This window comes from Streptomyces smyrnaeus, assembly GCF_017676345.1.
Lineage (GTDB): Bacteria > Actinomycetota > Actinomycetes > Streptomycetales > Streptomycetaceae > Streptomyces > Streptomyces smyrnaeus.
In genome coordinates this window covers 1-115,343 of the sequence record NZ_JAFFZM010000015.1, presented here as the reverse complement: position 1 = coordinate 115,343, position 115,343 = coordinate 1, and the positions used below count along the sequence as shown (strand labels likewise).

Below are 115,343 nucleotides of genomic sequence, written 5' to 3'. Positions count from 1 at the left end.
CGACGAGACGGCGTCCGCGGTCCGTTCGTACGGCGGCACGGTCGCGGTGGGTCCGCTGGACGCGGAGTCGGCGGGGCGGATGGCCATCGTCGCCGACCCGCACGGTGCCCCTTTCGGGCTGTGGCAGGACGTGCACCCGTCGGGCCTGGGCACGGCGCCGCGGGGGACGTTGGGGGCGCCGGTCTGGTTCGAGCTGGTCACCCGGGAGACGGGGCCGGTAGTCAAGTTCTATCAGGCCGTGTTCGGTTACGACATCGAGAGCATCGAGGCGCCCGGGTTCGACTATCTGACGCTGTGCACGGACGGTGCGCCGGTGGCCGGTATCCACGGGGTCGGGGACACCCTGCCGCGCGACAGGGGACCGCACTGGCGTACGTACTTCGCGGTGGAGGACCCGGACGGGATGGCACGCCGCGCCGTGGAGCTGGGCGGCCATGTGGTGCGCGGCCCCGACGACTCCCCGTACGGACGTCTGGCGACGATCGCGGACCTCGAGGGCGCGCACTTCAGTGTGATCCGGCCCGTCGCAGCGGATCGCTGAGTCCGCGTCCCGGCGGCACCTTCGGCGCCGCGGTGGGCTCGTCCACCGGGAGCACGTCGGGTGAGAGCGCTCCCGCGCCCGCCGAGGCCGCCGTGAGCCGGCGGCGATGGTGGCGCCTGCACAGCACTTCGTAGCCGATCTCTCCGCTGGGTTCGCCCACGTCTCCCACCACCACCTGCGCACCTTCGACCACCATCCGGCCGCCGACGGTCCGCGCGTTGTGGGTGGCGCGCGCCCCGCACCAGCACAGCGCCTCCACCTGAAGGGTCTCCAGCCGGTCGGCGAGCTCCATCAACCGCTGGGAGCCGGGGAAGAGCCGGGTGCGGAAGTCGGTGGCGATGCCGAACGCGTAGACGTCGATACCCAGGTCGTCGACGACACGGGCGAGCTGCTCCACCTGCTCGGGGGCCAGGAACTGCGCCTCGTCCACGATCACGTAGTCGGTGCGACCGCCCGCGGTCAGATGGCGGACCAGGTGCTGCTGGAAGTTGAGGTCCTCGGCCACCTCGACGGCCTCGGCGACCAGGCCGAGCCGGGAGGAGAGCTTGCCGGTGCCCGCGCGGTCGTCCCGGGTGAAGATCATGCCCTGGAGGCCGCGCGCCGAGCGGTTGTGCTCGATCTGGAGCGCCAGCGTGCTCTTTCCGCAGTCCATCGTTCCGGAGAAGAACACCAGCTCTGGCATGGGTGGTTCGGCCTTTCTCGGTGCGGTTCCTCGGGCGGGGGCAGGCGTACGGGCGCGGGAGGGGGCGCACGGGCGCCGGGCGGACCGGTGCGTCAGGTCCGCACCTCCAGCAGCGGGACGAGCTGTTCGGCCGCGGTCGCCGAGCCGTGCATCCCGATCAGCTCGGACTCCTTGGGCTCGCGCCGGGTCGCCACCACGGCGATGTCGTCGCGCATCGCGGCGATCACATCGCCGAGCCTGCCGCGCACCCGCGGCTCGACGCCCGGTCCGAACCAGCCCAGGCCGATGGCCTCTTCGCGGGTGGCCACCCACGCCTGCTCGGCCAGCACCTCGCGCCAGACGGCATGCACATCGCCCGCCGCGCCGGGGACGGCGTAGACATGCCGCATCCGGCCCTCTCCGCCGAGCTGGGCGACGCCCGCGCTCAGCTCCCAGTCCTCGTCGAAGTCGATCCGGGCCTCGGGGGCTTCGGGGATGTCGACCATGCCGTGGTCGGCGGTGATGTAGAGCGCGGAGCGCGGCGGCAGCTGCTCGGCCAGCCGCTGGGCGAGCCGGTCGACATACATCAGCTGACCGCGCCAGGCGTCGGAGTCCATGCCGTAGCGGTGGCCGTTGCCGTCCAGTTCCGCGTAGTACGTGTAGACGAGGGCGCGGTCCGAGGCGGCGAGGCGTTCGGCCGCCAGATCCATCCGGTCCTCGGCCGAGAGCCGGCCGAGGAAGGTGCCGCCGGACAGTGCGATCTTGGTGAGCGGGGTGTGCTCGAAGTGCGGCGCCGTCACCTGGCAGGCGGCCACCCCGGCGGCCTCGGCCTGCTGGAAGACGGTGGGGTAGGGCTGCCACACGTGCGGCTCGGTCCACGGCTGCCAGCGGAGCTGGTTCATCAGCCGTCCGGTGGCCGGGTCCAGCGCGGTGTACCCGGGCAGTCCGTGCTCGCCGGGGACGCGGCCGGTGCCGACGGAGGCCAGCGAGGTGGCCGTGGTGGAGGGGAAGCCGGAGGTGATCGGTTCGCCCGTGCCCGCGACGGAGCTGGGCAGCAGCGAGGTGAGGAACGGCGCCTCGGCGGGGTGCGCCTTGAGCGCTTCCCAGCCCATGCCGTCCACCAGGAAGACGCAGACCCGGTCGGCGGGGGGGAGCCGAAGCCCGGCCGTCATACCGGGGACGCCGAGCCCGGCGGCGACGGAGGGCAGCAGATCGGCCAGCGATCCGGAGCCGTAGCGCGGAACGGGTGCGGTGCCAGGGTCGAGCGGGGCGTCCGGCGGGACGCCGCCGTGCGGTGCCGGACGGGCCGTCGCCGCCGCCATGGGGGCGGTCGACGCGGTCCTGAGCGGTTGCTGGGTGTTCTCAGAGGTCACTGCGGGGGTCCGACCCGGGTGGCGCCGGCGGTGGCCTCGGACAGGGCCTGGGCGAAAGCGAGGGTCTGACGGACGGTGTCCGGGCCGTCGCCCGCCTCGCTGACCCGCAGCGAGAGGTCGTCGGCGGTGGCCGAGCCGGTGTAGCCGTGGTCGGCCTCGCAGTTGGGGTCGCCGCAGGTGGCGGGCTCCATGTCGAGACGGGAGACGGCGCCCCAGCCGATGGTGAGGACGACCTCGCGGGGCAGGGTGCCCGGGGTGTAGGACTCGGGGTTGGCCACCACCCGGGAGAGCACGACGGAGGAGATCCGCTCCAGCTTCACGGACTCGGTGGAGGTGGTGGCGTAAGGGGAGGGCGAGGTGCCGTCCGCCGCTTGCTCATCGGTGTGGCTGACGAGGAAGCGGGTGCGGGTGAGTACAAGGACCGTGACGTGGCGACGGACCTCGTTGGAGTCGAATGTCGTCTCCTGATGCACGAGGTACGAGGCCACTGGCTCCCCACCCACCGCTGCCTCGACAGCCTCGGCTACGAGGGCCGGGTAGTAGCCGCTGCGCTCGATCGCCTCACGCAGCCCCTGCGTCGTCGTACCGGTCTTCGCCATAACTGCCATCCTAAGGGCCTCAGGGCGACGCAGCCCCGGCCCGCTCCCCCCTGTACGTCCACTGTCGCACCCTCAGTAGGCCGGGAGCCTGCGGGCTCCCAGGTCGGGGCGGTTCCCGGGGTCGGCGACGCGGACGGCGGCGCCCAACACGGTCACGCCGCGAGGGGCCACCACGACCGGGTCGAGCTCCACGGCGACCACCTGCGGATGATCGTCCATCAGCAGCGACACCCGCAGCAGCACCTCCTCCAGCGCAGCGGTGTCCGAGGGCTCGGCCCCCCGCCAGCCGAACAGCAGCGGTGCCGAGCGGATGGCGCGGACCAGCCCGGCGGCCTCCTTGTCGGTGACGGGCACCAGCCGGTGCGCCGAATCCCCCAGCAGCTCCGAGGGCGGGCCCGCCAGGCCGAAGGAGAGGACGGCGCCGATGGCCGGATCGAGCGTGCCCCGGATGACGGTGCCCACACCGCGCGGCGCCATCGCCTGCACGACCGGGCGCAGCTCCTCGGGCGCGCCGAGCGCTGCGGTCAGCTCCCCGTAGGCACGCCGCAGCCCCGCCTCGCCCGCGATGTCCAGCCGCACCCCGCCCAGGTCCGCGCGGTGCCGCAGGTGGGGGGCCGTGGTCTTGAGCGCGACGGGGAAGCCCAGGGTGCGGGCCGCCGCGACGGCCGCGTCGGCGTCCGGCGCGGGGAGTGCGGGCTGGACGGCGATGCCGTAGCTGTGCAGCAGCCCGGCGGCCTCCCCGTCGCTGAGGGCACGGCCGCCCCCGGGCGCGGCCGGGGTCGCGTCGGCCAGCAGTCGGGCGGCGGCGGACTCGTCGACGTCGAGGTCGGGCACCTTGCCCGGCTCGCCGGCCTCCGCCCGCCACCGGGAGTAGCGCACGGCCTCGGCGAGGGCGCGGGAAGCGCGCTCGGGCGTCGGGTAGGCGGGCAGGCCCCGCCTGGCCAGCGCCTTTTGCAGCCCCTCCATGGCCAGGTGGACGACCGCCACCGGTTTGCGCCGGGCGCCCTCGGTGGCGGCGACGTCCTCGACGGCTTCCCGCAGGGCGTCGGCGAGCGCTTCGATGTGGTGGTCGGGCGGACTGTCCGGTCCGGCCGCACCGGCGCTGCCCGCGAGTCCGGTGGGGACGGTGCCGCCCGAGGGCTCGGTGGGCACGGTGGGGATGACCGTGACCAGCACGGCGTCGGTGGCCGCGTCATCGAGCGCCGCACGCAGTGCCCGGCCGAAGTCGCCGGGCTGCGCCGCGCTGGGCAGCGCCACGACGGGGCGGGGGCGCAGCCCGTCGGTGAGGCAGGCGTCGTAGGTCAGCAGGCTCATCGCGTCGGTGTTGCCGAGGATGCCGACATGCGGACCTGCCGGTGGCGGTTGCTCGGCGAGGAGCACCCCGGTGTCCAGCAGTTCGGTGAAGGTGTCGACCATCAGGACGCCCGCCTGGCGCAACAGCGCGTAGACGGTGGCGTCCGGGGTGCGGGCTGCCGGGGCGGCGTGACCCGGTGGGGGTGCGCTGCCGCGCTGCCTGGCCCCCTTGACGACGACGACCGGCTTGCGGGCCGCGGTACGCCGGGCGAGCCGGGTGAACTTGCGCGGGTTGCCGATGGACTCCAGGTACATCAGTACGACATCGGTGGCCGTGTCCTCGTCCCAGTGCTGGAGGAGGTCGTTGCCGGAGACATCGGCGCGGTTGCCCGCCGAGACGAAGGAGGAGGGGCCGACGCCGCGCCGGTCGAGCCCGTCGAGCAGCGCGATGCCGATGGCGCCGGACTGGGTGAAGACGCCGATCCTGCCGCGCGCGGGCATCCGCAGCGAGGGGGTCGCGTTCAGTCGTACGTCCTCGCCCGTGTTGATCAGACCGAGGGCTCCGGGGCCGATCAGCCGCATGCCGTAGGAGCGGGCGAGCCGGACCAGCTCGCGCTGCTCGCCCCGGCCGACCCCCTCGGAGAGGACCACCAGCCCCTGCACGGCCGCCTCGCCGCAGTCGTCGACGACGGTGCGCAGCTGGTCGGCGGGGACGGCGAGGACGGCCAGGTCGACGTGCTCGGGGATCTCCCGCACCGAGCGGTGGCCGGGCACTCCGGCCAGGGTCGGGGAGGCCGCCGGGTCCAGCGCCGCGTTGACGGCGTGCAGCCGCCCGGCGAAGCCGCCGGTGCGCAGGCTGCCCAGCACGGCGCGGCCCGTGCCGCCGGGTGTGCGGCTGACGCCGACGACGGCGACGGAGCCGGGGGCCAGCAGGCGGGCGACGGAGCGGGCCTCGGCACGCTGCTCGCGGGCCCGCATGACGGCCAGGGAGCGTTCGGTGGGTTCCAGATCGAGGGTGAGGTGGACGGAACCGTCCTCGAAGCTGCGCTTCTGGGAGTATCCGGCATCCGTGAACACCTTGATCATCTTGGTGTTGGCCGGCAGCACCTCGGCCGCGAAGCGCCGGATGCCGCGCTCCCGGGCCACGGCACCGATGTGTTCGAGGAGCGCGGAGGCCACTCCCCTGCCCTGCTGGTCGTCACGGACCAGGAAGGCGACCTCGGCCTCGTCGGCGGGTGCGCCGGCGGGGCGGCCGAGGTGGTCGATGCGGTCGTAGCGGACGGTCGCGATGAACTCTCCGCCGATGGTCGCCGCGAGGCCGACCCGGTCGACGTAGTCATGGTGGGTGAAGCGGCGCACGTCGCGGTCGGACAGCCGGGGGTAGGGCGCGAAGAAGCGGTAGTACTTCGACTCGTCGGACACCTGCTCGTAGAAGCTGACCAGCCGCTCGGCGTCCTCGGGAGTGATCGGCCTGACCCGGGCCGTACCTCCGTCGCGCAGCACGATGTCGGCTTCCCAGTGGGCCGGATAGGCGCGCTCCTCGGGGCTCGGCATGGGGCCAGCGTACGGCGGAGGCAGGGCGCGTGCTGCCGCGTCCGGGATGCGTCGTATCGTCGCTGGCATGAGCGCCGCCGCTTCCTGGCCAGCACCCGCCGGCTCGTGGGGCACCTCGGCAATCGTGCAAAACTGGTCTAGACAAGCTTAGCGATCGAAGGGCAACACCATGGTTGAGCGCCGCGTCACCGTCGGCTGGGCCGAGGGGCTGCACGCCCGCCCCGCCTCCATCTTCGTCCGTGCCGCCTCGGCTGCCGGCGTCCCGGTCACCGTCCGCAAGGGTGAGGGCAACGCCGTCAACGCGGCTTCCATGCTCGGCGTGCTCGGCCTGGGCGCGGAGGGCGGCGAGGAGATCGTCCTCGCCTCCGAGGCGGACGGCGCCCAGGAGGCCCTCGACCGGCTGGCGAAGCTGGTCTCGGAGGGGCTGGAGGAGCTCCCGGAGACGGTCTGACGAACGCTGCGGCTTCGGCCGCCGCCGCGTCGACACGACGAGGGGGGCGTCGCACCTGACGTGCGGCGCCCCCCTCGTGCTCTCCGGTCGGGAGAACGCTCTCCGGTCGGGAGAACGCGAGGGGGCGAACGGACCGGCCGGTCCGTTCGCCCCCTCGCAGAAGTCCGCCACGGCGGCGGGCACCCACGACGACGAGAGTCCGACGGGAAACCCGACGGGCCGCGCCCCGACGCTCGGTCAGATCTTGACGCCGTGCTGGCGCAGATAGGCCAGCGGGTCGATGTCCGAGCCGTAGTCCGGAGAGGTCCGCGCCTCGAAGTGCAGATGCGGCCCCGAGGAGTTGCCGGTCGAGCCGGAGAGGCCGATCTGCTGACCCGCCTTGACCTGCTGGCCGACCGAGACGCCGATCGAGTTCAGGTGGCCGTACTGCGTGTACGTGCCGTCCTTGTGCTTGATCACGATGTTGTTGCCGTAGGCACCGCCGTTCCCGGCCTCCACGACCTCACCGGCGGCCACGGAGCGGACCGGGGTGTTCATGCCCGCGTGGAAGTCGATGCCGGTGTGGCTGCCGGACGACCACATGCCGCCGCCCTGCTTGTAGCCGGTGGAGACGTAGGACCCCTCGACGGGCGCCACATAGGCGTTGAGCTTCGCCCGCTCGGCCTCCCGCGCGGCCTTGAGCTTCGCGTCGCGCTCCTTCTCCGCCTTCTCGGCCGCCGCCTTGCGCCGGGCCTCGTCGGCCTTCCGCTTGGCTTCGGCCTTCGCCTTGGCGGCCTCCGCCTTGGCGTCGGCCTCGGCCTTGGCCTGCTCGGCCCGCAGCGCCTGCGTGTAGGCCTGCTCGTCCAGCGTCTCGGAGATCGGCCCGCCGACGACCTCACTCATCTTCGCGTCCTGCTGGACGGGGGTGTGCTTCTGCCCTTCGCTCGCGGCGAAGGCGGGGGAGGCGATGGACCCGACGACGCCGACAGTGGCGAGGCCGGCTATGCCCGCCGCTCCGCCTGCGGCCCTGCTGCGGGCCTTGCTCGGACGCCTGTGTTTGCCAGTGGCACGGGTGAACGCCATACGGAGGCGTACTCCTTTCCTTCCTTCTCGCCTACCGGGTTAGCTGACGGGTTCGGAGCAGGAAGGTCTCCTACGGACCGCCTCTTACGAGGCCGTCCGATTCACCCCAATGGGACCTGGGTCCCCGGTCCCCCTCGGCCTGTTCGCCTCGGGGATTCGGCGATCGCTGTCCGTCGGCCGCGGGTGCGGTCACTTCTGACGGACAGCGGCAACGACGCTAATCGGGGCCGACTCCAAGCGGCAAACAAAACCCTGGGTTTGTCACGTACGCCACACTCCAACTCATCAGCAACCGCTACAGAAGCGGACATTGAGAGGGGCCCGGAAGGAGTGATTCCTCCTCCCGGGCCCCACTTCTCACTGCCGTCGGCGCCCCACCCGCGGGGTCAGGATCCGGAGACCACCTTGACCTCGCCGATGCCCAACTCGCGTACCGGATCGGCGATCTGGGCGGCGTCCCCGACCAGCACCGTCACCAGCCGGTCCGCCGGCAACGCACTGACCACCGCAGCGGTGGCCTCCACCGTCCCCGTCTCGGCGAGTTGGGTGTAGAGCCGCGCCTGGTAGTCGTCCGGCAGATATTCCTCCACCTGGTCGGCCAGCGTCCCGGCGACCGCCGCGGCCGTCTCGTAGCGCAGCGGCGCCACCCCCACCAGGTTCCGGACCGCCACGTCCCGCTCCTCGTCGGTCAGCCCCTCGGCGGCCAGCTTGCGCAGCACCTGCCACAGGTCGGCCAGCGCGGGTCCTGTCACATCGGTGGCCACCGAACCGCTGATGGCCAGCATCGCGGCACCGCTGCCGTCCTCGGCGGAGCGCAGCACCTGCCCGAACGCCCGCACCCCGTAGGTGTAGCCCTTCTCCTCGCGCAGCACCCGGTCCAGCCGGGAGGTGAGGGTGCCGCCCAGGCAGTAGACGCCCAACAGCTGCGCGGGCCACACCCGGTCGTGCCGGTCGGGGCCGGTCCGGCCGATCAGCAGCTGCGTCTGCACCGCACCGGGCCGGTCGACGATGACCACCCGGCCCGCGTCGTCGGCGGAGATGGGCGGCATGGGGCGCACCGCCGCGGCAGCTCCCGTCCAACCGCCCAGGGTCTCGGCGAGCGCCGCGTCCAGATCGACGCCCTCCAGATCGCCGACCACCACGGCGGTGGCCGCCGCGGGGCGCACATGGGCCTCGTAGAAGGCGCGCACGACAGCCGCGTCGATGCGCCGCACCGTCTCCTCGGAGCCCTGCCGGGGCCGGGACATCCGCGACTCGGCGGGGAACAGCTCGCGGAAGAACTCCTTGGCGGCGCGACGCGCCGGGTTGGCCAGCTCGTGCGGGATCTCGTCCAGCCGGTTGGCGACGAGCCGTTCGACCTCGCCGTCCGGGAAGGCTGGAGCGCGCAACGCGTCGGCCAGCAGACCCAGCGCCTTGGGCAGCCGCGAGACGGGCACCTCCAGCGAGACGCGCACGCCGGGGTGGTCGGCGTTGGCGTCGAGCGTGGCGCCGCACCGCTCCAGCTCGGCGGCGAACTCCTCGGCCGTGTGCTTGTCCGTGCCCTCGCTCAGCGCGCGGGCCATGATGGTGGCGACACCGTCCAGCCCCTCCGGCTCCGCGTCCAGCGGCGCCCGCAGATTCACCTCGACGGCCACCACTTCCTGGCCCGGGCGGTGGCAGCGCAGCACCGTCAGCCCGTTGGGCAGCGTGGCGCGCTCGGGGGTGGGGAAGGCCCACGGCTTCGGAGTGCCGCTGGGCGGCTGGGGGTGGAACTCCATGCTCTTGCCTGCTGTCTCCGCGATGCCCGCGGGGCTCGTGCTCGCCGTTCCTGCGGGGTTCGTGCTCGCCGGTGTCTCGCTCACTGCCCGGCCTCCTCGTCGTCGTTCGCCGCGTTCGCCGGCTCGTCCTCGTGCGCGAGCGGTTCGTACACCAGCACGGCGCGGTTGTCGGAGCGCAGCCGCTGCGCCGCCACCTCCCGCACCTCCTCGCGGGTCACCTCCAGCACGCGGCTCACCGCCGTCAGCGCGAGCTGGGGGTCGCCGAAGAGCACCGCGTACCGGCACAGTTCGTCGGCGCGTCCACCGACCGTCGCCAGCCGGTCCAGCCACTCGCGCTCCAACTGCGCCTGGGCCCGTTCCATCTCCTCCTCGCTGGGGCCCTCCTCGGCGAAGCGGCGCAGCTCCTCGTCGACCGCCGCCTGGATGTCGGCGATCTCCGCGCCGCTGGACGCCTTGATGTCCAGCCAGCCCAGCGAGGGGGCGCCCGCCAGCCGGAGCATGCCGAAACCGGCCGCCACCGCGGAGCGGTCGTGCCGCACCAGCCGGGCGTAGAGGCGGGAGGACTCGCCGCCGCCCAGCGCGGTCAGCGCCAGGTCGGCCGCGTCCGCCCCGCGGGTGCCGTCGTGCGGCAGGCGGTAGCCGTTCATCAGCGCGCGGGAGGGCACGTCCTCCTCGACGACCTCGCGCTTCTCCTCGCCGATCAGGTCGGGCAGCGAGCCGTCGCGCGGCGGGCGCTTCCCGTCGTGGCCCGGGATGGAGCCGAAATACTTCTCGATCCAGGCAAGCGTCTGCTCCGGGTCGATGTCGCCGACGACGGACAGCACGGCGTTGTTGGGCGCGTAGTACGTACGGAAGAACTCCCGCGCGTCCTCCAGGGAGGCCGCGTCCAGGTCGGCCATGGAACCGATCGGGGTGTGGTGGTAGGGGTGGCCCTCGGGGAAGGCCATGGCCGTCATGCGCTCGAACGCGGTGCCGTAGGGCACGTTGTCGTAGCGCTGCCTGCGCTCGTTCTTGACCACGTCGCGCTGGTTCTCCATGGACTCCTCGTCCAGCGCGGCCAGCAGCGACCCCATCCGGTCCGCCTCCAGCCACAGGGCGAGTTCCAGCTCATGGGCCGGCATGGTCTCGAAATAGTTGGTGCGCTCGAAGCTGGTGGTGCCGTTCAGCGAGCCGCCGGCGCCCTGCACCAGCTCGAAGTGCCCGTTGCCCTTCACCTGCGCCGAGCCCTGGAACATCAGGTGCTCGAAGAGGTGAGCCAGGCCGGTGCGGCCCTTGGCCTCGTGACGGGAACCGACGTCGTACCAGAGGCAGACAGCGGCGACGGGGGTCAGATGGTCCTCGGAGAGCACCACCCGCAGGCCGTTGGCCAGCCGATGCTCCGTCGCTGTCAGCCCACCGGTGGCCGGCGGGGGCGTGGCCGTGTGACCCATGCGCGTGGAGTCCCTTCGCTCGCGGGGGTGTCCCGGCCGGGCGCCGGGAACTGCGGACCGCCTCGCACTCGTGCGACCGGCGGCCCTGTCACTGTATGCAACCACGCCGACAAGGTGCGAAGTTCCCGTACGGTCTACCGAGCGACCGCCCTGTCAGTGCGGCGGTCCACAATGGTCGATCGACAGCAACAAGAGCGACAGCGCGAAGAGCGACAGCACAAGAGCGACAGCACGAAGCAGCGAAGGAGCCGCAGCCGCGATGGCCCGCCGCAGTAAAAGCCGTACACCGGCACCGGAGCCGGGAGAGGACTTCGAGGAGCGCATCGTCGACATCGACGTCGTCGACGAGATGCAGGGCTCCTACCTGGAGTATGCGTATTCGGTCATCTACTCGCGCGCGCTCCCCGACGCCCGCGACGGGATGAAACCCGTGCAGCGCCGGATCCTGTACCAGATGCACGAGATGGGCCTGCGCCCCGACAGGTCGTATGTGAAGTGCGCCCGCGTGGTGGGCGAGGTGATGGGTAAGCTCCACCCGCACGGTGACTCCCCCATCTATGACGCCCTGGTGCGGATGGCACAGGACTTCTCGATGCGGCTGCCGCTCGTGGACGGCCACGGCAACTTCGGTTCGCTGGGCAACGACGACCCGCCCGCGGCGATGCGGTACACCGAGTGCCGGGCCGCGCCCGCCGCCGGGCTGATGGTCGAGTCGATCGACGAGGAGACGGTCGACTTCGGTGCCAACTACGACGGCAGCGAGGAAGAACCCGTCACGCTGCCGGCCGCCTACCCCAACCTTCTGGTGAACGGCGCCTCGGGGATCGCGGTCGGCATGGCCACGAACATGCCGCCGCACAACCTCACCGAGGTCATCGCGGCAGCCCGCCATCTGATCAAGCACCCGGGCGCCGACCTGGAGACCCTGATGGGCTTCATCCCGGGCCCCGACCTGCCCACCGGGGGCAAGATCGTCGGCCGGGAGGGCATCAAGGACGCCTACGTCTCCGGACGCGGCTCCTTCAAGATCCGTGCCACGGTCTCGATCGAACAGGTCACGGCCCGGCGCAAGGGCATCGTGGTCACCGAGCTGCCGTTCGCCGTCGGTCCCGAGAAGGTCATCTCCAAGATCAAGGACCTGGTCAACGCGAAGAAGCTGCAGGGCATCGCGGACGTCAAGGACCTGACCGACCGCGAGCACGGGCTGCGCCTGGTCATCGAGGTCAAGAACGGCTTCAACCCGGAAGCTGTCCTCTCCCAGCTGTACAAGCTGACGCCGATGGAGGAGTCCTTCGGCATCAACAACGTCGCGCTGGTGGACGGCCAGCCGCTCACGCTCGGCCTCAAGGAGCTGCTGGAGGTCTACGTCGACCACCGGTTCGACGTGGTGCGGCGGCGCAGCGAGTTCCGGCGCGGCAAGCGGCGCGACCGGCTGCACCTGGTGGAGGGCCTGCTGGTGGCGCTCGTCGACATCGACGAGGTCATCAGGATCATCCGGTCGAGTGAGAACGCCGCCGAGGCGAAGGCCTCGCTCATCTCCCGCTTCGGACTCAGCGAGATCCAGACCCAGTACATCCTCGACACCCCGCTGCGCCGGCTCACCAAGTTCGACCGGATCGAGCTGGAGGACGAGCGGGACCGGCTCAAGGACGAGATCGAGAAGCTGACCCGGATCCTGGAGTCGGACGCGGAGCTGCGCAAGCTCGTCTCCTCGGAACTGTCCGCCGTCGCCAAGAAGTACGGCACCCCGCGCCGCACCGAGCTGCTCGACTCCGCCGAGGTTACGGTGGCCGCCGTGCCGCTGGAGGTCGCCGACGACCCGTGCCGGGTGCTGCTCTCCTCCACGGGCCTGCTCGCCCGCACGGCCAACGGCGGCATGGAGTTCGGCGAGTCGGCCAAGCGCGTCAAACACGACGTGATCGTCTCCGCCGTGCCGGCCACCACCCGCGGCGAAGTGGGAGCCGTGACCTCGACGGGCCGTCTGCTGCGGTTGCAGGTGGTCGACCTTCCGCAACTGCCCGAGACGGCCACCTCGCCCAATCTGGCGGGCGGAGCACAGATCTCGGAGTTCCTCACCCTGGAGAACGACGAGACGCTGATCTGTCTGACCACGCTCGACGAGTCGTCACCGGGGCTGGCGATCGGCACCCAGCAGGGCGTCGTCAAGCGGGTGGTGCCCGACTATCCGGCCAACCGGGGCGAGTTGGAGGTGATCACCCTCAAGGACGGCGACCGCATCGTCGGCGGCGCCGAGCTGCGCACCGGCGAGGAGGACCTGGTCTTCATCACCGACGACGCACAGCTGCTGCGCTTCCAGGCGAGCCAGGTGCGTCCGCAGGGCCGTCCCGCGGGCGGAGTGGCGGGTATCAAGCTCGCCCAGGACGCGAAGGTGCTCTTCTTCGGCGCCGTCGACCCGGCCGCGGAGGCGGCCGTCTTCACGGCCGCCGGTTCGGAGGGCACACTGGACGACTCGCTGAGCACGGCCAAGTTCACCGCGTTCGACCAGTACCCGCGCAAGGGGCGTGCGACGGGCGGCGTGCGCTGCCAGCGCTTCCTCAAGGGCGAGGACCGGCTGCGGCTGGCCTGGGCGGGCGCCACCCCCGCACTGGCGGCGACCAGGACCGGCGCCCCCGCCGAGCTGCCCGAACCCGACCCGCGCAGGGACGGTTCGGGGCTGCCGCTGAAGAAGCAGATCGCCGCGGTGGCGGGCCCGGTGTAGTTGCCCGGGGCGGGCGGAGCCGAACCGAAGCCCGAAGGTGCCGGGGGCAGCGCGCCCCCAGCACTGTCCCCGCCGTCGCGTCGAGCGTCGCCGGGGGACGAGCGACGACAACGGGGCGGGCAACTACGACGGGAGGGGCTCGGCGGCCTCGTCGGCCGCCGCGACCAGCAGATCCGACTCGTCCTCCTGGTCGCTGTCGACGTAGCGGAGCACTCCCCACATCGCGCGCTCGTCCGGTCCCGGCCCCTCCGGGTCGACGGCGCACGCGCTGAGCCCGTCGTGCAGGGCGGCACCGTCCACGCCCGAGCCGATCATCACCAGCTCGGTACGCCGCTCCTTCGACCGGGAGGGCCGCTCCGGGGCGAAGCGGAGGAAGCCGCCCACGGCGTGCACCTCGTACACGTTGTCGGGGTCGGCCGCGCCGAAGTCCACATAGCCCTTGATCCGGTACAGCCCATCGGGCCTGGCGTCCAGGAAATCCAGGAAGCGGCGCGGGTCGAGCGGCCGGTCGGAGACGAACTCCACCGACTCGTAGGCGGCGTGCAGATGCGTGGCATGGCTGCCCTCGCCGCCGCACCCGTGCTCGCCCTCATCTCCCCCGGTCCCGTGGCCGTGCTCCTCGCCGTCGCCGTCGCCGTACAGCAGCGAGTCGAACGAGAGCTGTTCGACCGGCGGGCGCTCCCGCCGTACGCGGTCGAAGAGCAGCGCCGGGTCGACACGGCCGAAGGTGGCGGGGACGACGGGCGTACCGGGGCTGAGCCGTCGCAGTTCGGCGCGGAGCGCTTCACGGCGCTCGTCGGGCACCCGGTCGGCCTTGTTGAGGACGAGCAGATCGGCCGCACCGACATGGCGCTCCAACTCGGGATGGCCCGCGCGTACGGCCTCGAACTCCGCCGCATCGACGACCTCCACGAGACCGCCGTAGACGATGTGCGGACTCCCGCTGGCCAGCACCATCCGGATCAGCGTCTCCGGCTCTGCCACCCCGCTGGCCTCGATCACGATGACGTCCATTCCGGCCGCGGGGCGCGCGAGGACGTCGAGGACCTCGTCCATGTCGCTGGTGTCCACGGCGCAGCACAGGCAGCCGTCCCCGAGGGAGACCATGGAGTCCACCTGGCCGGAGACGGCCATGGCGTCGATCTCGATGCTGCCGAAGTCGTTGACGATCGCACCGATGCGGGTGCCTCGGGCGCGGCGCAGCAGATGGTTGAGGAGAGTGGTCTTCCCGGAGCCGAGGAACCCGGCCAGGACGACGACCGGGATCCGGCCGCCCACCGCTCCCCGTCGGCTGCCGGCCTCCGTACCGTCCACGTGTTCCCCTCCTGCCTCGCTCCGCTGTGCTGTGGCGGCTTCGCGGGGCAGGACCCCCGCTGCCGCGGAACGGCTGCTGATCGTACCGAACAGGACTTTCCCGTCGTCCCCTCAGGGCGACGGGAGGACGGCCGAACGAGAGGGCGACCGAGGCGACCGAGGGGTGCGCGGCGCGCGGTGGCGCAGCGGGCGCGGCAGGCCCGGCCAGGTTAGGCTCGCCTGTGTGAGCACGTGTGCGACGGCCTCCCGGGCCTTGGCCGAGCCCCTAGCGGGTACGGCTGCGACAGCCCGCACCTGGCTGCTGATCGAGCAGCCGGGCCCCTGGGGCAACAAGGCGCTGACCCAGAGCCATCTCGACCCGGAGCTCGGGCAGGCGCTCGACGCGGCGGCGAGCGCGCACGGCGGCCGGGTCGCACTGATCCGACGTCCCGGACGGCACGCCGACAACTCCAGTACTGCGCGGCACCGGATCTATCTCGCCCGCACGGTCCCCGGCGACTCGTGGGTCCGTACGGTCGCGCTGTCGGGCGACGATCTGGGGGAACTGCGGAAGCTGGACTTCGCGGCACTGGACGGCGGCTCCACCGGCGTGGGCGGCGCCACCGCCGGCGTGGGCGGCGCCACCACGGATACGGATGGTGTCCCTCCGCTCGGTCTCGGCTGGGAGCCGTACCGGGGGGATCCGCTCGCCCTGGTGTGCACCAACGGCAAGCGGGACCGCTGCTGCGCCCTGCTGGGCAGGCCACTGGCGGCCGAGCTGGAGGCCTCCGGCGGGGCGAACGTCTGGGAGATCACCCATATCGGTGGCCACCGCTTCGCACCGACGCTGCTGGTGCTGCCCTACGGCTACGCGTACGGACGGCTCGACGCGCCGGCGGTGAAGGGCGTGCTGGACGCCGTACGGGACGGTCATGTCCTGACGGACGGCTGCCGAGGCCGCTCCGCCTGGGACCGCCCGGGACAGGCGGCCGACCTGGCGGTACGTGAGCGTACGGGCGAGTCGAGCGCACACGCGCTGACTGTGACCTCCGTACGCGAGGAGCCGGCGAAGCCGCAGCAGCCGGACGCGGATCAGCGGCGGTGGCGGGTGACCCTCGCGCACATGGACGGGCGCCGCTGGCGCGTGCTCCTCGCCGAGTCGGCGGACGGGCCCGCTCTGCCCGCGAGCTGCGGCGCCACCCCGGCCGCCCCGGTGCGGATGGATGTCGTGCGGATCGAGGGACCCCCGGCGCGCCCGTAGCGCCCGTACCGCCTGCGGCCCGCTGGATCGTCGGCGTCCGGACCGGTGCGTCGGCACGGGTGGGGTGGATACCGTCCGGCTATGTCCCCCGTTCGGAGGACCGCGCAGCCCGTCCCCTCCCGCCGTGAGGTCGCCCGTGTCCCTCTCCGGCACACCCTCAACACACTCAGCACGCTCAGGACAGTCGGCACGACGCACATCAGCACGACGTACACCAGTCCGACTCGCGTTCCGGCGCTCCTCCCACCCCGGCCGTCGGCACCGGCCGCTGCGTCGCCCCGGCTGGCCACGGCGGGTGTCCTCCCAGGTGCTGCTCATGCAACTGGCAGTCGTCACCGGGGTGACCGCCGTGGCGACCGGGCTGTTCCTGGCGCCCTTCAGCAACCAGCTCGACGACCAGGCCTCCCGGCGCGCGCTCGCCATCGCACAGGCGACGGCGGCCGAGCCCGGCCTGGACGACCTGCTGACCGACGGCGCCGGGCCCTCGCGCGACGGCCCCGTCCAGCGCCTCGCCGAACGCATCCGGCACGCCACCGGCGCCAGCTACATCGTGGTGCTGGACACCCGCGGCATCCGCTGGTCGCACGCGGAGCCCCGCCGCATCGGCCACCGGGTCTCCACCGACCCGGGCCCCGCGCTGGCCGGCCGGGAGGTGCACCACATCGACGAGGGGACCCTGGGCAGATCGGCCCGGGGCAAGGTTCCGCTGCGCGACGAGCGGGGAAAGGTCGTCGGCGCCGTCTCGGTCGGCATCGCCTACGACAGCGTGCGCGACCGCTTCACCCGGGCCGTACCGGGTCTGCTGGCGTACGCCGGCGGCGCGCTCGGGGTGGGCGCACTCGCCGCGCTGCTCATCTTCCGCAGACTGCAAAAGCGCACCCACGACCTCGCCTTCTCCGACATCACCGCGCTGCTGGCCGAACGGGAGGCGGTTTTGCACGGTATCCGGGAGGGCGTCGTCGCGCTCGACTCCTCCGGGCGGATCCGGCTGGTCAACGACGAGGCGCAGCGGCTGCTGGATCTGGACGGGCAGCACATCGGGCTGTCCCCGCAGGAGGCGCTGGGTCCCGGGCGAACGGCCAGGGTGCTGGCGGGCGAGGTGCCGGGCTCCGATCTGCTGACGGTCAGCGGCGGGCGGGTACTGGTCGCCAACCGGATGCCGACCGAGGACGGCGGGGCCGTCGCGACCCTCCGCGACAGGACCGAGCTGGAGCTCCTCGGCCGGGAACTGGACGGCTCACAAGGGCTGATCGACGCCCTGCGCGCCCAGGACCACGAACACGCCAACCGTATGCACATCCTCCTCGGACTGCTGCAGCTGGACATGGTCGAGGACGCGGTGGACTATCTGAGCGAGGCCATCGGAGTGCACAGAGCGACGGCGGAGGAGATCTCCGACCACATACACGACCCGATGCTCGCCGCGCTGCTGGTCGGCAAGGCCACCGTGGCGGCGGAGCGCTCGGTCGCGTTGCGCATCGCACCGGGCACGCTGCTGCCCGACCGTCTGGTGGACCCTCCGGAGCTGGCCACGGTGTTGGGCAATCTGGTCGACAACGCCCTGGACGCGGCGGCCGGTTCGCCCGGTGGCCGGGTAACGGTCGCGCTCGTCCCCGACGCGGACGGCCGGCAGACCGGGCTCACCCTTCGGGTGGGCGACAGCGGCCCCGGCGTCCCGCCCGAGCACCGGGAAGCCGTCTTCACGGAGGGCTGGTCCACCAAGGAGCCGCCGGCGCACGGCCGCCGCGGGCTCGGCCTGGCGCTCGTACGACGACTCGCGGAGCGCCACGGCGGCAGCGCCCAGGTGAGCGAGGGACCGGACGGCGGCGCCGAGTTCACCGTCGTTCTGCCCGAAGCCCTCCACCCGAAGAGCGCCCCGGCACGGCACACCCCGCCCGGGGTCGGGGTCATACCGCGCCCGCGCCCGTGAGGGAGCGCACCTCCGTCTCGGCGTGCCGTGCCGGATCGGCGCTCCGTTGGGAAAGGAGCGTGCCCAGCCAGCCCGCGAGGAATCCCAGCGGGATGGAGACGAGCCCGGGGTTCTCCAGCGGGAAGTACGCGAAGTCCCGGCCGGGGAACAGCGACTGCGGGCCGCCCGAGACGACCGGTGAGAACACCACCAGTACGACGGCGGGCAGCAGTCCGCCGTAGACGGAGCAGACGGCGCCGCACGTGGTGAACCGCCGCCAGAAGAGGGCGTACAGCAGTACGGGGAGGTTGGCCGATGCGGCTACGGCGAAGGCGAGGCCCAACAGGAACCCCACGTTCAGCTCCCGCGCCGACAGGCTCAGTCCGACGGCGACAGCGCCGATGACCACGGCAGCCATACGGGCAACGGCCACCTCTCCCTTTCGGCCGCCCCTCCGGCCGCCCTGCGACCAGCTCCGTTGCGACCGGCCCTCTCGCGACCAACCGTCCTGCGGCCAGCCGTTCTGCGACCAGCCGCCGGGCCGGTCCCGTCGGGGCGTCAACGACGCGTACAGATCATGGGTCATGGCTGCCGATGCGGCGAGGGTGACGCCCGCGACGGCGGCCAGGACGGAAGCGAAGGCCACAGCGGCCACCAGTGCGACAACTGCCGCTCCCCCGGTGGCGTGCGTCCCACCGCTCAACTCGACCGACAGCAGCGGAACGGCCGTGTTCCCGGCCGCGTTCGACCGGCGCACGGCATCGGTGCCCACGAGCGCTGCCGCTCCGGCGCCGATGACGATGGTCATCAAGGAGAAGCTCCCGATGAGCCCGATCGCCCACACCGCGGAGCGACGGGCGGCACGCGCCGTCGGTACGGTGCAAAAGCGCGCCAGCACGTGCGGCAGTCCGGCCGTACCGAGCACCAGGGCCAGGCCGAGGCTGAGGAAGTCGAGCCGGGAGACCCGGTCGGCGCCGCCGTAGCGCAGGCCCGGTGCGAGAAAGTCCTTGCCGTGGCCGCTGTTTTCGGCGGCGCTGGTGAGCAGAGCCGCAAGGTCGCCGCCGAACCGCAGCAGCACCAGCACGCTGAGCGTCAGCGCACCGCCCATCAGCAGCACCGCTTTGGCGATCTGGATCCAGGTGGCCGCCCGCATGCCGCCGCAGACGACGTGGAAGACCATCAGCGCGCCCACCCCGAGCACCGTCCAGGCGTACGCCGCTCCCCCGTAGCCGCCCAGCACGAGCGCCACCAGGCTGCCCGCACCGACCAGCTGCGCCACCAGATACAGCACCGAGACCGTCACGGACGAGCATCCCAGCGCGATCCGGACGGGCCGCTCACGTACCCGTACGGCGACGACGTCGGCGAGGGTGTAGCGCCCGCAGTTGCGTACCGGTTCGGCGATGAGGAGCAGGACGAGGAACCACGCCACCAGGAAGCCGACGGAGTAGAGCATCCCGTCGTAGCCGTAGAGCGCGACCAGTCCGGCGATGCCGAGAAAGGCGGCGGCCGACATGTGGTCACCGGCGATGGCGAAACCATTCTCCAGCGGGGTGAAGAGCCTGCCACCCGCGTAGAACTCCTGCGAGGAGGCGTGCCGTCTGCTGCCCACCCAACTGGTGACGGCCAGCGTGGCGACCACGACAGCGCTCAACAGCAGCAGCGTCAGCACCTGATGACCACCGCTCACCGCGCGCCCTCCCCGGGCGCGGCGGACGCCGCCGCACGGGTCATCTCCTGGGTCTCCCAGCGTAGTTCGAGCGCCGAGTGGTCCCTGCGCAACCGGGCGTGGCGCGCGTACAGCCAGGTCAGCAGGAACGTGGCGGCGAACTGCACGAGAAAGGCGGCCATTCCGACGTTCAACACGCCGATCACGGGTCTCGCCATCAGCCCGGGAGCGCTGACAGCGAGCACCAGATAGCCGAGGTAGCACAGCAGGAACGCCGCGCCCACGGGCAGCGCGAAGCGCCGGTAGCGGCGGCGGACCTGCTGGAAGGCGGCGCTGTGCTGAACGGCCTGATACACCTCGTGCGCGGCGGGCCGCCGCACCGGCCGCTGCTGCCGGGGAGAGGCTGTGACTCGGGCGGCGGGCAGATGGGACGGGGCGGTGGCACGGGCGCAGCCGAGTTCGGCTCCGCCCGTCGCCACGGCGTCGTACCAGGGATCTTCGATGCGCATGCCCCAGGATGGGCGCAGGCTCCGGATCACATTCAGCGCATTCCGGCCCCTTCACCCCTTCAGGTGAAGGCTGTTCAAGAGGCGAAAGAGCCGGCTGTCCCTACTCGGACGCCGATCTCAGACGTCGACCTGACACATCGGCCCCACACGTCGGCTCGGACGCCGACTCGGACGCCGGTCTCAGACGTCGATGCGGGAGCGGTCCAACGTGGCGGCGGAGGAGCTGATGAACTCCCTGCGCGGAGCCACCTCGCTGCCCATCAGCAGGTCGAACGCCTGCTCGGCCGCCTCCAGGTCGCTGATGTTGATGCGGCGCAGGGTGCGGTGGCGCGGGTCCATGGTGGTCTCGGCCAGCTGGTCGGCGTCCATCTCACCCAGCCCCTTGTAGCGCTGGATGGAGTCCTTGTAGCGGATCTTCTTGCTCTCCAGCTCCAGCAGGGTCTGGCGCAGCTCGTTGTCCGAATAGGTGTACAGGTACTTGTCCTGGCCCTTCTTCGGGTTGATCAGCTCGATCCGGTGCAGCGGCGGCACCGCGGAGAACACCCGCCCCTCCTCCACCATCGGCCGCATGTAGCGCTGGAAGAGCGTCAGCAGCAGACAGCGGATGTGCGCGCCGTCGACGTCCGCGTCGGCGAGGAAGATGACCTTGCCGTAGCGCGCCTGGTCGATGTCGAAGGTCCGCCCGGACCCGGCTCCTATGACCTGGATGATCGCACCGCACTCGGCGTTCTTGAGCATGTCCGAGACGGACGACTTCTGAACGTTGAGGATCTTGCCGCGGATCGGCAGCAGCGCCTGGAACTCGGAGTTCCGCGCCACCTTGGCGGTGCCGAGCGCGGAGTCACCCTCCACGATGAACAGTTCGGTGCGGTCGATGTCGTCGGCGCGGCAGTCGGCCAGCTTGGCGGGCAGCGCCGAGGACTCCAGTGCCGTCTTCCGGCGCTGCGCCTCCTTGTGCTGCCGCGCGGCGATCCGGGTACGGGCCGCGGCGGCGACCTTCTCCAGCACGGCGCGGGCCTGCGCCTTGGCGTCCCGCTTGGAGGAGGTCAAGAACGCCTTCAGTTCCTTGGCCACCACCTGCGAGACGATCCGGGAGGCGGCCGAGGTGCCCAGCACCTCCTTGGTCTGCCCCTCGAACTGCGGCTCGGCCAGCCGGACCGTCACCACGGCGGTCAGCCCTTCGAGGGCGTCGTCCTTGACGACGTCGTCGTCGGCGACCTTCAGCAGCCGGTGCGTACGCAGCGCCTCGTTGACCGTCTTGGTCACCGACCGCTCGAAGCCCGCCACATGGGTGCCCCCCTTGGGGGTGGCGATGATGTTCACGAACGACTTGAGCGTCGAGTCGTAGCCGGTGCCCCAGCGCAGCGCGATGTCCACCCCCAGCTCGCGCTGCACCTCGGTGGGGATCATGTGACCACGGTCGTCCAGGACCGGCACCGTCTCCTTGAAGGTGCCCTGCCCCTGCAGCCGCAGCACGTCACAGACCGCCTTGTCAGGGGCGAGGTACTCGCAGAACTCGCTGATGCCGCCGTCGTAGTGGAACGTCTCCTCGACGACGCCCTCGTCCTCCGGCCCCCGCTCGTCGCGTACGACGATCGTCAGTCCGGGCACCAGGAACGCTGTCTGACGGGCACGCGCGTGCAGCGTCTCCAGGGAGAGCTTGGCGTCCTTGAGGAAGATCTGCCGGTCCGCCCAGTAGCGCACCCGGGTACCCGTACGGGTCTTCGGGATCTTCTTCCCCTTCAGCAGCCCGCTGGAGGGGTCGAACGGCGCGTCGGGGCCGGACTCGGTGAAGATGCCGGGCACCCCGCGGCGGAAGCTGATGCTGTGGGTCCTGCCGTGGAGGTCGACCTCGACGTCCAGCCGGGAGGAGAGGGCGTTGACGACCGAGGCGCCCACACCGTGCAGACCACCGGAGGCCGCGTAGGCACCGCCACCGAACTTGCCGCCGGCGTGCAGCTTCGTCATCACGACCTCGACACCGGAGAGCCCCGTCTTGGGCTCCACGTCGACGGGAATGCCACGGCCGTTGTCACTGACCTCGACCGAGCCGTCCTCGTGCAGGATGACCTCGATCCGGTCGCAGTACCCGCCGAGCGCCTCGTCAACCGAGTTGTCGATAATTTCCCAGAGGCAGTGCAGCAGGCCACGACTGTCGGTCGAGCCGATGTACATGCCCGGCCGCTTGCGGACCGCCTCCAGCCCTTCCAGGACAAGCAGATGCCGCGCGGTGTAATTGGAACCGCCCTCGCGGTCTGCCCCGGTCAGCAGTGCGGTGGACGGCACGGACATGTCGGCGGTCACGCGGTTCGCTCCTCGCTGAATTCTGCTTGAGACGGCTGGGTTGCCGCGTCAGAGGGTACCGAGGCCCAGGACGGCACGTGATGTGCCACCCAGGAGACGGAAGTGTGCGACCCGGGAGACGGATCATGAGAACTGCCATGCTAGCCCACGTTCGATACTCTGTTCGATAAGAGGTCTGGTGTAGCGATGGTTGTCGCCCCCGGTGCCGCACACATCACGTTCCCATCCAGGCATGAACCATTTAGGCTCCGGGCACGTCCTCCACAACGGAGGGTTGGACAGCCCGAAGTCGGACGACAACACAACGGCACGACGAGACCTGCCAGCGCCACTGGCAGAGCCCGCGACCAAGCCACCACCCACCGTCACAGATTCAACCGACAGACCGAAAAATCGACGGACACCGACGGAAAGCTCCCAACCCCTGCAATACGGCCCATTCGCCGCCACCCGGCAACTATCCGGCCTCCCGGCCAAAAAAGTCCGGGAATGAAGGCCAGTGCGGGAACGTTTTCGGCCTGGTTGGATGTTGACCCTGGTACGACAGCTCGTCGAGCTAGAGAAGAGGCGACGTGACTACAGTTCTGACCCCCGCGACTCCGCTGACAGCAGCCGACCGCTGTGACCGGTGCAACGCACAGGCGTACCTGCGCGTTGTCCTTGTAAGCGGCGGAGAGCTGCTGTTCTGCGCCCACCACGGTCGCAAGTTCGAGCCGGAACTCAAGAAGATCGCCGCGGAGATACAGGACGAGACGGAGAAGCTCACCGCGACTCCCTCCACCGCAGGCGAAGACGACTGATGACCTGCTGACCCGACGCCTTCGCGTCCACGTCCGACGAGCTATCCCGGCACAGGCCGGAACCGGCGGGCGGTCCTCCCGATACCCGGGAGAACCGTCCGCCCTCGTCATTTCCGGACCGGCTCGCCGCCTGCTGCCTGCTGCCTGCTGCCTGCTGCCTGCTGCCTGCTGCCTGCCGGATCGTCGCGCTGAGCGGAGTTGGCCGGATTTCGCCCCGACCGATCGTCGTCCTGGCCGGAATGAGCCGGTTGCCGGACCGGTACGGGAACACCGGTACGGCCGGACCGGCACCGGAAGACCGGCAAGGACAGGAGGCGCGGGGCGACTCGCGCCCCACGCGCGCCGCACCCCGCCTGACTCCCAGCACCGCTCAGAGCGCGCTTGTGCGCCCCCTCACGTCCCTGCGGGCGCGGGAGCGCCGTTCCTGGGTCTGGATCACGGATTCGGCCGCGGAGAGCCGCGTATAGACGCCCGGGCGACCCGCCTGGCCGCACCCGATGCCCCAGGAGACGAGGCCCACGAGCTTGCCCTGGGCGACCAGTGGGCCGCCGCTGTCCCCCTGACAGGCGTCCTTGCCGCCCTCCTTGAGCCCTGCACACATCATGGTGACCGGGTCGTAGGTGCCGTCGGCGGAGCCCGGATAGGCCCGTCGGCAGTCCTCGTCCGGAAGCACTTTCACCCGGGCGGCGTGCAGTGTCGTCGCGTAGTCCCCGCGTCCCGTGGTGTCGCCCCAGCCGTAGACCGAGGCCTCGGTGCCGGCCCGGTACGCGGAGTCGCCCTTGTGGGCCATCGGAATGACGGCCTCCCGCGGCACGGAGGACGCCAGCCGCAGTACGGCGATGTCACCCTTGTTGGTCCTGGAGTCGTAGTCCGGGTTGACCTTCGACGACTTGACCGCGATCTCCTTGCCCGCCGTACTCGTCAGATCCCCGCGTCCCGTGATCACGCGCAGGTCGTCGACACGGGAGGGGTCGGCCCCCAGCACCTCCCTGCTGAGGCAGTGCGCCGCCGTGACCGCCGTTCGGGGGCCGACGAGGGCGCCGCCGCAGAACTGGCCCGAGCGTTGCGGGCCGAACCGGGCACGGCTGGAGAGGGCCACGACCCACGGGTGCGCGTCGGCGCTCACCGGGGCTCCGCCCACGACGACACGGCCAGGCCCCTTGTCGTGCGCTGCGGCCTGCTGCGGCGTCGCCGGAGCGAGCAGCGCCGCTATGAGCGCCGTCCCCAGGATGACGGGGCGACTTCCTGAGCGCCCCGGGGTGCGGCTGGCGCGTGTTCGCTTACAGCGCATCGATCGCATGAGACCGACCTCCTGACCGTACGGAACTGTCTGACTACCCAGGGTGTTCCGAGTTCACGCGGGTCGCATCCCGGGCCGCCCTCGGGACGAGCCGAGCTCGGCCCGCAGATGCAGCAGGGGAAGGCCGGCCACAACGTGGAGGCCGGTGAACCCCTCAACGGGGTCACCGGCCTCCACGTATGTGTGCGCGTGTCTGCGCTGCCGCCCTGTCAGTCCAGGTAGTCGCGCAGGACCTGGGAACGGGAGGGGTGGCGCAGCTTGGACATCGTCTTCGACTCGATCTGACGGATGCGCTCACGCGTCACGCCGTAGACCTTGCCGATCTCGTCGAGCGTCTTGGGCTGGCCGTCGGTCAGACCGAAGCGCATCGAGACGACGCCCGCCTCGCGCTCGCTGAGCGTGTCGAGCACGGAGTGCAGCTGCTCCTGCAGAAGCGTGAAGCTGACCGCGTCCGCCGGCACGACCGCCTCGGAGTCCTCGATCAGATCACCGAACTCGCTGTCGCCGTCCTCGCCCAGCGGAGTGTGCAGCGAGATCGGCTCCCGGCCGTACTTCTGGACCTCGACGACCTTCTCGGGCGTCATGTCCAGCTCCTTGGCCAGCTCCTCCGGGGTGGGCTCGCGGCCCAGGTCCTGGAGCATCTGGCGCTGCACACGGGCGAGCTTGTTGATGACCTCGACCATGTGCACCGGGATGCGGATGGTGCGTGCCTGGTCGGCCATGGCGCGGGTGATGGCCTGACGGATCCACCACGTCGCGTACGTCGAGAACTTGTAACCCTTCGTGTAGTCGAACTTCTCGACCGCACGGATCAGACCGAGGTTCCCCTCCTGGATCAGGTCCAGGAAGAGCATGCCGCGGCCCGTGTAGCGCTTGGCCAGCGAGACCACCAGACGGAGGTTGGCCTCCAGCAGGTGGTTCTTGGCGCGGCGCCCGTCCTCGGCGATGATCTCCAGCTCGCGCTGGAGCTTGGGGGCCAGCTTCTCCTCGGCCGCCAGCTTGTCCTCGGCGAAGAGACCGGCCTCGATCCGCTTGGCGAGCTCGACCTCCTGCTCCGCGTTGAGGAGCGGCACCTTGCCGATCTGCTTGAGGTAGTCCTTGACCGGGTCGGCCGTCGCCCCCGCGGCGGCCACCTGCTGGGCCGGCGCGTCGTCCTCGTCATCGTCGGAGATGACGAAGCCCTCGTTCTCGTTCTTGACCTCGGCCGCGGGGCCGTCCTCGGGGCCGGGCTTGCCCGAGGGCTTGGCGGCGATGTCCTCCACCAGTTCCTCGTCGCCCTCGAGGAGTTCGTCGACGACGGACTTCTTGGCTGCGGTCTTCTTGGGGGCGGCCGTCTTCTTCGCCGCCGTCTTCTTCGCCGCGGTCTTCTTGGCTGCGGCCTTCTTCGCGGGCTTCGGCGCGGCCTCCTCCCCGGCGGACTCCTGCCCCGGGGCGACACCCGCCGCGGAAGCGGCGGTGACAGCCGGGGCGACGGGAGCCGCGGTGGAGGGGGTGGCCTTCTTGGCCTGGGTGGTCTTGGCAGCGACCGTCTTGGTGGCGGTGCGCTTGGCCTGGGTCTTCGCTGCGACGCTCTTACGGGTGCGTTTGGGCGCCTCGGCTGCACTCACCATCAGCGTCACACCCTCCTCGTCGAGGATCTGGTTGAGGCTGCGCAGGACGTTCTTCCACTGGGTTGGCGGAATCTGGTCAGCCTCGAAGGCCCGACGTACGTCGTCGCCGGCGATCTGCCCCTCAGCCTTCCCCCGCTCGATGAGCGCCATCACGGACTCGGATTCGGCGATCTCCGCGGGGAGAGTACGGGATGTGCTGGCCGACACGAACAACCTCTCGGAACGATGGAAAACGGCGGACCGTCGGCGGGGATGATCCGACGGCGCGGGCGGAGCAGTGGAGAAATATGGGCTGGAACAAGAGCCCCGGATGGAGCGCCCGTATTCCCTCCTCCGCTGTCACCTCTTGAGTCATCGCATGGGAACGGGAAGCGTTACGCCCAATTCACGTGGCACGAGTCACACCGCATACCCGTACTTGCATCCTGATAACCGGATCAATCGGGCGCTCGTGTGGGTGAGAGCGGGTGCCCTGAGTGGGTGACAGCGGGCTCAGCCCCCACTGTCCCGCCCTCAGGGGCGAGGGGTCGACCCGGTCCCGGGCCCGGGACCCGGGGTCGGGCCGGGTGGGCGAGACGGGTCGGGGGTTGGACGGCATGGGGTCCGAGCGGGGAACGGGCCGGGGCGGGGCGAAGGGTCGGACCCAGGCCCGGGTAGGGCCCGGAGTCACGCTCGGGCTCGGTGCGGGCTCGGTGCGGGCCCGGTGTCGCGACACTCGGCTTGCGGTGCAGAAGGCCGGGCCGAGGCACGACGCAGGTGCGGGGCTCGACTCGGACTCGTACGTACGGCCGTGCCGCCGAGGACGAAGGCACGGCCGCAACACCGCGGAGCTCCGGAACACCGGGCCGACACCGCCAACACCCCACTGAGCCACTCCTCGGACCGGACCTGAACCGCCCGGGTGCCGAGTGCGCTCCCGTACCCGGGGTGTCCGGGGGTCGGAGACCGGGGGGCTCGGGGGCTCGGGGGCTCGGAGGTTCGGGGGTTCGGCGACCCGAGAGCCCAGGAATCAGGGACCGGGAGACCGGAGTGCCCCTGCGGGATACGGACACGTGCCGCAGCGGAACCCGACAGCCCGGCGGGCAGCCGAGCCCACGAGCGCGGACCGGGCTTCCGTCGACGGAACGAACCGAGCGCGCAGCCGCTCCCGGTGAGCCGGACACACAGCGCGCGGCTTCGGCTTCGGCCGGCCGGGCCCGGGCCGGCCGCACGACGGCGGCCCGGGACCACGCGACGCCGCGATCCGCCCGGCGGGCACCACCAAGGGAGTCGCCGAAAGGCCGACCGACCCGCCCTGGGCGCGCCCGCGCGGGTCAGTGCTCGCGGGGGGCGGGCACCACATGGTCCGCCCCGCCTGCGGAACCGGCACCACCCGGCTGACCCGGCTGACCCGCGCCCGCAGGCACCCCGTGCGTCCCCGGCTGTGCGGCCTGCGCGGGCTGCGCCGCCTGGGCGGACTGACCGGACGTGGCCGGAGCCGGCGCACCCTGTACGGGCTGCGCGGCGGCCACCGACTCGGCGTTCCCACCCAGCAACTGGCGCATGGCGGCCTCGGCGACGGCAGCCTCGCCCGCGACGAGCGCGTCCACCACCCGGCGGTGGTTGGCGACGCCGCCCTCCGTGGGGTGCTCGGAGCAGGCGGTCGGCCCGCCCGAGACCTGGAGCGCGGAGGAGACGATGCCGGAGAGGTGCTCCAGCATCCGGTTCCCCGCCGCCTGCAGGATCAGCCCGTGGAACTCGGCGTCGGCCCGCGAGAACGTGAGCGTGTCGCCCTGAGCATGGGCGTGGCCCATGATCTCCACCATGTCGCCGAGGCGCTGGTGCACGTCGTCGTGGCTCTGCCCGGCGGCGAGGCGGGCGGCGAGGGGCTCGATGGCCCAGCGCAGCTCGCACAGCTCGCGCCGCTGCCCCTCCCGCTGGGGGCCGAAGGCCCGCCATTCGATGATGTCGGGGTCGAGCAGGTTCCAGTCGCTGACGGGCCTGACCCGGGTGCCGACGTTGGGGCGCGCGCTCACGAGGCCCTTGGCCTCGAGGACGCGCAGGGACTCACGTACGACCGTACGCGAGACCTCGAAGCGCTGGCCGATCTCTTCGGGGACGAGCGGGCGGTCGGCGCCCAGGTCGCCCGAGACGATCATCTGGCCGAGCTGCTGGACGAGTTGGCCGTGCAGGCCCCTGCCTCGGCTACCGGACGCACGTCGGCCCACTCGATTCATCTCAGCCTCGGAACCCTCCCACGCCGAGGCGTTGGTTGTGGTGCGCGCCGTTCCCGTTGACTCGGCGTATGCGTAGCGGTCCAGCTCGCCCGGGCCTACGAGGCCGGTGTCGACGGGGCGAGCCGCGTTCATCATGGAGTGCGCAAGGGTAGTCACGACCACTTGTGTCGGCCGAGGTCAGGGCGGTCTTGAGGGCTTTGGTGAAAAGCACACGAAAGGGTGATCGCTGGCTTCCTTACAATTGACGCCTTATCGGAAAGAACGGACCACATCATTGGTGGTCAGAGCCATCTGCCGCCCTTGAGTGCCGTTTTGGCCCCGACGGCAGGTGAACACCTGGCGGATTTGCGGTGGTTCCGGCGCTCGGCAGCCCAAGCCTGCCCCTTTGTACGGCCGTCCACAACCGGCGGTCACCGCTGTCTCGGTCGACTCCGCAGGGACGTGAGGGCGTACGCACAGAACAGGACGGTGACCGACAACGCGAGGGCCCGGCCCACCGGTTGCGACACGATTCCCATCGCCACGGCCCCCGACTGCTCCGCCGCCGAGGGCCAGGGAAACAGCAGCACCGAGCGCAACCGCTCCGGCAACCCCTCGAACGACTGGCCACCGGAGCCGACCGCTGCACTACGCACGAGAGGCGCCACCAGCATGGGCACTGCCACAACAGCGGTCACCCCCAGCGCGGTCGACCGGAACACGCCCGCGGCCAGCAACCCCGCCCAAGCACATCCGACGCAGAGCGCGAGCAACGCCATCACCTGCACTCCCAGTGACGGCACCATGGTCCCGGGTTCCAGCCCGCCGGGGACGGAGAAGCTGGTCAGAGCGGCGAGGCCGAACGTGTGGTCGGGGAAGGAGTCGACCAGAGCGTCCGCGCCGTAGAACAGGGTCAACGCCGCCGCGTTGCACAGCGCGGTCGCCAGACACAGGGCCACAGCAGTGACCGCCGTCACCCCGAGCTTGGCCACCAGCATCCCGAGTCTGCGGGGCACGGGCACCTGCGCGGGCACCAGCGCCGGATACCGGAACTCCTGCCCGAACGCCATGGCCCCCAGCAGCCCCGCCACGACGGCCGCGGGCGGCACGAGAAACGGCGACCCGGGCGGCCACCCGATGAGCAGCTTGAGACCGGGCACGCTCCCCGTCGCAGCATCCTCCGCAGCGGCCCCCTCCGTCCCGGCCACCGTGAGGGAGATCCCCAGCGCCGAGACCAGCGCCAGGGCAATCAGCATCCACGGTGTCCGCACTCCGAACAGCCGCATCACTTCGTACCGCAGCGGCGCCACCGGTCCTGGCCGACGTACCACCGGGGACTCCGGAGGCAAGGGCCCCACCGCGCTCTTCGACCTTCCGCCGGCCGTCCCCGACCGGCCGGAAGGCGGGGACGAGGTGGAGGGGCCGGAGACAGCAGAGGAGGCGGAGGAAGCACAGAGGCCCGAGGGAGCAGAGGAAGAGGAGGCCGAGAGGTCGGCGGAGGCCGAGGAGGCGGGGCGGGAGGTGGCCCCCGTCTTGGCTCTCGGAGCCGCCTCAGCTGCCCGAGTCGGATCCCGGTCCGGGCTCCGTCCCGGCTCCGAAGCCGGGACGGTCTCGCCGGAGGCGGCCCCGCCGGGCGTGAGACTCGGTGATCGCTGCGACCGGCGCACAGGGTCACCGGTTGCGTCCGTCGCCCTGGTCTCCGGGTCCTCGTGCCCCGCCGGCACGAGTGCGCCTTCCGGGAACGTGCCGCCCTCGGGCGTCGACTCCTGCTCCTCCCCGGGCCGCCTCGCCGCGGCTGGGCGCGCTTCCGCTCCGCCCTGCCCTGCCTCGGAGCCCCTCTCACCACCCACATCGGAGGCAGCACCGACGCCGACGCCGGATCCGGCCTGCGACTCCGATTCTGCTGCGTCTGCGCCTTGACTACCTCGCGCCTGCGTCGGGCCGCCCGGCTTGTAGCTACCCGGCGCGGGTACGGAGGCGTGCCCGGAAGCGACTTCCCCCTCTCCCTCTCGTGTCGCAGCTTCCCCGCGTACCGCCTGGCCCACATCGTCCACATAACAGACCCCCACGCCTTCCCCCTTCGCTTGCTCCCCTGTGCTCCCGGTGGCCGCAGCAGCCGCCGAGGCCCCGGCCTCCCGACGGGCGGCTCGTCCGTCAGCCCGGTTCAGCGGGCCCGGCCGACAGCTGTCCCCTGCGTCCCCGATCTCGTCCGTCAGCTTGTGGACGAGGATCCCGTGCCGGTAGGCGGACTCCCCCACCGCGGCACAACTGGTCCCGTAGACCGAGACCCGGCTGCCTCCCTCGCACACCACCTCGACGGCTCCGCGTCCGGCGCTCGCCCGCTCCGCGCTCCGCGCCTCCTGTGAGAGCACGGCCGCGAACCGCTCCGCGTGCGGCGTTCTGACCGCGACCCGGGGACGGAGTCGGGTCCGCGAGAAGTCGGCCGCCGTTTGATCGGCCAGGAGCCGACCGCGGTCGATCGAGACGACCCGGTCCGCGATCCGGGCTGCCTCTCTCGGATCCCGCGAGGCGACGAGCACCAGTCCGCCCTGGTCTGCGAATCCGCGCAGCAGTCCGTGCAGCCACGTGGCTTCGCGCGGGGAGAGTCCCCGGGTCGGCTCGTCCAGCACCAGCGTGTGCGGATCGCCCAACAGCGCCGTCGCCATCCCGAGCCTGCGGTCCATTCCGAGCGAGAAGTCTCCGAGCCGCTGGTCCGCCAGCCCGCTGAGCCCGACCACCTCCAAGACCTCGTCCGCCCGCTCGACCGGCACTCCCGCCACCGCGGTCAGCATGCGCAGCTGGCCCCGAGCCGTGCGGGCCGGATGACCGGGGACGTCGCCGAGGAAGGCACCGATCTCCCGGGCGGGGTGCGGGATCCGCTGCACCGGGCGGCCACGGAAGAGCGCCACACCTCGCCCTGGAACGAGTTGCAGCATCAGCCGCAACGCCTCGCTCTTACCCGAACCAGCCGACCCCAGCAGCACAGTGACCTTGCCGGGGCGCGCCTCGAAAGTGAGGTCGTCGACACGCGGCAGGCGCTTGCGCCGGACCGTGCTGGTGAGTCCGATGGCCTGAATCATCGCTTCTCCCGCAGAACGCGTGGCGGACGCACCTCTGCAAGATAACGCGACATTTACGACTTTCCGGGTAGCCGCTCGACCCTCGGCCCTGCGGAAACACGGCCCCGACCGCCCTTCCGGCCTCAGACCTCCGGTCGCAGCATGGGCGGGTTGAGCAACGTGGCTCCTCCGGCACGGAACAGCTGGGCCGGCCGACCGCCCTGACGGGTCGTCGTGCCCCCGGTCGGCACCAGGAATCCCGGCGTCCCCGTCACCTTGCGGTGGAAGTTCCGCGGATCGAGAGCCACACCCCACACGGCTTCGTAGACCCGCCGCAGCTCTCCCACTGTGAACTCCGGCGGACAGAAGGCGGTGGCGAGCGAGGAGTACTCGATCTTGGATCGCGCCCGTTCCACCCCGTCCCGCAGGATCTGGTCATGGTCGAAAGCGAGCGGCACTTGTTGCTCGACCTCCCACCCGGAACCGTCTCCCGCGCCGAGAAGCGTGTCCGTCGACGCCCACCGGGCACTGCGCGCGTCTCCGCCGGCAGTGGGCGCGGGCAGGTCCGGCGCGAGGACGAGATAGGCGACGCTGACCACCCGCATCCTGGGATCCCTCTGGGGTGCACCGTAGGTGGCGAGCTGCTCCAGGTGCGCACCCGCGTCCTGGTCTTCGAGGGCCTGTGAGCGCAGCCCGGTCTCCTCGGTGAGCTCGCGCGCCGCCGCCTCCTCCAAGTCCTCGTCGCCCCGCACGAAACCGCCAGGCAGCGCCCACCGGCCCTGATACGGAGGCTCCCCGCGGCGCACGACCAGGGCATACAGCGCGTCCTTGCGCACGGTGAGCACCACGAGGTCGACGGTGACGGCAAAGGGCGGGAAGGCCGACGGGTCATAGGGCATGGCGTGATCATAGTCGTCTCCTTGACGATAAACAGTCCGTTCCGTGGTAGCGCCCGCACCTCTTCCGTCCCCGACGGAAGCGAGCAAGGCAGTCGGTCAGCAGGCGGCGTCGCCCGTCGTCCCCTCCGGCTGATCGCCCTGGTCTCCCCCGCCCGCTGCCCGGTCCGGCTCCTGTTCGCTCCGAAGGCAGTGGCGCACCAGCTTGGGGTCGAGTCCTTCGTTGCAGGCCTGATGCAACAGCTGGGCGAACAGATAGTCGGGGTCGGTCCGCAGCGCGAGTCCCAGCGCTACCCGGGCGGTCGGCACATCCCCTCCCGACCAGGCGACCCAGCCGGCCAGGGTGAGGGGCGCCGCCGCGAATCGGAGGTAGGGCCCCGCGCAGCGCCGGGCCAGCGCCCGCCAGAGCCGGAGAGCCGGTGCCACGTCCGCCCCCTCCATCCACTCGGCCGCCTGATCACGGGTCTCCCGGTCCTGGAGGCCGAGGATCGCCGTGGCACATTCGTCATGGCTGAGCAGACCGTCGTCGTGCGCGTCCTGGCTCATCGTCGTTCCCGCCGACGGTGAGCACCGTTGGAAGCGTTCCATCAGCCGTCCGAGGAGGGCCAAGGTCTCGGCCCGCACCTGCGGCCGCCCCTCGTCGGGCACCATCCGGGGGGTGAGTTCGGCGCTGACGCGGTCCAGGGTCCGGATCTGTTCCTCCGCGAACGGCGGCCCGAGCGGGCTCAGTCGCCTCTCCATCTCGCGCAGTGAGCCGTGCATCGGCACCCCCGCGTATGCGGCTGCGACGGCCATGGCCGACGTGCCGGAGTCCGCCAGGGGGACGCCCTCGGGCGGACAGCAACGCGGATCGGGACAGCAGTAGGAGAAATACCTGCCCTCCGAGAGGCACAGCGCCTCGTAGACGGGAATCTCCAGCTCCCCGCAGGCGCGGCGCAGCTGTTGCACAAGAGGGCTCAGCCGCTCCATGACATCCCGCCCCGTGTGGCCTTCTTCGGGCTCCTGGCACAGAAAGATCAAGGCACCGTCGGGCCGGGCACCGCGCGCTCGCGAGCTGGATTCCAAACAATCGGCGATCTGCGGCGCGAAGGCCGCCCAGCCGCTCTCGGCGTCGGGAATGCCGATCCTGAGCCGCCCACCGAAGCGTCCCCGCTCGCCGTGGAGGGCGACGACGACGAGGGAGTCGTCCGGATAGAACCCGAGCAGGTAGGGCAGAGCCTCGGCGAGTTCGGCGGGATCCCGCAGGGAGACGCTTGCCTGCGGAGGCGGAGTCGGGTCCTGGGGGCAGGACGGAGTCGGTTCGTTGCCGCGGGATTCGCGGTCGTGCTGTGTCATGCCCCGACGGTGACGCAAAGCGCGAATTCGAGGTCGCCGGTTATCCACAGCCGAGGCGACTTGCATTTTTGTCAGACTAATTGTGGGTTTTCCACAGGCCGGGTCTTCGGATGTCGGTGGCATCAGGTTGCATGGACGCATGAGTGACACACACCTGCGACAAGAAGCCGATGCGGTGCTCGCCGACCTCGTGGGCGACCCCGGGGGTCCGACCCGGCTGCGTGAGGACCAGTGGCGGGCCATCGAGGCGCTGGTCGCAGAGCGGAGAAGGGCGCTGGTGGTCCAGCGCACCGGCTGGGGCAAGTCGGCGGTCTACTTCGTGGCGACCGCTCTCCTCCGCAAGCGCGGCTCGGGGCCGACGGTGATCGTCTCCCCGTTGCTGGCATTGATGCGTAACCAGGTGGAGGCCGCCGCACGTGCCGGTATCCACGCCCGCACGATCAATTCCGCCAATCCGGAGGAGTGGCGGACCATCGAGGCCGAGGTCACCGCCGGGCAGGTCGATGTTCTGCTGGTCAGCCCCGAGCGCCTCAACAATCCCGATTTCCGTGATCATGTGCTGCCCAGCCTCACCGCGTCCACGGGGCTGCTTGTGGTGGACGAGGCGCACTGCATCTCCGACTGGGGTCACGACTTCCGCCCCGACTACCGCAGGCTGCGCACCATGCTCGCCGAGCTGCCACTCGGCGTACCGGTGCTGGCGACAACCGCCACGGCCAACGCACGCGTCACAGCCGATGTCGCCGACCAGCTCGGTACCCCTGCGGACGGCACCGAGGACGAGGCCGGCTCGACCCCAGCCCTGGTGCTCCGCGGCTCCCTGGACAGGGAGAGCCTCAGCCTCAACGTCCTGCGGCTGCCCGATGCCGCGCACCGTCTCGCCTGGTTGGGAGAACACCTCAAATCCCTGCCGGGCTCGGGGATCATCTACACCCTCACCGTCGCGGCCGCCGAAGAGGTGGCGGCCTTCCTCCGCCAGTGCGGACACGAGGTGGCCTCCTACACGGGCAGGACGGAGAACGCCGACCGCGAAGCCGCCGAGGCCGACCTCCTCGCCAACCGTGTGAAGGCCCTGGTGGCGACCTCGGCCCTGGGCATGGGATTCGACAAGCCGGATCTCGGCTTCGTCGTCCACCTCGGCTCGCCCTCCTCCCCCATCGCCTACTACCAGCAGGTCGGCCGTGCTGGACGTGGAGTGGATCACGCCGAAGTACTGCTGCTGCCCGGCCAGGAGGACGAGGCGATCTGGCGGTACTTCGCCTCTTTGGCCTTCCCTCCCGAGGAGCAGGTGCGCCGCACCCTCGATGTGCTGGCGGCGGCGGGCGGCCCGATGTCACTGCCCGCCCTGGAGCCACGGGTGGAGCTGCGCCGTTCCCGGCTGGAGATGATGCTGAAGGTTCTCGATGTGGACGGAGCGGTGCAGCGCGTCAAGGGCGGCTGGGTCGCCACGGGCCAGCCGTGGCGCTACGAGGCCGACCGCTATGAATGGGTCGAGCGGCAGCGCCAGGCCGAGCAGCGTGCCATGCGCGAGTATGCCGAGACGACCGAGTGCCGGATGGAATATCTGCGGCGGGAGCTGGACGACGAGGCGGCGGCGCCCTGCGGTCGGTGCGACAACTGCGCCGGCAGACGGTTCAGCCCACAGGTCGACGAGTCCCTCGTCGTGGCGGCCCGCGGCGAGTTGCGCAGGCCGGGGGTACGCATCGAGCCGCGGAAGATGTGGCCGACCGGGATGCAGGCCGTGGGCCTGGACCTCAAGGGCCGCATCCCCGAGCAGCAGCAGGCCTCGCCCGGGCGGGCCCTCGGCCGGCTGTCCGACATCGGCTGGGGCAACCGGCTCCGTCCGCTGCTGTCCGAGCAGGGCGGGGACGGACCGATCCCGGACGACGTACTGCACGGTGCGGTGACGGTTCTCTCGGACTGGGCCAAGGGACCGGACGGCTGGGCCTCGGGGGCTTCGGACACCTCCGGGCGACCGTCGGGGGTCGTGGCGGTCGAGTCCCGCACCCGCCCGCAGCTGGTGCGCTCCTTCGCGGAACGCATCGCCGACATCGGTCGCCTCCCGCTGCTGGGAGTGGTGGCGTGCGTGGACGAGTTCGGGGTGATGAACGGAGCGCGCAGCAATGGTGCCCAGCGTCTGCGCGCCGTCCACGAGGCTCTGCAGCTGCCACCGGAGCTGGCGGGATCCCTCCCCGCACTGGAGGGCCCCATCCTGCTGGTGGACGACTACATCGACACAGGGTGGACCCTCGCGGTAGCCGCCCGGATGCTCCGCCAGGCCGGTGCGAAGGAGGTGTTGCCCTTGGTTCTCGCGACCCAGAACTGACCGGCCGGCCTCCGCGACACCTCCACTGCACGGGGAGCCACCTGGCCCGCCAACTGCCTGACGGGTCCGGGAGTTGCGGCTCAAGAACCCGTTCCGGCGGTGTGGCGGGAGCGGAATCAGAGCAGGGCGCGCACGCGCTCCGGGTCCCCGCAGACGATGAGCTGCTCGGTGGCCTTCTCCAGGGCCGCGGGCAGTGCGGCCGCCGCCTCGGGGTCGGTGCCACCGTTGACGGCGAGCAGCACGATGGGCCGCTGGGTGGTGCGCGCCGCCGTGGCGGCGTGAGCGCAGAACACGTCCTCGGCTTCGGTGAGTTGGCGCCAGTAGGAGTCCTCACCGAAGGAGAGTTCGTGCTCCGCCCAGGGGTGTTGGCCACCGGTCGTCAGCAGCAGGATCTCGCCGGGCGCCCGACCTTCGTCGAGGAGCTTGTCGACGGTCTCGTCGGCGACCTCCACCGCGGTCGTGTCGGTCGCAGCGACCAGGTGGATACGGGCCGTGGTGTCCGGGGAGGCAGGCTTGGCCGAGGCCGGTGGATTCCCCTGGCGGGGGCCACCGGGACGGCCGGGGGTGTTGGGGCCTTTGCTGTCGGTGCGCGGCGGTGCGGGGCGCGGCGCCTGACGAGGGCCGGGAACAGGGGCTGCGGCGCGGGATGCCTGCGGGGTTCGGGATGCTCCCGCTGAAGCGCGGGTGCCCGGGACGCTCTCGTAAATCTGTGGCTCCTCGGGAGTGAGAGGCATGAGGTGTTGTCTATCAAATGATGGAAACGGACGTGTCAGCGGGTTCGGGTTACGCGGATATTCCCGCGCTCGACTTCCCGTACTGGGCGACAGCGCCGTTGGACCGTGCCGGTTCATGTGCCGGTTCAGAAGAGGCCGATCTGTTCTGTGGGCTCGCTCCTGTAGCGCTTGAGATGCTTCCAGCGGGTCAAGGCGTCCATATAGGCCCATGACAGCCGGTGGTGCGGGGTGGGGCCGATCTTTTCCAAGGCGGCCTTGTGCACCGGGGAGGGATACCCGGCGTTGTCCTCGAATCCGAACTCGGCGTGGTCGGGAGCGAGTTCGGCCATCAGGGCGTCACGACGCACCTTGGCGATGACCGAGGCGGCGGCGACGGCGACGCACGACTGGTCGCCCTTGATGACGGTACGCACGTGCCACGGCGGCCCGAGGTAGTCGTGCTTGCCGTCGAGGATCACGGCGTCCGGTCGCTGGGGCAGGCCGTCGAGGGCGCGGCCTGCAGCGAGGCGGAGGGCGGCGGTCATGCCGTGTTCGTCGATCTCCTCCGGCGTGGAGTGACCGAGAGAGTAGGCGGTGACCCAACTGGTCAGTTCTTCGGCGAGCTCGCTACGGCGGGGCTCGGGGATGAGTTTGGAGTCGGTGAGACCGGCGGGGGGACGGCGCAGGCCTGTAATGGCGGCGCAGACCGTCACGGGTCCCGCCCAGGCTCCACGGCCGACCTCATCCACTCCGGCGACGATCTTGGCACCGGTGGTGGCGCGGAGCGAACGCTCGACGCGATGGGTTGGAGACTCGTACGGCATGGCAATAACTAGCGTATCCGCTGCTGGAGCGGCGAGTTCAGGGGAGTCCACCAAAGACGACCGATGGCGGCGAAAGAGTCTGGATAAGAGCTCGGTGATCGCAGAAGGAGGTGAATTGGTGACGGAGAGTCCGCGAAATGGGAAGCGGGTGCACGACTTCCGGTTCCTGTGAGCTCAGCCGACCGCATCGAGCAACCAGGTGGGAAATCCTTCGGTGCGTTCCCGCCATTCCTCGGGAGGAGCCGCTGCGGACCCGGCAGCCGCCACGATGCCGCCCACGATGGCGCAGGTGGTGTCCACGTCACCTCCGGCGCTCGCGGTGGTCCAGATCGCGGCACGGAAATCGCCCAGGTGGCGGGCCGCGGCCCAGAGAGTGAAGGGCACCGTGTCCTGGGTGCTGGTGCGCCGACCGCAACCGAGGACGGCCGCGACCGTGCCCACGTCGGCGTAGTCGAGCAGGTCGACGGCGCGGCGCAGCCCGGCCTGGACGGCACTGCGCGGGACGAGTTCCTGGACCCGGGCCAGCAGGCCCTCCGCGGTGAGCGGCCCGGCCGTTGCGCTCCCAGCTGCGGTTCCGCCCGGGCCTTCGGCCGGGTCCGAGCCGCCTGCTGAGTCCGAGCCGCCTGCTGGGTCGGAGCCGCCTGCCGGACCCCGGTTGTCGGCCGCGCCCGGACCGTCGGCCGCGACGAGCGCTGTGGCCGCGGCGACCGCGCGGGTGCCGGCGACGGCCTCGGGATGCCGGTGGGTGACCTCGGCGGAGCGTTCGGCCTCGTCGGCGGCGCGCTCGGGGTCGTCGGCGAACCATGCGCCGAGCGGGGCGACCCGCATGGCGCCGCCGTTGCCCCAGGAGCCCTGACCGTCGAAGAGACCGGCGGCCAATTCGCGCCAGTCGCCGCCCTCCTGGCGGATGAGGCGGAGCATGCGGTTCACCGCGGGGCCGTAGCCGCGGTCGAAGTCGTGGTGCGCGGCGAAGGAAGCGGCCAGCGCCTCCTGGTCGATATGGCCGTGCGCCGCGAGCACGGCCACCACGGATGCGGCCATCTCGGTGTCGTCGGTCCACTGCCAGTGGCCGGGCGGCAGTTCCCGGCTGCGCAGACAGGGGAGATTGGCGGGGACGAAGAACTGGGAGCCCAGGGCGTCGCCCACGGCCAGTCCGCGCAGGCTGGCCAGGGCGCGGGAGAGCCGCTCATCGCGGGCGGGATCGGAGGAGGGAGCACTCATGTCCCGACGATGTTAGCGGCGGCTCCGGTCGGAGCGGTCCCCATAGGGGCGAGGAGCCTGCCAGCGTTCGAAGGGCCGGTCCAGGCGGTAGCGGCCCTCCGGCCCCAGCAGGAGGGCGCGGCTCTCCCCGTTGCGCGGGTTGGAGAGGCACTCGAACTCCTCCACTGTCCAGTGGAACCAGCGCATGCAGAAGAGCCGCATGGTGAGGCCGTGTGTGACCAGCAGCACGTTCGGCGGGTTGTCGGGCGCCTCGAAGCTGCGCCAGAGGCTTTCGAGGAAGGCCCCGACCCGGTCGTAGACGTCGGCCCCGGACTCGCCCTGGGCGAAGCGGTAGAAGAAGTGGCCGTATGCGTCGCGGTACTTCTTCTGCTGCCGCACGTCCTCGCGGTCCTGCCAGTTGCCCCAGTCCTGTTCGCGGAGCCTGGGCTCCTCACGCACCCGCATCTGCTCCGGGCCGATGCCGAGCGCCGCGAGGGTTTCACGGGTGCGGCGGTAGGGCGACACATAGGCCGAGACGCGCTCCTCACCGAAGACCGCGCGGAGCCGCTTGCCTGCTTCCTCGGCCTGCCGCAAGCCGCGCTCGGTCAGTGGCAGAGCGTGATCAGGCACGCGTTCGTAGATGCTGTCGTCGGCGTTTCCCTCCGACTCTCCGTGACGGAGCAGGACGATACGACGAGGACGTGCCATGAGCTCCACCCTAGGTCAGACGGTCCAGGACGGCTCCAGGTCGATCACGTCTCCGGTGACGTGGGTGACGTCGGCCCCGGTCTGGGCACGCAGGGCCAGTCGCTCCACGCGCTCCACCCGGTACTTTCCGTATTCGGCGGTGGAGTCCCACATCGACAGGACCAGGAACTCGTCCTCCGTGTTCGCCTGGGCGAAGACTCCGCGGAGCATACCGGGGGAGCCTGCCATCGCCGGGTTCCACACCTTTTCCTGCATCAGCGTGTAGTGCTCGATCCGGTCGGGTCGCACCCGGCAGTGGGCCACGCGCAGCAGGTCCGCGTCGGTGAAGACGGGCCGGAAGCCGGTCTTCACGTCGAAGCGGTATTCGAAGAGCCGGACCTGCATCTCCTTGTAGGTACCGACCTGGGCGGCGTGCAGCCGGTCGTGCGAGCGCGCCATGAAGGAGTCGTAGAAGGCGCGGCTCTCCCAGAATCCGAAGAGGTGGACGACCCCTTCCCGGGACCGGCTCCAGCCACCGCCCTGCCCCCGGAAACCGGGCTCGCCGAGCAGCCCTGCCCATTTCCGCTGCGCCCGTACGAACCCCGGGCGATCGACGACGGTGCAGCGCATCCACTTGACCAGCACCGCGCCATCGTACGGCCATCCCAGTGACCCCCCACCCCGCACGACGGCGCCCTCGGGCCTCGTACTGATGTGCCCCACCGGGGCCTCGGGACCCGACATCTGCCGGGGCTGCACCTGCACCGGGGCGGGAACCGACCCTCGGCAGGGTCCGTCAGGAGGACAAGCCCGTCAGCGGAGCGGGCGGCCTGTTGAATGGCAGCCCGGGTTCACGGCACCAGATGAGGGAGCAGCCATGGGCGAGACCGAGAACATGCGACTGATGCGGCACATCTTCGCCGGACTGGTCGAGGGGGACGGCCGGCCCTTCGTCGAGAGCCTCGCCGACGACTTCCGCTGGACGATCATCGGCACGACGAAATGGTCCGGGACCTACGAGGGGAAACAGACCGTCCTCGACGAGCTCTTCCGTCCGCTGCTCGCCCAGTTTGCGGACACGTACACGAACACACCGCACCGTTTCCTCGCCACCGGCGATTGCGTGGTCGTGGAGTGCAGCGGCCGCGCCACCACCACGGAGGGGAAGCCCTACAACAACACCTACTGCTGGATTTGCCACATCGAAGGGGGAAAGCTGAAGGCGCTGACCGAGTACTGCGACACCGACCTGATAGCCAGAACGCTGGGGGACCCGGCCGATGTGACGCCTGCATGACCACGGCATCCGCGCCACCCGCGGCATGCACGACACGCGAGTGGGGAGTCGCTTTCCGCGACTCCCCACTCCGACCGGTCACCTACGCCTTAACGGCGTTCATTTTCAGCTGCAACCGCTGGTCGAACCGCAGCCCTCGCACAGGTAGCAGCTGCCCGCCCGGCGCATCTTGGTGCCGCAGGAGAAGCACAGCGGGGCGTCGGCGTTGAGGCCGAGCTGCATCTCCATCAGCTCCGTGGAGTTGTGGGCCTCCCTCGGTGCGGGCGTCGCGGCCTCGGGCTCGGTGGCCGTGCGCTGCGCGTCCTTGGTGTCCTTGGCCTCCTCCGCAGGCGCCGCCGACTGCTCGGCCTTCGGGGCCGACTGCGCCAGCGCGTCGGCGTCGAACTCCTCCTCCGTCGCCTCGTAGGAGCCCGTCTCCAGGTGGCGCTGGCGCTCGGCCGCCGAGTGGATGCCCAGCGCGGAGCGGGTCTCGAAGGGGAGGAAGTCCAGCGCCAGACGGCGGAAGATGTAGTCGACGATCGACTGCGCCATCCGCACATCGGTGTCGTCCGTCATCCCGGCCGGCTCGAAGCGCATATTGGTGAACTTCGAGACGTAGGTCTCCAGCGGCACGCCGTACTGGAGGCCGACGGAGACGGCGATGGAGAAGGCGTCCATCATGCCCGCCAGGGTGGAGCCCTGCTTGGACATCTTGAGGAAGACCTCACCGAGGCCGTCGTCCGGGTAGGAGTTGGCCGTCATGTAGCCCTCGGCGCCGCCCACCGTGAAGGAGGTGGTGATGCCGGGGCGGCCCTTGGGCAGCCGGCGGCGGACCGGGCGGTACTCGACGATCTTCTCCGGCTCGGGCGCCTCGGCCTTCTTCTCCTCCTTGGCCTTCGCCGACAGCGGCTGACCGACCTTGCTGTTCTCGACATAGACGGCCAGCGCCTTGGTGCCGAGCTTCCAGCCCTGGAGGTAGATCTCCTCGACGTCCTCGACGGTGCTGCTCGCGGGCATGTTCACCGTCTTGGAGATGGCGCCGGACAGGAACGGCTGCGCTGCGGCCATCATCCGTACGTGGCCCATCGGGGAGATGGAGCGCTCGCCCATGGCGCAGTCGAAGACCTCGTAGTGCTCGGGCTTGAGGCTGGGCGCGTCCACGACGTTGCCGTGCTCGGCGATGTGCTCGACGATCGCCTCGACCTGCTCGGGCTGGTAGCCGAGGCGCTTGAGGGCCTTGGGGACCGTGTTGTTGACGATCTGCATCGAGCCGCCGCCGACGAGCTTCTTGAACTTGACCAGGGCCAGGTCCGGCTCGACTCCGGTGGTGTCGCAGTCCATCATCAGGCCGATGGTGCCGGTCGGCGCCAGCACCGAGGCCTGGGCGTTGCGGAAACCGTTCTTCTTACCGAGCCGCTGCACGTCCTGCCAGGCCTCGGTGGCCGCCGCCCACACCGGGGTGTCGAGGTCGTCCATCCGGGTGGCCACGTCGTTGGCGTCGCTGTGCTGCTTCATGACCCGGCGGTGGGCCTCGGCGTTGCGGGCGTACCCCTCGTAGGGGCCGACAACGGCGGCGAGCTCGGCCGAACGCTTGTAGGAGGTGCCGGTCATCAGGGAGGTGATCGCACCGGCGAGGGCGCGCCCGCCGTCGCTGTCGTAGGCGTGGCCGGTGGCCATCAGCAGTGCGCCGAGGTTGGCGTAGCCGATGCCCAGCTGGCGGAAGGCACGGGTGGTCTCGCCGATCTTCTCGGTCGGGAAGTCGGCGAAGCAGATGGAGATGTCCATCGCCGTGATGACCAGCTCGGTGACCTTCGCGAAGCGCTCCGCGTCGAAGGACTGGTTGCCCTTGTCGTCGTCGCGCAGGAACTTCATGAGGTTGAGCGAGGCCAGGTTGCACGAGGAGTTGTCCAGGTGCATGTACTCGCTGCAGGGGTTGGAGGCGGTGATGCGGCCCGTCTCCGGCGAGGTGTGCCAGTGGTTGATGGTGTCGTCGTACTGGATACCGGGGTCCGCGCAGACGTGGGCGGCCTCGGCCATCTTGCGGAAGAGCTTCTTCGCGTCCACCTCCTCGACGACCTCGCCAGTCATCCGGGCGCGCAGCGCGAACTTCGAGCCGGACTCCACGGCCTTCATGAACTCGTCGTTCACGCGGACCGAGTTGTTGGCGTTCTGGTACTGGACCGAAGCGATGTCCTCGCCGCCCAGGTCCATGTCGAAGCCCGCGTCCCGCAGGGCGCGGATCTTCTCCTCCTCCTTGACCTTGGTGTCGATGAACGCCTCGACGTCCGGGTGGTCGACGTCCAGGACGACCATCTTGGCGGCACGGCGGGTCGCGCCGCCCGACTTGATCGTGCCGGCGGAGGCGTCGGCACCGCGCATGAAGGAGACGGGACCGGAGGCGTTGCCGCCCGAGGACAGGAGTTCCTTGGAGGAGCGGATGCGGGAGAGGTTCAGGCCGGCGCCGGAGCCGCCCTTGAAGATCATGCCCTCTTCCTTGTACCAGTCGAGGATCGACTCCATGGAGTCGTCGACGGACAGGATGAAGCAGGCGCTCACCTGCTGGGGCTGCTTGGTTCCGACGTTGAACCACACCGGGGAGTTGAAGGCGAAGATCTGGTGCAGCACGGCGTAGGCGAGCTCGTGCTCGAAGATCTCGGCGTCCTCGGGCGAGGCGAAGTACCCGTGCTTCTCTCCGGACGCCCGGTAGGTCTTCACGACGCGGTCGATCAGCTGCTTGAGGCTGTTCTCCCGCTGCGGGGTCCCCACGGCGCCGCGGAAATACTTGCTCGTGACGATGTTGACCGCGTTCACCGACCAGAAGTCGGGGAACTCGACGCCACGCTGCTCGAAGTTGATCGAGCCGTCGCGCCAGTTGGTCATGACGACGTCGCGGCGCTCCCAGGTCACCTCGTCGTACGGGTGCACTCCGGGGGTCGTGTGAATGCGCTCGATGCGCAGTCCGTTGTTCGCCTTGCTGCCCTTTGCGCGGGAGCCGCGTGCCGGGCCGCTCGTCGTCTCTGTCATTCCGCCTCCCTGTGTGGGGCATAACGCCCCAACATGCCCCGGTTCTTCCCCGAGAACTGTGCCTGTCTGATGACCCCGACACGGTGCGTGCCTGGGCCAGGTCTCTGTGTGTGCCGGGGTCCCGCCCCGGCCTGTGGGCCCCGCCGAGCGGGACCGGCCGCCGCTAGTCGGCGGCAGCGGTCGCGGGGGCGCCGTCGGCCCCGTCGGCCGGTCCGCCCCGGGAGTTCTCGCCCCGGGCCCCACCGCCGGTGGGCGAGGGCACCCCGGACGGCGCCGACTGCGCCTCTCCCCCGGCCGTCCGGCCCTTCGCGGCCCGACCGGTCTCCTCCGGGGCGCCGGTGTCCTCCCGCCCGGTGGCGGCCTCGTCCCCCTGCGTCTCGGGACCGGTGGCCCGCGGATGCGCCTGGCGCAGTTCGGCTATAGCCGCTTCGAAGTCCTCCAGGGATTCGAACGCCTTGTAGACCGAGGCGAAGCGCAGATAGGCGACCAGGTCGAGGTCCTGCAGCGGGCCGAGTATGGCGAGTCCGACGTCGTGCGTGGACAACTCTGCGCTACCGGTGGCCCGGACGGCTTCCTCGACCCGCTGCCCGAGCTGGGCGAGGGCGTCCTCGGTGACCGGGCGGCCCTGGCAGGCCTTGCGGACGCCCGCGATCACCTTGTCCCTGCTGAAGGGCTCGGTGACGCCACTCCGCTTGATCACTGTGAGTGACGCATTTTCGACGGTCGTGAAGCGACGGGAGCAGTGGGGGCACTGGCGCCGCCGCCTGATGGCCGCACCGTCGTCGGCCGTACGGCTGTCGACCACGCGACTGTCGGGGTGCCGGCAGAAGGGGCAGTGCATTGTTTTCCACCCTCCCAGGACCCCAGGGCCCTCACCGTGCATGACAGATCACGCCGCGACACCCCCGTCACAGGGGCCCCTCGACGAGCCACCAGCATAGGCGAAGTCCGCTCGGCGTGAGCACCCGGGGACACAACTTCTGGTGGCGCGCGCTCATCAAACCACTAGATCTGGTAGCCGATGGTCAAGTCGACCACGATCGCGTGTCGCCCCCCGGCGCGGCCCACGAGCCTACGCGAAGCGGGGCGGGGAAAGGGCGCCGGGGCACACCTGCCAGACTGTGCGGGACAGCGGCGGAGCATCGCGGGCGGAGACGGCAACGGACCGACCCGGTGACCGCGGGGCGGTGGTACCTCGAAACGGTGGCACGGCGGAACAAAAGTTCGACAACATTAGTGATTACGGACAGCGACGGGCGGCAACGGGAAACAGGACGCAGAAACACCCCGCGGCGGCAACACGCGCCGCTGAGAGAAACAACCGGGAAACGGTGTACGCGGTACATGTGGTGCGTGGGACGCACATGACACACATGACCTACCCGGCGTCCACACATTCCGAAAGGACCGCCGGGTCCGACGAGGCAGGCGGCGCGACCTATACACCCATCGAGCTGTAGAAGTCAGGCAAACTCCGGATTTTCACTCGAACGTGTGTTTGGCGCAACCTTTCGAAACCAACTACCGTTGTCCAGCTAGGGAGAACTTCTCGAGAGGGGCCGACGTGACCACGACCGCAGACAGCGCCACCATCACCTCCCAGAACCGCGCAGCTCAGGCAGCAGCTCAGGCAATTGACGAAATTCAGCCCGTGAATGACGCCATGAACGCAGAGATTCAGGAAGGCCAACAAGCGAAGCGTTCGCTTCCCGGCCGACCTCCAGGCATCCGCGCCGACAGTTCGGGGCTCACCGATCGGCAGCGCCGGGTGATCGAGGTGATCCGCGACTCGGTTCAGCGGCGCGGCTACCCGCCGTCCATGCGGGAGATCGGCCAGGCGGTCGGGCTCTCCAGCACCTCCTCGGTGGCGCACCAGCTGATGGCCCTCGAACGGAAGGGCTTCCTCCGCCGCGACCCGCACCGTCCGCGTGCCTACGAGGTGCGCGGCTCGGACGCTCCCAGCAGCACCCAGGCCGCCGCCGACACCACGGGCAAGCCCTCGGCCTCCTATGTACCGCTGGTCGGCCGTATCGCGGCGGGCGGACCCATCCTCGCCGAGGAGTCGGTCGAGGACGTCTTCCCGCTGCCGCGCCAACTGGTGGGTGACGGCGAGCTGTTCGTCCTCAAGGTCATCGGTGACTCGATGGTCGAGGCAGCGATCTGCGACGGCGACTGGGTCACCGTACGGCGCCAGCCCGTCGCGGAGAACGGCGACATCGTGGCGGCGATGCTGGACGGCGAGGCCACCGTGAAGCGGTTCAAGCGCGAGGACGGGCACGTATGGCTGCTGCCGCACAACTCCTCGTACCAGCCTATTCCCGGCGACGACGCGACGATCCTGGGCAAGGTCGTCGCCGTGCTGCGCAGGGTCTGACCCCCTCGCCTCCTCTCCACGGCGTACGACAGACCGTACGGGCCGCTGGTTCCTTCCACACCGGAACCGGCGGCCCGCCGTCGTGACCGGCCGCCCGCCGTCGTAGCGGACCCCCTCCCGCCGGACTCGCCCGCACGCCCCCCCACCGGCGCGCTTACGACTGCTTGGCCGCCGCGTCGATGGCAGCCAGCGAACGGCGGACCTGGTTGCGATCCGTCGTATACCAGAAGTCCGGCATCGAGGCCCGCAGGAAGCCGCCGTACCGCGCCCGCTCCAGCCGCGGATCGAGGACCGCGACCACGCCCCGGTCCCCCGTCGCCCGTACGAGCCTGCCTGCGCCCTGCGCCATCAGCAGCGCCGCGTGCGTGGCCGCCACCGCCATGAAGCCGTTGCCGCCGGCCTCTTCGACGGCTTTCTGCCGCGCGCTCATCAGCGGATCGTCGGGACGCGGGAACGGCACCCGGTCCATCACCACCAGCTGGCAGTTGGCGCCCGGCACATCCACGCCCTGCCACAGCGACAGCGTGCCGAACAGGCAGGTCTCCGCGTCGTCCGCGAACCGCCTGATGAGCTCTCCCAGCGTCTCCTCACCCTGGAGCAGGATGGGCAGCCCCAGACGGCCGCGAAGCTCCTCGGCGGCGGCCCGCGCTCCCCGCATGGAGGAGAAGAGCCCCAGCGTCCGGCCGCCGGCGGCCTCCACCAACTCCGCGAGCTCGTCCAGCATGTCGTTGCGCTGGGAATCCCGGCCGGGGGGTGTCAGATGTTTGGCGACATACAGGATGCCCTGCTTGCGGTAGTCGAACGGGGAGCCGACGTCCAGGCCCTTCCAGGGCGGCGTCTCGGCCTCCTCCTCGCCCTCGGTGTCACTCCCGATTCCCTCCGGGGCGAGGCCGAGTGAGGCTCCGACCCCGTTGAAGTCCCCGCCCAGTTTGAGGGTGGCGGAGGTGAGGATGACGGAGCGGTCGGTGAACAGCTTCTCGCGCAGCAGACCGGAGACCGAGAGCGGCGCCACCCGCAGCGAGGCCCCGTAACGCTCGTGCCGTTCGTACCACAGGACGTCGAACTCGGAGTGCTGAAGGATGCGTTCGGCCACGTCGTGCACGTTCTCGATCGAGGCCTTGGCCTGCTTGCGGACCGCGTCCTCGTCGGGCACGGACTTGTCGCGGGTGTTGCCCAGCGCGCTCAGGCAGGTCCGGCCGGCGTCCCGCAGCGCCATCAGGGCGTATTCCAGATCCTCCGGAACGCTCTCCAGCCGGCCCGGCAGCGCGAGCTCCATCAGCCGTTCGAAGGTCTCGGACGCGGTCTGGAGCTGGTCGGCCGCCTTCTCGTCCACCAGTTTGGCGGCGCGGCGCACCGCGCGGTTCACACTGCCGGGCGTGAGCTCCCCCGTCGCGACGCCGGTGACACGGGAGACCAGTTCGTGCGCCTCGTCGACGATGAGCACCTCGTGGCCGGGGAGCACCGGGGCCCCCTCGATGGCGTCGATGGCCAGCAGCGCGTGGTTGGTGACGATCACATCGGCGAGTTTGGCGCGCTCCCTGGCGCTCTCGGCGAAGCACTCGGCGCCGTATGCGCACTTGCTGGCGCCCAGGCACTCCCGGGAGGAGACGGAGACCTGGGCCCAGGCGCGGTCGGAGACTCCCGGCTTGAGGTCGTCGCGGTCGCCCGTCTCCGTCTCGTCCGACCAGTCGCGCAGCCGCAGCAGGTCCTTCCCGAGCTTGGAGGTGGGCGCCGCGCTCTCGAAGGGGTCGAAGAGCCCTTCCTCCTCTTCCTGCGGCACCCCCTCGTGGAGCCGGTGCAGACACAGATAGTTCGACCTGCCCTTGAGCATGGCGAACTCCGGACGACGGCGCAGCAGCGGATGCAGCGCCTCGACGGTGCGCGGCAGATCCCGCTCGACCAGCTGACGCTGGAGCGCGAGCGTGGCGGTGGCGACCACGACCCGCTCCCCGTGGGCGAGTGCGGGAACCAGATAGCCGAGCGACTTTCCGGTGCCGGTGCCCGCCTGCACGAGGAGGTGGCGGCCGGCCTCGACAGCCTCGGCAACGGCCTCGGCCATGGCGGCCTGACCTGGGCGTTCCGTGCCTGCGACGGCAGTGACGGCGGCCTGGAGAAGTTCGGTGACGGCGGGCTTGCTCATAGACCCGACACCTTACGCGGCGCCGCTGACACTCCGCTCCGTTGCTTCCCCCTGCGACCGGTTCCTTCCGGCCATGACCGGATCAGCCCGTCCACCTATCCACCGTGCACATCTGAGCACGCACGGTGTTCCCTGGTGCTCTTCGGGCACGGTGCCGCTCTTCACGCGGTGCGCACCGCCCCACTGCGTGTCCCCCTCCCCGTGCGGGTGCCGCCCTCAGTACAGCGGATTGCGCACCGTCCCGTGCACTGCGGCGTGCGGGCGCTCGGATCTGTCGCGGTAGCCGTCGGCGTGCAGCCGGTTGCGATTGAGGCACAGCCGTTCGATGCGCGGGGTCAGCAGGTCGAAGGTCTCGAAGCGCGACTTCAGTCCGGGGAAACGTTCGTGGTAGCGGTCGATCTCGGCCCGGGCGAGTGACCAGAAGTCGTCCTCGGGGACACCGAGTTGCGCCTCGCACAGCGGAGCCAGATAGCGGAAGACGCCCACGAAGAGCGCGGAGTGGATGAACTGGGTGAGGAACGTGGGCGGCTCGGTCAGCAGGACGTCCCGCACATCCTGCGGCATGGAGTCGAGCTCGGGCACCGGCTCGGCGCTGACGTTGACGTCGTCCACGAAGTCCTTGATGGCCAGCCGGACCGGTACGTCGTGCTCGTCGAAGACGACGATGGCGTTCTCCCCGTGCGGCGAGAAGACGGTGCCGTAGCGGTAGAGGAAGTGCAGCAGTGGCGGCAGCAGCGAGGCGAACAGGTGCCGGAGCCACACCTGGGGCTCCAGTCCGGAACGGGCTACCAGTTCGGCGGTGAAGGAGTTGCCGCGCACATCGGTGTGGATCAGGGAGGCGAGGGTGCGGGCCCGCTCGTCCGGGCCGAGCAGCGGGACGAGAGGTTCGCGCCAGATGCAGCCGAGCAGTTCGCGGTACTGGTACGGCGCGCCGTCCAGCGGTTCGTACACCGGGTGCGGGACAGCCATGGAGGCGACCTCGCCCAGCAGGATCACCCGGCACTCCTCGGACAGGAACGGGTCCTGATCGCGCAACCGCTGCACCCAGCCGGTGACCGACGGCGCGGCGACCGTGCGGTCCGTCGGGAGGCCGCGCCACACCAGGGTGTTGAGGATGGCAAGCGGCAGCTTGACGGTGTGCCGGTCCGGCCTGCTGACATTGAGGAACGTACGGATGGACTGCTGCGGCAGCCGCAGATCGCCGTCGCTGGGCAGGGGGAGGATCTCCTGCGCGGCCAGTTGCGCGGCGAACAGGGGCACGACGGTTTCGTCCCACTGCCAGGGGTGCACAGGCATGCAGAGGTAGTCGTGGGGTGCCAGCCCGCGCGAGCGCAACCGCTGGCGGAAGGCGGCGACCGCCTCGTCGCTCAGCTCGCGCGCGTACAGCCGCTCCGGGTCGGCCAGCCGGGGCACGCCGTTGTACTGCGCCAGGCGCCGGTGGACGGCCAGCCAGGGCAGTGGGCGTGCCGTGCGGACCTCCGGCGCCCAGCCTGCGGCGTCGCTGCCGGAGAAGCCGAGCCGTCCCTTGTTGGCGACCAGCCAGGGGTGTCCGGCCATGTGCCCCTCCAACTCGGCATAGCCCAGCGTGGCGAGGTCGGCGACGGGCAGGTCGGAGGCCAGCAGCTGGGTGTCGGCGGTGAGGGTGGCGGTCAGTTCGCGGAGATAGTGGCCGGCCGTCTCACCGCTCAGTCCCAGCAGCGTCCGGGCGCGGGAGACGAAGCCCAGCGGGTCCACTCCGGGCTCCAGCGACGAGTCGTCGACGCTCCAGTGGCCGTAGGCACCACGGCGCGCCCGGAAGCGGAGAGTGAGTTCGTCGTCCACGGGGAGGGCGTAGCACCCGGGTGCGGCGCCGGGGGCGGGTTGCGGCTGAAGGATCTCCTCGTAGGAGAACTCGGCGATCATCTTGGCGAGCAGCCGCCGGGACGCGCGGCTCCAGTGGTCGGGCCCCGATTCGAGGCCTGCGGGGACGGCTAGCGGCGCTACGTCATGGGAGGGGGAAGAGGAAGAGGATCGGGACACGGGAGTTGCTCCTTGTGGGAGGCGTGGATTCAGGTGACGGTGGCCGCGGAGCACGGGCCGCGGCCACCGGGTCAGAGCGCGTGGCGCAGCTCGCGGTCCCGCACCATCAGGGCCGCGCGCTTGCCGGGGAGCTGGATCTCGGCGCTGAACCGGAATCCCGCACCGAGGAAGGCGGCAACGGAGGGGACGTTGCGCACATCCGGTTCGGCCAGTACTCGCGTGCACCTGGGACGCCGGTCCAGGACGAGGTCGGCGACCGTGCGCAGCAGCAGCGTGCCGAGCCCTCCTCCGCGGTACGCCGCCGAGCCGATGAGCACATGCAGTCCGGTGTCGTGCGGCAGGACGCTGCAGTGCTGGGCGAGGGGGTCGAGGTCGGCGCGGTACAGCTCCCAGTAGCTCATGGGGGTGCCGTCCAGCACGCCGAGGCAGGGGACGCTGCGTCCGTCGCCCTCCAGCTGGGGGCGCAGATGGGACTCGGTGACGCGCTCAGGGCCGGCCAGCTCCCAGAAGGCCGCCACCGCGGGGTCGTTCATCCACCCGGAGACCAGCGACAGATCGGCGGGGAGACGTACGGGCAGGAGTTGGAACCGGCCCGCCTCGGTCGCGACAGCGGGCCACTTGGGGGGATGGTCGAGCGGGCTGGTGTGCGGCTCGTCGACGCGGGGGGCGTGAGGGGTGTGGGGGGTGTGAGAAGGCGGGGGGCTCTGCGAGGCCCGGGAGGCCTCTGGGGTGGGGGACGCAGAGGGGTCCTGGGACGGGGCCTCCGGTCCGGTGGGAAGCCCGAGCCGCTTCTGGAGCCGCCCCAGGTCGAGGGTGTCCTCGTTGGTGCGGCGCAGCGCTGTCCCGGCGGTGCCGAACGGAGCTGTGAGGGGGTCGTCGTTGCTGGTGCCGGAGCCGGGCGCCGCCGGGTCCGCGCCGGGGGAACCTGCCGGCGGTGCGGAGCCCGGCTGGGGGTGCGGCATGACGACGTCTCCTCTCGTGCGAGGGGCCGAGGGCCAGATGGTCAGAGGGTGAGGGGATTGACGAGGGTGACGTAGACGGACTGGGTGTCGACCGGGCCGACGAGCTCGTCCATGCCGTGCAGCCGGGTGAGCAGGTTCGCCTTGCAGCGCAGCGTCGGGGACTCCAGCAGCAGCGCGGGCAGCGGCGATGCCGGCTCCTCGCGTGCGGCGCCCTGCAGGATGCGGCGGAACGCCGCCAGCAGCAGCCGCTCGTCGGCGAGCTGCTGGGAGCCGAAGGCGCCGATGAGGCCGAGGACGTTGTTGATGCCCAGGTAGTAGGCGAAGCGCTCGTCGGTGACGTCGTCGGCGACGAAGGTGTCGCTCTCGACTCCGAGCCGCGCTCCCGGCAGCCGTCGGCTGAGCACCTCCCGATGGGAGGTGCGGAAGTAGTAGCCCTGGTTGTCCCGATAGCGCCCGCCTCGCGGCCAGCCCTGCGCGTCCAGCAGAACCAGGGTGTTCTGCTGGTGCGCCTCCAGGGCGATGCCTCCGTGTGCGTCCAGCCAGAGCACCGGTCGTACGACGGCGTCCAGATAGCGCAGGAACCACTCGGCGGCCACCGCCCCGACGGGCCGTCGGGTGTCCTGGGCGAGCGCGTGGACCACCCGGCCGAGCCGCGAGCGCAGCACACCGGTACCGGCACCGGCAACAGCGCCGTCATCGGCGTCAGCACCGGCACCGGGCGGGCCGTTCGGCCCGGCACCCGGCGGGGTGGGAACGGGCGCGGTCAGGCCGGCGAGACAGACGGCGTCGTCACCGGCGCCGAAGGGGTTGTGCCGGATGACGGTGTCGAAGCCGGGCAGCCGTCCCTCTCCGGGGACGTCGACGCCGAGCCAGGCGGGGTCGCGCACGATGTCGAAACCCGGGTGAGCCGCCCGCCAGGCACGGCCGAGGTCGCCACGGAGCAGCCGGTGCACCTCCACACCGCGCAGCAGTTCCTTGCGAAGGTTCTCGCGGCGGGAGTTGGTGATGCGCAGCCCGACGGAGAGCTTGAGCATCGCGACGCTGTCGGGCCGGAAGACGGTACGCACCGAAGAGGTGGGGCTCCAGGGCTCACCGGCCTGCCCCAGGTCGTGCAGCAGCCCCGCGTCCAGCAGCGCGCGGACAGCGGGACTGTGCCGTGCCTCCCTGGCCTGCCAGGGATGCAGGGGAAGGGGCACGTACTCCTCGGGCAGGCGCCCGGTCAGCGCCTGCCCGCTCATGCGCAGCGCGAGTTGGGCGGCGGAGACGGGCTTGCCGCGGTCCGTCCACGCGGAGTCCCCCGCCAGCACCGAGCGGTGGACGGCCATCCAGTGCAGCGGGAAGCTGCCGCGCAGCTCCGGAGAGTAGACCCCCTCCTCCGCGTCCGAGAGTCCTTCGCGGCTCTTGGGGGTGGGGTGCAGAGGGTGGCCGAAGATCAGTGCCTGCTCGCCGTCGAGGAACGGCCCGGTGCCGGGCGGCGGTTCGGGGTGGTCGCGACGGTCCGCGAGGAACCGCGCGGTGCGCTGCACGGAGTCGGCGACGCGGCCGACGAGCGCGGTGTGCTCGGCGGCCATGGCTCCCTCGCGCGCCTCGGCCCGACGGGCGGCGGCCTGCTTCGCCGCCTGCTCCGCGTCGCCGTCGGCTGCCACTCTGTCGTCGACCGGGTTGTCGTCGACCGGGTTGTCGTGGACCGGCGTGCTGTCGTCGGCGCCCTGGGCGGAATCCGCGGCCTCGCGTCCGGCCCCGTCTCCGGCCTCGCGTCCGGCGTGTGCGGCCTCGCGTCCGGCCCCGTCTCCGGCCTCGCGTCCGGCGTGTGCGGCCTCGCGTCCGATCAGTACGGCGACCGCGACCGCCTGCAGCGGTGCGGCGTCCCTGGGCGCCCCCTCCAGGTGCGGCGGATCGAAGCGGTGCCACCCGACGGGCGACCAGTGCCGTACCGGCACCAGCAGCGCGGTACCGCTGGCGGGCAGCGGGATACGCAGTACGCCGTTCCGGGGGCGGGCCGGAGCCGTCTCGCGCACCCAGCAGCGCAGCAGGTTCTCCAGTGCGGCCGCGTCCGCCGCCGCTCGGGGGTCGGGATGTTCCAGCGGGTCGCGGTGGCGCGCGGGTTCCCGGGGCGCCGTCGGTCCGTGGAGTGCCGTCGACTCGTGGGATTCCGTCGGTCCGGGGGTCGCCGTCGGTTCGTGGGGCTCCGGGATCCGGTGGTGTTCCGGCGGTTGGTGGTCCTCCGCCGCTTCGCAGGGTTCTGAGCCGGGTCCGGACCGATCGTGGGAGGCGGACCGTTCATCGGGGTCGGTCCGCTCGCCGGATTCGGGCGGTTCGCTGCCTTCCGGCAGCTCCGGGTGTTCCGACGCCTCGCGATACTGCGGATGTGCCCGGGGCTCCGGAGCTTCGCGTTGCTGCCCGGCCAGGCGCCGCTCCTGTTGCGGAACCGTCGGCTCGATCAGGTCGGCGAGCCTCCGACGGACCGGTTCCTTCGGCTCGTCGGCTCCGGAGCGCGCGTTCACTGGTGTCTCCTTAGCTGGTGTCGACCGGGCGCGCTGGGCAGCGAGCCACTGTCCCCCAGATGCATCAACGAAGTGAACGGCACGGGATCACGGGCTGGTTGGAGTTCGCTCCCTGGTTGCGGCGAAATGTGGGGCATTCCGGGGGCGCGTCGGGGCAGCGTGCGCGCCGGGGGGAACCGCTGACCCTGCTGCGTCCGTCCCGAACACCACCGGGCATAGTGGGGGCCGCCCCACTCGGCGGGGTGCATGACAAGTCAACAGGCGCAAGATCCACTTCAGGGGGAGTTCAGCGATGCCATCGATAGCCAGGTCCGCGCGGCGCCGTCCGGCGCTCGCCGCGGCAGCGGTCGCCGCCGTGCTGGCGGTCACCGCTACGGCCTGCGGCCCGGAGGACGACAAGGCGGACGCCAAGCCCAGCCAGGCTGCCTCCGAGGACAAGCCGAGCCGGGATCTCAAGAAGGACCTGGGGCTCCCCGACGATCTCCCGAAGGACCTGCCGACCTCGCTGGACGATCTGGACGCGTGGAAGAACGGCGCCTGGAACGACTGGGACCGGGACAAGTGGATGAAGGAGGCCAAGGACTTCTTCAACCCGATCATCGACGACCTGTGGAACCCGGACCGCATGAAGGACGCGGACGGGAACGACCGCAAGGTCGACGACTCCGACATCGACGACAGCCCCAGCGGCGGCAGCGACGGCACCGGCGAGGACGAGGGGGTCACCGACCCGACCCCGGAGCCGGTCAAGGCGGCTGGGGTCAGGACGCCCTACACCCAGGACGATCTGCCCGTCGGCAAGGTCTTCATGGACACCCCGAAGGGCGCGATGGTCTGCTCCGGCACGGTCGTCAAGGACCCCCGCCACCCGGGCAAGTCCAACCTGGTCGCCACCGCGGGCCACTGCGTGCACGGCGGAGCGGGCAAGGGCTGGTACCGCAACGTGGTCTTCGTGCCGGACTACAACCCCAAGGGGCTCTCGAACCAGCAGCTGGCCAGCGCCTCGAAGAGCGACGTGGCGCCCGACGGCATCTGGTGGGCCAAGCGCGCCCGTACGACCAAGCACTGGATCGACAACGGCGCGGAGCGCGGCGGCAAGGGCGCGCAGCAGGACTTCGCGGTGCTCCAGGTGCAGCCGGAGGACAAGACCAGCAGCGCCTCGCTGGAGGAGAAGGCCGGCGGCGCCGTCAAGCCCACCTTCACCACACCGCGGGTCAAGTCGATCAAGAGCCTCCGCGCGGTGGGCTACCCGGCCGCACCGCCCTTCGACGGCGCCAGGATGTACTCCTGCACCGACAAGCCCGGCCGGCTCACGATCGACCCGGAGCAGCCCACCATGTACCGCATTGGTTGCACCATGACGGCGGGTTCCTCCGGCGGTCCCTGGCTCGACGCATCGGGCACCCGGCTGCTCTCGGTGACCTCCATCGGCCCGGTCACGGCCGACTGGCTGGCCGGTGCTCGCCTGGGCAAGGAGGCCAAGACCGTCTTCGACACGGTCAGCAAGGAGAGCTGAGTGGCCGTGCGGCCTCGGCACCGTGCGCACGACGCACGTTTCTCGTACGAATTCTCAGGGGGAGCTCGAACCATGTCTCGCATACGCAGCGCCGGACGCGGACGTCCGGTCCTGGTCACCGCGGCGCTCGCGGCGACCCTCGCCCTCACCGCCACCGCCTGTACGGGCGACGACGACTCCGACAAGAAGGCGGACGCCAAGCCCGCCGCGTCCGAGTCGGCCCAGGACTCCGGCGGCGGGAAGGACAGCATCGGCCTCCCGGACAAGCTGCCGAAGGACCTTCCCACCTCGCTGCAGGACCTCGACAAGTGGAAGAACGGCGCCTGGAAGAACTGGGACAAGGACCAGTGGGTGCGCGAGGCCAAGGACTTCGTCAACCCCTACATCAAGGGCCACTGGGACCTGGGGCGGATGAAGAAGGCCGAGGACAACGAGAAGAAGGTCCCGGAGAACATCGAGAGCACCTCGGGCGCGGCCAACACCGCCGAGCCGCGGCCCGTCAAGGCCCAGGCCGTCAAGACGCCGTACACGCGCAACGCCGCTCCCGCCGGCAAGGTCTTCATGGACACCCCTGAAGGCCCGATGGTCTGCTCCGGCACGGTCGTCAAGGACCCCCGCCACCCGGGCAAGTCCAACCTGGTCGCCACCGCCGGCCACTGCGTCCACTCCGGCAAGAGCGGCGGCTGGCTGCGCAACATCACCTTCATCCCGGCCTTCAACGACAAGGGCCGCGCCATGCCGGCGGTCAACAGCGCTCCGCCGCAGGAGGTCGCGCCGTACGGCGAGTGGTGGGTGAAGTGGGCCCAGACCAGCAACTATTGGATCCAGAAGGGCGCCAAGTCCGGGGGCGGCGGCTCCCAGCAGGACTTCGCCGTGCTGCGCGTCGAGCCGGTGAACAAGTCCGGCAAGTCGCTGGAGGAGACCGTCGGCAACGCCATCAAGATCGACTTCAACGCGCCCTCGTCGTCGCGCATCCGTGGCGTCAGCAACTACGGCTACCCCGCGGCACCACCCTTCGACGGCGCCAGGATGTACTCCTGCACCGACCGTCCCGGCGCGCTGACGATCGACCCGTCGCAGCCGGCGCTGTACCGCATCGGCTGCACCATGACGGGCGGTTCCTCGGGCGGCGCCTGGCTGGTCAAGGGGAAGGGCGGCAAGCCGGAGCTGATCTCGGTCAACTCGATCGGCCCGCACCCGGCCACCTGGCTCGCGGGGCCGCGACTGGGCCCGACGGCCAAGGCGGTCTTCGACGCCGCCAGCCGGAAGGGCTGACGAGCGCAGACGCCGGAAGCCGACAGCCGACAGCCGGCATCGACCAGCCGCACCGGCCGGACAAGCCGACCGGGCCGCACCGGTCGGACCAGCCGAGCCGGACAGCCGGTGGGCGCCGGCGAACAGCCGGTGGACGGAAATGGGCCCGCCCCCTCCCGTCGGGAGGGGGCGGGCCCTTTTCCGTGTGCTGGGCGCCTCGGTGTTGCTGTACGCCCTTCTCGCTGTGCGGCTGTACGGCTGTACGGCCCCCGGCTACGGCCGGGCGACCAGCGGCTGGAAGGCGCGCAGCTCCGCGGCAAGCTCCTCGTGCACCCTGGCCTTGAGCAGGGTGCCCTGTTCGATGTGCTCCTCGGAGAGCACCTCGCCCTGGGTGTGCACCCGGGAGACCAGCTTGCCCTCGGTGTAGGGCAGCAGCACCTCCAGCTCGACGGAGGGGTGCGGCAGCTCATTGTCGATCAGCTCGCGCAGCTGGTCGACACCCTGCCCGGTGCGGGCGGAGACGACCAGTGCGTGCTTCTCGTTGCGCAGCAGCCGCTGCAGGACGAGCGGATCGGCCGCGTCCGCCTTGTTGACCACCACGATCTCGGGCACCTCTGCCGCACCGACCTCGCGGATGACCTCGCGTACGGCGGCGAGCTGCTCCTCCGGCGCCGGGTGGGCGCCGTCGACCACGTGCAGGATCAGATCGGCGTCGCCGACCTCCTCCATGGTCGAGCGGAAGGCCTCCACCAGGTGGTGCGGGAGGTGCCGGACGAAGCCGACCGTGTCGGCCAGCGTGTAGGCCCTGCCGCTGGGCGTCTCCGCCTTGCGCACGGTCGGGTCCAGGGTGGCGAACAGCGCGTTCTCCACCAGTACGCCCGCACCTGTGAGCCGGTTGAGCAGCGAGGACTTGCCCGCGTTGGTGTACCCGGCGATGGCGACGGACGGCACCTTGTTGCGTCGGCGATCCCGTCGCTGCACCTCGCGGCCGGTCTTCATCTCCGCGATCTCCCGGCGCATCTTCGCCATCTTCTCGCGGATCCGTCGCCGGTCCGTCTCGATCTTGGTCTCACCGGGGCCACGGGTGGCCATACCGCCACCTGCCGAGCCGGAGCCACCGCCACCCATCTGCCGGGAGAGCGACTGACCCCAGCCACGCAGCCGGGGAAGCATGTAGTTCATCTGCGCCAGCGCCACCTGCGCCTTGCCTTCACGCGACTTGGCGTGCTGGGCGAAGATGTCGAGGATCAGGGCCGTGCGGTCGACGACCTTGACCTTGACGACGTCCTCGAGGTGGATGAGCTGGCCGGGGGTCAGCTCACCGTCGCACACCACGGTGTCGGCGCCGGTCTCCAGGACGATGTCCCGCAGCTCGGCGGCCTTGCCGGAGCCGATGTAGGTGGCCGCGTCCGGCTTGTCCCTGCGCTGGATGACGCCGTCGAGCACCAGTGCTCCGGCCGTTTCGGCGAGGGCCGCCAGCTCCGCGAGGGAGTTCTCGGCGTCGTCCGCCGTACCGGAGGTCCAGACGCCGACCAGCACGACACGCTCCAGGCGCAGCTGCCGGTACTCAACCTCTGTGACGTCCTCCAACTCGGTGGAGAGACCGGCCACTCGCCGCAGCGCCGCTCGTTCGGAGCGGTCGAGCTGATCACCGTCACGGTTCTCGTCGAACGTGTGACTAAGAGCGACGTCCTCTTCCATCAGGGCGTCGGCTCGGCGGTTCGTCGTGGCGATGCGCTGGCCGTTCTGTGGAAGGGAAGAGGAGTGGGTCAAGTGGATCCTTAAGGTCGAGGGAAGATTCTGTACCGCACAACGCCCGGACGCCGGGGAAGATTCCCCCGGCGGGGTGCGGTCCCGAATCGGTCCGCTCCCGCGCCACCGCGCCGTGCGGCCACAAGGATGGTCGCACGGCGCAGCGACGCCGTCACCCGTATTTGCGCCCCCGGCCCGCGCCGGCCGGGAACCCGGGAACCCCGGAACAGAGCCCTGTGGGGCCTACGGGTGGTTGTGGTGCCCCCCGAGGGCTCTGGCGGAGCTCGCGGAGTCGGTGCCCGGCTTCGCATCGGTGCCCGGCTTGGCGGTCGGGCTCTTGGCCGGCTTCTTCTGGGTCCAGTCCGGGTGCCCCGGCATGGGCGGGGTGGTCTTCCCGTAGAGCCACTTCTTCAGGAAGGCGCTCTGGTCCTTGCCGGAGATCTCGCTCGCCAGTTTGATGAAGTCGGCGGTGGTGGCCGTGGAGTCACGGTGCCGGCGCGGCCAGGCGCGCTCCAGCCGGGCGAAGGCCTCCTCGCCGATCCGCTCCCGCAGCGCGTAGAGCACGACGGCGGAGCCGTTGTAGACGATGGGGCTGAACAGCTGGATCTTCCCGCTCTTCCGCGCCGGGAAGAGCGCGGCCGGCGGGCCGTAGCGCTTGCGCCAGGCGTCGGACTGCTCGTAGGAGGCGCGCGCCCGCTCGTCCACCGAGAAGCCGCCCCGCTCCGCGGCGTAGGCCCACTCGTACCAGGTCGCATGGCCCTCGTTCAGCCACAGATCGGTCCAGCGGTGCGGCGAGACGCTGTTGCCGTACCACTGGTGCGCCAGCTCGTGCATCATCAGTGACTCCCGGTACCAGTCCGGGTACTTACGCGAAGAGAGCAGCTTGTGCTCGAAGAGCGAGAGGGTCTGCGTCTCCAGCTCGAAGCCGGTCTCCACCTCGGCGGCCAGCAGACCGTAGTTCTCGAACGGGTACTTCCCCGCCCTGCGCTCCATCCAGGCGATCTGCCGTGACGTCTCGTTCAGCACGGGCTCCAGCGCTTCGCGTTGACCTGTGGGGACAACGTGGCGCAGCGGCAGTCCGTGCGGGCCTTTCGAGCGCACGACAGTGGAACGGCCGATCGACACCTGCGCCAGCTCGGTGGCCATGGGATGCACCATCCGGTACGTCCAGACGGTGTCCTGTCCCGCGCGGGTCCGGCCGGTGGGCAGCCCGCCCGTCACGACGGTCAGCCCGCGCGGGGCCCGTACCCGGAAGGTGAACATGGCCTTGTCCGCCGGGTGGTCGTTGGAGGGGAAGACCCGGTGCGCGGCGTCGGCCTGGTTGGCCATGGCCAGGCCGTCCTTGGTGCGCACCCAGCCGCCGTTCTTGATGGTGGGGTCACTGGTGTGGCGGATCTCGACCTGCATCCGGGCACCGCGCCGCAGCGGCGTGGGCGGGGTGACCACCAGGTCCTCACCCGCCCTGGCATGCTGCGCGGGCCGCCCGTCGACGTGCACCGAGCTGACCTCGCCGCCCGCGAAGTCCAGGTTGAACCGCTCCATGGGCCCGGCGGTGACCTGCGCCTCGATGACGGTACGGGCGTTGAGCGGCCTGCTGTTGTCACCGCTGTAGTCGAAGGACAGGTCGTAGGTACGGACGTCGTATCCGGGGTTGCCCAGCTGCGGGAAGAGGTGGTCGCCGATCCCGGCCGCCGTCGGCGCGGGGAGTGCGGCGCCGACCAGTGCGAGCGCTGTGACGGTGACCGTACCTGCGAGGGCACCGCGCCGTCCGGCGGGTGAGCGAGTGAGGGCTGTGAGGGCCATGGGTCATCGCTACCAGCGGCCGGTGCCGCTGCCGACTCCCCCGGGGCGCGTCCACCCGAAAGGGGACGTCGGGCGCCTCCGCCCGTACGGTCCCGGTCCCCGGCCCGGCGGTCGGAGAGACCGTCAGTTCGCGGCGGTCTGGCGGACCGAGCGGGTGACGTCGTAGACGCCCGGCACCCGGCGCATGGCGCGCATCAGCGCGGGCAGCCCCGCGGCGTCGGGGAGTTGGAGCGTGTAGGTGTGCCGCACACGCTGCTCGCACGGGGGCTCGACGTCGGCCGAGACGACGGCGGCGCCCTGGGCGGCGATGGCCTCGGTGAGATCGGCGAGCAGATGCGGCCGTCCGAACGCCTCGGCCCGCAGGGTGACCCTGCACCCGGCGTCGCCCTGCTCCCAGCGCACCGGCAGGGTGAGGCGCCCGGCGGAGGCCATCCGGGCCACCGACTGACAGCTGTCGCGGTGCACGGTGACGGCGCCGCCCCGTACCGGGAACCCGGTGACCGCGTCCGTCGGTACGGGCGTGCAGCAGCGGGCGAGCCGCACGGGCGTCCCGGGGTGGCCGGGGACGACGGGAATGTTCTCCCCGTACTCCGCGTACTGCTCCGGGTGCTCCTCGACCTCCTGCGGTACGTACGGCTGCCCCAGCCTCCGGTGCGGCTCGTCCCGGAGTTCCTGGTGGCGCCGGCGCTCCTGGTGGAGTTCCTCCCGCGCCGCTTCGGAAAGGACCTCGCGGGCCGCCTGCCGAGTGCCTTCCCGGCCGGCAGCCGGCTCGCTCACGGCCTGGTCGCCCTCGCGTCGGCCGTGCGCGGCGAGCCACTCCCGGATGGCGAGCCGCGCGGACGGCGTCCTCACATGGTCGAGCCACTCGGGGGATGGGCCCGAGGGGCTGCCGTGGCTGGACTCCAGGAAGAGCTGGAGGGCGTCCCCGTCCCGCAGCACCGTGGTGAGTGCCGCCAGCCGGCCGTTGACGCGGGCCCCGATGCACCGGTGAGCGGCCTCTCCCAGCCGGGCGTACGCGGCGTCCACACAGGTCGCGCCCGCGGGCAGCGGCAGCGCACCACCGGCGGTCCCCTCCGCCCCGGGGACGGCGCAGTAGACGGTGATTTCCAGGTCCTGCGCCAGTTCGTCGCGCAGCTCCTGCCAGAAAGTGTTCGGGTCGGGTGCGTGGCTCTGCCACTCCAGCAGGCGCGAGAGCCATCCGGGGCGGGTCGGGTCGGTGCGCTCCCCGGCCGCGTCGGCGGTCGCGGCGGCTGGGCCCTGCGCGGCCCCTTCGGCGGCGTCGGGGGCCGTCTCCCCCGCCACATGCGGGTCGCCGAGGGCGATGACGCCGGTCTCGGCCACCCGGTGCATCCGGCGGGTGCGCACAAGCACCTCGGCGACCCTGCCCTCCTCGTCGGCGATGGCGGTGTGCAGCGACTGGTACAGGTTGAACTTGGGCGCGGCGATGAAGTCCTTGAACTCGGAGACGAGGGGGGCGAAGCAGGTGTGCAGCTCCCCCAGCACGGCGTAGCAGTCCGCGTCCTCGTCCACGAGGACCAGCAGCCGGGCGTAGTCGCAGTCGCCCAGCTGGCCGCGTTTGAGCCGCAACCGGTGCACGGAGACGGTGTGCCGGGGGCGGATGAGCACCTGGGCGGCGATCCCGGCCTCGCGCAGCGTGCGGCGCACCTGGGCGGCGAAGCCGGTCAGCGGGTCGGGGCGCGAGTTGTGCTCGCGGATCAACTCGCGTGTGGCGGTGTGCTCTTCCGGGTGGAGGATCGCGAAGACCAAGTCCTCCAGTTCGCTCTTGAGGGCCTGGATGCCGAGCCGTTCGGCGAGCGGGATCAGCACATCGCGGGTCACCTTGGCGATGCGGACCTGTTTCTCACGCCGCATCACCCCGAGGGTGCGCATGTTGTGCAGCCGGTCGGCGAGCTTGATGGACATCACCCGCACGTCGTTGCCGGTGGCGACGAGCATCTTGCGGAACGTCTCCGGCTCGGCGGCCGACCCGTAGTCGACCTTCTCCAGCTTCGTGACGCCGTCCACCAGATAGCAGACCTGGTCGCCGAACTCCTGCCGCACCTGTTCGAGCGTCACGGCGGTGTCCTCGACCGTGTCGTGCAGCAGCGACGCGGTCAACGTGGTGGTCTCCGCGCCGAGCTGGGCGAGCAGCAGGGTGACCGCGAGGGGGTGGGTGATGTAGGGCTCACCGCTCTTGCGCATCTGTCCTCGGTGCGAGGACTCGGCCAGCATGTAGGCCCTGCGCAGTGGCCGCAGATCGGCCCTCGGATGATGCGCCCTGTGCACCTTGGCGACGTGCTCGATGGCGTCCGGCAAGGAGTCCCGTGGCGTGGCGCCCAGCAGTGCCGCTCTGCTCAGTTTCCGCAGACTGCGCACCGCGCTCATGGGCACCTCCCGCTCTTGCGCACCCCGGGCCGGGGGTGCGATGGTACCGACCCCATCACGTGCCTTCGGCCGGCTCCTGTCGAGCGTGAGGCGGATCACCCCATCGTGCGACGCCGGGTCAGCGAGCGGTCACGGAAACGGACGGCCCGTCAGCAGACGGCATCACGACCGCACGAGAATCGGGCACGCTGTCACGCGAGCAGCTCGGAAGCGATGGTGCCCTCTGCGACGATCTCGGCCGGACCCGTCATCTCGATCTCACCGTCGGCCCGCTCGGTGATCTCCAGTCGACCTCCTGGCACATCCACCGTGTAGGTCACCGCGACCCCGTCCCTGCGGGGGTCCACGCCGTCCCTGCGGGCTGCCGCGACCATCACGGCGCAGGCGCCGGTGCCGCAGGACCGGGTCTCCCCCGCGCCGCGCTCGTGCACCCGCAGCGCCACGTGCCGGGGTCCGCGCGGGACGACGAACTCGACGTTGACGCCGTCCGGGTAGGCAGCGGCCGGCCGTACCTCGGGGGACTCCAGCAGTGGTCCGGCGTCCGCCAGGTCGGAGACGAAGGCGACCGCGTGCGGATTGCCCATGCCGACCTTGCGCACCGGCCAGGTGTGCCCGGCGACGCTGACGGTGATCCCGTCGCCCTCGCCGCCCGGCTCCGCCAGCTCGGCCGTGCCCATCCCGGTGGTGATACCGCCGCCGTCCTTGGCGATGTGGATCTTGCGCACACCCGCCCGGGTGGCGATGGCCAGGTCGCCGGGCCCGGCCAGTCCGGCGCGCTCCAGATAGCGTGCGAAGACCCGGGTCCCGTTGCCGCACATCTCGGCGACGGAGCCGTCGCTGTTGCGGTAGTCCATGAACCACTCCGCTTCGGCGGCCATGGAGCGCGCCTCGGGGTGTGCGGCGGAGCGCACGACGCGTAGCACGCCGTCCCCGCCGATGCCCGCCCTCCGGTCGCACAGCCGCGCCACCGCCTCCGGCGACAGGTCGAGCGTGCCGTCCGGGTCCGGGATGATCACGAAATCGTTCTCTGTGCCGTGTCCCTTGAGGAACGGCACGCCTGGTGCGCTGGTCACGCTGCCGATCGTACGGGAGATCGCGGTGCGCCCCGGTTGTGGGGAGGACGCGCCCCGGTTGTGGGAAGGAGGAGCGGACCGTCGCCGGACGCGGCGCACAGGCCGGACGCGGAGCGGCGACCGCGGACGGCCCTCGCACGCGGCGGCACGGGATCAGCGCAGTCGGGCGACCCGCCAGACGGCCAGGACGACGACGGTGCAGACCACGACGGTGTACATCAGCACGACGCGCCAGTCCGGACGTCCGCCCGAGCCGCGCGCCGGGAGCCCCGGCCAGGTGTGGCCCACCCTGCGGGCCGCCATCACGCCCCAGCCCGCCGCGCAGCCGCACAGCAGGAGCCCGAGCATCGAGACCACCGCTCCTGAGCTGCCGCCGGGCTCGAAGGCCAGGGGGAAGGCGAACATCAGCGAGCCGAGAGCACCGAGCACCACGATGGGTGCCAGCTGCCACAGCCGCAGCTTGCGCTGCGGACGCAGCTCGTGCGGCTCCACCGGGGGGCCGGGCTCCGGCCCGGGGTCCACGGCGGACGGCTCGTCCGGCAGCTCGCGCTCCGCGGAGGGCTCACGGTTCGAGTGGGGCCCGGCGTCCGCGGAAGAAGAGTTGTCGCGAGGGCTGGCCTCCATTGCCACGCGCCCTCCCAACTCCGGCTTCACGGCTCTCAACGATGGTCGATGATGGCACGCCGGGGGTAACGGGACGGTCGCTCAGGGCTTCCCGATGCCATCACGTGATCAGGCTGTAACCGCCTTCGTGAGCAACGACAGCGCCGCACCCGGCAGTTCCCGCCTGTCCGCCACCGCCCCACTGAGCCAGTTCACCCGGGGATCGCGGCGAAACCAGGAATCCTGACGGCGCGCGAAGCGCTTGGTGGCACGGACCGTCTCCCTGCGCGCCTCCTCCAGCGTGCGCTCCCCCGCGAGAGCCGCGAGGACCTGCTGATATCCCAGGGCGCGCGAGGCCGTGCGCCCCTCCCGCAGCCCCTGGCGCTCCAGCTCCTCCACCTCGTCCACCAGCCCCGTCTCCCACATCCGGTCCACGCGGCGGGCGATCCGCTCGTCCAGCTCGGGCCTGGCCACGTCGACGCCGATCTGCACGGTGTCGTAGACGGCCTCGTGGCCCGGCAGATTGGCCGTGAACGGCCGCCCGGTGATCTCGATGACCTCCAGGGCACGCACTATGCGGCGTCCGTTGCTGGGCAGGATGGCGCGGGCGGCCTCCGGGTCGGCCGCGGCCAGCCGGGAGTGCAGGGCGCCGGGGCCGTGCTCGGTCAGCTCCGCCTCCAGCCGGGCGCGCACCTGCGGGTCGGTGCCGGGGAACTCCATGGCGTCCAGTGCCCCGCGCACATACAGTCCGGAGCCGCCGACCAGTACGGGCACCTGCCCCTGGGCGCGCAGCCTGTCGATCTCGGCGCGGGCCAGCCGCTGGTACTCGGCGACGCTCGCGGCGACGGTGACGTCCCATATGTCGAGCAGGTGGTGCGGCACACCCTGCCGCTCGTCCACGGTCAGTTTGGCGGTGCCGATGTCCATCCCGCGGTAGAGCTGCATCGAGTCGGCGTTGATGACCTCGCCGCCCAGCTCACGCGCGAGGAAGACACCCAGGTCGGATTTGCCGGCTGCGGTGGGGCCCACGACGGCGACGACCGGTGGGGAGTCCGAGGAGACAGGCGAGGGGGCGGCTGCGTCATTCACGGGTCAAGTCTCGCAAACCCGCCTCAGGCTCCTCGAACGAGCGACGTGACGGACCGCTCGTGGGGTCGTTCCCCGTTGCGAGGTTCCGACAGCCGGTTTCCGCACCGGTGCCCCGGGGCGGCGCAATGGGACGCTCCGCAAGGCGCGGGATTTCGCCCACACGAGTAAGATCTGGAGTAGATATGGGCGTTTTTGCGAGGCTTCTCCGCCGTTCGTCCAGCAAGTCAACACAGGACAGCCGCGAGGCCACCCCCACGGAGGAAACCGGAGCGCACGAGCCCACCGTCGAGAGGGGCGACGGGGCGGCAGCGGCGGACTCCGGTGCCGGTGCGCCGGACCGGGGCGATGCCCGGAGCCCGGACGGGGAGTCCTCCCGGGAGAGCCCGTCGCCGACCGAGGCCGAGGCGCCCGGGCACGCGAGCGATACGGTCGGTGGCGACGCCGCACCGGCTGACGGGGCCACCGCGGCCGATGCGGCTGATGCCGGGTCCGGCGGGGCAAGCGTCGGAATCCCCAAGCAGCCGTCCGCGGACGAGGCCGCCGACAGCGGGACAGGCGAGAGCGCTCACAAATAGGCCGTGCGGCAAAGTGCCGCACGGCACGGCAGAAAGGGGACCGCGATGGGCTTCATGGACAAGGTCAAGGGCATGCTCGGCCAGCATGGCGACAAGGTCCAGCAGGGGGTGGACAAGGCCGCGAAGCTTGCGGACTCCAAGACCAAGGGCAAGTACAGCGACAAGATCAACACCGGCGCCCGGAAGGCGAAGGACGCCACACAGCGGCTCGCCGACGAAGGCCGCGGACAGGGCGGCTCGGGCAACGGACCGAGCGGCTCCGGCCCCACCGGCGGCGGCAGCGGCTCCGGCCCCACGGGCCAGGGCCCCGGCTCCGGCTCGGGCTCCGGCTCCTGATTCGGGAGCCTGCGAGTCTCAGCCAGCCCTCTCGGCGCTCAGCGGGGGTGTACGGTGCGCGATCAGCGCCGCACACCCCCGCTGCCGCGTACACATCCGTTCCACCGCGTTCACCGCGTTCAACGGCTCACGGCTCACGGCTCACGACCAGCTCGCCACCAGGTAGCCCACGCCGTAGGGCGCTTCGTCGTAGAGCAGTCGTCCGGCCAGGTCGGCCCCCTGTGCGGCACCCGCGAGCGTCTGCCAGGACGAGCGCCCGGCGGCCTTCAGGTCGTACGCCAGCTCCTCGTCCAGGGCGAGCAGCGCCGCGGTGTCGGCGCTGCCCAGCGCACGCGCCGCCTCCGCGTCGAAGGCGGCGGCCCGCTCGTCGAAGTAGCCCGGCGCCTTGAGGGTGCGGCAGTTGCTGCCGTCACCCATCACCAGCAGCGCCACCCGGTCCGCGCGCGCCGCCAGCCCACGCCCCGTCTCCTCGCAGCGGGCCCGCGTGAGCGGTTCCCCGATGCCGAGCCCCTCGACCGGGCAGCAGGTCCATTCCGTGCGCTCCAGCAGCCAGGCGCCGACGGCCAGCGACGGGGGCAGCTCGCGCCGGGCGGGCTCACCCTTGCCGAGGCTCACCTCCAGCGGGACACCGAACCCGGCGAACGATCCGCGCGTGCCCTGCGGATGCGGGCCACGCCCCGACGGTTCCGCAGGGCCGAGCACGAACAGCTGGTCGGGGCGGGCCGCCGCCAGGACGCCCAGGGCGTCGTAGCAGGCGGCGCGTGCCGCGTCCATCTCGGGAGCGGCACCACCCGCGACCTCGGGAACGAGCAGCGGGGGGCAGGGGCATACGGCTGCGGCGACAAGCATGGCGCGCAGCTTAAGTGCCGTTCGCACCACTTCCCACCCTGCCCGCGCCGTGACTCACCCGAGCGTGCGAGATCGGCCGAAACGGATGACGCGGGAGCAGCCGACGGCTTACGTCCTCCCGGCCGCTCCGGGGCGTCAGCCCAGGCCGCAGCCGCCGGTGGCGGCCGGCAGCGGCTCCGGGGCGCCGACGGTGGGCAGACCGAGCATGACGCCCTTGCCCTGCTCCTCCTGCGGCGCAGCGGTGCGGCGCTCCCAGGCGTCGCCCGCGCGGGTGCGGCGCACGGCCGTGGCGGGGCCTTCGGCGAGCAGGTGGTGGGGCGCGGCGTAGGTGATGTCGACGGTCACGACATCGCCGGGGCGCACCGGCTCGTCGGGCCGGGTGAAGTGCACCAGCCGGTTGTCGGGGGCGCGGCCCGACAGCCGTCGGGTGGCGTCGTCCTTGCGGCCTTCGCCCTCGGCGACCATCAGCTCCAGCGTGCGGCCGACCTGCTTCTTGTTCTCCTCCCAGGAGATCTCCTCCTGGAGGGCCACCAGGCGCTCGTAACGCTCCTGGACGACCTGCTTGGGGATCTGGTCGGGCATCTCGGCGGCGGGGGTGCCGGGGCGCTTGCTGTACTGGAAGGTGAAGGCCTGGGCGAACCGGGCCTCGCGCACCACGTGCAGCGTCTCGGCGAAGTCCTCCTCGGTCTCGCCGGGGAAGCCCACGATGATGTCGGTCGAGAGCGCGGCCTCGGGGATGGCGGCGCGGACCTTCTCGATGATGCCGAGGAAGCGCTCCTGCCGGTAGGAACGGCGCATCGCCTTCAGGACGCGGGAGGAGCCGGACTGCAGCGGCATGTGCAGCTGCGGCATCACATTGGGCGTCTCGGCCATGGCGGCGATCACGTCGTCGGTGAAGTCGCGGGGGTGCGGGGAGGTGAAGCGGACGCGCTCCAGCCCCTCGATACGGCCGCAGGCGCGCAGCAGCTTGCTGAACGCCTCCCGGTCGCCGATGTCGGAGCCGTAGGCGTTGACGTTCTGGCCGAGCAGGGTGATCTCGCTGACGCCCTCGTCGACCAGCGTCTCGATCTCGGCGAGGATGTCGCCGGGACGGCGGTCCTTCTCCTTGCCGCGCAGCTGCGGGACGATGCAGAAGGTGCAGGTGTTGTTGCAACCCACGGAGACCGAGACCCACGCCGCGTAGGCACTCTCGCGACGGGTGGGCAGCGTGGAGGGGAACGCTTCCAGCGACTCGGCGATCTCCACCTGCGCCTCGCTCTGCAGACGGGCGCGCTCCAGCAGTACGGGCAGCTTCCCGACGTTGTGGGTGCCGAAGACGACGTCGACCCAGGGGGCCTTCTTGACGATGGTGTCCCGGTCCTTCTGCGCCAGGCAGCCGCCGACCGCGATCTGCATACCGGGGCGGGCGGCCTTCTTGGGCGCGAGCTGGCCGAGGTTGCCGTAGAGCCGGTTGTCGGCGTTCTCACGTACGGCGCAGGTGTTGAAGACGACGACATCGGCGGCGTCGGCGTCCTGCGGCGCACGGACGTAGCCGGCGTCCTCCAACAGGCCCGCCATCCGCTCGGAGTCATGGACGTTCATCTGACACCCGAAGGTGCGCACCTCGTACGTCCCCTTGACGTCCACTGCCTGACTCCGGTCGCTGCTGCTCATGCGACAAGGGTAGGCGTTCATGCGGGTGGCCCCGGCCGCCCGGGCGGGTACCCTCGGACGCTACCGGGGTACTGTGACACACGTCACTTGGTGGGGAGTTCGTGGGGCAGCCGCAGCGTCGCCCAGACCGTGTTGCCGTCGGTGACGGTCGAGGGCCGCACTCCCCAGTCGGCGGCGAGCGCGGCCACGATGCACAGGCCCCGACCGCTCTCGTCGGCGGCCTCGCTGTCCTTCAGTTGCGGCCTGTCGTCACCTTCGGCGTGGTCGTGCACCTCGATGCGCAACAGTGCGGCTGTGGGCGTCTCCCGGGGGGCCAGAGCGGCACGGCAGACGAGCTCCGCATCGGGCAGGCAGCGCGTGTGCACGACGGCGTTGGTGGTCAGCTCGGAGAGCAGGAGCACGGCGTCGTCCACCGTCTCGGCAGGTATCGACGGGTCCTGCCGCTCCTTCAGCCACGAGGTGAAGGCGAGGCGCGCCCGGCCGATGTACTGCTCCCGAGCGGGGAAGCGCAGCTGCCATGTGGGGTCTTCCGCGCGTCCGGGTGGCGCCGTGGGGTGCGAGGCACCGCCGGACGCCGGAGACGCTGTCGTGGAGGCTGCTGCGGGATCCCTGCGAGCGGGGGCGGCGTACACGTGGAGGCGCCTTCCGTCGAGCTGGTCCCGGCCCCGCGGAAGGGCCGTGACGCGTGGTCTGCCCGTCACTATGGCCTCTGCAGTTCCACTCAGCAAGCGACAGTGTGAAATTTGCAGTTCGCGAATCGGCGCGTTCGCACTCGGCCACTCTGCGTGGTGACTCGCACCACTCCCCTCGTGGCCGCAGTGCTGGCAGTATCCCTTTTCATGGCCAGCCTGCGTCCGCGAACGGTGTCCCGTCCGAAGCGCCGCCCGGGCGGACTCAGCACCGGTCGGCGACGCCTCCTGTGGGGCGCGGCTGCCGTGCTCGTCGTGTGCGGGCTGCTGGTGTGGTGGCTGCGGCCGTCCCCGTCGCCCTCGCCGGGCGGGAAGGTCACCTTCGCCACCGGTGTGCGCACCGGTGTGTACGAGCGCTACGGCACGCTGTTCAAACAGCGGCTGGCCCGCGATCTGCCCCGTGTCGACCTGGAGCTGCAGCACAGCCAGGGGTCCGTCCAGAACTTGACGCGGATCGTCTCCGGACAGGCGGACTTCACCATCACCGCCGCCGACGCACTCGCCGCCTACCGGAACAAGGGCGGAAAGGACGCCTCCCGCATCCGGGCGTGCGCGCGGCTGTACGACGACTACATGCACCTGGTGGTGCCCAGGAACTCACCGGTCGACAGTGCGAAGGACCTCAAGGGCATGCGGGTGGGCGTCGGCGAGAAGCGCTCGGGGGTCGCCCTGGTGACCAAGAGACTGCTGAAGGCCGCGGGGCTGGACATGGACCACGACGTGCACCCGGTGCGCAAGGGCATCGACACGATGCCCGGGCTGCTGACCGAGGGGAAGCTCGACGCGTTCTTCTGGTCGGGCGGGCTGCCGACCGGCGCCGTCGAGCGCCTGGCGGAGGGGGCGGACATCCGGCTGGTGCAGCTCGGCGACCTGCTGCCCCGGCTGCACGAACAGCGCCCCGGGACGCGCTACTACCGAGCAGCCGTGATGCCGCCCGACGCCTACCCCACCGTGCAGCGCGGCCGGTCCGTCAAGACGGTGGCCATCGCCAACCTGCTGGTGACCATGGACCGTACCGACGCCGCGCTGACCGAGGGCGTCACCCGCTCCGTCATCAAGAGCCGGGACCAGATCGGACGTGAGGTGCACGCCGCGCAGAAGGTCGACCTGCGTACCGCCATCTACACCGACCCCGTACCGCTGCACGAGGGCGCACGCCGCTACTACCGCTCCGCCAAGCCCTGACCGGAACACCGTCCCCGTCCCCGCCCCAACACCTTCCCGCCTCAACACCGTCCGCACCGAACGCCGTCCGCACCGAACACCGCACCGACCGGAACGCATGACCGGAACGTCGCCGCCGACGCCAGGCCCCGACCCCACCAAGGAGCCGACCGATGCATGACGACCGCCGCACCGTCGAGGACCGGCTGCGCCGCGTACTGGACGAGCGCGTACGGCCCGCTGTCCACACCCGCGCACTGCCGCTGACCGTCGAACGCTGGGAGGCACCGGGAGAGCCGGTACCGGTCGCCGAGGGCCTCTCCGCGCCTTACCGGCCGGCGGCGGTGGGCGAGGCCTGGGGGCCGGCCTGGGGCACCACCTGGTTCCGGGTGACGGGGCAGGTGCCGCAGGCGTGGGCGGGCCGGACCGTGGAGGCCGTACTGGACCTGGGGTTCGAGCGGGACATGCCGGGCTTCCAGTGCGAGGGGCTGGTCCACCGCGCGGACGGCACCGCGGTCAAAGGGCTGCACCCGCGCAACTCCTGGGTGCGGCTGGCGGACGCGGCCGCCGGCGGCGAAGAGGTCGAGCTGTACATCGAGGCCGCCTCCAACCCCATCGTCAACACACCGCAGACACCGACGTACCAGGGCGACGTGCACACCGCCCACAGCGAACCGCTCTACCGGCTGGCGCGGATGGATCTGGCGGTCTTCGAGCCGCAGGTGTGGGAGCTGGCCATGGATCTCGAGGTGGCGGGCTCGCTGATGCGCGAGCTGCCGCTGGAGGACGCCCGCCGCTGGGAGCTGCTGCGCGCCCTGGAACGGGCCCTGGACGCCGTGGATCCGGCCGATGTGCCCGGGAGCGCCGACCGGGCCCAGGAACGGCTCACAGCCGCACTGACGGCCCCCGCGCGGGCCTCCGCGCACCGGGTCAGCGCGGTGGGGCACGCACACATCGACTCGGCGTGGCTGTGGCCGCTGCGCGAGACGGTCCGGAAGGTCGCGCGTACGGCCTCCAACATGGTGGCGCTGATGGACGACCACCCGGAGTTCGTCTTCGCCATGTCGCAGGCCCAGCAGTTCGCCTGGATCAAGGAACACCGACCCGAGGTGTACGCCAAGGTCGTGCGGAAGGTCGCCGAGGGACGGTTCGTCCCCGTGGGCGGCATGTGGGTCGAATCGGACACCAACATGGTCGGTGGCGAGGCCATGGCGCGGCAGTTCCTCTACGGCAAGAAGTTCTTCCTGGAGGAGTTCGGGATCGAGACCGAGGAGGTGTGGCTGCCCGACTCCTTCGGCTACACGGCCGCGCTGCCGCAGCTGGTGAAACTGTCGGGGTCGACCTGGTTCCTGACCCAGAAGATCTCCTGGAGCAGCACCAACCCGTTCCCGCACCACACCTTCTGGTGGGAGGGCATCGACGGCACACGGGTCTTCACCCACTTCCCCCCGGTCGACACCTACAACTCGACGCTCAGCGGCGAGGAACTGGCACACGCGGCCCGCAACTTCCGTGAGAAGGGCGCCGCCTCCCGCTCCCTCGTGCCGTTCGGCCACGGCGACGGCGGGGGCGGCGCGACCCGCGAGATGCTGGCCCGCGCCGCCCGGCTGCGGGACCTGGACGGCTCACCGCGGGTGACGGTGGAGAGGCCCGCGGAGTTCTTCGAGAAGGCGCGGCAGGAGTACCCGGACGCGCCGGTGTGGCAGGGCGAGCTGTATCTGGAGCTGCACCGGGGGACGTACACGTCGCAGGCCAAGACCAAGCAGGGCAACCGGCGCTCGGAGTCACTGCTGCGCGAGGCCGAACTGTGGGCGGCGACCGCGGCCGTGCGCAACGGCGGCTACGCCTACCCGTACGAGCGGCTGGAGCGGCTGTGGAAGACGGTGCTGCTGCACCAGTTCCACGACATCCTGCCGGGCTCCTCCATCGCCTGGGTGCACCGGGAGGCCCGCGAGACGTACGCGCGCGTGGCCGAGGAACTGACGGAGATCATCGACGGGGCGCAACAGGCACTCGCCGGGCGCGGGGACCGGCAGCTCGTCTTCAACGGCTCCCCGCACACCCGCCGCGGCGTCCCCGCCGGCGGTGCCCGGCCGGTCGACGGGCGCGGGGCGCACGGGCCCCAGCAGGGCGAGCCGCACGGGCTCCAGCAGGGCGAAGGGGCCGTCACCGTGGCCGAGCGGGCACACGGCGGCTGGACGCTGGACAACGGGCTGCTGCGTGTGGAGGTGGACAGCCGCGGTCTGGTCGTCTCCGCCTACGACCGGCGCGCCCGGCGAGAGGCGGTCGCACCGGGGCAGGCGGCCAACCTCCTCCAGCTGCACCCCGACCTGCCCAACCACTGGGACGCCTGGGATGTCGACGCGTTCTACCGGCACACGGCCACCGATCTGACGCAGGCGGACGAGGTGACCGTCGCCGAGGCCGACGGAAGCAGCGCCACCGTCCGGGCGGCCCGGTCCTTCGGCCGCTCGACCGTGGTGCAGACAGTGACCCTGCAGGCGGGCAGCGCGGTGCTGCTCCTGGAGGCCGATGTCGACTGGCACGAGAGCGAGAAGCTGCTCAAGGCCGCGTTCCCGCTGGATGTGAAGGCCGACAGGTCCGCCGCTGAGACCCAGTTCGGACACGTCTTCCGGCCCACCCACACCAACACGACGTGGGAGGCGGCGAAGTTCGAGATCTGCGCACACCGCTGGCTGCACGTGGCGGAGCCGGGCTGGGGTGCCGCGCTGGTCAACGACTCGACGTACGGACACGACGTCACACGGGACATCCGCGAGGACGGCGGCCAGACCACCACCGTCCGGCTCTCGCTGCTGCGCGCTCCCCGCTATCCGGACCCGGAGACCGACCAGGGGCGGCACCGGATGCGCTACGGGCTGGTGCCGGGTGCGACCCTCCTGGACGCGGTGCGCGAGGGCCACTGGATCAATCTGCCCGAGCGGGCCGTACGCGGCGACGGCAGCCCCGTCACGCCGCTGGTGACGCTGGAGGGGGAACAGGGCGACCAGATCGTCGCCGAGACGGTGAAACTGGCGGAGGACGGCAGTGGCGATGTGGTGGTACGCCTCTACGAGTCGCTGGGCGGCCGGGCGAGCGCACTGCTGGCACCGGGGTTCCCCGTCACCTCGGTGACCGAGACGGACCTGCTGGAGCGGCCGCTGCCCGACCAGCAGACCCACCACACCGTGGAGGACGCCGGGGTCCGGGTGACGCTGCGGCCCTTCCAGATCGTCACTCTGCGTCTGGGGCGTTCCGGGGGACGGTGATCAGCACCCGCAGTCCGCGCGGCTCGTTGTGCGCGAAGGACAGCCCCGCGCCGCCCCCGGTGAGCAGGGCACGGGTGATCGACAGACCGAGCCCCGAGCCGGAGACGTTCTGGTGGCGGCCGCTGCGCCAGAAGCGGTCGCCCACCCGCTCCAGTTCCTCATCGGTCAGTCCGGGCCCCGCGTCGGCCGTCTCGACGGTGACGCTGTCGCCCTCCGCGCGCACCGTGACGGTGACGGTGCCGTCCTCGGGGGTGAACTTCACCGCGTTGTCGACAACGGCGTCCAGCGCGCTGGAGAGGGCCACCGGGTCGGCCCACCCGGTCGCGGCCGACTGCCCGGCCAGGTTCAGCTGCACGCCCTTGTGCTCCGCGGTGGGCCGCCAGGCGGCGACCCGTTCGGCGGCGATCTCGGCGACGTCGGTCAGCTGGACGTGCGCGGTGTCGGAGTGTTCGGCCAGTGCGAGGTCGAGCAGGTCGTCCAGCACACGTGCAAGTCGCTTGCCCTCGGCCCGCACGGAGGCCATCTCCTCGTTGCCCTCGGGCAGCTCCAGTGCGAGCAGTTCTATGCGCAACAGCAGCGCGGACAGCGGGTTGCGCAGTTGGTGCGAGGCGTCGGCGACAAAGGCACGCTGCTGCTCCAGCACGCTCTCCAGGTTGCCCGCCATCTCGTTGAAGGAGTGCGCCAGTCTGCGCAGTTCGGGAGGGCCGACCGAGTCGGCGACACGGGAGGTGAGCTTGCCGGTGGCGATCTCGTGCGCTGCCCGATCCAGCGTCCGTACCGGCTTGAGCACCCACCCGGTCAGTCGGAGCGCTGCACCGAGGGCCAGCAGCATGGCGGCTGCCTCACCGACGGCGATGGCCAGCCAGCCGCGCAGGATCCGCGACCGCATGGGTCCGGTGGGTGAGTCGGTCAGCACCACTGCCGCCACGTCACCGTCCCGGATGACAGGAGAGGCGACGGCGATCCGGCCGTCGCTCTGCCACGGCCACACCTGTGGCGGATCGTGGCTGCGGCGTCCGGCCAGCGCCTCGGCGAAAGCACGCGCGCCGTCCGGCCGGCCCTTGCGACCGGCCTGCTGTCCGTCTCCCGGCACCCGCCAGTCGGCGGGAGCGGCGGCCATGGTGCGGCCGTCGCGGTAGAAGACACCGGCGCGGATGCCGTAGAGGGAGTGGTAACGGTCGAGTTCGTGCTGCAGGGTCGCGCGGCGCTCGTCCGGCAGGCTGGTGGAGGTGACGAACTGGGCGAGCGAGGCGAAGCGCGCGGTGTCGTCGATCCTGTCGACCACCACCTGCTGCTGCTCGGCCTGCGCCTGGCTCAGCGCCAGCGGGAAGCCCAGCGCGAGCAGGACCCCGGCCAGCAGGACGATCAGAAGGGGGAGGAGGCGGCTGCGCACGTCGTCGTTCCGGTCCGGTTCGCCGGCTCAGTCGCCCTGGGTGGCCATGCGATAGCCCACCCCGCGCACCGTCTCGATGAGGGCGGGCCGCCGCAGCTTGGAGCGGAGCGAGGCCACATGCACCTCCAGGGTGCGCCCTGTCCCCTCCCAGCTGGTCCGCCACACCTCGCTGATGATCTGCTCGCGCCGGAAGACCACGCCGGGGCGCTGGGCCAGCAGTGCCAGCAGATCGAACTCCTTGCGGGTGAGCGGCACAAGCGCGCCGTCCACACTGACCCGCCGGGTGGGCAGCTCGATGGTCACGGCACCCAGCCGCAGCGTGCCGGTCGGGTCCGGACTCCCGGGGACCGCCCGCTCGCCGGTCGCGGACGGCTCCTCACCGGCCGAGCGGCGGCTGACGGCGTGGATGCGGGCGAGGAGTTCGCCCATGTCGTAGGGCTTGACGACGTAGTCGTCCGCACCGAGGTTGAGGCCGTGTATGCGGGACCGTACGTCCGCGCGTGCGGTCACCATGATCACCGGGGTGGTGCTGGTGCGGCGGATACGGCCGCACACCTCGAAACCGTCCTGGTCGGGCAGGCCGAGGTCGAGCAGGACGACATCGAAACCGGGCCCCTCCTGACCGCCGACGAGCAGCTCCTGGAGCGCCTCGGCGCCGCTGCGCACGTGGGCGACCTCGAAGCCGTGCCGCGCCAGCACGGCCGAGAGCGCCGCGGCGACGCGATCGTCGTCCTCGACGAGCAGCAGTCTCACCCCGACGCCCTCCTGTTCTCGACACCGCCTCCGGCAAACGATTCGACAGTGCATCCACGCCGATCGGCGCAGGTGAGTCAAGGGGTCGCCGGGACCAGGCGGGCATCCGTTATACAGCCGGTACGACGACCGTCATACAGCCACTACGGCGACCGTCCGGACGGCCACCGACTGGGAGGCGGGTGGACCGGGGAGCCGCCGGTCGGCCCCCCATTGCCCCCTTTACCCAATGTGCCGGGCCGCAGCCGGATCGTTATGCTCAATTTCAGCTCAGATGTAATGACGCTCACGCCGACCGCTCACTAAGGTCCTCGCAACCGACGAGGACGGAGCTACACGTCGATGAGCGAAGTATCGGTGACCAAGGACGCAGGCGGTCCCGAGTCCGCGACCGACAAGCTGGTCGTGCTGGACAACATCAACAAGCACTTCGGTGCGCTGCACGTCCTCCAGGACATTGACCTGACCATCGCCCGTGGCGAGGTCGTCGTCGTCATCGGTCCTTCCGGGTCCGGCAAGTCCACCCTGTGCCGCACCATCAACCGTCTGGAGACGGTCGACTCGGGAAGCATCACGATCGACGACAAGCCGCTGCCCGAGGAGGGCAAGGAGCTGGCGAAGCTGCGTGCCGATGTCGGCATGGTCTTCCAGTCCTTCAACCTCTTCGCGCACAAGACGGTGCTGGAGAACGTCACGCTGGGCCAGGTCAAGGTCCGCAGGACGGACAAGCGGGTGGCGGAGGAGAAGGCCCGCACGCTGCTCGACCGGGTCGGTGTCGGCAACCAGGCCGACAAGTATCCCGCGCAGCTCTCCGGTGGTCAGCAGCAGCGGGTCGCGATCGCCCGGGCGCTGGCGATGGATCCGAAGGTGATGCTCTTCGACGAGCCCACCTCGGCCCTCGACCCCGAGATGATCAACGAGGTCCTGGAGGTCATGCAGCAGCTGGCCCGGGACGGAATGACCATGGTCGTCGTCACCCACGAGATGGGCTTCGCGCGGTCGGCCGCCAACCGTGTGGTCTTCATGGCGGACGGCCGGATCGTCGAGGAGGCGACCCCCGAGCAGTTCTTCAGCAACCCGCGCAGCGACCGTGCCAAGGACTTCCTCTCGAAGATCCTGCACCACTGAGCCTTCATCACTGAGGCCCGCAGCCGCGCCCCCGGCCCCCGAGGGGGCGCACCGAGCGGGTTGTGCACCAGCGCACCGGGCCAACGACTGTTCAAGCAAGGGATGTTCACTATGAAGTTCCACAAGACCGCAGCGGCGGCAGCCGCTGTTCTGGCTCTCGCCGCCACCGCGGCCTGCGGTGGCAAGGAAGGCTCCGCCGGCGACAAGCCCAAGGACCAGACCGACGAGAAGGCGCTGCCGAAGTACGAGGTCGCCAAGAACGTCGAGGTCGACTCGCCCGTCCTGAAGAAGGCCCAGAAGCGCGGCAAGATCATCATCGGCGCCAAGGCCGACCAGCCCTACCTCGGTTTCCAGGACCAGTCGACGAAGAAGTACTCCGGCTTCGACATCGAGATCGCCAAGATGATCGCGGCCGACCTGGGCTTCTCCCCCAAGCAGATCGAGTGGAAGACCGTCGACTCCGGCGCTCGCGAGACCACCGTCTCCAAGGGCGACGTCGACCTGATGATCGGTACGTACACGATCAACGACGAGCGCAAGAAGCAGATCGACTTCGCGGGCCCGTACTTCCACGCCGGCGCCTCGCTGCTCGTCCGCAAGGACGAGAAGGAGGTCACCGGACCGGACAGCGTCAAGGGCAAGAAGGTCTGCTCCATCGTCGGCTCGACGCCGCTGCAGACCATCAAGGAGCCCAAGTACGGCGCCAAGGTCACCGAGCTGAGCAAGTACTCCGAGTGCGTCTCGCAGCTCCTCGACGGCCAGGTCGACGCGGTCACCACGGACGACGCGATCCTGATGGGTTACGCCGCGCAGAACCCCGGCAAGCTCAAGGTCGTCGGCAAGCCCTTCTCCGACGAGCCCTACGGCGTCGGCCTGAAGAAGGGCGACAACGCGCTGCAGAAGGCCGTCGCCGACGCGCTGAAGAAGCACCAGGACAACGGCGACTACAAGAAGGCGTACGAGGCCACGCTGGGCAAGTCCGGCTCCAAGTTCAAGACGCCGCCGGAGATCACCGAGAAGTGATGTCCACGCCCCGCTCCCCGGCGCAGGCGCCGCGCGGGGCGGGGCGTGCCTGTTGCGGGCACCCCGTTCGCCGGGGCGCTGACTCCCCACCCGGCCCAGAGCGCCCCCTGCCCGGTCCGGCCCTTCCCGCCGCCCCTACGCGACTCCTCGCGGAGAATTCATGAACGTACTTCTCGACAACCTGGCGCTGTTCCGCGAGGGATTCCTCGGCACCTTGTGGCTGACGGTCGTCAGCGCGCTGCTCGCCGTCGTGCTCGGTCTGGTGATCGCGGGCTTCCGCGTCTCGCCGGTGCCCCCGCTGCGCATATTCGGCACGCTGTGGGTCAACGTGCTGCGGAACACCCCGCTGACGCTGCTGTTCCTGGTGGCCTTCTTCGTGGTGCCCAAGGTGCTCTTCCCGGGCGTCAACTCCTTCGTCCTGGCCGTCTGCGCCTGCGGCTTCTACACCTCGTCCTTCGTCGCCGAGGCCGTGCGCTCCGGCATCAACACCGTGCCGATGGGCCAGGCCGAGGCCGCCCGCGCCATCGGTATGACCTTCACCCAGACCATGCGCATCGTGGTGCTCCCCCAGGCCACACGCACGGTCGTACCGCCGATGAGCAGCATCTTCATCGCGCTGACGAAGAACACCGCGATCGCCGGCGCCTTCGACAACGTCGATCTGTTCAACATCCAGAAGACGCTGAGCAACGACGGCTACGACATCGCCGTGATCTTCGTCTGGATCACGCTCGGCTACCTGATCATCACCTACGCCATCAACGGCCTCTTCCGGCTGCTGGAGAACCGTCTGGAGGTCGCCCGATGAGCGCGAGCGTCCTGTTCGACGCGCCCGGCCCGAAGGCTCGCGTCCGCAACCTGATCTACTCCGTCGTCGGCAGCATCGGCCTCGCCGCGCTGATCGCCTGGGTCTGCTACCGGCTGTACGACAAGGGGCAGTTCGCGGGCGAGCTGTGGGACATCTTCAACTACGCAGGCATCCGGCAGAACATCTTCGACGCCCTGCTGTCCACGCTGAAGGTCTTCGCACTGGCGGGCGTCTTCTCGTTGGCCTTCGCAGTGGTGCTGTGCGTGGCCCGGCTGTCGGACCACAAACCGGTGCGCTGGGTGGCCGTCGTCTTCATCGACCTGTTCCGGTCGATCCCGCTGCTCATCACGATCTTCGCCCTGTGGGTCGGCATCGTCGGCGACATGACCCCCATGTGGGCACTGGTGCTGGGCCTGACCATCTACAACGGATGCGTCCAGGCCGAGGTGCTGCGCGCCGGTGTGAACGCGGTGCCGAAGGGGCAGGTGGAGGCGGCCTACGCGCTCGGGCTGCGCAAGACCCAGGTGACCGCCTCGGTGCTGTTCCCGCAGGCCGTGCGCTCCATGCTGCCGTCGATCATCAGTCAGTTGGTGGTGACCCTCAAGGACACCTCGCTGGGTTACATCATCCTCTACCCGGAGCTGCTGTACTCGGCCCGGCTCATCGCCAACAACACCCCGGTGGGCGGGGTCTACCCGACCGTCCAGACAGTCATCGTCTTCGGCGCCATCTACATCGGGCTGTGCCTCATCCTGGCCTGGCTGGCCAAGTTCGTCGAACAGCGCGGCCGGCGGTCGAAGGCGGGCATCGTGCCGGCGCAGGCGAACGAACCCAAGGAGGTGGCGGCCGCCGGCACACCGGACCCGGGCGCCCCCGGCGACGCCGCGTCCAAGGACTGAGCCGCACCACGCGTCGGACACCGCTCCGGCGCCCACCGCTCCGCCACGGGCCATGGAACGGGCACCCGCCCGCACCATGGCCCGTGTTGGCATCTTATGGCGTCACTTGACGCATGCTCAGGCAGTGGGTTGCATACCAGCGTGATCGCGCACCAGGCTCCACCCCCAGAGAAACCCGGCCCCCGTCAGCACCACCAGGGCTGTGAGGTTTCCACACTGTGGATCCGGTGATCGTCGTCGGGGCGGGTCCGGTCGGACTCGCCCTCTCCCTCGCTCTTGCCCGGCACGCCGTCCCCTCCCTGGTCCTGGACTCCACCGACGGCAATCCGCCGCCGCGCGCCGCGCGCAGCTGCGTGCTGCGCCCGGACACCGCCGCCGTGCTGCCCACGCTGCCCGGACTGCGCTGGCGCTCCTGGCGCACCCAACGGCGCGCCCAACAGGTCGACACAGTGGACCTGGTCCCGGAGCAGGCCCCGGTGCACATCGAGCAGCATGCGCTGGAGCGCACCCTGCGCGACGCGCTGGCGAAGGAGAAGTTGGCGCGCGTCATCACCGACAGCCATGTCGACCTGCTGGAACAGGACGCGAACGGCGTCACGGCGCACACCCGGGGCCCCTCCGGCACCTGGTGGCGCGGCAGTTACGCCGTCGGGTGCGACGGTGCCCGTTCGATGGTCCGCAAACTGCTCGGAGTGCGCTTCCCGGGGCGTACGGCAGTCGAACGGCATGCGGTCGCCGCGCTGCGGGTGCGGCTGCCCTGGGAAGAAGGGGAGTACGACAAGGACGGCGTGTGGGAGCAGGGAAGCGTGGGCAGCGCGCTGCTGCACCGCGACCCGGGAGGTGTGCCGGGCGAGGTCACGGCCCGCCCGCTGCCCGGGGGCCGGTGGCGGCTGGACTGGCTGCTGTCTCCGCGCGGCGACCTGGTGACACCGGAGGAGATGCTGGAGCGGGTGGCGGACACCCTCGCCGTCTGGTCCGAGGAGGCGCTGAAGGAGGCGGCCAAAGCTGTCGTTCCGGCCAACGGCGGGCCCGCAGGAGCTGGCAGGCGGGGGGCCGGCGCCGAGGACGGTGGCGGCAGCAGCGGCATCGGGCCGTACGAACTGGTGGACACCGGCGTGCACACCGCCCACCAGCGGCTGGCCCGGCACTGGCGCGTGGACCGCGTCTTCCTCGCCGGGGACGCCGCACATCTGACGGGTGCGCTGGGGGTGCAGTCCGTCGACGAGGGGTTGCGGGACGCCTCCAATCTCGCCTGGAAGCTCGCGCTGACCTGGCACCACGGTCACGGCGCGGCAGCGGAGACCCTGCTGGACAGCTACGAGACCGAGCGGCGCGGCGCCATGGTCGCCCGGCTGCGCGCCGTCGACCAGGCCCTGCCCGTCGTACGGCGCGGCGGTGGGCTGCGTGCGCTGCTCCCCGGCGGGGGCGCCCGCGCCCATCTGGGACTGCTGACCGACGGTCACCTGGGGCGGGGCCTGCTGGGTGCGCCGCCCGCGTACGCCCGTACGCCGTTGGCCCCCGCACGCGCGAGCGTCGACGAGGTGCCCGTCGGGACGGCGCCGGGGGCTCCCGTGTGCGATGTTCCGGTCACCGCCGCCGACGGCTCACAGGGCGACCTGCACGACTGGCTGGGCGGCCCGGGCGGGGAGCTGCTGGTGCTGCTGGTGGCACCCGGTACCGGGGTGTGGGACAGCCGGCACTGGCTGACGGCGGGAATGATGCCCGAGTTGGCCTCCACCGTGGCCGGGCTGCCGCTGCGTGCCACGCTGCTGGTCACCGAGAGCTACCCGGGGGCGGCGGCACACACGGTGCTGGCGGTCCGCGCCGACGGGCATCTCGCGGCGGCCTTCCCCGCGGGCCGCTCCGGCGCGCTGCGCGTCTGCGCGGAGGCCGTACGTGGCGGAGCACACTCCTGAGCACCCGGCGGGGGCACCCGGCGCGCATATGGCGTGCCGTCGGTGTCGGGCTGCCGACGGCTGCGTCGACGCGAAGCTCAAGAACGTGCCCAGGCGCGACGCCGCTGCCCGTCCGGCAGCCGCTCCGCTCCGCCTCGGGCACCAGCCGGCTTCCCCTCACAGTCCGGGGAAATGCTCCTCCAGCACTTCCGGATCCTCGCCCTCCTCCTCCAGCGCCCGCCGGACCACCCGGAGGGCAAGCCCCTCGGAGTAGCCCTTGCGGGCCAGCATTCCGGCGAGCCGGCGGAGGCGTTTTTCTCTGTCGAGGCCCCTGGTGGAGCGCAGCTTCCGTGCCACCAGGGCTTGTGCCGTCTCCTCCTCCCGCTCGGAGTCGAGCCGACCCACGGCCTCGTCGATCACCGTGGAGTCCACACCCTTGGTGCGCAGTTCGCGGGCGAGCGCCCTGCGGGCCAGACCCCGGCTGTGGTGTCGGGAATCGACCCAGGCGGCGGCGAACGCGGCGTCGTCGATGAGACCGACGTCCTCGAATCTGGCCAGCACCTCCTCGGCCGCTTCCGTCGGCACCTCCCGTTTGCGGAGCGCGTCGGCAAGCTGTTGACGCGTTCTGGGCGTACCGGTGAGCAGCCGCAGACAGATGGCTCTGGCCCGCTCCACCGGATCCTTCGGCTCGGCCTCCCGCTCCGCCCGGCCTCCCTCCCGGCGTCGGCCCGGAGTCCGGGACGACGCACGCGATGGTCCCGCTTCGGCCCTCGACGAAGCGGGACCATCGCTGTCCTGGATATCCGCCACCGAGCCGTCGCCCCCAGGGGCGGAGGCCGGTGACGGGTCCGGGGAAGGGGTGTACTCCGGCCAGTCGCTGCGCCGTGTCACGGACTAGCTCTTGGCCGCGGCGGCCTTGGACGCCTTGGTCGTCTTCGCCGCCTTGGCCGCCGGGGCCGGGACGGTCTTGGCCGTTGAGGCGTCCGCGGCGTCCGGCGTACCGGCCGCTGCGGGGGTCTCCGGTGTGGTGCTGCCCGCGGCGTCCGCACCCGGCTCGCCGGCCGGGTCCTGCGGCTGTACGCCGATGCCCAGCTTTTCCTTGATCTTCTTCTCGATCTCGTTGGCGAGGTCGGGGTTGTCCCGCAGGAAGTTGCGGGCGTTCTCCTTGCCCTGGCCGAGTTGATCGCCCTCGTAGGTGTACCAGGCTCCGGACTTGCGGATGAAGCCGTTCTCCACGCCCATGTCGATCAGACCGCCCTCGCGGCTGATGCCCATGCCGTAGAGGATGTCGAACTCGGCCTGCTTGAAGGGCGGCGCGACCTTGTTCTTGACGACCTTGACGCGGGTGCGGTTGCCGACGGCATCGGTGCCGTCCTTCAAGGTTTCGATGCGGCGGATGTCGAGCCGCACCGAGGCGTAGAACTTCAGGGCACGGCCACCGGTGGTGGTCTCCGGAGAGCCGAACATCACGCCGACCTTCTCGCGGAGCTGGTTGATGAAGATCGCGGTGGTCTTGGACTGGTTGAGCGCACCGGCGATCTTCCGCAGCGCCTGGCTCATCAGCCGGGCCTGGAGGCCGACGTGGGAGTCCCCCATCTCGCCCTCGATCTCGGCGCGGGGCACCAGCGCCGCGACCGAGTCGATGATGATCAGGTCGAGCGCGCCGGAGCGGATCAGCATGTCGGTGATCTCGAGAGCCTGCTCTCCGTTGTCCGGCTGGGAGAGGATCAGCGCGTCGGTGTCGACGCCGAGGCGCTTGGCGTACTCGGGGTCCAGCGCGTGCTCGGCGTCCACGAAGGCGACCGTGCCGCCCGCCTTCTGCGCGTTGGCCACCGCGTGCAGGGTCAGGGTCGTCTTTCCGGAGGACTCCGGCCCGTAGACCTCGACCACGCGGCCGCGGGGGAGACCGCCGACGCCGAGGGCCACGTCAAGGGCGGTCGACCCGGTGGGGATGACCTCGACCGGCTCGTTCGGCCGCTCGCCCATGCGCATCACGGCGCCCTTGCCGAATTGCCGTTCAATCTGCGCGAGCGCGGCGTCCAGCGCCTTCTCGCGGTCGGTTCCTGCCATGGGTGCCACCCGGTTGTTTGCTTGAGTCGATCGCTTCACGTCAAACGACGCTAGCGCCTGCCACTGACAATCGGTCCGGACCCGCGCTCACTGGGCCATGGCCTGAGCGGGCGTGCTCGCCGGAGCCTCTATAAGAATCGATGTTCGAATTTTGCGTCAAGTCGCCCCGCCTTCCTGTGGATAACCCGGAAACCTGCAGGTGAGAGGCGTGGAAGCGATCGCGATGAGGCCCGTACGCCCGCCCGACGACCTTCCCGCTCAGCGACGGCGGCGCCACCACCGACCGCGTCCGCTGCGGCCCGCCCCCACCCGCGAACCCGGTCCGACCCGCACGTCCGGCACGTCGTAGCGCTTGACGTAGGCGCTGAGGAACCCCTGGAGCGTCGCCATGGCGGGAATCGCGACCAACGCGCCGACGACCCCCATCAGCGAGGTCCCGGCGACCACCGAACCGAAGGCGACAGCGGGATGGACGGCCACGGTTCTGGCGGTGATGCGCGGCTGGAGGATGTAGTTCTCCAGCTGCTGGTAGACGACGATGAACACCAGCACCCACAGGGCGGACCAGGGATCGACGGTGAACGCGATCAGCAGCGGCAGCGCCCCGGCGAGGTAGGTGCCGACGGTGGGCACGAACTGTGAGACCACCCCGACCCAGACGGCCAGCGCGGCGGCATAAGGCACCCCCAACAGTTCCAGGAAGACATAGTGCGCACCGGCGGAGATCAGCGCCATCAGGGCCCGCGAGTAGATGTAGCCGCCGGTCTTGGTCACCGCGATCTCCCATGCGCGCAGCACCTCAGCCTGTCGCGCCGGCGGCAGTACGGAACACAGTGCCACCCGCAGCCGCGGCCCGTCCGCGGCGAAGTAGAAGGTGAACAGGGCGACCGTCAGCAGTTGGAACACCCCGCCCAGCAGCGTCGCGGAGATCCCCCACACGTTCTGGGCGCCGCTGCGCAGATAGCCGCTCACCCAGTCGGAGTGGATGACCTTGGAGCGCAGCTTGTCGACGTCCAGATCGGTGTGGAAATGGACGTTGCTCCAGTGGAGCACCTCGGAGACGTACCGGGGCAGGTTCTCCACGATGCGGCTGATCTGCTCGACGAAGAGCGAACCGAGCGCCACGAAGAAACCGGCCGCCGCCGCCAGGAGGACGACGGAGACGAGCGCGGTGGCCGGCCCCCGGCGCATACCGCGCCGGGCCAGCCCGGCGACGGCGGGTTCCATGGCCAGCGCCAGGAAGAACGCGATCAGCACGTTCAGCAGCAGCCCGAGAGTACGCAGGAACGCCCAGCTGAGGAGCTGGTAGGCGCCGAAGAGGGCCAGGGCGAGCACGAGGGCCCGCGGCAGCCAGCGCGGCATCCCGTCGGACCGCGGACCCCGGCCCGGGCTGCGCACCGTGCCCTGCGAATCCGCGCTCCCGTCTGCGGGTCCGGCCGGACCGACGTTTCCGGAGTGGCCGCGGGCGCGGTCCTCCCGCTCCCCGTCGCCGTTCCTCTCGTCCCGGTCCCGGTCACCGTCGTCTGGCGCGCCCACCGGGCAAGTCTCGCGCCCGGGGAGACTGCGTGCGGTAAACGACTCACCTCTTGTGCGCGGGACTCACCTCCCACGCCGAGAGCTCACCTCTTGTGTGCGGGGACCTCCATGACGTCGCACACCACGCGCCAGACGTCCTTCGCGTCCCAGCCCGCGGCGAGCGCTTCGTGCACCGTCCGCCCGCCGAGACCGGCCATCACATGATCGCGTGCGAAGGAGTCGGCGTACGCCTCACCGAAGTGCTCCGCCATCCGCTGCCAGAAGTCCGTCAACCGCATGACTCCAGTATCCCGCCCTCAAGGGTTGGCTCTCGCCGACAGCAGTGACCTGGGGGGCCGCGCGGCCTACCGTCGAAGAATGGCTCCCTGTGGATCGGTCCTCTCCCGTGCGGAGAACTTCATCTGGCTGACAGCGCGCGTACTGGAACAGCGGCGCTTCGAGCACGACTTCCTGGACGGCGATCCGAGCACCGTCGAGACGGCGCTCGACGCCTACCGCAACGCCGACGGCGGCTACGGCCACGCGTTGGAGCCCGACCTGCGGGGCCCCGTGAGCCAGCCACTGCACACCGCCGCCGCCGTCCGGGTGCTGGACAGCATCGGGCGCTGTGCGGGACAGCGGGTCGAGCGCATCGGCCGCTATCTGACGGCGGTCTCCACTCCGGAGGGCGCCCTGCCCGCTGTGCATCCCTCGCTGCGCGGATACCCCGCCGCACCGTGGATCCCCGTCCAGGACGCGCCCCCCAGCGATCTGCTGGCGACCGGCCCGGTGGTCGGCACACTGCACCGCAACAGCGTCTGGCACGCCTGGCTGTTCCGCGCGACGGACTACTGCTGGAACACCATCGAGACCCTGGGCAAGACCCACCCCTACGAGGTGCGGGCGGCGCTCGCCTTCCTCGACGGTGTACCCGACCGGCCGCGCGCCGAGGCCGCCGCGGGGCGGCTCGGCACGCTGGTGCGCGAGCAGCGGCTCGTGGTCACGGACCCGGGCCGCGCGGCGGACTTCCCCCTCCCCGACGGGTACGCGCCGGGCGAGTACCACTATGCGACCGACTTCGCGCGCACCCCCGACTCACTGGCCCGCCGCTGGTTCTCCGACGCGGAGCTGGACCGCGCGCTCGACCATCTCAAGAGCCGTCAGCAGGACGACGGCGGCTGGGACATCAACTGGCGCAGATGGGCACCGGGAACGGCGCTGGAGGGGCGGCCGCTGGTCACTTTGGAGGCGCTGCACACCTTGCGCGCGTACGGCCGCCTCTGAGCGCGGCTCCGAACGGGAGCGGGGCGCCGCTCGGAGCTCGGGGGGCGCCCGGAGCGCAAGGGTCGCTCGGAGCGCGGGGGCCGCGCGCCCCGAGCGGGTGCGAGGCTGCCGGGCGCCGCTCGGCATACGTGCGGGCGCGGCTAGCCGAGCGCCCGTACACCTGCCGTGACCAGTACCGCGGCGGCGACGACCACCAGGAACGGAGCCCGGAACAAGAGCGCGAGAGCGGCGGCGGCCAGACCTGCCGCCCGGGCGTCGAGGACCAGGGACAACTGGTGCTCGAAGGTCTGCTGCGCGGTCAGTGCCGCCAGCAGCGCCACCGGCAGGAGGGCGGCCAGCCGCTGGACCAACGGCCGCTCCAGCATTCCTGCGGGCACCGAGAGGCCGAGCAACTTCACCAGGTAGCAGCCGAGGGCCGTGGCCCCGATGGCGATCCACACACTCACCGGGACTCCTCCTCAGCCGTCCGTGCTCCGTCTCGCTCTCCGCGCCGCCCGGGCGGCATCCTGCTGTGCACCAGCAGGACGAGAGGGGCCGCCAGCGCGGCGACCAGCACCGGAACGCCGGCCGGCAGTACCGGCAGCAGCCCCAGGCCCAGGACGACGGCGAGTCCCGCCGTCGCCCGCTCAACGCCGGTGCGGAGCATGGGTGCCAGCAGGGCGAGGAAGACCGCAGGGCCCGCGGCGTCCAGGCCCCAGGCGTCCGTGTCGCCCAGTGCTTCCGCGCCCAGCGCCCCGAGCAGGGTGGTGAGGTTCCAAAGGCCGAAGAGCGTCGCGCCGGTGACGGTGAAGCCCAGCCGGACGGCGTGCCGTCCGCGCTGCGCCAGGGCGACGGCCGAGGTCTCGTCGATCACCCAGTGCGCGGCCGCGATCCGCGCACCGCCGCGCAGCCCCAGAAGACGGGACAGCCGCAGCCCGTAGAAGGCGTTCCGGAAGCCGAGGAAGAAGGCACCGGCAGCGGCGGTCAGCGGGCCGCCTCCGGCGGCGAGCGCGCTGACCAGGGCGAACTGGGAGGCCCCGGTGAACACGAACAGGCTCAGCGCACAGGTCTGCGCCAGGGAGATGTCGGCGCCCGCGGCCGTCACGCCGAAGGCGAAGCCGGAGAGCCCGACGGCGATGCCGACGCCCAGCGCGTCCCGCACGACAGCGCGGTCGTCGCGGCCGCCCGGTGAGCTTTCCGATGCGCCCCCGTCGGGCGCTTCGGGTATGGCGGAAGTATCCGGTGCGGAGGCGTCCGGGACCTCCGGTCGGTCGAAGGTGTCTCTCTGCTGTGGCACGCGGCCACGCTAGGGAACCGGACGTGCTCTGTTCTTGTACGTTCTTGCGCGCCCCCGGCGATAGGCACCAGGCGGGACCCCTATGATCCGCCCGAAGTGCCGCGTCAGGTGGGACTGGTCGGTGAAGCCGACAGCGGTGGCGGTCTCGGCGAGCGGCAGCCCCGCGTCCAGCAGGGCACGCGCCCGGTGTACGCGCGCGTCCGTCAGCCAGGTGTGCGGCGGCATCCCGTACATCCGGCGGAAGGCGCGCAGCAGCGCGAAGGGGCTTGTCCCCAGCTCGGCGGCGAGGCTCTCCAGGGACGGCGGGTCGGCCATGCGCTCCTCCAGCACCGCGCGGGCCCGCAAGGCGTTCCGAGCGCCCGCCGTGTGGATGGCCCGCTCGGGCAGCGGGCCACCGTGCAGCCGCAGCAACCGGGCGACCACCGCGTGCATGAGGGTGTCGGCGGCCAGCGCGTTGCCCTCTTCGAGTGCCCGGTGTATCGCCTGGACGTGGCGGGAGGAGACCGGGTCGTCGGCCGCCGCGACACGGAACCCGGGGGTGCCCCGGATGGTGGTGGTCTGGGCCGCTATCCGGGCCACCAGGGAGGCGTCCGGGTAGAGCACCTCGTAGGTCCATCCCTCGGGCTCCCCGGCGTGCCCGGTGTGCATGGTGTCGGGGTTGATCAGCGCCAGCCCGCCGGGCCCCACCCGGTGCACGCTGCCGCCGTGGTGGAAGGCCTCCACGCCTTGAGTGATCGCGGCGATCACATACGTCTCGTGGGTGTGCCGTGCGAAGGTCTTGCGGATGTAGCGGGCGCGCAGCAGGTCGACACCGGGCAGCTTCGGTGACTGCCAGTAGTGCGCGCTCTCCCGGTGCGTCATGCCCCCCATTCTCCGTCCCGGCCCCGATCTCCGTCCCGGCCCCGTTCTCCGTACGGCCGCACGATTCCCCGCCCGGCCGCGGGCCGCCGCCCCTTCCGGCCGCCGCCCGCCGCCCGGACGGTCGCGGGCCGCTGTCAGTGCCGTGCTGCACGATGGGGAGCATGGGTCGGACATCGGCGCTGGACGCCTTCTCACCAGCGACCCGTGCATGGTTCACGGGCGCCTTCAGCGAGCCCACCGCTGCTCAGGAGGGGGCTTGGCGTGCGCTGGCCGAGGAGTCGGACGCGCTGGTGGTGGCGCCGACGGGGTCCGGCAAGACGCTGGCCGCCTTTCTCGCGTCCCTCGACGCGCTCGCGGCGACGCCGCCACCCGCCGACCCGCTCAAGCGCTGCCGGGTGCTGTATGTGTCACCGCTGAAAGCGCTGGCTGTCGACGTGGAACGCAATCTGCGCAGCCCGCTCACCGGCATCCGCCAGGAGTCGCTGCGGCTGGGCCTGCCCGAGCCAGAGATCAGGGTCGGGATCCGCTCCGGCGACACCCCCGCCGCCGAGCGCAGGTCGATCGCCCGCCGCCCGCCGGACATCCTGATCACCACGCCCGAGTCGCTGTTCTTGATGCTGACCTCCAACGCCCGGGAAGCACTCTCCGGTGTCGAGACGGTCATCGTGGACGAGGTGCACGCGGTGGCCGGCACCAAGCGGGGCGCCCATCTCGCGCTCTCCCTGGAGCGACTGGACCACCTGCTGGAGCGCCCCGCGCGGCGTATCGGGCTGTCGGCCACTGTCCGCCCTGTGGACGAGGTGGCCCGTTTCCTCTCACCCCGCAGGAACGCCGCCGTGGTGCAGCCGCCCTCGGGCAAGCAGTTCGAGCTGTCGGTCGTGGTCCCCGTGGAGGACATGGGGGAGCTGGGCAGTTCCCCCGCGCAGGACGCGACGGGTGCCGAAGGCCCGGGCGGTGGCGGCAAACCGTCGATCTGGCCCTCGGTGGAGGAACGGATCACCGATCTCATCCAGGAGCACCGCTCCACCATCGTCTTCGCCAACTCACGTCGCCTGGCCGAGCGGCTGTGCAACAGGCTGAACGAGATCGCCTACGAGCGGGCCACGGGCGAGCCCATGCCCGAGGACCACTCGCCCGCCGAGCTGATGGGCAACGCGGGCGCGGTCACCGGTGCGCCCCCGCTGATCGCCCGGGCGCACCACGGTTCGGTCTCCAAGGAGCAGCGCTCCCAGGTCGAGGAGGATCTGAAGGCGGGCAGACTGCCTGCCGTGGTGGCCACCTCCAGTCTGGAGCTGGGGATCGACATGGGCGCCGTCGATCTGGTCGTCCAGGTCGAGTCACCGCCCTCGGTGGCCTCCGGGCTGCAACGCGTGGGGCGGGCGGGCCACCAGGTGGGGGCGGTCTCGGCAGGCGTGGTCTTCCCGAAGTACCGGGGGGATCTGGTGCAGTCCGCGGTGGTCACCGAGCGGATGCGGGAGGGCGCCATCGAGGCGCTGCGCATCCCCGCCAACCCGCTGGACGTGCTCGCCCAGCAGATCGTCGCCATGGTCGCGGTCGACACCTGGGACGTGGAGGAGTTGCTGACGCTGGTGCGGCGGGCGGCGCCTTTCGCCGCGCTCCCGGAGTCCGCGTACACCTCGGTGCTGGACATGCTCGCCGGGCGGTATCCGTCCGACGCGTTCGCGGAGCTGCGTCCCCGTCTGGTGTGGGACCGGGTGGCGAACACGGTCAGCGGCCGCCCCGGTGCGCAGCGGCTGGCCGTCACCTCCGGCGGCACCATCCCGGACCGGGGTCTGTTCGGGGTGTTCCTGGCGGGTGCCGACCCGAAGAAGGGCGGCGGCCGTGTCGGTGAGCTGGACGAGGAGATGGTCTACGAGTCCCGGGTGGGTGATGTCTTCACCCTGGGGACGACGGCCTGGCGGATCGAGGACATCACCCGGGACCGGGTGCTGGTCACGCCCGCGCCCGGGGTGCCGGGGCGGCTGCCGTTCTGGCGCGGCGACCAACTGGGCAGGCCGCTGGAGCTGGGCCGGGCGCTGGGTGCGTTCCTGCGCGAGATCGGTTCGCTCACCCGCGAGCAGGCCGAGGAGCGGCTGGCCGCCTCCGGTATGGACGCGCTGGCGATCGGCAATCTGCTGGCCTATCTGGGTGAGCAGCGCGAGGCGTCCGGTCATGTGCCCGACGACAGGACGATCGTCGTGGAGCGGTTCCGCGACGAGCTGGGCGACTGGCGCATTGTGGTGCACTCCCCGTTCGGCGCTCAGGTGCACGCCCCCTGGGCGCTGGCGATCGGCGCGCGGCTCACGGAGCGGTACGGCATGGACGCCCAGGTCATGCACGCCGATGACGGCCTGGTGCTGCGGCTGCCGGACGCCGAGTTGATGGATCTCGACCTGTTCGAAGCGGAGCCGCGCCCCCCGCGCACTCCGGAACAGGAGCTCCCCGCCGATCCGGACCAGCCGCCGCTGGGAGTCGGCGACGTGCTTTTCGACAAGGGCGAGATCGAGCAGACCGTCACCGATCAGGTGGGCAACTCGGCGCTGTTCGCGGCCCGCTTCCGGGAGTGTGCCTCGCGGGCGCTGCTGCTGCCGCGCCGCAGTCCTGGCAAGCGCACTCCCCTGTGGCAGCAGCGGCAGCGAGCCTCCCAGCTGCTCCAGGTGGCCAGTGAGTTCGGCTCCTTCCCGATCATCCTGGAGGCGGTCCGTGAGTGCCTGCAGGACGTGTTCGACCTGCCGGGCCTCACGGAGCTGATGGGCGACATCGAGTCCCGCCGGGTGCGGGTGGTCGAGGTCACCACTCCGGAGCCGTCTCCGTTCGCCCGCTCCCTGCTGTTCGGCTATGTGGCGCAGTATCTCTACGAGGGCGACTCGCCCCTGGCCGAGCGCCGGGCCGCAGCGCTCTCCCTGGATTCACGGCTGCTGTCGGAGCTGCTGGGCCAGGCGGAGCTGCGCGAACTGCTGGACGCCGACGTACTGCACGAGCTGGAGGCCGAGCTCCAGTGGCGCACCGAGGACCGCCGCCTCAAGGACGTGGAGGGCGTGGCGGACCTGCTGCGGCTGCTGGGCCCACTCACCTCCCAGGAGCTGGCGGAGCGGGGCGCCGAGCCGGGCTGGGCGCCGGAGTTGGAGGCGACCCGGCGCGCCATCCGGGTACGGATCGCCGGTCAGGAGCACTGGGCGGCCGTCGAGGACGCGGGGCGACTGCGGGACGCGCTGGGTGCCGCGCTGCCCGTGGGTGTCCCGGAGGCGTTCACCGAGCCGGTCGCCGACCCGCTGGGCGATCTGCTCTCACGCTATGCCCGCACGCACGGCCCTTTCACCTCCGCCGACGCAGCGGCCCGCTTCGGTCTCGGCACCGCCGTCGCGGACGGCGCGCTGCACCGGCTGGCGGCCGGTGGCCGGCTGGTGCAGGGGGAGTTCCACCCGTCGGGGATCGGCCAGGAGTGGTGCGACGCGGGGGTGCTGCGCAGGCTGCGCCGCCGTTCACTGGCGGCGCTGCGGCAGGAGCTGGAGCCGGTCGCCCCGCAGTCGCTGGCGGCGTTTCTGCCGCAGTGGCAGCACGTGGGCACCAACAGTCTGCGCGGCGTGGAGGGGCTGTTGCGCACGGTCGAGCAGTTGCAGGGGGCACCGGTTCCGGCGTCCGCGCTGGAGAAGCTGGTGCTGCCCGGACGGGTCGCGGACTACGCGCCGCCCATGCTGGACGAGCTGACCGCCTCGGGGGAGGTGGTCTGGGCGGGTGCGGGTGCGCTGCCCGGCAAGGACGGCTGGATCTCCCTCCATCTGGCCGAGGCCGCTCCGCTGCTGCTGCCTCCCCCGCATCCGCTGGAGCTGACTCCGGTCCACCAGGCGGTGCTCGCCGCGCTGGAGGGCGGGTACGGACTGTTCTTCCGGCAGATCGCCGAACGGGCCCGCGCCGCCCACCCCGAGGCGACCGATCCGCAGCTGACCGAGGCGCTGTGGGACCTGGTGTGGTCGGGCAGGATCACCGGTGACACGCTCACGCCGCTGCGGGCGCTGCTGGGTTCGGGCCGTACGGCCGGCTCCACGGCGCACCGTGCCAAGCGCCCCACACCGCGCGGGCGTTACGGCTCTTTCACCGCTGCCGCGGTGGCCGCGGGCAGCGGCGTGGGCCGTCGTGGCCCGGGCCGCGCCCCGGCCCCCGCGCCGCCGACCGTCGCGGGACGCTGGTCGCTGCTGCCGCCGCCGGAGAATGAACCGACCCACCGGGCACACGCGTTGGCCCGTACGCTGCTGGATCGGCACGGTGTGGTGACCCGCGGCGCGGTGTCCGCCGAGGGTGTGGAGGGCGGTTTCTCGGCCGCGTATCGGGTGCTGTCCGCCTTCGAGGAGAGCGGGCAGGCGCGGCGCGGCTATGTGGTCGAAGGGCTGGGGGCCGCTCAGTTCGCGATGGACGGTGCCGTGGACAGGCTGCGCGCGGTCAGTACGGCACGCGAGCGGGACAGCGGCGCATCGGGCGGGTTCGGCGGCTCGTACGAGGCTTCGGGGGCGTACGGCGGAACGCGCGGGGGCGGCAACCGCACCGGCCCGCGCGCGCTGGTGCTGGCCGCCGCCGACCCGGCGAACGCCTATGGCGCGGCGCTGCCCTGGCCCTCGCCCCCGCAGGGCGCCACGCACAAGCCGGGCCGCAAGGCGGGTGCGCTGGTGGTGCTGGTCGACGGGGTGCTGACGCTGTACGTCGAGCGGGGCGGCAAGACGCTGCTGGCCTGGACGCGGGATCCCGAGGCGCCGGAGGGCGCTGCCGGAGAGTCCGAGCCGGTGCCCTCGACCGCCGGGAGCGACGGCGAGGCGGGTGCGGCCCGGTTGGCTACCGCCGTCGAAGCGCTGGCCCAGGCAGCACGCCAGGGCGCGCTGGGCACCGTCACGGTGGAGCGCGTCAACGGCACGGCGGCACTGTCCTCACCGCTGGGCACGGCGCTGGAGGCCGCGGGCTTCCACCCGACCCCGCGCGGTCTGCGGCTGCGGGCGGGCTAGCCGGAGCGTGGCGGGCGCCGGGACGGCACGGCGACCGTCGACACGTCACGGCGACCGTCGGCCGCCGGAGCACCCGTCGGCACGGCACGGCGACGACCGTCGGTCGACAGGGCTGCCGTCAGCCCTCTTCGTCGTCGTAGGCCCCGCTCGCCTCGTCGTACGACCCGGTCGCCAGCATCATCTGGCGGAGGAGACCGGCGAGGAGGCGCTGCTCGTGCCAGTCGAGTGCCCCGAACAGGCGGCGCTCTTCCGCACCCGCCGCTTCTATGGCGGCGAGCCAGTTGGCGTGCCCTTCATCGGTCAGCTCGACCTCGTCGCCCTGCTCGTCCTCGACGGCGCGGGGGCGGCCGGTGGTCGTACGGGTCACGAAGCCCCGCTTCTCCAGCACGTCCAGCCGCTCGGACAAGGTGTTGGGGGCGGCCCCCAGGTCCATGGCGAGCTGGGTGAGAGTCCTGCGCCCGCCGTGTCCGGCGAGCATGTGCAGCGTCTCATGCTCCTCACGGCGCAGTCCGAACTCCGCCAAGGCGCGCTCCCCCGCCCGCCGCAGATGGTCGGCGAGGAACTGCATACGGGTGACGGCGCCCTCGATGTGGGGGTTGAGGTCGGGCAGCACGGGCTGCCAGCGGTCCACATGATCGTCGACCCAGTCCCGCGCCCCTTCGAGCGCGTCCCGCTGCTCGGCCTCGGCCTCTCCGTCCACGTCGAGCGCGTCGTGCTGTCGTCGGTATCCCCACTGCCCCATGGCCCAGGATCGTATCCCGTGATCGTCTCCCACTTCTCGCCGCTCTCCAGGTTCCGTCAGTGGTTCCTGCGATCATGGGCATATGTCCTCAAGGAGCCGGTGATGGCGCGGGATGCCCGCTGGATGCCGGAAGATCACTGAAGAGGTGGCGGTCGGATGCCCGAGGGAGACACCGTCTGGCGCACGGCGCACGCCCTGCACTCCGCGCTGGCCGGGCAGGTGCTGACCCGTACGGATTTCCGGGTACCCCGGCTGGCGACCGTCGATCTGTCCGGCCGCACGCTCCTGGACGTCACCCCGCGCGGCAAGCATCTGCTGATGCGCGTCGAAGGCGGCCTGACGGTGCACTCGCATCTGGGCATGGAGGGCGCCTGGCGGGTGAAGGGCAATCCCGCGGACAACAGCAGCCCTGCACGCGGTTTCGGGCCTGCCCATCAGATCCGCGCGCTGCTGGTGACCGGGGAGCGAACCGCGGCCGGGATCCGGCTCCCGGTGCTGGAACTGCTGCGCACGGCGGAGGAGTTCTCGGTCGTCGGCCACCTGGGACCGGATCTGCTGGGCCCCGACTGGGACGCGGCCGAAGCGGAGCGGCGCCTGCTCCACGACCCGGCGCGACCGCTGGTCGAGGCGCTGCTGGACCAGCGCAACCTGGCGGGGATCGGCAACGTGTACGCGGCGGAGTTGTGCTTCCTCGCTCGCACCTCCCCCTGGACTCCGGTGGGTTCGCTGACGCCGCCGCTGCCGGCGCGCCTGCTCAGGGCGGCCAAGCGGCTGTTGGAGGCCAACAAGGACAGCGTCCGCCGCCGTACGACCAACAGTCCGCGCCCCGATCGCAACCTGGCCGTCTACGGCCGGGAGAACCGCCCCTGCTTGCGCTGCGGCACTCCCATCCGCACCGGTTCCCACGGGCCGCCGGAGCGCCCGCGCACCGTCTGGTACTGCCCGCACTGCCAGCCACCACCGCCCGCGGAGGCCGACAGCGCCGGTAGCCGCTCGACCAATTGACGGACCGTCAGGTTCTCCGTAGCGTCGTTGTCCATGAGCCTCCCGGCGTACGGCAACCTCCCGGCGTACGACCTGACCGGCCGGACCGCCCTGGTGACCGGCGCCGCCGGCGGGATCGGCCGCGCGACCGCCGTGCTGCTCGCCCGGGCGGGCGCCGCCGTGCACTGCGCGGACCAGGACGAGCAGGGCCTGGCACGCACGACGGAGCTGATCGCGCAAGCCGGCGGCGACACCTGGGCGCACCTGCTCGACGTGACCGACCGCGCGGCACTCACCAGCGCCGTCGCGGCGGCGGTACGCACAGGCGGCAGTCTCGACATCGCGGCGGCCATCGCCGGAGTCATGCACCGCAGCTCTGTGCTGGACACCCAGGACACCGATCTGGACCGCGTCCTCGCCGTCAACTTCAAAGGAGTCCTGTACACCTGCCAGGAAGCGGCCCGCAGCATGATCGGGACCGGCACCCGGGGCGCCCTGGTGACCATGGCCTCCGGCGCGGTGGACACCGGCGCCGCCGGGCTGCTGTGCTACGGCGCCGCCAAAGCCGCCGTCGTCCAGCTCACCAGGACTCTCGCCACCGAGGTCGGCGAGCACGGCATCCGGGTCAACGCGGTGGCACCCGGCTGGGTGCGTACACCCATGACGGAGCGGGACGACCCCGCCGACCAGCAGCGGGCCGAGGAGGCGCTGGCGAGGATGTCGCCGCTGGGACGGGTCGGTGAGGCCCAGGAGGTCGCGCACACCGTGCTGCATCTGGTCTCGGACGCCTCATCCTTCACGACGGGACAGATCCTGCGCCCCAACGGCGGCGTCGCGATGCCGTGGTAGTCCCCCTCCGGGTGCTGCCCCCGGCCGCCCCCCGCACTCCCTGTCGTGCGCCGCCCTGCGCCACATGCACGGGCAGTACACTCAGCCCCCATCCCCCAGCCGTCACCGAAGCTTCTATCGGGCCGCCCTCCCCGACAGCCACCCGCCATATCGCGCACAGCCAGCCGACGGCGCAGGCGCTGCCGAGCATCCAGCGGCACAGCAGCAAGGGCCTCACAGCCGTCATGCCGCCACCTCCCGCGACGGTGCCGGTCCGCCCGGCCCGGCGGGAGCGCCGGACACGGCAAGGACACAAGACCGTCGACGAAGTCGAGAACACAGCCATGGTCCCGCACTCCGGGCAACCGCGCGACCACGGAAAGTAGGTCACACAGTGCGACGAGCAGTCCGCGTGCGTTCACGTGCGGCACGCCCCTCCGCCACGTAGGCGCTCGCGAATGACTTGGGGCGTGCACCTACGAACGCTCGCCCCGTCCCTCGGAAGGCGCCCCAAGGTGCGCCCGCAGAGGGCCTCAGGCAGGGCCCGCTCGATCGTCTGTGGACGCGCGAAGGCTCCGCCGGTGTCCTCCCGGCGGAGCCTGTCGTTCCACGTCTCACACGCCTACCGTGCCCCGGCCTCGACGGCGGGAACAAGGTCGGCCCGCAGCTACGGTCACGGACTGCCGTACGGCGGTCAGGCCGCCACCACGTCCACGGCCTCCGTCGGCGCCTTGATCGTGACACGCTCCTCGGGCACTCCGGTGACCGAGGTGACGGACAGCGGGTTGAGCACCGGCCGCATGGGCGCGGGCACAGCGTCGCTCGCCGCGGACTCGGCCAGCTCAGCGAGTGCCAGCTCGTCGCTGACCTCCCGCATCAGCTCCGACATCCGCACATCGAGCGCATCACAGATCGATGAGAGCAGTTCGGACGAGGCTTCCTTCTGGCCGCGCTCCACCTCGGAGAGGTAACCGAGCGAGACCCTGGCGGACGAAGAGACTTCGCGCAGGGTACGACCCTGGCGTTGGCGCTGCCGACGCAGCACGTCACCCAACAGGCGACGGAGCAGAATCATCGGTGCTCCTCCCTCTCAACGCGCGGCGTCTTCCACAGCCTGTATCGGGACGGCCAGTTGGCCCCGACTCCTTCAGGCTCCACCGTACCGCCTTGGCAGGCAGCCGTGCGGGGAGCGATGTCGTGTTCACTCAGGGCTGCAAACATCCATTCCCCCCGGTCTGTTCTCTATCCTGCCCTCCAGCATTTTCGATCAGTTCCTTGTAGAGCAGCTCCAGCGCTCCTCGAACACTCTCCGTACGGATACCGGCACGCACACGTTCCCCGGCTTCCTCACCAGTGTCACCGGCTCGATCGCCGCTCCGGCTCCCTTCGAGCCGCAGTCTCTCCACTGCCTCTGTCGTGGGGCCGACGACAGCGACGTACACCGTTCCGACCGGTTGTCCGTCCTGGGGCTCGGGCCCGGCCACACCCGTTGTCGCGAGGCCCCAGTCGGCGCCCAGCGCGGTGCGTACGCCCCGCGCCATCCGGCGCGCGATCTCGGGGTCCACAGCACCCCGCTCCTCAAGGAGTGCCCCGTCCACGCCGAGTACATCCCTCTTGAGCGCGGAAGCGTACGCCGTCACGGAACCACGGAAGGCTCCTGAGGCGCCTGGGACGGCTGTGATCTCAGCGGCGACGAGTCCTCCGGTCAGCGACTCGGCGACGGCGAGCGTCTGGCCTCGCTGGGTGAGCAACGCCAGCACTCCACCGGCCTGCGACTCCACATCTGTCAGGACCCTTCACCCCCCGCCTTCCGCTTGTTTCCAGCGTTCTCAGCGCTTCCTGAATTCCCCGTGTTCCCTGCGGGCCCGGCGTTATCCCCCTCACCGTCACCGTCCCTTTCGCCGTCCCTTCCACCGTCACGCCCGGAGGCGGCCGGGGCCGACGAGGCCGACGAGGGGGTCCGGGAGGTTGTACCGGACGACGTGGGCGCGGCCTTCGACGTGGGCGTGGCCTTCTCGGCCGCCAGCCCGGCCCGGCGCAGCACCACGGCTTGGCGTACGTAGTCGAGCCCGGTGACGACGGTCAGCACCACAGCTACCGCCATTGCCCACCACCGCGCCGTCGCCAGCGGACCGGTCAGCGCCAGGACGTACATCCCGACGGCAACGCCTTGGGCGAGCGTTTTGAGCTTCCCGCCGCGGCTGGCCGGAATCACTCCATGTCTGATCACCCAGAAGCGCAGCAGCGTGATGCCCAGCTCGCGGAAGAGGATCACGCCTGTGACCCACCAGGGCAGGTCGGACAGGGCGGAGAGACAGATCAGCGCGGCCCCCATGATCGCCTTGTCGGCTATGGGGTCGGCGATCTTGCCGAAGTCGGTGACGAGGTCGTACCGGCGGGCCAGCTCCCCGTCGAACAGGTCGGTGATCATGGCGACGGTGAACGCCGCCCAGGCGAACGAGCGCCAGGCCGGATCGTGTCCGTCCTCCGCCACCATGAGCAGCACGAACGCCGGCACGAGCAGCAGTCGCACCATCGTCAGGATGTTCGCGATGTTCCACAGGCTCACAGGGCGTACGGTGCTCGCCGCCTTCGGTTTCGGGACGGCGCCACGCCGTGCCGCGGAAGCCGGGACTCCGGTCATCTGCCCGCCTCCCCGCTCACCTCACGAGGCCTGTCGTCGGCGCTGCCGACCACACGCGCCGCGGCGGCACGGGTGGCCGGAACCGCACCGTGCCCCGCCGCGGCGGCCACCGGCGACTGCGGCTCCGCGACCAGGTCGACGCCCTCGGCCGCGACGACCCGCGCCTCGACCATCCGGCCCACCCTCAGGGCCTGGTCCGCGTCCGGCGCCGGTCCGGACGCCGCCGGCCGTACCAGCCGCACCTGGCCGTCGGTCTCCGGCGCCTGGTGCGCACCGCGCCCCAGGGGGCCCTCTTCCTCGTCCACGGCCTCGACCAGTACCCGCACGGTCTCCCCCACACGCTCCTCGGCGCGCTGGGAGGTCAGCTCCTCGGCGAGCCTGGACATGTGTGCGAGGCGCTCGGCGACCTCGTCGGCGGGCACCTTGTCCGCGTATCCGGCCGCCTCGGTGCCGTCCTCGTCCGAGTATCCGAACACACCGATTGCGTCGAGGCGGGCGGCCGTCAAGAAGCGCTCCAGCTCGGCCAGGTCCTGCTCGCTCTCGCCGGGGAAGCCGACGATGAAGTTGGACCGCACGCCGGCCTGCGGCGCACGCTTGCGGATCTCCTCCAGCAGCCCGAGGAAGCGGTCGGTGTCACCGAAGCGCCGCATGGCACGCAGCACGCCCGGCGCCGAGTGCTGGAAGGACAGGTCGAAGTACGGCGCGACCTTCTCGGTGCCGGTGAGGACGTCGATCAGCCCCGGGCGCATCTCGGCGGGCTGGAGGTAGCTCACCCGCACCCGCTCGATGCCGTCGACGGCGGCCAGCTCGGGCAGCAGCGTCTCCAGCAGCCTGATGTCGCCCAGGTCCTTGCCGTAGGAGGTGTTGTTCTCCGAGACGAGCATGACCTCGCGTACGCCCTGCTCGGCCAGCCAGCGGGTCTCGGTGAGCACGTCGGCGGGGCGCCGGGAGATGAAGGAGCCGCGGAAGGAGGGGATGGCGCAGAAGGAGCAGCGCCGGTCGCAGCCGGAGGCGAGCTTGACGGAGGCGACGGGGCTGCTGCCCAGCCGCCGCCGCAGGGGCGCGCGCGGCCCCGAGGCGGGCGCGACGCCCTCGGGCAGGTCGGCGGGCGCGGACTCGGCCGCCTCGGCGGGCTCCTGCGCCCCAGGAGAACTCGACGCCCCAGGCGCGTCCGGCGCCCCGGCGGTCTCTGCAGCTCCGTGCCCGGGCAGTGCGACAGCGGCGCCCTGGCGCTCGGCGGGGCTCACGGGCAGCAGCTTGCGCCGGTCGCGGGGGACGTGCGGTGCGTGCACACCCCCGCTCAGAATGGTTTGGAGCCGGTCGGAGATGTCCGCGTAGTCGTCGAACCCGAGCACCCCGTCCGCCTCGGGGAGCGCGTCGGCGAGCTCCTTGCCGTACCGCTCGGCCATACAGCCGACGGCCACCACGGCCTGGGTTCTGCCCTCGCCCTCGCGGGCCGCGCTCTTGAGATCGTTGGCCTCCAGCAGCGCGTCGACGGAGTCCTTCTTGGCGGCCTCGACGAAGCCGCAGGTGTTGACGACGGCGACATCGGCATCGGTGGCGTCCTCGACGAGATCCCAGCCATCCGCCGCCAGGCGGCCTGCGAGCTCTTCCGAGTCCACCTCGTTACGTGCGCAACCGAGAGTGACAAGGGCGACGGTACGGCGTTCGGGCATGGGCTCAGCCTACTTCGTCCGGTAGGCACCACCCGCCGCCAGGTTGCGGCCGCGCAGCTCACCGCGCCGGGCGGATCCGGTCACCCGTGAACCGGTCAGCCGGCCTCGGGGTCGCCGCGGGTGTAGCTGAGCCGCTGCACCTGGCCGACCTCGCCCGCGTGTTTGACCTGCTTACCGTTGACGTAGAGCTTCACACCGCCCGCGTTACCGAGCACCAGGTCGAGCCGTTTGTCGTCGGTGAGAGTCTTCGACTGACCCTCCTTGAGCACTCCTTCGTGGACCAGCCGCCCGTTGTGGTCCTTGGCGGAAACCCAGCTGCTGCCGTTCTCCGCGGTCATCCGCACGGTGACCTTGTCGGCGGGTGCTCCCGCGATGGCGCTCTCGGAGGGCTTGGGATCGCTCGACTTGGAGGGGGCCGGATCCTCGGACGCTCCCTTGGAGGGGGTCGGTGACGGCGCCTCCTCGGCGGCCTGCTTGCCGGATTCCTCGCCGCCTCCGCTGACCAGGGTGAAGCCGACGAATCCGATCACCGCGACGATGGCCGCGACCATGGCCGCGGTCCAGTTGGGCCGGCGCGGCTCGGGACGGATGCGCTCGGCCTCGAACAGCGTGGCGGGCGCGGTGGGCTCGGGACGGCCGCCGTGTTCCTCGTCGTACTGTGCGACCAGGGCGTCGCCGTCCAGCCCGACGGCGCGGGCGAGGGTGCGGATGTGGCCGCGCGCGTACACGTCCCCGCCGCACCGGGAGTAGTCGTCCTGCTCGATCGCCTGCACGATCGGGACTCGCACCCGCGTGGAGGTACTGATCTCCTCCACGGACAACCGTGCGTCGATTCGGGCCTGCTGGAGGGCTCGACCGACCGGGGGCCGGTCCTCTTCCGGGGAGTTGCCGATGGACACGGGGGCGCCTTTCGAGCGTGTAGCCACCTGCTGGAGGTTCAGTCTAGGGGCGGGGCAAAAGGGTGGGGCAAGCGGGCGGAGCAACTTTGTACGCCATATGTATGGCGTACGTATGACCGAGCTGCGCCGGATGGCGCCCGCGCGCACGGGGTGCGCCGACGCCTGAACCGTCCCTTCCCTCAACTTGACGTATACACCACGGAAACGGTTGCCTCGCTCGCCCTTTCGAGTGAGCTGTGCCCGCCGTGCGGCGGGTGCCGCACGGGTATTCCGGTGCCGGGTGGGCCGCCCGTGGCGCCGGACGCCCGGCGCGCCGCCAGCGCCACCCGTTCTGCCCGTACCGCCTGCCCGTACCGCCCGTGCTGCCGTGTGTCCGCAGGCCGCCGCGGCAGGCCCTACTCGCCGCCCCGGATGGCCGTGAGCACCCCGTCCAGTTCCTCGGGCTTGACCAGTACGTCCCGCGCCTTGGAGCCCTCGCTCGGACCCACCACGCCCCGCGACTCCATGAGGTCCATCAGCCGGCCGGCCTTGGCGAAACCCACCCGCAGCTTGCGTTGGAGCATCGAGGTGGAGCCGAACTGGGTGGACACGACCAGCTCCGCCGCCTGGCAGAGCAGATCCATGTCGTCGCCGATCTCCTCGTCGATCTCCTTCTTCTTGCTCTGGCCGCCGGTGACGTCCTCCCGGAAGACGGGCGTCATCTGCGCCTTGCAGTGCTCGACGACCGCCTGGACCTCCCGCTCGTTGACGTAGGCGCCCTGCATCCGGGTCGGCTTGCTGGCGCCCATCGGCAGGAACAGCCCGTCGCCCTTGCCGATCAGCTTCTCGGCGCCTCCCTGATCGAGGATGACGCGGCTGTCGGCGAGGGAGGAGGTGGAAAAGCCGAGCCGGGAGGGGACGTTCGCCTTGATGAGGCCGGTGACGACATCGACCGAGGGCCGCTGGGTGGCCAGCACCAGATGAATGCCCGCGGCTCGCGCCAGCTGGGTGATCCGCACGATCGCGTCCTCCACGTCGCGCGGCGCCACCATCATCAGATCCGCCAGCTCGTCCACGATCACCAGCAGATAGGGGTACGGCGTCAGTTCCCGCTCGCTGCCCTCCGGCGCCGAGACCCGGCCGGCCCGCACCGCCTCGTTGAAGTCGTCGATGTGGCGGAAGCCGAACGCCGCCAGATCGTCGTAGCGCAGGTCCATCTCGCGGACGACCCACTGGAGTGCTTCCGCGGCCTTCTTCGGGTTGGTGATGATCGGCGTGATCAGGTGCGGGATGCCCTCGTAGGCGGTCAGCTCGACGCGCTTGGGGTCCACGAGGACCATCCGCACATCCTCCGGGGTGGCCCGGGCCATCACCGAAGTGATGAGGCAGTTGATGCAGGAGGACTTGCCCGAGCCGGTGGCGCCCGCGACCAGGATGTGCGGCATCTTCGCCAGGTTGGCCGAGACATAGCCGCCCTCGACGTCCTTGCCGAGCCCGACCAGCAGCGGATGCTCCTCGCCCGCGGCCTCGGCGGAGCGCAGCACATCGCCGAGGTTGACCATCTCGCGGTCGCTGTTGGGGATCTCGATGCCCACCGCGGACTTGCCGGGGATCGGGTTGATGATGCGTACGTCGGGGCTGGCGACGGCGTAGGCGATGTTCTTGGCCAGCGCGGTGATCTTCTCGACCTTCACCCCGGGGCCGAGCTCGATCTCGTACCGGGTGACGGTCGGGCCACGGGTGAAGCCGGTGACGGCGGCGTCCACCTTGAACTCGGTGAACACGGTGGTCAGCGACCGCACCACCTGGTCGTTGGCGGCGCTGCGGGACCGACCCGGCCCACCGCGCTCCAGCAGGTCCAGGGACGGCAGCGCGTAGGTGATGTCCCCCGCCAGCTGGAGCTGTTCGGCACGCGGAGGCAGTTCGGCCGGCTCCGGCGGCGCCGGTGCCCTGGTCAGGTCCGGCACCGGGGTCCGCTCGGTGCGCTCGTCGTCGGAGTGGCCGGCGGCAGAGGCGCTCCCGCCGCCGGCTCCGCCCCTGCTCCGGGCGCCCGGCACGGCGGAGTCGGCACCACCGTCCTGACGCTTCCGGCCGCGGGACTTGGCAACCGAACTGGTCAGATCGGCGACCACCGGCGAAGGCTGGATGCCGTTGACCACGGCTCCGTCCAGCGAGGCTGCGGCAGCGGCGGCCACGTCGAACGCGTCCAGCGTCCGCTCGGTCTCCCCGGCGCTCGCGCCGGAGGCGACACCGTCCCCGGGCAGCGGCTCCTGCCTACCGGCCGCCCGCCTGCCCTGCCGGCCGGCGCGGCGACGGCGGTCGAGGGCTTCCTTCTCGGCGAGTGCCGGCGCGATCTGTTCCTTGCGCATGCTGTGCGCACGACGCGCCGCGGCCGGCTCCTCCTCGTCCGGCTCGACGTCGTAGTCGTAGCCGGCCACCGGCTGGATGATGCCGAGCCGGATCCCGGCCGCCCGCAGCCGCTGCGGGATGGCGTTGACCGGTGTGGCCGTCACGACCAGCAGCCCGAAGACGGTGACGAGAGCCAGCAGCGCCACCGCCAGCATCTCGCCCACGGTGAAGATCAGCGGCCGGGAGACGCCCCAACCGACCAGGCCGCCCGCGTCCCGCAGCGCGTCGTCGCCCTCGCCTCTGCCGGGCGCCCCGCAGCCGATGTGGACGAGCCCGAGCACCCCGACCAGGAGCGCCGAAAGCCCGATCACGATACGACCGTTGGCCTCCGGCTTCTCCGGATGGCGGATCAGCCGCACGGAGATGACGGCGAGCAGTATCGGCACCAGCAGATCCAGCCTGCCGAAGGCGCCGGTCACCAGCATCTCCACCAGGTCGCCGACCGGACCCTGCAGATTCGACCAGGTGCCCGCGGCGACGATCAGCGCCAGCCCCAGCAGCAGCAGCGCGAGGCCGTCCTTGCGGTGCGCCGGATCCAGCGCCTTGCCGCTGCGCCCTATCCCGCGAAGGACCGCGCCGACGGCGTGCGCAAGGCCGAGCCAGCAAGCCTTCAGCACCTTGAGCACACCGCTGGTGGGGGACGGCGCCTGGGCCTTGCCCTTGCCGCCCTTGGCCGCGGCCTTCTTGGCGGGTGCCTTCTTGGGCGGCGCCTTCTTCGCCGGGGCCGCCTTCGCGGCTTTCGGGGCAGCCTTTTTGGCGGGTGCTTTCTTGGCAGCCTTTCCTGTTCCCGACGCGCGTGAGGCCATAGGTGTGAGGTTACCTGGGCCGGGCATCCGAGGCACGGATGACCGGGGGGCCGCATGCGCTCACGGGGGCGCCTGTTCCCGAGCCGGCGTCAGACACGGCGGGGAGGCGGTCAGTTCTGGGAGGGCACCTGGGCCGAAGGGTCGCCGTCCGTGCCGGGCCCCAGCGCGTCAAGTGCGCTGCGCAACCCGGCCAGTTTGCGCTCCAGATGGGCGGCTGTAGCTGCCGTGGCGGCGTCCGCCGAGTCGCCCAGCTGCTTGGTGAGCGCCTCGGCCTGCTCCTCGACGGCCGCCAGCCGCGCGGACAGTTCGACCAGCAGGCCCTGCGCCTCCTCGCTGTCCTCGCCCGCGCCGGGGTGCCGCTCGCCGCCGTTGCCCTCCAACTGGAGCCGCAGCAGCGACGCCTGCTCACGCAGCTGCACGTTCTTCATGTAGAGGTCGACGAAGACCGAGACCTTCGCCCGCAGCACCCAGGGGTCGAACGGCTTGGAGATGTAGTCGACCGCACCGGCCGCGTAGCCGCGGAAGGTGTGGTGCGGACCGTGGTTGATGGCCGTGAGGAAGATGATCGGGATGTCGCGGGTGCGCTCACGCCGCTTGATGTGGGCGGCTGTCTCGAAGCCGTCCATACCTGGCATCTGGACATCCAGCAGAATGACCGCGAAGTCGTCGGTCAGCAGCGCTTTGAGCGCTTCCTCCCCTGACGATGCCCGTACCAGCGTCTGATCGAGCGCGGAGAGAATGGCCTCCAGCGCCAGCAGATTCTCCGGCCGGTCATCGACCAGGAGGATCTTGGCCTTCTGCACCATGGCCCGTCCTCCTCGCCCCGGCAGCCTCTCGGACGCCGCCCCTGGGAGCGGCTTCCTGTCGCCGCCGCCCGTCCTTGTGCCGGTCATGGTAGCCGCACCCTGCGGTCCGCCACACCCTGTCACCGTGTTGTCACTGTGCACGTAGCAGAAACGCCCCAGGGGACCAAAAGGTTCCCGGTTTACCGCGTTTCCACACGCGCTTGACCACACTGAGTCAACATAAGGCCCTCATCGACACGGTGTCATATTCACCCGCCATCCATCCACCGCCTCATGACATCCAGCAGGTGATCAGTATCCACCGGCTTGGTGACATAGTCGGAAGCACCCGCCTCGATGCTCTTCTCCCGGTCGCCCTTCATCGCCTTGGCGGTCAGTGCGATGATCGGCAGACCGGCGAACTGCGGCATCTTGCGGATGGCCGCCGTCGTCGCGTAGCCGTCCATCTCCGGCATCATGATGTCCATCAGCACCACGGCGGCGTCGTCGTGCTGTTCGAGCACCTCGATGCCCTCCCGGCCGTTCTCGGCGTAGAGCACCTGCAGACCGTGCTGCTCCAGCACGCTGGTGAGCGCGAAGACGTTGCGGATGTCGTCGTCGACGATCAGCACCTTGCGGCCGGCCAGGCCGCCGGTGTCCCCCGTCCCGGTGGACGGCGCCTCCTGGTCGCCTCGGGCCGCCACGCCCTGTCCGGGCGCCTCGGCGGCCCCACCACCGGTTTCGGCCTCCGCGCCGTCCTGCTGCTCGCCGGGGGCGGCCGTCCGCCCGGTTGTGCCGTTGCCCCGCGCCGTCCCGTTGGCGGTCCCGGCGCCGTTCTCGGCCGCCGGGGACGACGGGCGGGCCTCGGGGGGCAGTTCGGGCTGCGCCTGCCCGCTGGCGTCCCGCAGCCGCCGCCGGTCGGCCAGCGAGTGCGCCGCCTCCTCCGCGGTCTGCTCGGGCGCCGCAGGCGCCGCCCCGGCCCCCTCGGCGGGCTCTGCCCGCCCCGGCTGCGCCGCCTCGCCGAGCTCGGCGGCCGACGCCTCAGGCGCGCTCGTGGGCGCCTGAGGCAGCGCCAGCGGATTGCTGCCCGAGGCCAGCTGCCCGTACCCCTGCGGAGGCAGCTCGGTCGGATGCAGCGGCAGATAGAGCGTGAAGGTGGAACCGCGGCCCGGCTCACTGACCGCGTGGATCTCACCGCCCAGCAGCCGCGCGATCTCCCGGCTGATGGACAGCCCCAGGCCCGTGCCGCCGTACTTGCGCGACGTGGTGCCGTCGGCCTGCTTGAACGCCTCGAAGATGACCCGCATCTTGCTCTGCGCGATCCCGATTCCGGTGTCCGTCACCGAGAAGGCGATCAGGTCCGAGTCCGGATCCCGCAGCGAACCGTGCTCCAGCATCTGCTCCCGGATGGCGTCGGGCACATCCGAACGGGCCGAACGGATCACCAGCTCGACAGCGCCGCTGTCGGTGAACTTGACCGCGTTGGACAGCAGGTTGCGCAGTACCTGGAGCAGCCGCTGCTCGTCGGTGTGGAGCGTGGCCGGCAGCTCCGGCGAGACGCTCACCGAGAAGTCCAGTCCCTTCTCCACCGTCAGGGGCCGGAAAGTGGCCTCCACATAGTCGACCAGCTGCACCAGTGCGATCCGTGTCGGACTGACGTCCATCTTGCCCGCCTCGACCTTCGACAGGTCCAGGATGTCGTTGATCAGCTGCAGCAGGTCGGAGCCCGCGCCGTGGATCGTCTCGGCGAACTCGACCTGCTTGGGTGACAGATTGCTCTCCGCGTTGTCCGCCAGCAGCTTGGCCAGGATCAGCAGCGAGTTGAGCGGCGTGCGCAGCTCGTGCGACATGTTGGCCAGGAACTCGGACTTGTAGCGCATCGAGACCGACAGCTGCTCGGCACGCTCCTCCAGGACCTGTCGCGCCTCCTCGATCTCCCGGTTCTTGATCTCGATGTCGCTGTTGGTCTGCGCGAGCTGTTCGGCCTTCTCCTCCAGCGCCGCGTTGGACTCCTGGAGTGCCTTCTGCCGGTTCTCCAGCTCCGCCGAGCGCTCCTTCAACTGCGCCGTCAGCTCCTGCGACTGCTCCAGCAGTCGCTCGGTACGCATGTTGACGCTGATGGTGTTGACGCTCGTGGCGATCATTTCGGCGATCTGGTTGAGGAAGTCCTTCTGGATCTGCCCGAACGGCTGGAAGGACGCCAGCTCGATCACACCGAGCACCGTGCCCTCGAAGATGACCGGCAGCACCACCAGATGTGCGGGCGGCGCCTCACCGAGCCCCGAGGAGATCTTCAGATAGCCCGGCGGCACATTGCCCATCTCGATGGTGCGCTTCTCCTTGGCCGCCGTACCGACCAGCGACTCGCCCGGCAGGAAGGAGGTGGGCATGCTGTCGGTGCAGTAGCCGTAGCTGCCCAGCATCCGCAGCTCGTACTTGCCGTCCTCGCCCGGCCCGGCGCCGACGCCCACCGCGCCCTCGGGAGTGCCTTCGGGCAGCGAGATGAAGAACGCGCCGTGCTGCGCGGAGACCACCGGCGTCAGCTCGCTCATGATCAGTCCCGCCACGTCCCGCAGGTCCCGGCGGCCCTGCATCAGTCCGGAGATGCGTGCCAGGTTGCCCTTGAGCCAGTCCTGCTCCTGGTTGGCCTGAGTGGTGTCCCGCAGGTTGGCGATCATCGTGTTGATGTAGCCCTGCAGCTCCAGGATCTCCCCGGCCGCCTCCACGTCGATACGGACGTTGTGGTCGCCGCGGGTCACCGCGGTGGCGACCTCGGCGATGGCCCGCACCTGGCGGGTGAGGTTGCCCGCCATCTCGTTGACGGAGTCGGTCAGGTCCTTCCACGTACCGGCGACGCCCGGCACCCGTGCCTGACCGCCCAGCTGGCCCTCGGTACCCACCTCGCGGGCCACCCTGGTGACCTGCTCGGCGAACGACGACAGCTGGTCGACCATCGTGTTGATGGTCGTCTTCAGCTGCAGGATCTCACCGTTGGCCTCGATGTCGATCTTCTTGGTCAGATCGCCCTTGGCGATGGCTGTGGTGACCATCGCGATCTGCCGCACCTGACCGGTCAGATTCGACGCCATGGAGTTCACCGACTCCGTCAGGTCCTTCCACGTCCCGGCGACGCCCTGCACGCGCGCCTGGCCGCCCAGCACGCCGTCGGTGCCCACCTCGCGCGCCACCCGGGTCACCTGCTCCGCGAACGAGGAGAGCGTGGTGACCATCGTGTTGACCGTGTCCGCGAGCTGCGCCACCTCGCCACTGGCCTCGACGGTGACCTTCTTGGTGAGGTCACCCCCGGCGACCGCCGTGGCGACCTGGGAGATGTTGCGGACCTGACTGGTCAGGTTGTTGGCCATGATGTTGACGTTGTCGGTCAGGTCCTTCCAGATACCCGACACGTCACGCACCCGCGCCTGCCCGCCGAGAATCCCCTCGGTGCCCACCTCACGAGCCACCCGGGTCACCTGCTCGGCGAACGAGGAGAGCGTGTCCACCATGGTGTTGACGGTCGTCACCAGGGCGAGCACCTCGCCCTTGGCGTCGACAGTGATCTTCTTGGACAGGTCGCCCTGGGCCACCGCCGTGGTGACCTCGGCGATGTTGCGCACCTGGCTGGTCAGGTTGTTCGCCATGAAGTTCACGGACTGCGTGAGGTCCTTCCAGGTGCCCGAGACACCCTTGACCTCCGCCTGACCGCCCAGGATGCCCTCCGTGCCCACCTCGCGGGCGACCCGGGTGACCTGCTCGGCGAACGACGACAGCTGGTCGACCATCGTGTTCAGCGTGGTCTTCAGCTCCAGGATCTCGCCGCGCGCGTCCACGTCGATCTTCTGCGACAGGTCACCACGCGCGACCGCGGTCGCCACCTGCGAGATGTTGCGCACCTGGCTGGTCAGATTGCCCGCCATGCCGTTCACGGAGTCGGTCAGATCGCGCCACACGCCCGCGACGCCCGGCACCTGCGCCTGACCGCCGAGCCTGCCCTCCGTACCGACTTCCCGGGCCACCCGGGTGACCTGGTCGGCGAAGGCGGAGAGCTGGTCGACCATCGTATTGATGGTGTTCTTCAGCTCCAGGATCTCGCCACGTGCGTCGACCTCGATCTTCTGCGACAGGTCACCGCGGGCGACCGCCGTGGTCACCTGCGCGATCTGCCGGACCTGAGAGGTCAGGTTGTTGGCCATGAAGTTGACGGAGTTCGTCAGGTCCTTCCAGGTGCCCGAGACGCCGTCCACCCGGGCCTGGCCGCCCAGCCGGCCCTCGGTGCCCACGTCCCTGGCCATCCTGGTCACCTGCTCGGCGAAGGACGACAGCTGGTCCACCATCGTGTTGACGGTGTTCTTCAACTGCAGCATCTCGCCGGAGACGTCCACAGTGACCTTCTGCGACAGATCACCGTTGGCCACCGCCGTCGTCACCTGAGCGATGTTGCGCACCTGGCCCGTCAGGTTGCGGAAGGCGGTGTTGACCGAGTCGGTCAGATCCTTCCACGTGCCGGCCGCGCCCGGCACGGCCGCCTGACCGCCCAGCTCGCCCTCGACACCGATCTCGCGGGCGACCCGAGTCACCTCGGCACCGAAAGCGGACAGCTGGTCCACCATCGTGTTGACGGTGTTCTTCAACTCCTGCATCTCGCCGGAGACATCCACAGTGACCTTCTGCGACAGATCACCGTTGGCCACCGCCGTCGTCACCTGAGCGATGTCCCGCACCTGAGCGGTCAGATTACGGAAAGCGGAGTTGACCGAGTCGGTCAGATCCTTCCAGATCCCGGCCGCGCCCGGGACGACCGCCTGGCCGCCCAGCACACCGTCCGTACCGACCTCGCTGGCGGCCCGCGTCACCTCGTCCGCGAGCGTACGGAGCGTGTCCGTCATCGCGTTGATGGTCTCGGCGAGCTGCGCCACCTCGCCCCGCGCGTTCACGGTGATCTTCTGCGACAGGTCGCCGTTGGCGACCGCCGTGGTCACCTGCGCGATCTCCCGCACCTGGGACGTCAGATTGCCCGCCATCAGGTTGACGGAGTCCGTCAGGTCCTTCCACACGCCCGCGACGCCCTGTACCCGCGCCTGACCGCCCAGCTCGCCCTCGGTACCGACCTCGCGGGCGACCCGGGTGACCTCGGACTGGAACGAGGAGAGCTGGTCGACCATCGTGTTGACGGTGTTCTTCAGCTCCAGCATCTCGCCGGCGACATGGACGGTCACCTTGCGCGACAGATCACCCTTGGCGACCGCCGTCGTCACCAGCGCGATGTCCCTCACCTGTGCGGTGAGCCGCGACGCCATCGTGTTGACGGAATCGGTCAGGTCCTTCCAGGAACCGGACATTCCGCGCACCCGTGCCTGACCGCCCAGCTTGCCCTCGGTACCGACCTCACTGGCGACTCTCGTCACCTCGTCCGTGAACGCCGAAAGCTGGTCCACCAGACCGTTGACCGTACGGCCGACCTTCAGGAACTCCCCGCGCAGCGGGTGCCCACCGCCCTCGGCCCCCCGGGAGCGCAGGTCCATACGCTGCTCCAGGTCACCGTCGGCGACGGCCGACAGCACCCTGCCCACCTCGGAGACGGGCCACACCAGATCGTCCACCAGCGCGTTCGCCGCGTCGATCGCCGACGCCCAGGAACCCTCGCAGGTGCCGGTCTGCAGCCGCTCTGTGAGTTTTCCCTCACGTCCGACCACCCGCCGCACCCGGGACAGCTCGCCCGTCAGATGCAGATTCTGGTCCGCGACCTCGTTGAAGACCGCGGCGATCTCGGCCATCGGGCCCTCACCGGTCACGGTGAGCCGCTTGCGGAAGTTGCCGTCCCGCATCGCCGTCAGCCCCGCCAGGAGCTTGTTGACGGCCGCAGCGTCCACTTCGATCGTCCCACTCCTACGGGACCGTCCGCCCTTCACGCGCGTGTTGCCGCTACGCGCGGTTGCGCCAGACTCCACTGCCCCTCCTGCGGGTCGACCTTCCTGCCCGGGCCCTGTACTCCGAGCCTTCCCAGTGTTTCACCCTGCCCGAACCCGGCGATAACAGTTCGGCAGCATGGCATATCGCACTGCGTTCGCGGACCCGGAGGGAAATCACCCGCATCCGGCAGCCACTCGTCGCGGATACGTAAGTAACCTGGCACCCGGCTGTCCGTTCACCCCCATGCCGGCGGGGTGCCCGACCGGGTCCGATGGGTAGGGGCTTCGCAGGGGGCAGCGGTGTGAGTACGAAGGGCGACGGAGGGGCGCTGCGGTGACGCAAGAGCAGAGCGCCGAGCGCGGGGGATTTCCCACCGGGATCCCCCCGAGCGCCGTGGGCTCACAACAAGGCCCGAACGAAGAGGCGGGGACCGTCACGGCCCTGACCGCACAGCGCACACCAGTGCGCCTGGCCGACAGGACATCCATGGGGAGACCAGTGATCACCGCACGAGCCGCCGCCACCTTCGAACCGGTGGGCCGGTCCGTCGCCACCGCGCGCGGCTTCGTACGCGACACCCTCCAGGGCTGGGGCCTGTCCGACATCGTCGACGACGCCGTCGTACTCACCAGCGAGCTGGTCACCAACGCCGTGGTGCACGCCGGAACCGCCGCCGAGGTGCTGTGCCTGCGCGACGAGGACGGTGTCCGCATCGAGGTCATCGACCGCTACCCCGAGCGCGAGCTGCCCCTCCAGGAGGTCAACCCGCAGCCCGCCGGCCCGGACCGCGAAGGCGGCCGCGGACTGCTGCTCGCCTCGGCCCTGGCCACCCGCTGGGGCGTCGACTACACCGCGTCCGACAAGCGCGTCTGGTTCCGTCTGGACCTGCCCGAGCGCCCCGTCGGCACCCGCACGGCAGGCCCCGCCCTCCCGGACACCGCACTGCCGGTCACCGACACCCGCGTCCGCGTCGCCGTCGTCCAGGTCGACCGCAGCGGCTCGATCAGCGCCTGGAACGAGGACGCCACCGAGCTGTTCGACTACCCCGCGGACCAGGTCATCGGCAAGCCGCTCACCGACTTCGCCGCCTGGCCCCACACCCCCGGCACCGGCACCGGGGTCGCCGAGGCGCTGCGCCTCTCCCGCTGGGAGGGCTCCTACGGCATGCGCGGCTCGGACGGCCGCACCATCCCCGTCTACGCCTCCCACCTACGGGTACGGGACAGCGACGGCGAGCCCTCCACCGTCTGCCTGCTGGTGCGCGAGCACGAACGCGCCGTCCTGCAGTCCCCGCCCCGCGTCCACTCGCACGACAACACCGGTACGGCTGGCGACTCCCAGGAGCAGTCGGCCACCGACCCCTTCGAGGTCTTCATCGGCTCCCCGGCCCCCGACGACCTCGACGGCCTGCTCCAACGCACCGTCGAACGCGCCAGGGACATGCTCGACGGCGACTCCGCGTACCTCCTGCTGGCCACCGACGACGAGACGGAGCTGGAGGTCCGCGCCTCCACCGGACTCCCCTCGGCCCGGCAACGGTTCGCCCGCGTCCCCGTCGAGACCGGCAGCGGCCGCTACGGCTCCGCCCGGATGCCGTCCGTCCACGAGGATCTCACCGTGGTCCCCGGCGCCGTGCCCCTCCTCGACGGGACAGGCATGCGCTCCGTGGTCACCGTCCCCCTCAAGGTGGAAGGCCGGCTCACCGGCTCGCTCGGTGTCGCCACCGAGGCCGCCGGCCGCTACACCAACGAGGAGGCGCTGCGCCTCCAGTTCGCCGCCGACCGTATCGCCCTCGCCGTCGAGCGCGCCCGCCTCACCGAACTGGAACGCCTGCGCCGCGGCTCGCTCTCCTTCCTCGTCGAAGCCTCCGACCTGCTCGCCGGAACCCTCGACCGGGACCAGACCCTCGCTCTGATGGCCCAGATGACGGTGCCGACACTGGCCACCTGGTGCGCCGTCTACACCGTCGCCGACCAGGGCTCGGATCCCAAGCTCTCCTACGTCCTGCACGAGGACGAGGACCGCATCGACAACCTCAAGGCGCTGCTCGCCAAGGTCGAACCACCCGAGCCCGTCCCCACGCCCGGAGCACGCGTGTGGACGGCCCCCACCGAGGCCGCGCACTCCGCGGCGATGCGCACCTCGCTGCGCAACGTCTCGCTGGACGGCGAGGACCACCAGCTGTCCCCCGGCACCACCCTGGCCACGGCAGCCGCTGTCGGCGGTGAGACCGTCGTGCTGCCCCTGGTCGCGCGCAACCGCGTCATCGGCATGCTCACCCTGGGCAAGCCCACCGACGAACGGTTCCGGCAGGAGATCCTGGAACTGGCCGAGGACCTCTCCCGCCGCGCCGCGCTCGCCCTGGACAACGCGCGTCTCTACTCGGAGCGCACCGCGATCAGCCAGTCCCTGCAGCGCAGCCTGCTGCCGCCCGAGACGCCCGAGGTCGAAGGTGGCGTCGAGGTCGAGGTCATCTATCGCGCGGCCGGCGAGGGAAACGAGGTCGGCGGCGACTTCTACGACCTCTTCGAGATCAGCGAGGGCACCTACGGCTTCGCCATCGGCGATGTCTGCGGCACGGGTCCCGAGGCGGCTGCCGTCACCGGCCTGGCCCGCCACGCGCTGCGCCTGCTCGCCCGCGAGGGCCTCGGCGGCCCGGCGGTGCTGGAACGCCTCAACACGGCCATCCTGGACGAGGGGGCGCGCAGTCGCTTCCTCACCCTCCTCTACGGCGAGATGCGCCCCCAGGAGGACGGCAGCGCGGAGCTGAAGGTCGTCTGCGCCGGCCACCCGCTCCCGCTGCGCCTGCGTCAGGACGGCAGCGTGGAACCGGCCGCCGACCCCCAGCCCTTGCTCGGCGTCATGGAGGACCTGGAACTGTACGAGCAGACCGTCTCCCTCGACCCGGGTGACGTCCTGCTGTGCGTGACCGACGGCGTGACGGAGCGCCGCGAGGGCACCCGCATGCTCGGCGACGACGGCCTGGCCGACGTCCTGGGCACCTGCACGGGCCTCAACGCCGGTGCAGTGGCGGCCCGCATCATGCGCGCTGTCGAACGCTTCGCGAGCGACGCCCCCTCGGACGACATGGCCATTCTCGCCATGCGCGTCCCGGAGTGCCAGTGATCCGGCCCCGGCGCTGAGAACGCATACGAAGAAGGCCCCCGCCGATGGGCGAGGGCCTTCAATTCGCTTGAGGAGAGCCCCAAAACGGAATCGAACCGTTGACCTTCTCCTTACCATGGAGACGCTCTGCCGACTGAGCTATTGGGGCGCGGCCAGCGGTAGAGATCTTACCCGATCCACGGCGCTGGATCGAACTGGCGCCGGAGCCCCGCCGCACTCAGCCGGCGCGTTCCCGCAGCAGCCCACCGAGCGCGTTGCAGGCCGACACCACCCGGTGCAGATCCTTCTTCGTCATGGCCGCACTCAACGGCAACGACAGGCACTCATCAGCAGCACGCTCCGCCTCCGGAAGCCGGACAGCCGTCACCTGTTCCATGTGCTGCGCGTACTCCGGCAGCCGGTGGGCCGGCACCCGCACCGGAACGTCGCACGCAACGCCCTTCATGCGCAGCGCCCGCCGGAAGGCGTCCCGATCGGGCCGCCCGTTCCCAGGCACTCGCACCACATACTCCGTACAGGCATGTTCGACGCCATCCCCGACCACGGGGACAGCAACTCCCCTGAGCCGACGCCCCAGATAGGTGGCGTACTGGCGCCGCCGTACCGCGTCGATCGCATCCGTACGCGGCAGCGGCTCCCACTCCACGACCGGAACGTCCAGCTGCTCCCCCGCCGCACACAGAGCGGCAAGGTCCGCAGCACGACCGAAGAGGTGAACGGGCACGATAGCCGCGGTCCGCGCAGTCACCGCACCTGCCGCGGACGCGGGATCGAGACAGTAGGTGTCGGCATCTATGTCGGCAAAGACGGGCCGCGCTCCGAGCTCCCGCACGGCCCGCGCGACGTCGGCCCCGCCGAACGACGGCACGACGACCTCGTCCCCGGCGCTGACGCCCGCTGCGGTCAACTGTGATGTCCCCATGCTCGGATGATGTCCAGGCAACGTGAACTTCCGGTGACCACACACAAAAAAGTCGTGGTCCCCGAACTGACGTCCGGGGACCACGACTTTCAAGAATT

General features: G+C 71.0%; 79 protein-coding genes, 1 tRNA gene, 1 pseudogene and 1 riboswitch (1 of these 82 running past the window's edge). Of the genes and pseudogenes, 24 read left to right on the top strand and 57 right to left on the bottom strand.

Translation table 11 applies throughout. From position 1 onward, the window contains the following. Positions 1-541: the 3' portion of a VOC family protein gene (locus tag JW613_RS23670; protein ID WP_209212972.1), read on the top strand. Its footprint begins 254 nt before the window's first position; 541 of the gene's 795 nt are visible here — the last part of the coding sequence; the start codon falls outside the window, past its left edge; it ends in the stop codon at positions 539-541. Here JW613_RS23670 and JW613_RS23665 read toward each other — a convergent pair. From JW613_RS23665 to JW613_RS23650, 4 genes are all read right to left on the bottom strand, one after another. Beyond that, the gene (locus tag JW613_RS23665) at positions 507-1,223 is read right to left on the bottom strand and encodes a thymidine kinase (RefSeq protein ID WP_209212971.1); all 717 of its coding nucleotides are present in this window, start codon (positions 1,221-1,223) and stop codon (positions 507-509) included. The genes JW613_RS23670 and JW613_RS23665 overlap by 35 nt on opposite strands. Positions 1,224-1,315: 92 nt before the next feature. Then, positions 1,316-2,524 carry an alkaline phosphatase family protein gene (locus JW613_RS23660; protein ID WP_209213064.1) on the bottom strand — a complete coding sequence of 403 codons (1,209 nt, stop codon included), beginning with the start codon at positions 2,522-2,524 and terminating at the stop codon, positions 1,316-1,318. A gap of 47 nt (positions 2,525-2,571) precedes the next feature. After that, positions 2,572-3,174: a DUF5998 family protein gene (locus JW613_RS23655; protein ID WP_099884820.1), complete on the bottom strand. Its 603-nt coding sequence runs from the start codon at positions 3,172-3,174 to the stop codon at positions 2,572-2,574. 72 nt (positions 3,175-3,246) lie between these two features. Beyond that, positions 3,247-6,021: a bifunctional acetate--CoA ligase family protein/GNAT family N-acetyltransferase gene (locus tag JW613_RS23650; RefSeq protein WP_209212970.1), complete on the bottom strand. Its 2,775-nt coding sequence runs from the start codon at positions 6,019-6,021 to the stop codon at positions 3,247-3,249. Between the two features lie 169 nt (positions 6,022-6,190). On the opposite strand from JW613_RS23650, the gene JW613_RS23645 reads away from it, so the two are divergent. Continuing rightward, complete coding sequence (locus tag JW613_RS23645; protein WP_209212969.1) at positions 6,191-6,472, top strand: HPr family phosphocarrier protein; 282 nt, start codon at positions 6,191-6,193, stop codon at positions 6,470-6,472. Between the two features lie 237 nt (positions 6,473-6,709). Here JW613_RS23645 and JW613_RS23640 read toward each other — a convergent pair whose 3' ends face one another. From JW613_RS23640 to JW613_RS23630, 3 genes are all read right to left on the bottom strand, one after another. Further along, positions 6,710-7,534 carry a M23 family metallopeptidase gene (locus JW613_RS23640; protein ID WP_099884818.1) on the bottom strand — a complete coding sequence of 275 codons (825 nt, stop codon included), beginning with the start codon at positions 7,532-7,534 and terminating at the stop codon, positions 6,710-6,712. A gap of 14 nt (positions 7,535-7,548) precedes the next feature. Further along, positions 7,549-7,706, bottom strand: a riboswitch (cyclic di-AMP (ydaO/yuaA leader). A gap of 214 nt (positions 7,707-7,920) precedes the next feature. Continuing rightward, positions 7,921-9,291, bottom strand: a complete 1,371-nt coding sequence (locus JW613_RS23635; RefSeq protein ID WP_209213063.1) for a M16 family metallopeptidase — start codon at positions 9,289-9,291, stop codon at positions 7,921-7,923. A gap of 80 nt (positions 9,292-9,371) precedes the next feature. After that, positions 9,372-10,721: a M16 family metallopeptidase gene (locus tag JW613_RS23630; RefSeq protein ID WP_209212968.1), complete on the bottom strand. Its 1,350-nt coding sequence runs from the start codon at positions 10,719-10,721 to the stop codon at positions 9,372-9,374. A gap of 259 nt (positions 10,722-10,980) precedes the next feature. Here JW613_RS23630 and JW613_RS23625 point away from each other — a divergent pair, with 259 nt between their 5' ends. Next, positions 10,981-13,440: a DNA gyrase/topoisomerase IV subunit A gene (locus JW613_RS23625; RefSeq protein ID WP_209212967.1), complete on the top strand. Its 2,460-nt coding sequence runs from the start codon at positions 10,981-10,983 to the stop codon at positions 13,438-13,440. 123 nt (positions 13,441-13,563) lie between these two features. Here the strand turns inward: JW613_RS23625 and JW613_RS23620 are convergent, their stop codons facing one another. After that, positions 13,564-14,754, bottom strand: a complete 1,191-nt coding sequence (locus JW613_RS23620) for a CobW family GTP-binding protein (RefSeq protein WP_307866011.1) — start codon at positions 14,752-14,754, stop codon at positions 13,564-13,566. 223 nt (positions 14,755-14,977) lie between these two features. On the opposite strand from JW613_RS23620, the gene JW613_RS23615 reads away from it, so the two are divergent. After that, positions 14,978-15,994, top strand: coding sequence for a ferredoxin family protein (locus JW613_RS23615; RefSeq protein ID WP_209212966.1), 1,017 nt, complete (start codon positions 14,978-14,980; stop codon positions 15,992-15,994). Positions 15,995-16,310: 316 nt separating this feature from the next. Next, positions 16,311-17,924, top strand: coding sequence for a sensor histidine kinase (locus JW613_RS23610; protein WP_372447990.1), 1,614 nt, complete (start codon positions 16,311-16,313; stop codon positions 17,922-17,924). Here JW613_RS23610 and JW613_RS23605 read toward each other — a convergent pair. The 3 genes from JW613_RS23605 to JW613_RS23595 form a co-directional block, all read right to left on the bottom strand. Next, a complete protein-coding gene (locus JW613_RS23605; protein ID WP_209212965.1) occupies positions 17,902-19,593 on the bottom strand; it encodes a solute symporter family protein in 1,692 nt (563 codons plus the stop codon). The genes JW613_RS23610 and JW613_RS23605 overlap by 23 nt on opposite strands. Beyond that, on the bottom strand, positions 19,590-20,081 hold the full coding sequence (locus tag JW613_RS23600; protein ID WP_209212964.1) for a DUF485 domain-containing protein: 492 nt from the start codon (positions 20,079-20,081) through the stop codon (positions 19,590-19,592). The genes JW613_RS23605 and JW613_RS23600 overlap by 4 nt, the downstream gene beginning before the upstream one ends. A 180-nt stretch (positions 20,082-20,261) precedes the next feature. Beyond that, complete coding sequence (locus tag JW613_RS23595) at positions 20,262-22,385, bottom strand: DNA gyrase/topoisomerase IV subunit B (protein ID WP_209212963.1); 2,124 nt, start codon at positions 22,383-22,385, stop codon at positions 20,262-20,264. Between the two features lie 572 nt (positions 22,386-22,957). Here JW613_RS23595 and JW613_RS23590 point away from each other — a divergent pair. Beyond that, positions 22,958-23,185, top strand: coding sequence for a DUF7455 domain-containing protein (locus JW613_RS23590; RefSeq protein WP_099884811.1), 228 nt, complete (start codon positions 22,958-22,960; stop codon positions 23,183-23,185). A 370-nt stretch (positions 23,186-23,555) separates the two neighbouring features. Here the strand turns inward: JW613_RS23590 and JW613_RS23585 are convergent, their stop codons facing one another. The 6 genes from JW613_RS23585 to JW613_RS23560 form a co-directional block, all read right to left on the bottom strand. Beyond that, the gene (locus JW613_RS23585; RefSeq protein ID WP_372447989.1) at positions 23,556-24,476 is read right to left on the bottom strand and encodes a serine protease; all 921 of its coding nucleotides are present in this window, start codon (positions 24,474-24,476) and stop codon (positions 23,556-23,558) included. 218 nt (positions 24,477-24,694) lie between these two features. Further along, positions 24,695-26,302 (bottom strand): RNA polymerase sigma factor, encoded by a 1,608-nt coding sequence (locus JW613_RS23580; RefSeq protein WP_209212961.1) that lies wholly within the window; start codon positions 26,300-26,302, stop codon positions 24,695-24,697. 1,106 nt (positions 26,303-27,408) lie between these two features. Next, positions 27,409-28,446 carry a FadR/GntR family transcriptional regulator gene (locus JW613_RS23575; protein ID WP_245226195.1) on the bottom strand — a complete coding sequence of 346 codons (1,038 nt, stop codon included), beginning with the start codon at positions 28,444-28,446 and terminating at the stop codon, positions 27,409-27,411. Positions 28,447-28,721: 275 nt separating this feature from the next. Then, entirely contained in the window at positions 28,722-31,370 is a 2,649-nt protein-coding gene (locus JW613_RS23570) for an ATP-binding cassette domain-containing protein (RefSeq protein WP_209212960.1), read from the bottom strand. 122 nt (positions 31,371-31,492) lie between these two features. After that, positions 31,493-32,248 (bottom strand): NUDIX hydrolase, encoded by a 756-nt coding sequence (locus JW613_RS23565; RefSeq protein ID WP_209212959.1) that lies wholly within the window; start codon positions 32,246-32,248, stop codon positions 31,493-31,495. Between the two features lie 96 nt (positions 32,249-32,344). Continuing rightward, entirely contained in the window at positions 32,345-33,580 is a 1,236-nt protein-coding gene (locus JW613_RS23560) for a DUF4192 domain-containing protein (RefSeq protein WP_209212958.1), read from the bottom strand. 139 nt (positions 33,581-33,719) lie between these two features. Between JW613_RS23560 and JW613_RS23555 the strand changes: the two genes are divergently transcribed. Further along, a complete protein-coding gene (locus JW613_RS23555; protein ID WP_209212957.1) occupies positions 33,720-35,906 on the top strand; it encodes a RecQ family ATP-dependent DNA helicase in 2,187 nt (728 codons plus the stop codon). Positions 35,907-36,022: 116 nt separating this feature from the next. On the opposite strand, the gene JW613_RS23550 is transcribed toward JW613_RS23555, so the two are convergent. From JW613_RS23550 to JW613_RS23530, 5 genes are all read right to left on the bottom strand, one after another. Next, positions 36,023-36,640, bottom strand: coding sequence for a hypothetical protein (locus JW613_RS23550; protein ID WP_209212956.1), 618 nt, complete (start codon positions 36,638-36,640; stop codon positions 36,023-36,025). 125 nt (positions 36,641-36,765) lie between these two features. Beyond that, on the bottom strand, positions 36,766-37,443 hold the full coding sequence (gene rnhB / locus JW613_RS23545) for a ribonuclease HII (RefSeq protein WP_209212955.1): 678 nt from the start codon (positions 37,441-37,443) through the stop codon (positions 36,766-36,768). Positions 37,444-37,617: 174 nt separating this feature from the next. Next, positions 37,618-38,664, bottom strand: a complete 1,047-nt coding sequence (locus JW613_RS23540) for an ADP-ribosylglycohydrolase family protein (RefSeq protein ID WP_209212954.1) — start codon at positions 38,662-38,664, stop codon at positions 37,618-37,620. Between the two features lie 12 nt (positions 38,665-38,676). Next, complete coding sequence (locus JW613_RS23535; RefSeq protein WP_209212953.1) at positions 38,677-39,351, bottom strand: histidine phosphatase family protein; 675 nt, start codon at positions 39,349-39,351, stop codon at positions 38,677-38,679. Positions 39,352-39,366: 15 nt separating this feature from the next. Then, positions 39,367-39,975: a YdbC family protein gene (locus JW613_RS23530; RefSeq protein WP_099884800.1), complete on the bottom strand. Its 609-nt coding sequence runs from the start codon at positions 39,973-39,975 to the stop codon at positions 39,367-39,369. A gap of 232 nt (positions 39,976-40,207) precedes the next feature. On the opposite strand from JW613_RS23530, the gene JW613_RS23525 reads away from it, so the two are divergent. Then, positions 40,208-40,627: a nuclear transport factor 2 family protein gene (locus tag JW613_RS23525; protein WP_209212952.1), complete on the top strand. Its 420-nt coding sequence runs from the start codon at positions 40,208-40,210 to the stop codon at positions 40,625-40,627. 105 nt (positions 40,628-40,732) lie between these two features. Here the strand turns inward: JW613_RS23525 and JW613_RS23520 are convergent, their stop codons facing one another. Both JW613_RS23520 and nrdR read right to left on the bottom strand, forming a co-directional pair. After that, positions 40,733-43,630, bottom strand: coding sequence for a vitamin B12-dependent ribonucleotide reductase (locus JW613_RS23520; RefSeq protein WP_209212951.1), 2,898 nt, complete (start codon positions 43,628-43,630; stop codon positions 40,733-40,735). A gap of 163 nt (positions 43,631-43,793) precedes the next feature. Further along, on the bottom strand, positions 43,794-44,471 hold the full coding sequence (gene nrdR, locus JW613_RS23515; protein ID WP_209212950.1) for a transcriptional regulator NrdR: 678 nt from the start codon (positions 44,469-44,471) through the stop codon (positions 43,794-43,796). 855 nt (positions 44,472-45,326) lie between these two features. Here nrdR and lexA point away from each other — a divergent pair. Then, positions 45,327-46,004: pseudogene (lexA, locus tag JW613_RS23510) on the top strand (transcriptional repressor LexA); the annotation flags it as partial. A 154-nt stretch (positions 46,005-46,158) separates the two neighbouring features. On the opposite strand, the gene JW613_RS23505 reads toward lexA, so the two are convergent. The 4 genes from JW613_RS23505 to JW613_RS23490 all read right to left on the bottom strand — a co-directional run bounded on the left by JW613_RS23505 (position 46,159) and on the right by JW613_RS23490 (position 53,629). Further along, a complete protein-coding gene (locus tag JW613_RS23505) occupies positions 46,159-48,144 on the bottom strand; it encodes an ATP-dependent DNA helicase (RefSeq protein ID WP_209212948.1) in 1,986 nt (661 codons plus the stop codon). A 216-nt stretch (positions 48,145-48,360) separates the two neighbouring features. Continuing rightward, positions 48,361-50,163 (bottom strand): IucA/IucC family protein, encoded by a 1,803-nt coding sequence (locus tag JW613_RS23500; protein WP_209212947.1) that lies wholly within the window; start codon positions 50,161-50,163, stop codon positions 48,361-48,363. Positions 50,164-50,234: 71 nt separating this feature from the next. Beyond that, positions 50,235-51,125, bottom strand: coding sequence for a GNAT family N-acetyltransferase (locus JW613_RS23495; RefSeq protein WP_209212946.1), 891 nt, complete (start codon positions 51,123-51,125; stop codon positions 50,235-50,237). 41 nt (positions 51,126-51,166) lie between these two features. Next, a complete protein-coding gene (locus JW613_RS23490) occupies positions 51,167-53,629 on the bottom strand; it encodes an IucA/IucC family protein (RefSeq protein WP_209212945.1) in 2,463 nt (820 codons plus the stop codon). A gap of 292 nt (positions 53,630-53,921) precedes the next feature. On the opposite strand from JW613_RS23490, the gene JW613_RS23485 reads away from it, so the two are divergent. Both JW613_RS23485 and JW613_RS23480 read left to right on the top strand, forming a co-directional pair. Continuing rightward, positions 53,922-55,145 carry a trypsin-like serine peptidase gene (locus JW613_RS23485; RefSeq protein ID WP_209212944.1) on the top strand — a complete coding sequence of 408 codons (1,224 nt, stop codon included), beginning with the start codon at positions 53,922-53,924 and terminating at the stop codon, positions 55,143-55,145. 72 nt (positions 55,146-55,217) lie between these two features. Then, the gene (locus JW613_RS23480; RefSeq protein WP_209212943.1) at positions 55,218-56,420 is read left to right on the top strand and encodes a trypsin-like serine peptidase; all 1,203 of its coding nucleotides are present in this window, start codon (positions 55,218-55,220) and stop codon (positions 56,418-56,420) included. A 252-nt stretch (positions 56,421-56,672) separates the two neighbouring features. Here JW613_RS23480 and hflX read toward each other — a convergent pair whose 3' ends face one another. From hflX to miaA, 6 genes are all read right to left on the bottom strand, one after another. Further along, positions 56,673-58,172 carry a GTPase HflX gene (gene hflX / locus JW613_RS23475; RefSeq protein WP_209212942.1) on the bottom strand — a complete coding sequence of 500 codons (1,500 nt, stop codon included), beginning with the start codon at positions 58,170-58,172 and terminating at the stop codon, positions 56,673-56,675. Between the two features lie 222 nt (positions 58,173-58,394). Further along, positions 58,395-59,954, bottom strand: a complete 1,560-nt coding sequence (locus JW613_RS23470; protein ID WP_209212941.1) for a M1 family metallopeptidase — start codon at positions 59,952-59,954, stop codon at positions 58,395-58,397. A gap of 123 nt (positions 59,955-60,077) precedes the next feature. Beyond that, positions 60,078-62,339, bottom strand: a complete 2,262-nt coding sequence (locus JW613_RS23465; protein ID WP_209212940.1) for a RelA/SpoT family protein — start codon at positions 62,337-62,339, stop codon at positions 60,078-60,080. Between the two features lie 191 nt (positions 62,340-62,530). Continuing rightward, positions 62,531-63,412 (bottom strand): diaminopimelate epimerase, encoded by an 882-nt coding sequence (gene dapF / locus JW613_RS23460; protein WP_209212939.1) that lies wholly within the window; start codon positions 63,410-63,412, stop codon positions 62,531-62,533. 153 nt (positions 63,413-63,565) lie between these two features. Beyond that, positions 63,566-64,036 (bottom strand): hypothetical protein, encoded by a 471-nt coding sequence (locus tag JW613_RS23455; RefSeq protein ID WP_209212938.1) that lies wholly within the window; start codon positions 64,034-64,036, stop codon positions 63,566-63,568. Between the two features lie 108 nt (positions 64,037-64,144). Beyond that, on the bottom strand, positions 64,145-65,104 hold the full coding sequence (miaA, locus tag JW613_RS23450) for a tRNA (adenosine(37)-N6)-dimethylallyltransferase MiaA (protein ID WP_209212937.1): 960 nt from the start codon (positions 65,102-65,104) through the stop codon (positions 64,145-64,147). A 620-nt stretch (positions 65,105-65,724) separates the two neighbouring features. Here miaA and JW613_RS23445 point away from each other — a divergent pair. Further along, the gene (locus JW613_RS23445) at positions 65,725-66,015 is read left to right on the top strand and encodes an antitoxin (protein WP_209212936.1); all 291 of its coding nucleotides are present in this window, start codon (positions 65,725-65,727) and stop codon (positions 66,013-66,015) included. Positions 66,016-66,156: 141 nt separating this feature from the next. Here JW613_RS23445 and JW613_RS23440 read toward each other — a convergent pair whose 3' ends face one another. The 3 genes from JW613_RS23440 to JW613_RS23430 all read right to left on the bottom strand — a co-directional run bounded on the left by JW613_RS23440 (position 66,157) and on the right by JW613_RS23430 (position 69,149). Beyond that, on the bottom strand, positions 66,157-66,864 hold the full coding sequence (locus JW613_RS23440) for a class III extradiol dioxygenase subunit B-like domain-containing protein (RefSeq protein WP_209213060.1): 708 nt from the start codon (positions 66,862-66,864) through the stop codon (positions 66,157-66,159). Between the two features lie 135 nt (positions 66,865-66,999). Further along, complete coding sequence (gene miaB, locus JW613_RS23435) at positions 67,000-68,517, bottom strand: tRNA (N6-isopentenyl adenosine(37)-C2)-methylthiotransferase MiaB (RefSeq protein ID WP_209212935.1); 1,518 nt, start codon at positions 68,515-68,517, stop codon at positions 67,000-67,002. An 83-nt stretch (positions 68,518-68,600) separates the two neighbouring features. Then, positions 68,601-69,149, bottom strand: a complete 549-nt coding sequence (locus JW613_RS23430; RefSeq protein WP_209212934.1) for an ATP-binding protein — start codon at positions 69,147-69,149, stop codon at positions 68,601-68,603. Positions 69,150-69,356: 207 nt separating this feature from the next. On the opposite strand from JW613_RS23430, the gene JW613_RS23425 reads away from it, so the two are divergent. Both JW613_RS23425 and JW613_RS23420 read left to right on the top strand, forming a co-directional pair. Then, positions 69,357-70,391, top strand: coding sequence for a TAXI family TRAP transporter solute-binding subunit (locus JW613_RS23425; protein ID WP_209212933.1), 1,035 nt, complete (start codon positions 69,357-69,359; stop codon positions 70,389-70,391). Positions 70,392-70,543: 152 nt separating this feature from the next. Beyond that, on the top strand, positions 70,544-73,639 hold the full coding sequence (locus JW613_RS23420; protein ID WP_209212932.1) for an alpha-mannosidase: 3,096 nt from the start codon (positions 70,544-70,546) through the stop codon (positions 73,637-73,639). Here the strand turns inward: JW613_RS23420 and JW613_RS23415 are convergent. Together JW613_RS23415 and JW613_RS23410 are read right to left on the bottom strand one after the other, a co-directional pair. Next, on the bottom strand, positions 73,605-75,032 hold the full coding sequence (locus tag JW613_RS23415; protein ID WP_209212931.1) for a sensor histidine kinase: 1,428 nt from the start codon (positions 75,030-75,032) through the stop codon (positions 73,605-73,607). The two genes, JW613_RS23420 and JW613_RS23415, sit on opposite strands and share 35 nt — an antisense overlap. A gap of 27 nt (positions 75,033-75,059) precedes the next feature. Further along, positions 75,060-75,785: a response regulator transcription factor gene (locus tag JW613_RS23410; RefSeq protein ID WP_209212930.1), complete on the bottom strand. Its 726-nt coding sequence runs from the start codon at positions 75,783-75,785 to the stop codon at positions 75,060-75,062. A 342-nt stretch (positions 75,786-76,127) separates the two neighbouring features. On the opposite strand from JW613_RS23410, the gene JW613_RS23405 reads away from it, so the two are divergent. From JW613_RS23405 to JW613_RS23385, 5 genes are all read left to right on the top strand, one after another. Next, positions 76,128-76,913: an amino acid ABC transporter ATP-binding protein gene (locus JW613_RS23405; protein ID WP_099884771.1), complete on the top strand. Its 786-nt coding sequence runs from the start codon at positions 76,128-76,130 to the stop codon at positions 76,911-76,913. A 111-nt stretch (positions 76,914-77,024) separates the two neighbouring features. After that, complete coding sequence (locus JW613_RS23400; RefSeq protein WP_209212929.1) at positions 77,025-77,936, top strand: glutamate ABC transporter substrate-binding protein; 912 nt, start codon at positions 77,025-77,027, stop codon at positions 77,934-77,936. A gap of 160 nt (positions 77,937-78,096) precedes the next feature. Continuing rightward, positions 78,097-78,744 (top strand): amino acid ABC transporter permease, encoded by a 648-nt coding sequence (locus JW613_RS23395; protein WP_099884767.1) that lies wholly within the window; start codon positions 78,097-78,099, stop codon positions 78,742-78,744. Continuing rightward, the gene (locus tag JW613_RS23390; protein ID WP_209212928.1) at positions 78,741-79,643 is read left to right on the top strand and encodes an amino acid ABC transporter permease; all 903 of its coding nucleotides are present in this window, start codon (positions 78,741-78,743) and stop codon (positions 79,641-79,643) included. Before JW613_RS23395 ends, JW613_RS23390 begins: the two co-directional genes overlap by 4 nt. Positions 79,644-79,861: 218 nt before the next feature. Beyond that, complete coding sequence (locus JW613_RS23385; protein WP_209212927.1) at positions 79,862-81,559, top strand: FAD-dependent monooxygenase; 1,698 nt, start codon at positions 79,862-79,864, stop codon at positions 81,557-81,559. A gap of 156 nt (positions 81,560-81,715) precedes the next feature. On the opposite strand, the gene recX is transcribed toward JW613_RS23385, so the two are convergent. The 4 genes from recX to JW613_RS23365 form a co-directional block, all read right to left on the bottom strand. Further along, complete coding sequence (gene recX / locus JW613_RS23380; RefSeq protein WP_307866010.1) at positions 81,716-82,429, bottom strand: recombination regulator RecX; 714 nt, start codon at positions 82,427-82,429, stop codon at positions 81,716-81,718. Positions 82,430-82,432: 3 nt separating this feature from the next. Beyond that, on the bottom strand, positions 82,433-83,608 hold the full coding sequence (recA, locus tag JW613_RS23375) for a recombinase RecA (protein ID WP_209212926.1): 1,176 nt from the start codon (positions 83,606-83,608) through the stop codon (positions 82,433-82,435). Positions 83,609-83,866: 258 nt separating this feature from the next. Beyond that, positions 83,867-84,970, bottom strand: a complete 1,104-nt coding sequence (locus JW613_RS23370) for an AI-2E family transporter (RefSeq protein ID WP_209213057.1) — start codon at positions 84,968-84,970, stop codon at positions 83,867-83,869. Positions 84,971-85,227: 257 nt separating this feature from the next. Then, positions 85,228-85,422 (bottom strand): DUF3046 domain-containing protein, encoded by a 195-nt coding sequence (locus JW613_RS23365; protein ID WP_209212925.1) that lies wholly within the window; start codon positions 85,420-85,422, stop codon positions 85,228-85,230. A 79-nt stretch (positions 85,423-85,501) separates the two neighbouring features. Here JW613_RS23365 and JW613_RS23360 point away from each other — a divergent pair, with 79 nt between their 5' ends. After that, a complete protein-coding gene (locus JW613_RS23360) occupies positions 85,502-86,407 on the top strand; it encodes a hypothetical protein (protein WP_209212924.1) in 906 nt (301 codons plus the stop codon). 140 nt (positions 86,408-86,547) lie between these two features. Here the strand turns inward: JW613_RS23360 and JW613_RS23355 are convergent, their stop codons facing one another. The 3 genes from JW613_RS23355 to JW613_RS23345 form a co-directional block, all read right to left on the bottom strand. After that, a complete protein-coding gene (locus JW613_RS23355; RefSeq protein ID WP_099884755.1) occupies positions 86,548-86,853 on the bottom strand; it encodes an AzlD domain-containing protein in 306 nt (101 codons plus the stop codon). Then, positions 86,850-87,614 (bottom strand): AzlC family ABC transporter permease, encoded by a 765-nt coding sequence (locus tag JW613_RS23350; protein ID WP_209213056.1) that lies wholly within the window; start codon positions 87,612-87,614, stop codon positions 86,850-86,852. The genes JW613_RS23355 and JW613_RS23350 overlap by 4 nt, the downstream gene beginning before the upstream one ends. A 78-nt stretch (positions 87,615-87,692) precedes the next feature. Further along, on the bottom strand, positions 87,693-88,553 hold the full coding sequence (locus tag JW613_RS23345; RefSeq protein ID WP_209212923.1) for an AraC family transcriptional regulator: 861 nt from the start codon (positions 88,551-88,553) through the stop codon (positions 87,693-87,695). 152 nt (positions 88,554-88,705) lie between these two features. Here JW613_RS23345 and JW613_RS23340 point away from each other — a divergent pair, with 152 nt between their 5' ends. After that, positions 88,706-93,535: a DNA glycosylase AlkZ-like family protein gene (locus JW613_RS23340; RefSeq protein WP_245226174.1), complete on the top strand. Its 4,830-nt coding sequence runs from the start codon at positions 88,706-88,708 to the stop codon at positions 93,533-93,535. 118 nt (positions 93,536-93,653) lie between these two features. On the opposite strand, the gene JW613_RS23335 is transcribed toward JW613_RS23340, so the two are convergent. Continuing rightward, complete coding sequence (locus tag JW613_RS23335) at positions 93,654-94,277, bottom strand: MarR family winged helix-turn-helix transcriptional regulator (protein ID WP_209212921.1); 624 nt, start codon at positions 94,275-94,277, stop codon at positions 93,654-93,656. A gap of 156 nt (positions 94,278-94,433) precedes the next feature. On the opposite strand from JW613_RS23335, the gene JW613_RS23330 reads away from it, so the two are divergent. Continuing rightward, positions 94,434-95,282, top strand: coding sequence for an Fpg/Nei family DNA glycosylase (locus JW613_RS23330; protein WP_209212920.1), 849 nt, complete (start codon positions 94,434-94,436; stop codon positions 95,280-95,282). Between the two features lie 33 nt (positions 95,283-95,315). Further along, entirely contained in the window at positions 95,316-96,110 is a 795-nt protein-coding gene (locus tag JW613_RS23325; RefSeq protein WP_209212919.1) for an SDR family NAD(P)-dependent oxidoreductase, read from the top strand. 673 nt (positions 96,111-96,783) lie between these two features. Here the strand turns inward: JW613_RS23325 and JW613_RS23320 are convergent. The 8 genes from JW613_RS23320 to JW613_RS23285 all read right to left on the bottom strand — a co-directional run bounded on the left by JW613_RS23320 (position 96,784) and on the right by JW613_RS23285 (position 111,235). Beyond that, complete coding sequence (locus tag JW613_RS23320; protein WP_019360111.1) at positions 96,784-97,164, bottom strand: helix-turn-helix domain-containing protein; 381 nt, start codon at positions 97,162-97,164, stop codon at positions 96,784-96,786. A 130-nt stretch (positions 97,165-97,294) separates the two neighbouring features. After that, positions 97,295-97,879, bottom strand: a complete 585-nt coding sequence (locus tag JW613_RS23315) for a CinA family protein (RefSeq protein ID WP_245226189.1) — start codon at positions 97,877-97,879, stop codon at positions 97,295-97,297. Then, entirely contained in the window at positions 97,876-98,733 is an 858-nt protein-coding gene (gene pgsA, locus JW613_RS23310; protein ID WP_245226173.1) for a CDP-diacylglycerol--glycerol-3-phosphate 3-phosphatidyltransferase, read from the bottom strand. The genes JW613_RS23315 and pgsA overlap by 4 nt, the downstream gene beginning before the upstream one ends. After that, positions 98,730-100,409, bottom strand: coding sequence for a 30S ribosomal protein S12 methylthiotransferase RimO (gene rimO, locus JW613_RS23305; RefSeq protein ID WP_245226172.1), 1,680 nt, complete (start codon positions 100,407-100,409; stop codon positions 98,730-98,732). The genes pgsA and rimO overlap by 4 nt, the downstream gene beginning before the upstream one ends. Positions 100,410-100,504: 95 nt before the next feature. After that, on the bottom strand, positions 100,505-101,308 hold the full coding sequence (locus JW613_RS23300; protein ID WP_209212918.1) for a helix-turn-helix domain-containing protein: 804 nt from the start codon (positions 101,306-101,308) through the stop codon (positions 100,505-100,507). A gap of 395 nt (positions 101,309-101,703) precedes the next feature. Then, positions 101,704-104,502 carry an FtsK/SpoIIIE family DNA translocase gene (locus JW613_RS23295; protein ID WP_209212917.1) on the bottom strand — a complete coding sequence of 933 codons (2,799 nt, stop codon included), beginning with the start codon at positions 104,500-104,502 and terminating at the stop codon, positions 101,704-101,706. A gap of 110 nt (positions 104,503-104,612) precedes the next feature. Continuing rightward, a complete protein-coding gene (locus JW613_RS23290) occupies positions 104,613-105,308 on the bottom strand; it encodes a response regulator (RefSeq protein WP_209212916.1) in 696 nt (231 codons plus the stop codon). A gap of 248 nt (positions 105,309-105,556) precedes the next feature. Further along, positions 105,557-111,235, bottom strand: coding sequence for a HAMP domain-containing protein (locus tag JW613_RS23285; protein ID WP_209212915.1), 5,679 nt, complete (start codon positions 111,233-111,235; stop codon positions 105,557-105,559). Between the two features lie 460 nt (positions 111,236-111,695). On the opposite strand from JW613_RS23285, the gene JW613_RS23280 reads away from it, so the two are divergent. Next, positions 111,696-114,323: a SpoIIE family protein phosphatase gene (locus JW613_RS23280; RefSeq protein WP_209212914.1), complete on the top strand. Its 2,628-nt coding sequence runs from the start codon at positions 111,696-111,698 to the stop codon at positions 114,321-114,323. Between the two features lie 75 nt (positions 114,324-114,398). Here the strand turns inward: JW613_RS23280 and JW613_RS23275 are convergent. Together JW613_RS23275 and JW613_RS23270 are read right to left on the bottom strand one after the other, a co-directional pair. Beyond that, positions 114,399-114,471 (bottom strand) — tRNA-Thr (locus tag JW613_RS23275). 69 nt (positions 114,472-114,540) lie between these two features. After that, positions 114,541-115,245 carry a DegT/DnrJ/EryC1/StrS family aminotransferase gene (locus JW613_RS23270; protein WP_209213054.1) on the bottom strand — a complete coding sequence of 235 codons (705 nt, stop codon included), beginning with the start codon at positions 115,243-115,245 and terminating at the stop codon, positions 114,541-114,543. Between the last annotated feature and the right edge of the window lie 98 nt (positions 115,246-115,343).

Excerpts from the sequence above, each read along its gene's own strand:
- JW613_RS23400 (WP_209212929.1), top strand. The coding sequence starts at position 77,025 with ATGAAGTTCCACAAGACCGCAGCGGCGGCAGCCGCTGTTCTGGCTCTC.
- JW613_RS23395 (WP_099884767.1), top strand. The coding sequence starts at position 78,097 with ATGAACGTACTTCTCGACAACCTGGCGCTGTTCCGCGAGGGATTCCTC.
- JW613_RS23565 (WP_209212959.1), bottom strand. The coding sequence starts at position 32,248 with ATGCCCTATGACCCGTCGGCCTTCCCGCCCTTTGCCGTCACCGTCGAC.
- JW613_RS23650 (WP_209212970.1), bottom strand. The coding sequence starts at position 6,021 with ATGCCGAGCCCCGAGGAGCGCGCCTATCCGGCCCACTGGGAAGCCGAC.
- JW613_RS23290 (WP_209212916.1), bottom strand. The coding sequence starts at position 105,308 with ATGGTGCAGAAGGCCAAGATCCTCCTGGTCGATGACCGGCCGGAGAAT.
- JW613_RS23270 (WP_209213054.1), bottom strand. The coding sequence starts at position 115,245 with ATGGGGACATCACAGTTGACCGCAGCGGGCGTCAGCGCCGGGGACGAG.
- JW613_RS23455 (WP_209212938.1), bottom strand. The coding sequence starts at position 64,036 with ATGGAGGCCAGCCCTCGCGACAACTCTTCTTCCGCGGACGCCGGGCCC.
- JW613_RS23445 (WP_209212936.1), top strand. The coding sequence starts at position 65,725 with ATGGGCTTCATGGACAAGGTCAAGGGCATGCTCGGCCAGCATGGCGAC.
- JW613_RS23485 (WP_209212944.1), top strand. The coding sequence starts at position 53,922 with ATGCCATCGATAGCCAGGTCCGCGCGGCGCCGTCCGGCGCTCGCCGCG.
- JW613_RS23325 (WP_209212919.1), top strand. The coding sequence starts at position 95,316 with ATGAGCCTCCCGGCGTACGGCAACCTCCCGGCGTACGACCTGACCGGC.
- JW613_RS23440 (WP_209213060.1), bottom strand. The coding sequence starts at position 66,864 with ATGCTTGTCGCCGCAGCCGTATGCCCCTGCCCCCCGCTGCTCGTTCCC.
- JW613_RS23420 (WP_209212932.1), top strand. The coding sequence starts at position 70,544 with ATGCATGACGACCGCCGCACCGTCGAGGACCGGCTGCGCCGCGTACTG.
- JW613_RS23520 (WP_209212951.1), bottom strand. The coding sequence starts at position 43,630 with ATGACAGAGACGACGAGCGGCCCGGCACGCGGCTCCCGCGCAAAGGGC.
- JW613_RS23495 (WP_209212946.1), bottom strand. The coding sequence starts at position 51,125 with ATGCCGCACCCCCAGCCGGGCTCCGCACCGCCGGCAGGTTCCCCCGGC.
- JW613_RS23645 (WP_209212969.1), top strand. The coding sequence starts at position 6,191 with ATGGTTGAGCGCCGCGTCACCGTCGGCTGGGCCGAGGGGCTGCACGCC.
- JW613_RS23625 (WP_209212967.1), top strand. The coding sequence starts at position 10,981 with ATGGCCCGCCGCAGTAAAAGCCGTACACCGGCACCGGAGCCGGGAGAG.
- JW613_RS23640 (WP_099884818.1), bottom strand. The coding sequence starts at position 7,534 with ATGGCGTTCACCCGTGCCACTGGCAAACACAGGCGTCCGAGCAAGGCC.
- JW613_RS23550 (WP_209212956.1), bottom strand. The coding sequence starts at position 36,640 with ATGCCTCTCACTCCCGAGGAGCCACAGATTTACGAGAGCGTCCCGGGC.
- JW613_RS23360 (WP_209212924.1), top strand. The coding sequence starts at position 85,502 with ATGGCTCCCTGTGGATCGGTCCTCTCCCGTGCGGAGAACTTCATCTGG.
- rimO (WP_245226172.1), bottom strand. The coding sequence starts at position 100,409 with ATGCCCGAACGCCGTACCGTCGCCCTTGTCACTCTCGGTTGCGCACGT.
- JW613_RS23370 (WP_209213057.1), bottom strand. The coding sequence starts at position 84,970 with ATGCCGCGCTGGCTGCCGCGGGCCCTCGTGCTCGCCCTGGCCCTCTTC.
- JW613_RS23425 (WP_209212933.1), top strand. The coding sequence starts at position 69,357 with ATGGCCAGCCTGCGTCCGCGAACGGTGTCCCGTCCGAAGCGCCGCCCG.
- JW613_RS23340 (WP_245226174.1), top strand. The coding sequence starts at position 88,706 with ATGGGTCGGACATCGGCGCTGGACGCCTTCTCACCAGCGACCCGTGCA.
- JW613_RS23655 (WP_099884820.1), bottom strand. The coding sequence starts at position 3,174 with ATGGCGAAGACCGGTACGACGACGCAGGGGCTGCGTGAGGCGATCGAG.
- JW613_RS23345 (WP_209212923.1), bottom strand. The coding sequence starts at position 88,553 with ATGGGGGGCATGACGCACCGGGAGAGCGCGCACTACTGGCAGTCACCG.
- JW613_RS23335 (WP_209212921.1), bottom strand. The coding sequence starts at position 94,277 with ATGGGGCAGTGGGGATACCGACGACAGCACGACGCGCTCGACGTGGAC.
- nrdR (WP_209212950.1), bottom strand. The coding sequence starts at position 44,471 with ATGCACTGCCCCTTCTGCCGGCACCCCGACAGTCGCGTGGTCGACAGC.
- JW613_RS23555 (WP_209212957.1), top strand. The coding sequence starts at position 33,720 with ATGAGTGACACACACCTGCGACAAGAAGCCGATGCGGTGCTCGCCGAC.
- JW613_RS23575 (WP_245226195.1), bottom strand. The coding sequence starts at position 28,446 with ATGATGAACGCGGCTCGCCCCGTCGACACCGGCCTCGTAGGCCCGGGC.
- JW613_RS23320 (WP_019360111.1), bottom strand. The coding sequence starts at position 97,164 with ATGATTCTGCTCCGTCGCCTGTTGGGTGACGTGCTGCGTCGGCAGCGC.
- JW613_RS23540 (WP_209212954.1), bottom strand. The coding sequence starts at position 38,664 with ATGAGTGCTCCCTCCTCCGATCCCGCCCGCGATGAGCGGCTCTCCCGC.
- JW613_RS23330 (WP_209212920.1), top strand. The coding sequence starts at position 94,434 with ATGCCCGAGGGAGACACCGTCTGGCGCACGGCGCACGCCCTGCACTCC.
- JW613_RS23295 (WP_209212917.1), bottom strand. The coding sequence starts at position 104,502 with ATGGCCTCACGCGCGTCGGGAACAGGAAAGGCTGCCAAGAAAGCACCC.
- JW613_RS23480 (WP_209212943.1), top strand. The coding sequence starts at position 55,218 with ATGTCTCGCATACGCAGCGCCGGACGCGGACGTCCGGTCCTGGTCACC.
- JW613_RS23560 (WP_209212958.1), bottom strand. The coding sequence starts at position 33,580 with ATGACACAGCACGACCGCGAATCCCGCGGCAACGAACCGACTCCGTCC.
- JW613_RS23390 (WP_209212928.1), top strand. The coding sequence starts at position 78,741 with ATGAGCGCGAGCGTCCTGTTCGACGCGCCCGGCCCGAAGGCTCGCGTC.
- JW613_RS23630 (WP_209212968.1), bottom strand. The coding sequence starts at position 10,721 with ATGGGTCACACGGCCACGCCCCCGCCGGCCACCGGTGGGCTGACAGCG.
- JW613_RS23660 (WP_209213064.1), bottom strand. The coding sequence starts at position 2,524 with ATGGCGGCGGCGACGGCCCGTCCGGCACCGCACGGCGGCGTCCCGCCG.
- recA (WP_209212926.1), bottom strand. The coding sequence starts at position 83,608 with ATGGCAGGAACCGACCGCGAGAAGGCGCTGGACGCCGCGCTCGCGCAG.
- JW613_RS23405 (WP_099884771.1), top strand. The coding sequence starts at position 76,128 with ATGAGCGAAGTATCGGTGACCAAGGACGCAGGCGGTCCCGAGTCCGCG.
- JW613_RS23505 (WP_209212948.1), bottom strand. The coding sequence starts at position 48,144 with ATGAGCAAGCCCGCCGTCACCGAACTTCTCCAGGCCGCCGTCACTGCC.
- pgsA (WP_245226173.1), bottom strand. The coding sequence starts at position 98,733 with ATGACCGGAGTCCCGGCTTCCGCGGCACGGCGTGGCGCCGTCCCGAAA.
- JW613_RS23470 (WP_209212941.1), bottom strand. The coding sequence starts at position 59,954 with ATGGCCCTCACAGCCCTCACTCGCTCACCCGCCGGACGGCGCGGTGCC.
- rnhB (WP_209212955.1), bottom strand. The coding sequence starts at position 37,443 with ATGCCGTACGAGTCTCCAACCCATCGCGTCGAGCGTTCGCTCCGCGCC.
- JW613_RS23365 (WP_209212925.1), bottom strand. The coding sequence starts at position 85,422 with ATGCGGTTGACGGACTTCTGGCAGCGGATGGCGGAGCACTTCGGTGAG.
- miaB (WP_209212935.1), bottom strand. The coding sequence starts at position 68,517 with ATGAGCAGCAGCGACCGGAGTCAGGCAGTGGACGTCAAGGGGACGTAC.
- JW613_RS23465 (WP_209212940.1), bottom strand. The coding sequence starts at position 62,339 with ATGAGCGCGGTGCGCAGTCTGCGGAAACTGAGCAGAGCGGCACTGCTG.
- JW613_RS23585 (WP_372447989.1), bottom strand. The coding sequence starts at position 24,476 with ATGCGCTGTAAGCGAACACGCGCCAGCCGCACCCCGGGGCGCTCAGGA.
- JW613_RS23635 (WP_209213063.1), bottom strand. The coding sequence starts at position 9,291 with ATGGAGTTCCACCCCCAGCCGCCCAGCGGCACTCCGAAGCCGTGGGCC.
- JW613_RS23665 (WP_209212971.1), bottom strand. The coding sequence starts at position 1,223 with ATGCCAGAGCTGGTGTTCTTCTCCGGAACGATGGACTGCGGAAAGAGC.
- JW613_RS23600 (WP_209212964.1), bottom strand. The coding sequence starts at position 20,081 with ATGCGCATCGAAGATCCCTGGTACGACGCCGTGGCGACGGGCGGAGCC.
- JW613_RS23570 (WP_209212960.1), bottom strand. The coding sequence starts at position 31,370 with ATGATTCAGGCCATCGGACTCACCAGCACGGTCCGGCGCAAGCGCCTG.
- JW613_RS23610 (WP_372447990.1), top strand. The coding sequence starts at position 16,311 with ATGCAACTGGCAGTCGTCACCGGGGTGACCGCCGTGGCGACCGGGCTG.
- JW613_RS23535 (WP_209212953.1), bottom strand. The coding sequence starts at position 39,351 with ATGGCACGTCCTCGTCGTATCGTCCTGCTCCGTCACGGAGAGTCGGAG.
- JW613_RS23525 (WP_209212952.1), top strand. The coding sequence starts at position 40,208 with ATGGGCGAGACCGAGAACATGCGACTGATGCGGCACATCTTCGCCGGA.